Here is a 114,681-nt window from a genome sequence, read left to right on the forward strand (position 1 = left end):
GCATCGAGAGAGTCTCGATGCCGCGGGCCGCTCCATGTCTTGCTCGAACCGCACACGAGTCGATCGCGGGTGCCGCGCGCAGGTAGCCTCGTCTGGTGACGACCCTCGAGGGGACACCCAACCCCGAAGCCCCCAATCCGCAGCTGCCGATCGTGCAGAAGCTGCGCATCCGCTACGCCAAGCGCGGGCGCCTGCGATTCACGAGTCATCGCGACTTCGCCCGCGCGTTCGAGCGAGCTGTGCGGCGGGCGGGCATACCGATCGGTTTCTCGTCCGGGTTCACACCACATCCCAAGATCTCGTACGCCAACGCGTCGCCCACCGGAGCGGCGAGTGAGGCGGAGTACCTCGAGATCGGCATGACGAGGACGTGCGACGCCGACGAGGTACGCGCTTCGCTCGACTCAGCGCTACCCGACGGACTCGACATCGTCGACGTCGTCGTCGCGAAGCCGGGCGCGCTGGCGGACCGTCTGCAGGCGAGCTCGTGGGAGATCGCCCTGCCCGGAGTGAGCCCTGAACACGCTCAATCGGCCGTCGACGCGTTCCTTGCCACGGACGAGGTCCTGATCGAACGGATGATGAAGCGCGGCCTCCGTACGCTCGACTGCCGCGACGCCGTGCTGGCCCTGTCGGCGCGTTCCGACGAGACCCGTACCGGCCCATGTGCGATACTGGCTGTGGTTGTACGACACGACACACCGTCGATACGACCGGACGACGTTCTCGCCGGACTCCGATCCAGCGGCGGCCTCGAGCTCGAGCAGACGCCCATCGCGACTCGCTTGGCCCAGGGCCCTCTGGACACAGAGACCGGCACGGTGGGCGATCCATTTGCCTTCGACCGCGACGCATCCTGACCGGGTGCCGACCGCGGCGGCGAATGTGGGAGCTGATGTGACAGACCAGGTTCGCCGTCAACACCCCGGCGCGTGGCGCAGGGGTTGACCGAAGGCTTAAGGCCCGCTTGTCGGGCCGCAGACGTGCCCAGTTCGATCTCGATCGGACTCGGGCGAAGGAGAGCACATGCTCGACGACAACGAAACACCCGCTGAATCCACCACCGAAGCACCGCCCGCACGACGCCGGGCCGCCGGCCGCCCCGCCGGACCGCCTGCCGCAGTCAGCTTCTCCGCACCCGTCGCGCCTCCCAAGGCCAAGGTCGAGACGCCCCGGGACGACGAGGCCCTCAACGAGCCGCCGGCCAAGAAGGCCGTGGCCAGGAAGGCAGCTCCGGTCAAGGACGAGCCGACTGCCGGGGACACGGCAGAGGCGCCCGCCAAGAAGGCGACCAAGAGGCCCGCCAAGAAGGCTGCCGCTCCCACTGACACCAAGGACGACGCTGACGCGGTCGACGGTGCGGCGCCCGTCTCCGCCACGGCGGCGATGTTCAAGGCACCCGAACCCGGCCTCGCCCCGGCTCGCCCCAAGCCCGTCCAGGCCGATTCCGACAACGACTCGGACGACGAGGACGACGACGATCCCGACGCTCCCAAGCGCCGCCGCCGCAGCCGCGGAGGCCGCCGTCGCCGCAAGGGTGACAACGAGGGAGACGAGGCCGCCAGCGACGCTGACAGCGAGGGCGACGACGACACCGAGGATGACGGCAACGGCGGCACCCGTCGCCGCCGCCGCCGGGCCCGCGCGGGCGAAGGTGCTGACGCCTCGCCTGACGATCCCGAGAACACGGTCGTACGCGTCCGCAACGGGCGCACCGCCGAGGACGAGATCACCGGCGTCGCCGGCTCGACGCGCCTCGAGGCCAAGAAGCAGCGCCGCCGCGAGGGCCGCGAGGCCGGACGCCGCCGCGCACCGATCGTGTCCGAGGCCGAGTTCCTGGCCCGCCGCGAATCCGTCAAGCGCGAGATGGTCGTCCGCCAGCGCGACGACTACACGCAGATCGCGGTGATCGAGGACAACGTGCTCGTGGAGCACTACGTCGCCCGCGAGTCGCAGGTCTCGATCATCGGCAACGTCTATCTCGGCAAGGTCCAGAACGTCCTGCCGAGCATGGAGGCCGCGTTCGTCGACATCGGAGCCGGCCGCAATGCGGTGCTCTATGCCGGCGAGGTCGACTGGACGACGCTCGGCAACGGCAAGCAGCGCAAGATCGAGGACGCCCTCAAGCCCGGTCAGACGATCCTCGTGCAGGTCACGAAGGATCCGATCGGCCAGAAGGGCGCTCGCCTGACGAGCCAGGTCAGCCTGCCCGGACGTTTCCTGGTCCTGGTCCCCGGCGGCCAGACCAGCGGCATCTCGCGCAAGCTGCCCGAGAACGAACGCGCTCGTCTCAAGACGCTGCTCAAGGAGGTTCTCCCGGACGACACGGGCGTCATCGTGCGCACCGCCGCCGAGGGAGCGACCGAGGAGCAGCTGACCCGGGACGTCACAGCCCTCACGGCCCGCTGGGAGGACATCCAGCGCAAGGTCGAGGCCGGCAAGTCGCCCGACCTGCTCTACTCCGAGCCTGACCTGATGATCAAGGTCGTCCGTGACCTGTTCAACGAGGACTTCCAGAATCTCGTCGTCGAGGGTGACGACGCCTGGGACATGATCAAGGGCTACATCGACCACGTGGCACCCGACCTCGCCGAGCGCGTCAAGCGCTGGGAGAGCCCGGACGGCCAGGACGCCTTTACGTCCTACCGGCTGGACGAGCAGATCCACAAGGCGCTCGACCGCAAGGTGTTCCTGCCGTCGGGTGGCTCGCTCGTCATCGACCGCACCGAGGCCATGACGGTCGTCGACGTCAACACCGGCAAGTACACCGGCTCGGGGGGAAACCTCGAGGAGACCGTGACCAAGAACAACCTCGAGGCCGCCGAGGAGGTCGTGCGCCAGCTCCGGCTGCGTGACATCGGCGGCATCATCGTCGTCGACTTCATCGACATGGTGCTCGAGAGCAACCGCGACCTCGTCCTGCGACGGCTGGTCGAGTGCCTCGGTCGCGACCGCACCCGCCACCAGGTTGCTGAGGTCACGTCGCTGGGCCTGGTCCAGATGACCCGCAAGCGCATCGGCACCGGGCTGCTCGAGTCGTTCAGCCACGAGTGCGAGCATTGCCACGGTCGTGGCGTCATGATCCAGGACGCCCCCGTCGAGCCCAAGAAGGACGAGCAGCGTCGCGGTGGCCGTGGAGGCCGCGGCGGCGGTGGCGGTGGCCGTGGCGGCAACCAGGGCGGCAACGCCAAGGGTGGCAACGAGTCGGCCAAGAACGAGCCGGCCAAGAATGACGCGGCAGCCGAGTCGTCGTCCGACGCCAAGGACGCCGAGAGCAAGAACGGCCACAGCAACCACGGCGAGAGCAAGAACGGCCACAGCAAACCGGCCGAGAGCAGCAACGGCGAGAGCAGCACCGCCGACAGCAAGCCGAGCGACGCCACGACGGTCGAGCGTACGCCCGACATCGAGGCTGCCGCGCCGGTCAAGAAGACCCCGCGCAAGCGGGGTTCGGCGTCCAAGCCTGCCGGCCCGCCGCCGTCGGTTCAGCCGGCGTCGGCAACGCCCGAAAGCACGACTTCTGAGCCTTCTGGACAGGGCGGGGACAACCCCGTTTTGACCAGCGAGGGTCAGGCTCCGTAAACTAGTCCTTCGGTGCGCTCTGCGTGCCGTTCTCGCGCGTCCCGCTCCCCGAGCGGTCGTGCCCCAAGAGTTGAAACGAGTGAGGAATCCCGTGGTGTACGCAATCGTCCGCAGTGGCGGCAACCAGCAGAAGGTAACCGTCGGCGACGTCATCCAGATCGACAAGGTCGCACAGGCCGAGGGCGAGACGCTGTCCCTTCCCGCGGTGCTGTTCGTTGACGGCGACACCGTCACGGCCGACGCGGACTCGCTCGCGAAGATCACGGTGACCGCCGAGGTCCTGGGCCTCTCCAAGGGTCCCAAGATCGTGATCCAGAAGTACAAGAACAAGACCGGCTACAAGAAGCGTCAGGGTCACCGTCAGAAGTACACCCAGGTGAAGATCACCGGGATCAAGAAGTAGGGGACTGAGCACATGGCACACAAAAAGGGCGCAGCCTCCACCAAGAACGGCCGCGATTCCAACTCACAGCGCCTCGGCGTCAAGCGCTTCGGCGGTCAGCTCGTCAACGCCGGCGAGATCATCGTCCGCCAGCGTGGCACGCACTTCCACCCCGGCACCAACGTCGGCCGTGGCGGCGACGACACGCTCTTCGCACTCTCCGCAGGTGCGGTCGAGTTCGGCCGTCGTCGTGGACGCAAGGTCGTCAACATCGTCCCCGGCGTCCCGGCGGAATAACACAGCGAACACTCTTTTTCCAGAAGGGGCGGTCCGCAGCTGCGGGCTGCCCCTTCTTTCCATTTCTGGCCCGTAGGGCCCACACGAAAGGAGCGGCCGGTGGCTGTCCCCAGCTTCGTCGACAAGGTCACGCTCCATGTCACGGCCGGTTCCGGCGGTGACGGTGTGGCCTCGGTCCACCGCGAGAAGTTCAAGCCGTTGGGCGGGCCCGACGGCGGCAACGGCGGGCACGGTGGCGATGTCATCCTGCGCGTCGGCGCCGATGTGACGACGCTCGTCGACTACCACCACGAGCCGCACCGCAAGGCCACCAACGGTGCTCCCGGAGCGGGCAGCAACCGCAGCGGCAGCAACGGCGAGGACCTCGTGCTGCGCGTGCCTGACGGCACCGTCGTCCGCAATGAGCAGGGCGAGCTGCTGGCCGACCTCGTGGGTCCCGGCACCGAGCTCGTCATCGCAGCGGGAGGCCGTGGGGGACTCGGCAACGCGGCGCTCGCCTCGTCCAAGCGCAAGGCTCCCGGCTTCGCACTCAAGGGCGAGCCCGGCGATGAGCTGACGTTCACCCTCGAGCTCAAGGTCGTGGCCGACATCGGGCTGATCGGCTTCCCGAGCGCGGGCAAGTCCAGCCTGATCGCTTCGCTGTCGCGCGCCCGGCCCAAGATCGCCGACTACCCCTTCACGACCCTCGTGCCCAACCTGGGCGTCGTCACGGCGGGTTCGACGACGTTCACGGTCGCCGATGTGCCCGGGCTCATCGAGGGTGCCAGCGAAGGCCGTGGGCTGGGCCATGACTTCCTGCGCCACGTCGAGCGATGCGCTGCCCTCGTGCACGTCATCGACTGCGCGACCGTCGACCCGGGCCGCGACCCGCTGTCCGACCTCGAGGTCATCGAGCGCGAGCTCACGAAGTACGCAGAGGCGACCGGGAGCGACCTGAGCGACCGTCCCCGCCTGGTGGCACTCAACAAGACCGACGTGCCCGATGCGAAGGAGATCGCGGGATTCGTCCGCGCCGACCTCGAGGCGCGCGGTCTCGAGGTCTTCGACGTCTCCGCGGCGAGCCACGCCGGCCTGCGCGAGCTGTCGTTCGCGATGGCCGAGATCGTGGCGTCGCGCCGCGCGGCGACACCGGTTGCTGAGGTCACCCGCATCGTGCTGCGGCCCAAGGCCGAGGCCGGCGTGGGCCGGGAGTTCACGATCACGCAGCGCGACGGCCAGTGGGTCGTTCGCGGCGACAAGCCCAAGCGCTGGGTACGCCAGACCGACTTCAGCAACGACGAGGCCGTCGGCTTCCTCGCCGACCGGCTCAACCGCCTGGGTGTCGAGGACGAGCTCCTCAAGCTCGGCGCCAGGGCCGGAGACGACGTCATCATCGGCGACGAGAACGACGCCGTCATGTTCGACTTCGATCCACAGATCCCCGCCGGCGCCGAGGTGCTCGGGCGTCGTGGCGAGGACCTGCGCATCGACCAGTCCGATCGCCGCACCAACGTCCAGCGCCGCGAAGAGCTTGCCGCTCGACGCGCGTACGAGGCGGAGAAGCGGGAAGCCCGCGAAGAGGGTCGCGGTGCCGACTGGAGCTTCCCCGAGGACGATCCCGACCTGGCCGATGAAGCTGCGGACGGTGAGCTCAGCGACGAGGACCCGCGCTGATGAGCCGAATCGTCGTCAAGGTCGGCTCATCGTCGCTCAGCTCAGCTGAGGGCGGCCTCGACGGGCAACGTGTCGACTCGCTGGTCGATGCCCTGGCCGCCGGCCGGGCACGCGGCGACGAGATCGTCCTCGTGAGCTCGGGCGCGATCGCGGCCGGGCTGGCTCCGCTCTCACTGGCGCGCCGTCCGCGCGACCTCGCCACCCAGCAGGCTGCTGCGAGCGTCGGTCAGGGCGCGCTGATCGCGCGGTACGCCCAGCGGTTCGCCCGCCACGAGCTCGTCGTCGGCCAGGTGCTGCTGACGGCGGATGACGTCACGCGGCGCAGCCACTATCGCAATGCCTACCAGACGTTYGCCCGCCTCCTCGAGCTCGGCGTCATCCCGATCGTCAACGAGAACGACACCGTGGCGACGAGCGAGATCCGGTTCGGCGACAACGACCGGCTCGCTGCGCTCGTGTCACACCTCGTCCATGCGGACCTGCTCGTCCTGCTGTCGGACGTCGACGGCCTCTACGACGGCGATCCCGGGCGTGAAGGCGCGCGCATCGTCGAGCACGTGCACGGTGAGGCTGACATCGCTGAGCTCGACATCGTCCGCCCGAGCGCGTCGGCGATCGGCACGGGTGGCATGGTCACCAAGATCGAGGCGGCCCGCATCGCGACCGGAGCGGGGATCCCGGTCGTCCTGACGTCCGCCCCCCAGGCCGCAGCCGCGCTCGAGGGCCAAGCGGTCGGCACACGGTTCCATCCCACCGGCCGCCGCCGCCCGACCAGGCTGCTCTGGCTCGCGCACGCCAGCAACACCAAGGGCGGCGTGCACCTCGACGAGGGTGCCGTGCGCGCACTGACGGCGCGCAACGCATCGCTCCTCCCAGCCGGCATCACGGGTGTCACCGGGACGTTCGTGGCCGGCGACCCGATCGACCTGATCGGTCCGGACGACGTCGTGATCGCCCGCGGCATCGTCAACTACGACAGTGCCGAGCTGCCCTCGCTGCTGGGTCGATCGACGCGCGAGCTCGCCGCTGAGCTCGGGGCTGAGTACGAGCGCGAGGTCGTCCACCGCGACGACATGATGGTGATCTGACGATGACTCCTAGGATTGCCGCATGAAGGAGCAGGTCCACACCGCAGCACGCCGAGCCCGCATCGCCGCCGCAACCCTCGCGATGACACCGCGGGCGGGCAAGGACGCAGCTCTGCACGCCATGGCCGATGCGCTCGTCGCGGGCACCTCCGCGATCGTCGAGGCCAACGACCTCGACGTCGAGACGGCCCGCGCCGCCGGCACGGGGGAGAACGTGATCGACCGGCTGCGCCTCGATCCGGCGCGGGTTGCCGCGTTCGCTGATGGGCTCCGCGACATCGCGGCGCTGCCGGACCCGGTCGGCGAGGTCGTGCGCGGTGCCACCCTGGCCAACGGCCTGCGCATGCAGCAGATCCGCGTGCCGATGGGCGTCATCGGCATGATCTACGAGGGCCGTCCCAATGTCACGGCCGATGCCGCCGGGATCTGCCTCAAGGCCGGCAGCGCAGTGCTCCTGCGCGGCTCGGCGTCAGCCGCCCGCTCCAACGCCGCGATCATCGAGATCATGCGCAATGCACTCGTCACGTCGGGCCTTCCGGCCGACGCGATCCAGATCATCCCTGCGGATGACCGTTCCTCGGCAACGCATCTGATGCAGGCCCGTGGCCTGGTCGACCTGGTCATCCCTCGCGGCGGGGCCGGACTAATCCGTGCGGTGGTCGAGGAATCGACCGTCCCCGTCATCGAGACCGGGGTCGGCAACTGCCATGTGTACGTCGACGCCGACGCCGACCTCGACATGGCGCTCGAGATCGTCCTCAACTCCAAGACCCACCGCACCAGCGTGTGCAACGCCGCAGAGTCGCTCCTGGTGCACAAGGCCGTCGCCGACGTGTTCCTGCCTCGAGTCGTCGCAGCGTTGCAGGAGTCGGGCGTGACGATCCACGGCGACGAGGCGTTCTGTGCTGTCCAGGGCGACATCGTGCCGGCGACCGACGAGGACTACGCCGCTGAGTACCTCTCGCTCGACATCTCCGCCCGCGTCGTCGACTCGATCGACGACGCGATCGAGCACATCCGTACGTACTCGTCGGGTCACACTGAGGCCATCGTCACCTCGTCCCTGTCGGCCTCGACGCGCTTCACGGCCGGGGTCGACTCCGCGGCCGTCATGGTCAACGCCTCGACCCGGTTCACCGACGGCGGCGAGTTCGGGTTCGGAGCCGAGATCGGCATCTCGACGCAGAAGCTGCATGCCCGTGGCCCCATGGGCCTGACCGAGATGACGACGACCACCTACGTCGTTACCGGTGACGGACACGTGCGATAGATTGGCGCCATGTTCTCGAACCTCGTGACGGCCGAAGAGCCCCTGCGTGACATCGGCATCGACCCCTACGCGGTGGGCGGCATCGCCCTGGCGATCCTGATTGTCCTGGTGCTGGCGCTGCTGTCCTTCGGCAAGGGTCGCGAGCACTCCTGAATGGCATGACCCGCCGCGAGGGGAATGAGCGCCGCCGCGTCGGCATCATGGGCGGAACGTTCGACCCGATCCATCATGGTCACCTCGTGGCCGCGAGTGAGGTCCAGTCGTGGTTCGACCTCGACGAGGTCATCTTCGTGCCGACCGGCGAGCCGTGGCAGAAGGCCGACCGCGACGTGTCGCCGGCCGAGCACCGCTACCTCATGACGGTCATCGCGACCGCCGCCAACCCCCGGTTCGAGGTCAGCCGCGTCGACATCGACCGCAGCGGCCCGACCTACACGATCGACACGTTGCGCGAGCTCACGGCGTTGCATCCTGACGCCGATCTCTACTTCATCACCGGCGCCGACGCCATGGCCGCGCTGTTGACCTGGCAGGACCACGAAGAGCTCTTCAAGCTGGCGCACTTCGTCGGTTGCACGCGCCCCGGCCACGAGCTGACCGACGTGTCGCTCGAGGGGCTCCCCAAGGACCGCATCACCTTGGTGGAGATCCCGGCCCTGACCATCTCGTCGACCGACTGCCGTCATCGCGTCGAGAGCGGTGAGCCGGTCTGGTACCTCGTGCCCGACGGCGTAGTCCAGTACATCGGCAAGCACGAGCTCTACCGGAAGGCACCATGACAGCCACAGAACGTGCCGTCGAGCTCACCCGGGCCGCCGCAGCCGCAGCCGAGGACAAGCTCGCGCAGGACATCATCGCGTTCGACGTCTCCGAGCTGCTGGCCATCACCGACATCTTCCTGCTGTGCTCGGCGTCGAGCCCGCGTCAGGTGAGGGCCGTGCAGGACGCGATCGAGGAACGCATGATCGAGCTCGGCGCCAAGGCCGTACGTCGTGAGGGTGAGCGCGAGGGTCGTTGGGTCCTGCTCGACTTCGCCGACATCGTGGTGCACGTTCAGCACCAGGACGAGCGCGTGTTCTACGCGCTGGAGCGGCTCTGGAGCGACTGCCCGGTCGTACCGCTGACATGACGACCCGTCAGGTCGTCCTCTGGCGCCACGGGCGTACCCAATGGAACGTCGAGGGTCGGGTCCAGGGCCAGAGCGACATCCCGCTTGACGACGTTGGGGTCGCGCAGGCCAAGGCCGCCGCGTCCCGGTTGGCCGCCCTGAGGCCCCATCGCATCGTCAGCTCCGATCTCGTCCGCGCCGCCGACACGGCGCAGGCGTTGGGTGACCTGACCGGCGCCGAGGTCGAGCTCGACCCCCGCCTGCGCGAACTCAACTTCGGCGAGCGCGAAGGACTCACGTGGCGCGAGGCGTGGACGAAGTTTCCCGACGGCATGAAGGCGTGGGCCGAGGGCGACGAGACCCAGATCCCCGGCAGTGAGACGCATCGGCAGGCGGGGGACCGGTTCGCCGCTGCTCTGCACGATCTGCTCGAGGACCTGCCGCCCGAAGGAGTCATGGTCGTCGTGGCGCACGGCGCCGTCCTGCGTACGGGAGCGTGTGCATTCCTCGACATCCCGGAGCCGCACTGGGCCACGTTCGGGGGGCTCGGCAACTGCTCGTGGTCGGTGCTCGAGGAGGCCAGCCACAAGGACTGGTCCAAGTGGCGGCTCACGGAGTGGAACGCCGGGACGCTGCCAGAGCCGGTTCTCTCCGACGACGAGTGACCCGGTTTGGGTCTGCGCGGGGTCAACGGCTAACATTGGCGAGGCCCAACACACGGGCTGCAGCGGGGCATTGGCGCAGTTGGTAGCGCGCTTCCATGGCATGGAAGAGGTCAGGAGTTCGAATCTCCTATGCTCCACAAAACGACGACGGACCCGGAGCGCTCTTTGCTCCGGGTCCGACGTCGTTCTGTATGTCTGGCGATTCGGGGAGGAGCGTGCGCACCGTCTCCCGTGGCCGATGAGTACGAGGGTCAAGCTCAGGTCCGAGCGCGCGCGACGGAGTCTCCTATGCTCCACAAAACGACGACGGACCCGGAGCGCTCTTTGCTCCGGGTCCGTCGTCGTTCTCAGTCTCAAGCGCCGGGTCATTCTGTTTGATGCCCAGGAACCACATGGGCCATTGGTACGGTGTTCCCCGTGCCCAGGCTGAGTCTTCGGACCGTGTTCATCGCGGCGGCTTGTCTGGTGACGCTGTTCCAGCTCACAGCCGTGACGCTGGCCGCTCTGCCGCCCAACCGTTACTCCGATGCGGTGCGCCCCCAGGTCTCCTACCTTGACCCGTACTTCACCCAGAACTGGCGGCTGTTCGCGCCCAATCCGGTCGCTGAGGACCGCGAGATCCTGTTCCAGGGGTCCTACAAGGACGCTGACGGCCAGGTGCAGGTGACGCCTTGGCTGGACTGGACCGATGTGGAGCTCGACCTGGTGCGCCACCGGCTGGTCGGCGGCCGTGCCGGCTACATCACCAACAAGATGTTCGGTTCCCTCGGCACGACCGAGCGCCGGCTCACCGATCAACAGCAGGCAACGTCTCAGGCCACCGGCGAGGATGCGCCACCGAGCTGGGCTGAACTCCAGCGGCAGCTCCTTGCGCTCCGTGACAACCCCGGCACCGTCATCACCTACCTGCGCTACGACCGTTCGACAGTGCAGCTGGCAACGGATGTGCTGCAGGCCCGATATCCGGGCCGTCGCTTGGTTGCCGTTCGCTATGCGCTCCAGCGACAAGATGTCGTTCCCTACTCCTCGCGGCACCTGTCGAAGGATCAGCGTGAGGCGGCCCGACCTGCGGCCACCAAGCTGGTGCGCGGATGGCGGACACCGAGCCCCGGTGGCGAAGCCGAGCGCCAGGTCGTCGCGGACTTCTACCGGCGGCACCGGTGATCGCCCGCGCACAGGAGTGGCTGACCGGCGCGAAGCACTCCTTGTACGGCCTCGCCGTCACCCGGATGATCCTCGGCTTCATCGTCGCCACCCAGCTGCTGGTCAATTGGCCCGACCGGCACTACACGTGGGGTGACGGTGCGCGATGGACCGGCCTCGTGCGCGACTCCAAGGAATGGCCGGCCTTCCTCGGCCTGTTCAGGGAGATCGGCGGCATCTGGTTCGACCTGGCCTACCTCGTCACGATCCTGTTCGGGATCTTGCTGATGGTGGGGCTGTACACGCGGCCGATGATGATCATGACGCTGTTTCTCTGGATGTCGCTCTACGTCGCCAACCCGTTTGTGGGATCGGGCGGCGACGCCGTCCTTCGGATGGTCATGCTCTACCTCTGCTTCACGGAAGCCGGTCAGAAGTGGTCGGTCGATGCGCGCCTGCGAGAGTGGCGTGGAGCCGTACGTCCGCTCATGCCCGACTGGTTCTCCACGACCCTCCACAACCTCGCGATGATCCTGATCATCCACCAGGTCGTGATGGTCTACGTCGCATCAGCCTTCTGGAAGCTGCAGAGCACCGTGTGGAAGGACGGGACCGCGGTCTACTACCCACTCCAGACCGAGGCGTACTCCCCGTGGCACGACCTGCTTCATCCGTTGTACGCCAACAGCCTGGTGATCAACGGCGCGACCTTCTCGGCCATCGCGGTGCAGATGTTCTTCCCTGTCCTGCTGATCTACAGGCCGACGCGGTTCCTGGCGCTTGTCGCCATCACGGGCATGCATCTGGGCATCGGATTCTTCATGGGCATCCTTTATTTTTCGCTCGTCATGATCGCGGTCGACATGATCCTGGTGAGCGACAAATCGTGGAGTTACGCGGAAAAACGGGTCCAAATGTGGCGGAGATCACACACTTAGGCCGTAACCTTTTCGGCCCGTAACCTTCATCCCGAATTGGGGTTGAGAAGGTGTGTCTCGGGCGGCGAAAGCAACCTGAGAATGTGGTTAAACTGACGCGGCAGCCTGTCCGCTGCGTCATGTCAGTGCGGGTATCCGGGACTACGGGGGCCCCTCATTCAAGCAATCAAGGAGTCATCCTCGATGAAGAACAAACTCGCCAAGAACTCCCTGGCGGTTGGCCTGGTGACGTTGATCGTCACGGCCGGTCTTTCATTCTCAGCCAACGGTGCAGACGACCCCGTCTCCCAGGCGACCGCTGCCTCGGTCAAGGGCACCGGCGCCCTGTTCGACCCGCTCCTCGATGGCGGCGAGTGCGCTGCCGAGTACCCGACCGGCACCCCCAGCGGTACGTGTGGCACCGGGCTCGACACGCCTGGCATCGATGCCTACTCGCAGACTGCCACGGCCAACGCGAACGGCACCTCGCACGCTGTCGCCACCGTCGCGCCGGTCGACATCAACCCCCTCGGCCCTTCGCTCGACCTCACCAAGATCATCGACGGCATGGCCGCCATCAACACGAGCGACGTCCTCGACTCCCTCGTCGGCACTCTGGGTGTGAGCCTTCAGCAGCTGGGCCTCGTCCTCGACCCGATCGACGACGCTCTCCAGGAGGCCCTGGGCTCGGTCGACGGCGCACTGCCGATCAAGCTCGAGCTCGGCGCCGTCTCGGCGACGTGCGATGCCACTGCGACGAGCGCGACCGGTAGCAGCACGGTCGCACCGCTCAAGCTGACCATCGGAACCGGCCAGGCGAAGGTCAATGTGCCGATCAACGTCAGCACGACGCCCAACTCCAACCTGATCGTGGGCTCGGACGAAGCCGCGCAGCAGATTGTCGACGACATCCTCGACGGCCTCGAGGGTACGTTGAAGACCAGCCTGGGCGGCTCGCTCGACGCGCTTGCCATCATCTTCCCGACGATCAAGCAGTCGGTCGTCGACGTCCTGCTCGATGCGCTGGAGGAGCCGCTGCTCACGCCGATCGGCAACGCAATCGAGCCGCTCGTCTCGGGCACGGTCAACGTCCAGACGCCGGTCTCGCCGACCACTGGCACGATCGAGGTGACGGCACTGCACCTGTCGCTGCTCACCGACAACGTGCTCGACCTGGGACACGTCACCTGTGGCCCCAACGCCGGCCCTGCGGCGGACACCGACGCGGATGCGCAGCAGGACGCCGACTCGGCTGCTGACGCGGCCAACGATTCGGACAGCGACAGTGCTTCCGACTCGGACTCGGCTGCTGACGCAGACGCCAACGCAGACGCAGACGCGCAGGCCGACACCGTGACCGATTCGGACAGCGACAGCGCTGCCGATGCGGACTCGGCTGCTGACGCTGACGCTGCTGCGGATGCGGATGCTGACGTGAACCGGACGCTGCCTGACACGGGAGCCCCGAACCTGGCTCCGCTGTGGATCCTCGGACTCGCGTTCGTGCTCTTCGGTGGTGCGATCCTCGTCAACGAGAAGCGCCGCTCACTGCAGAGCTGATCACGTAGCTCGACACGACTGCCGGTGGCCTCTGGTCACCGGCAGTCGTGCGTCCAGCCTGCGCAGCCCGGCGGCGACGACACCTAGGATGGGAACCATGCCGACAGCTCGCAGCGACGACATGCCGCCGCGACCCTGGCAGAGGCAATTGATGGTGGGCATCGTCGCGTTGGTGGCGCTCCACACCGTGGTCCTGGCGTTGTGGCTCTCGCCGGCCAACCCAGCGCGCGATTCGATCGGCAGCTCGGCGCTCGGGTCCTATGTCGATCCATACTTCCAGCAGTCCTGGGACGGCCTCGATCCCCGGGCCCAGCACGTCGATGAATCCTTCCGCATCCGCGCCAATGTCACTTCAGGTGGCAAGAAGATGCGGGTGACACCATGGCTCGACCTGACCAAGGTCGACAACGGGGCTGTGCGTCACGATGTGGACCAGGCGCGCGTTCACCTGATTGCTCGCCGACTCGCCACCAACCTCAATGCGGCGATGTATGGCCTCGAGCCTGCGCAGCGCAAGCTCGTACAGGCGAACTACATCACGACGCCGATCGAGAAGCTCCAGCAACGACTCCTCAAAGCCGCTCCGAATGTGGCCGCAGTGCAGATGTACCTGTCGTACGACCAGATGGCGACCCAGTTCGCGTCGATGTATGCGCAGGCGAAGTGGGGCGAGGACACAATCCTCGAAGTGCAGTACCTCGTCGGACGCAGGACTGTCCCGGACTACGCTGACCGCGGGTCGACGGTCCTGAAGGACGTGGACTACCTGTGGTTCCCGTTCGGCTTTCGCAAGGCATTCCGCGCGTCGTACGACTCGCAGGTCATCTTCGACTCCTACGTGAAGAAGTGAGAACGTGCAGAACCTCCGGGTGGGACAGTCCATGCCGTCGTCGATAGCCAGACGTCAGCAGAGGCTGGAGGATTGGCTGTTCAGCGACCTGCACGGTGCCTGGGCGGCGGCCGCCTGCCGCATCGGCGTCGGCCTGTCGGTTGTCGGGCTCCTGCTGACCAACTTCTCGACGCGTGGGATGTGGGCCGGTCCAGCGAGCGTGTGGGCGGACCCCGCGCGCGCGGTCAGCACATTCCCCGAGATCGCCCTGTTGCGCAACGTCAGCTCGGACGTCGTGACGTTGATCTACAGCGTGACCCTGCTGGCGGCGGTGGCGTTCGTCGTGGGCTGGCACACCAAGCTGGCCAACGTGGTCACCTTCATCGGGTTCATCGCCATCGTCGGGCAGAACCCGGTCGTGAGCAGCCAGGGGGACAACCTGGTCCGGGTGACCCTGCTGTGGCTCCTCCTCATGCGTACGTCCGAGCACTGGGCCCTGGATGAGCGCCGACGGCGACGCCGCGAAGAGTCCGGCTCCCGTGCTCGACGCGCTGACGACGCCATCCCGCGATGGTTGTGGACGAGCCTGCACAACATCGGGCTCGTGGGCCTCGCCGCCCAGACGGTCTTGGTCTACCTGACGGCCGGCCTCAACAAGGCGTCGGACGAGGACTGGCAGCACGGCACGGCGTTGTACTACACGCTCCAGCTGCCCGAATACCGCCAGTTCCCGTGGCTGTCGGACCTGGTGAGCCAGAGCTCGGTGCTGCTTGCCCTCGCCACCTACCTGGTGCTCGTGACCCAGCTCTTCTTCGCCCCGTTGCTGCTCAATCCGGTCTCGAGGCGCATCATCATCGTCGTCGCGATCGTGGCGAACGTGTTCTTCGCCGTGGTCTTCGCAACGCCGTGGACCTCCTTGGCGATGATCGGGGTGACGTGCCTGTTCGCGTCCTCAGCGGCCTTCGTGACGGTCGACGAGCGGGTGCGCGACCTGCTGTCGCCGCTCGTGGACTGGCTGTCACTGCGGGGCTACGATGTCTTGGATGTGCTGGATGCCGTACGCGATCGCGTCGTCTACCCCGTGACCGACTGGGTACGCTTCACGCTGCTCAGGCGCTGAGCGCAGGTCATGAACCCCTCGCTGCATGCGACGCCGCTACCGCCAGCGTCACGCCGTGCGGTGATCTGGGTGGTCGGCGTGCTGGTCGCCGTGCACTCCCTGCTCGTCATGCTGTGGATCATGCCGTCGAACCCCATCAGCGATGTCGTCGGCCGGGAGAACCTGCACACGTACATCGAGAACCCAGTCGTGCCGTTCGAGCAGTCCTGGTCGATCTTCGCTCCCGTGCCGCGACGGGGCGGCGAGAACGTCAAGGTGAGGGCCGTGATCGGCGGCGACGACGGCTCAACGGGCCGGGTCACGGAGTGGTACGACATCACCGCCGACGAGGACGCGCGCATCCTCTACCTGGTCAACCCGTCGCGCGTTCACGCGGTGACGCGTCGGCTCGGAGGCGACGTCAACGAGACGATGGCCAGCTTCAACCACGAGCAGGAGGGCTACGTCCAGCAGGAGTTTCCTGCGACCCGCGAACGGATGAGGAAGCGGCTGGTCGAGGCCAACACGACCGGCTACAAGGGCCTGCGCGCGATCGACGACTATCTCGTGACTGAGGAGACGCTGGTCCGGTTCGGGACGATGTACGCCACCGCTCGATGGGGCAGGGGAGTGACAGCCGTCGAGTTCATGGTGGGTCACCGGATGGTGCCCAACTACAGCAAGCGCAACGAGGTCGACTTCCTGGACGTGCCGTTCTCCTACCGCCACATCGGCCTCCGGGAGGCTCCTGCCATTGACGCGGAAGCGCGGGGCGCATTCGACGCGTACGTCCGCAATGCGCCCACACCGGCATCGAACGGTGGTGGGTAGCCGATGCCGCAGCCGACCATCGTCTCGCGCAGCTTGGATCTGCTCCGCGACTGGTACCGCGCGACCGAGTCGTGGCTGCTGACCGACAAGCGCGCCCTCCACGGGGTCGCGCTCGCCCGCATCCTGTCGGGCTGCACGATCGCCGGGATCCTGATCACCAACTTTCGCGTGCGCGACATGGTGTGGGGGCCTGGCTCGGTCTGGGCTGAACCGCTGCAGAACCGCTCCGCGTACTGGCCGCCCGACCTGGTCGACCACCTCGGCACGACGGCGTTCCTGGCGTACTACCTGGCCGCCATCGCTTTCGCGATCCTCTGGACGCTCGGCTGGCACACGCGCCTCGTCGGCCCGCTGATGCTGATCACCGAGGTCTCGATCGTCGAGCACAATCCTGTCGTGGGGGATCAGGGCGACAACATCCTGCGCATCGGCTTGCTGCTGCTGATGTTCATGCACACCAACGAGCACTGGAGCCTCGACGCGCGGCGCAGGAGTCGGACCGCCGCGGTGCCGGTGACCCGCGGCAGCGGCATCAGCAGCGTCGTCGCGGTGGCGAAGAACCTGTGGCGGAGCCACCAGGTCCTCCCTCGGTGGTTCACGAATGGCGTGCACAACGTGTTCCTGGCGGCGTTGATGTTCCAGCTGGTGCTCATCTACATCTCCGCCGGCATGTTCAAGACCCAGGGATCGCTGTGGCAGCACGGCACGGCGTTGTACTACCCGCTGCAGCTGCAGGAGTTCAAGCCGTTCCCGTTCCTCACCGATGCCATGACGCACTACGGCGTGATGGTCGGCCTGGCGACATACGTGGTGGTGTTCACCCAGCTGTACTTCCCGGTGCTGTTGCTGAACGTGATCACGAGACGCATCGCGATCTCCTTGGTGATCCTGTTCCACCTGTCGATCGCCGTCATGATGGCGCTGCCGTGGTTCTCCCTGGCGATGATCGCCTTCGATGCCGTCTGGGTCAGCACGGCAACGTATGTCGCCCTCGACGCCTGGATCCGCGTCAGGCTTCGGCCGCTGTCCGATCGATTACGGGCGGCGAGGGGCCCAGCCGTCGAGGAGCTTCCCGGCCGGGCGAAGGAACCCAGTCTCGTCTCGCGCAGCGCTGACTAGGCCACCGACGCGGCGACCCGGCGGCCGGCCAGCACCAGGGCGATCACGGGCAGGGTCAGCACGGCCGCGGCGGCATTGAGCGTGCCGAATCCACTGAGCGCGACCACGATGCCCGCCAGCAGGCCGCCCAGTGCGCCCGCCAGGTTCATCGAGAGGTCGGAGAAGCCCTGCACCACGGGGCGGTCGGCGGTGGCGAGCGTCTGCGTGAGCATCGCGGCGCCTGCGATCACAGAGGCCGACCATCCGATGCCCAGGACCGTCAGGCCGACGGTGATCTGCACTTCGGAGTGCCCGGACGTCCCCGCGATGAAGACCGCCAGCAGCAGGATGGACTGTCCCAGCAGGATCGTGCGGTCGGCACCCCAACGGTCGCTCAGCAGCCCCATCAGCGGCGACAACGAAAACATGCCCGCGATGTGCAGGCTGATCGTGAGACCGATGATGTTGAGGCTCGAGCCGTGATCCTTCATGTGAACGGGCGTCAGAGCCATGACCGCCACCATGACGGCGTGCGACGAGGCGATCGCCAGGATCGCGGTCGCAGTGCGGCCCCGGATGTGCGGGAGCGCGGCGCGGATGCCGCGTGCGGCCGGCTTGGCGCCGACGACGTGCACCAAGGGGTCGGGGCGCAGGAACACGACCGTCAGAAGGCCCGCAAGCGCGAAGCCGCTGGCAGAGAACAGCATCGGGCCGGCGAGATCCGGCAGTCCGACGGTGTCCGCGACCGACGCTCCCGGACCGGTCAGGTTCGGGCCGATGACGGCGCCGATGGTGGTCGACCAGACGACGAGTGAGAGGGCCAGACCGACCTGGCCCGGTGCAGCCCGGTCGACGGCCGCGAATCGCGACTGCAGGTTCGCGGCAGTGCTCGACCCGAACAGCAGGAGGCCGGCGAGCAGGATCGGCAACGACTCGACCTCGGCACCGAGGATGACGACGCACGCGCCCGTGGCGCCGAACAACCAGCCGAGGGTCAACGCGGGCCGTCGACCCGTACGTGCAGCGATCGACGAGAGCGGCATCGTGAACGCGGCTGCGCCGAGGGTCAGCATCACCACGGCCATGCCCGCCCAGCCGGACGAGCCGCTGACGTCCTTGACCAGCAGGGCGCCGACCGCGAGACCCGCACCGTTGCCGACGCCGCCGACCACCTGGACGAGCGACAGGACGGAGACGATCCTGCGCTGAGCGGGGTCAGGGGAGGTCTCGGTCACCCGAGCAATCTAGCCGACGTGGTCTCGATACGATCCCTCGTTCCTCGGGATCACTCGACCACCTTTTTGGTCGCTGATCGAGGTCCGCGGGTCACCAGATGGTGACGCGGTCGGCTTCGTCGAGCCAGAGCTTGTCATCGGCAGTGACGCCGAACGCCTCGTAGAACGCGCCGATGTTGCGCACGGTCTGGTTGCAGCGGAACTCCGGCGGCGAGTGCGGGTCGACCGTCAGGCGGCGCACGGTCTCGGCCGGGCGTACCTTCGACTGCCAGGCCTGCGCCCATGAGATGAAGAAGCGCTGGTCGGGCGTCAGCCCGTCGATCTCGGTGTCGTCGGGATCGGTCAGCCGGAACGCCTGGTGGGCGATGCCGAGACCGCCGAGGTCACCGATATTCTCGCCGATCGTGAGGGATCCGTTGACCGTACGACCGTCGGCGCCCTCGGGCGTCAGCGCGTCGTACTGGGCGATCAGGGCAGAGGTGAGCTTCTCGAAGGACTCGCGGTCCTCATCGGTCCACCAGTTCCTCAGCGCGCCGGTGCCGTCGTACTGGGAGCCCTGGTCGTCGAAGCCGTGGCCGATCTCGTGCCCGATGACAGCGCCGATCGCGCCGTAGTTGACAGCGTCGTCGGCGTCGGCGTGGAAGAACGGAGGCTGCAGGATCGCGGCCGGGAAGACGATCTCGTTCATCGTCGGGTTGTAGTAGGCGTTGACGGTCTGCGGCGTCATGTACCACTCATTGCGGTCGATCGGGGAGCCGATCTTGGCGAGCTCACGGTCAGTCGCCACCGCGATCGCCCGCCGGGCGTTGCCCAGCAGGTCGTCCGGAGCGGTCTCGAGCGCCGAGTAGTCCTTGAACTCGTCGGGGTGCCCGATCTTGGGGTTGAACGTGTCGAGCTTCTCGTGTGCGCGCTTCTTGGTCTCATCGCTCATCCACGGAAGCGCTGAGATGCTCTGCCGGTACGCCTCGAGGAGGTTGTCGATCAGTTCGGTCATCCGCTCCTTGGACGTCGGCGGGAACTCGGTGCGTACGTAGATCTTGCCGACCGCTTCACCCATCGCGCCCTCGACGAAGCCGACGCCGCGCTTCCAGCGGGGCCGCAGCTCGTCGGTGCCGCTGAGGGTCTTGCCGTAGAACTCGAAGTTGGCGTTGACGAATGCCGACGACAGGTAGGGCGAGGCGCTGTGGATGACCTGCCAGCGCAGCCAGTCCTTCCAGGCGTCGAGCTCGGCCGGGACGAGCAGCGTCTCGAGTCCCTCGAGGTAGGACGGCTGCGCGACCACGACCTCGGCGATCACGGGTGCTGGGATCTTGGCGGCATCGGACCAGCTCGTCCAGTCGAACGACGGAGCCAGTGCCCGCAGGCCGTCGAGGGCGAGCAGGTTGTAGGTCTTCTGGGCGTCGCGGGACTCGACGCGGTCCCAGTGGAACTTCGCGAGGCGGGTCTCGAGGTCCATGATCCGCTGGGCGCGGCCGGCGGTGTCGTCGAGCCCGGCGAGGTCGAGCATCGTCGTCAGGTGGCCGACGTACGCCTCGCGGATCGCGGCCGAGCCCTCCTCGCGGTAGTACGCCTCGTCGGGCAGGCCGATGCCGCCCTGGCCCAGGTGGGTCACGTAACGGTCCGGCTGGCCGGCGTCGGGGCCGATGTACATGCCGAACACGCTGCCGACACCCTGGCGGTCCAGCGTGCCGAGCGTCGTGATGAACCCGGTCAGGTCGGTGATGGCATCGACCTGGGCCAGCTCGTCCTCGAGCGGCGTCGCTCCGAGCTCCTCGATGCGATCCTCGTCCATGAAGCTCGCGTAGAGGTCGCCGATCTTGCGCTGTTCGTCGTCGTGTGGCGCCTTGCTGGCGGTCTCGATGATCTCGCGGACCTTGGCCTCGGCCTCGTCGACGAGCGTCACGAACGAGCCTGCGGTCGCCCGGTCGGGCTTGATCTCGGCCGTGCGCAGCCAAGGGCCGTTGACGTGCCGGAACAGGTCGTCTTGAACGCGGATGGAGGGGTCGAACTGCGTCATGTCGATGCCGTGGGTCACGCCAGTAGGCTACACAGGTGAGCAAGACCCATCCCGCTGAACTGACCGTGATCCGGACCGAGTTCGTGGCCCCCTCGATGCGGCGTGTCGTGTTCGGTGGCGACGGGTTCGCCGAGTTCTTCGACCGGCACACCAGGCTCAACTCCGGCGCGCTCGACGGCGCCTCGTTCACGGACGAGTACGTCAAGCTCGCCTTCCTGGCCGATGGCTTCGACTACCAGCGACCGCTCGATCTGTCGGCGGTGCGCGAGACCATGCCCCCGGAGGCCTGGCCGGTGCTGCGGACGTACACGATCCGCTGGCTCGACTCCGAGGCGCAGGAGCTCGCGATCGACTTCGTGGTGCACGGCGACGAGGGCATCGCCGGCCCGTGGGCTGCCCGTGCCCAGCCCGGTGACGTCCTGCACCTGCGCGGGCCCAGCGGGGCGTACGCGCCCGATCCCACTGCCGACTGGCACCTGTTCGTCGGCGACGAGGCGGGTCTGCCCGCGATCTCCGCCGGCCTCGAGGCGCTGCCGGCGGGCGCTCGCGCGGTGGCATTCGTCGAGGTCGGGGGAGCGGCCGACGAGATCGCGATCGCCACCGTCGCGGAGCTCGAGATGCACTGGCTCCACCGCGGTGAGGCGGCCGCCGGCACCACGACGCTGCTCGACGACGCCCTGCGCGCGTGGGACTGGCTCCCGGGCCGCGCGCAGGCGTTCATCCACGGTGAGTCGGCGCTGCTCAAGAGCGTGCGTCCGTACGTCCTCAACGACCGCGGCGTGGCCCGCGCGGATGTCTCGGTTTCGGCCTACTGGCGGCGCGGCACGACCGAGGAGGGCTTCCGGGAGTGGAAGTCGGCGCAGAAGGACGCGGTCATGCGACCGGGGGCCTCCTGACCGGTGCGCTGACGGTAACCTCGTCGGGTGACTGAACTCCGCAATGTGGCCGTCGTCCTGGCCGGTGGCACCGGCACGAGGGTCGGCCTGTCGATCCCCAAGCAGCTCATCAAGATCGCCGGCAAGACGATCATCGAGCACACCATCGCGGCGTTCCAGGCGTCCTCGCTGGTCGACGAGATCGTGATCCTGATGGCCCCGGGTCACCTCGACCCGGTGCGCGCGATCGTGCACAACGGCGGCTACGACAAGGTCACCCAGATCGTCGAGGGCGGCGAGACCCGCAACGAGTCGACGAGCCGTGCGCTCGAGGCGCTGGGGTCGGAGGAGTGCAACGTCCTGTTCCACGACGCCGTGCGCCCGCTCGTGTCGCAGACCATCATCGGCGACGTCGTCGCCGCGCTGGCGACCCACGAGGCGGTCGACACCGCGATCCCGTCCGCGGACACGGTCGTGCAGGTGCACGACACCCCCGACGAGGTCCACACGATCTCGGACGTGCTCCCGCGTCACCTGCTCCGTCGCGGCCAGACCCCGCAGGCGTTCCGCCTCTCGGTGATCCGCAAGGCATACGACCTGGCGTGGCAGGATCCTGACTTCACCGCGACCGACGACTGCACCGTCGTGCTGCGCTACCTGCCCGAGGTGCCGATCGCGGTCGTCACCGGGCACGAGCGCAACATGAAGGTCACCGAGCCGATCGACGTCTACATCGCCGACAAGCTCTTCCAGCTGCACTCGGCCGACACGCCGGACCAGCTGACCGACCAGCAGTACCGTGCCGCGCTCGAGGGCAAGACCATGGTCGTGTTCGGCGGTTCGTACGGCATCGGCGGCGACATCGCGGAGCTCGCACGCGGGTTCGGCGCAACGGTGCACTCGTTCTCGCGCTCGTCGACCAACACCCACGTCGATCGCCGCGAGGACATCGCCGCGGCGGCCGCGGTGGTGCTCAAGGAGTCCGACTCGATCGACTTCGTGGTCAACACCGCCGGAGTGCTCGTCATCGAGGACCTCGCGGACACGTCCGAGGAAACGATCTTCGCGGCCACCGAGATCAACTACCTCGCGCCGATCTTCATCGCGCAGGAGTTCTATCCGCACCTCGCACGGTCGTCGGGCTCGCTGCTGCTGTTCACGTCGTCGTCCTACACGCGGGGACGCGGTGGCTACTCGCTCTATTCGTCGGCCAAGGCTGCCGTCGTCAACCTGACCCAGGCGCTGGCTGACGAGTGGGCCGGTGAGGTGCGGGTCAACTGCGTCAACCCCGAACGTACGGGCACGCCGATGCGCACCAAGGCGTTCGGCGAGGAGCCCGAGGGCACGCTGCTGAGCTCGATGGAGGTCGCGCGGCAGTCGCTCGACGTCCTGCTGGCCCAGCAGACCGGGCACATCATCGACATCCGGCGCGAGGACGGTCCGGCCGCGGTCGGCGGAGGCTCCTAGGCCGCTCAGGAGGCTCGACGCCGCTGCCGCCCGGTGAGAGGGTGTCCAGATGGAGGAGCTCGAGGATCCCGATCAATGGGTCGTCGACTCCCCGGCAGTCGGCACTGGGCTCCAACCCACGCGGTTCCGCGGTGACAAACCGCCGCGCAAGCCGCCGCGATCTGCTGCGCCGGTCGCGCTCACGATCTCCGGCGGCGGGTTCCGGGCGACGCTCGCGGGCCTCGGCGCGATCCGGCTCCTCGCGGACGCCGGCCTGCTCGTCGATCTGCGGTATGTCTCGTCGGTGTCAGGCGGATCGCTGGCCAACGGCCTGCTGGCGTCCCGCTGGCCGGCACTGCGTGAGGCGGGCTTCACGGGTGCCGCCGTGCAGGAGCACCTCATCGATCCGTTCGTCGCGCGGATCTCGTCCCAGTCGCTCAAGTGGTCGCTGGTGCGCGGGATCTGGCGCACCCTGGGGCCATCGACACGTACCGACCTGTTGGCACGGCGCTTCGACGAGTGGTGGTTCGACGGGGTCGAGCTCGAGCAGCTCGACCGAGGGGTGCGCTGGATCGTCAATGCGGCGAACCTGACGACGGGTGTCCGCTTCGGGTTCGAGCGCGACATGGTCGGCGACTACACGATCGGGCACGTGCCGACCGCCGGGACCGGGTTGCGGCTCAGCACGGCGGTGGCTGCCTCGGCTGCGGTGCCAGGGGCGTTCGCGCCGGTCGTGCTCAAGTCGCCGAATTTCCCTGGCGCCGATCACGATCCGGTGCTGATGGACGGCGGGACGTACGACAACACGGGCCTGCAGGCGCTCGACGACAAGGCGTACCGGGACGTCTTCCTCGTCGCGCTCAACGCGGGCGGGCTGCTGCGCCCCGGCGCGTACGGGCGGGTGCCCGTCATCCGTGACCTCGCGCGCGCCAACTCGCTGCTCTATCGGCAGAGCGTCGCGCTGCGGACCACGAGCCTCGTCGCGCAGTTCCAGCGGGGGCGGAAGGCCGGTGCGGGCCCGCTGCCGCCGGACGGGCGTCGGGGAGTGCTGACCGGCCTGGTCACGGCGCTGCCGGACCCTGGACCGGCGCCGCTGCGGGCGTGGCGCGCTCGCTTTCCGGAGGAGCGTACGTACGACGGCCGTGACCTTGCCTTGGTGCCGACTGTGTTCGACAAGCTCGAACCGGCGCTGTGCCGTGCGCTGGTGCATCGCGGCTGGTGGACCGTCGGTGCCGCGCTGGCCACCTTCTTCCCGCGACGCCTGGGCGACTTCAGCGAATGGGACGCGCCGGAGATGTGAGGCGGTGACGGATCTTCCTGCGTTTACGTCGCTCCAACGTCGCGAACGCATGGATATCCGGCCTGATCGGTGACCGTCAGGACCGATATCCATGCGTTTGTGGTGCGCGGGCGGCGCGAACGCATGAAGATCCGTCACGCTGAGGGCAGCCCGAGGCTGATGTCCTTCGGGTTCAGGTTTCCACCGGCGAACGCGGATGGGCTCGCTCCCACCAGCCGCAGCCGATCATGACGACAGCGGCGAGGACCCAGCCGGCGACGATGTCGACGACGTAGTGCTCGCCCGCGTAGACCAGGGCGAGGCCCATGAGCAGTGGATAGGCGATCAGCAACCAGCGCCATGGGCTGCGCAGGCGGGTGATCGCGTAGAGCGCGACGAGCATCGCGAGACCGCCGTGGAGCGACGGCATCGCCGCCACCGGGTTGCCCACCTTGGCCAGCAGGATGTGGAAGCCGCCGAGCCCGAGGTCGTCCCACCCGCGGCCGGTGAGCCGGGGGATGTGCTCGGGGACGTAGCCCTGCTTGGAGGCCAGCCATGGCGGAGCCATCGGATAGAGGATGTAGACGACCAGTGCCGCGTAGTTGATGACGAGGTAGCGGCGCATCCACGGGATCCAGGACTCCCGGTTGCGCAGCCACAGGACGACCGCGATCGTCAGCCCGGTCACGAAGTGCGAGAAGTAGACGGTTGTGAGGACGGCGTCGTACCAGCGCGGGTCCGTCGAGCTGGTGCACGGTGCGGCGCACCACGCGTCCTGGAGGCGCGCGGTCGGCAGCTCGCCGCCGCCGAGCCACTCGTCGACCCGGATCGGGAACGTCCAGTGCACCGAGACGGGCAGCAGGTTGTCGGACAGCCCGCGGCTGTAGAGATAGAGGATCAGGCCGGCGAAGATCAGCCACCAGTCGCGCACGAACGCCAGGTGCGACCGGGCCGGCGCCTGGATGTTCCACGCGATCGTGGCGAGCCACAGCCACGCGAACATCTGGAAGGGATCGGTCGGCACCCCGATCAGCACGATCCACACGCCCAACCCGATGGCGTACGCGCCGAGGGCCGGGCCGCGCCACTGCCAGGACGTCCTGGACAGCTGGTCGGTTCGCGCCGTCATGGGCACACCTTCGGGATGGCGGGCAACGTACGGTTGTCGGTCGTCAGCAACCAGATCGACCTCCCGCAGATCGTCGCCACCTTGCGATAGCTGTCACGGAGCAGGTCTCCCATACGTCCGGGCTCCACGCCCCATGAGTTGAGGCCCGACCAGTTGACGACCCAGGTCGGCCTCTGCGGCGAGGCCATGACGGCCGACAGGTCGCGGAGGTGCGAGTCGCGGGTGCGTACCGGCAGGCTCCAGAGGTACTTGTAAGGGCTGGGCATCTCGGCCTCGTAGAGGATGTTGGGCTGGCCGAACGTGACGACCCCGGTGTCCGCGGGCTGTCGTGCCTCGCGGAGCCAGATGCCGACGGTGTGCTGCTGTCCGTTGTCGTCGGGCTCGAAGCCCACGGAGAACACCAGGTTGGCCAGCGTCACCGCGACCGTGGCCACGGCAAGGCGTCGCATCAGGCGCAGCGGGACGCGGCGGACGAGGAGCCCGATCGCGAGGCTCGCAGCGGGCACCATCTGGATCAGGTAGTGCGCCCAGTAGCTGCCGCCGAACAGGGCGATGACGAGACTGCACAGGAGCGTCGCGGCGGTGGCCAGCAGCAGGGGTTCCTTGCGCCGGACCCCATGCCATGCGGCGAGGACAGTCGCTGCACCCAGACCGCTCACTGTCCACGTGCCCATCATGACAAGCAGCCGCAAAGGGGTGGCACCGCTCGCCGACGACCGGATCACCTCGCCCGCCTCGGCCCGGAACCGGATGACCGCGTCGAACAGGTCGGACGGCGAGGTCCCGCGAGCGTCGGCGCCGAGGAGCATGACCACCGCGGTCACGACGCCGCCCAGCGCGCCCCAGGCCAGTACGCGTACGACGATGCGACGCGACTCCGGGCGCTGGACCGCCATGGCAAGGGAGAGCGCGACTGCGAAGACGAATGCCTCGATGACGCTCTGCTTGATCGACAGGGCACACATCGCCAGCACACCGGCGGCGAGGGCAGCAGGGACGCGCCATTGCGTACGCAGGACCGCGTGGAGCGTCAGGGCGATGCTCCACGCCACGAACGGCGCGGCGAGCATCTCGCCGTTGACGCGGGCAACGCCGAGCCACTGTGCGGCGCCGAACAACGCCGCGGCACCGGCTGCCCAACGCGCGGCGTCGGCGCCACGAGCCAGCTGCGCGGCCCAGGCGACACCCAGCAGCGTCAGGATCGACGCGGCCAGCCCGACTACCCGCAGCGCCGTGACGTCGCCGATCTGCCCCGTGACCCACAGCAGCAGCGGAGGTCGGTCGACCCAGTAGTCACCGTAGAGCGACGTGCCGTGGTGCCAGTCCTTGCCAACCATGAGGAACCCGGCCTCGTCGCCCCCGACATAGGTGCCGAACATCACGAGACGCGCCGCGATCAGCGCCACCACCGACGTCGAGATCGCAACGAGGGGAGTGACCCGCGATCCGAGGCGCTCGCGTGCTGACACGACCTACGTCCCGTTGGCGCCGCGTGCCTTGGCGGCGTCCCACTCGCGGTCGCGGATGGCCATGACCTCGTCGCAGGCCGCGATGAAGCGGGCGGTCGCCGCGCCGGGGGTCGGGTCACCGAGGTAGTACTCGACCAGCGCGTCGCGTTCGGCCTTCGTGGGATCGGCCGACAGGTGCTCGGCGACGACTGCGGCGAAGTCGTCTGACGTTGCCAGCTGTGGCACGACCTCCATCAGGCGGCTCGGCGGATAGGCGACGAGCGGCTTGGTGACCAGCAGCGGCTTGCCGGTGGGCAGCCAGTTGAGCGTGACGGCCGAGACATCCGTGACGAGCAGGTCGGCGTCAGCGAATGACTGCTCCAACGTCACGTCGGTGTCGACGCGGTCGGCAAGTCCACGCACGACGGCGTCCGCGGCAGCGTACGACGGCCGGATCACACCGTTGAGCGGGTGGGGCCGGTAGATCACCCGGTATGCCGGGGACAGCGCTCGCACCAGCGCCTCGCCGTGGGTCTCGAGCGACCCGTAGGAGACCGAGGGTTGCGAAGCCTCCCAGGTGGGCGCGTAGAGCACGGTCTGCCGGCCCTCGGGCGACGGCGAGCCGGTGACCGCAGCGGTGCCGTCGAGCTGCGGCTGGCCGATCAGGATGCTGCGCGCCGGGGCGTCGTAGAGCATGACGGCCGAGGCCGTACGGTCGAGCGCCGCCTGGCCGGCAAGGAAGCACCAGTCGTAGGCCTTGACCTGATTGGACACCGAGACACCCTTGTCGCTGTCACCGTGGCCGAGATAGACGTGCACGAGTGACGTGAACCGCAGCGACTCGAAGTTGACCGGGTCGTGGTTGATGTAGAGCGCGAGCTTGACCTCGGACATCGACAAGATCTCGTCGAGCTGGCCGTAGCGGGCCAGCGTCACGCAGTCGAAGCCGGTCTCCTGGCGTACGACCTTGGCGGTGCGCGAGTCCTTGAAGACGCACACGATGGGGTGGACCCGGTCGAGCTCGGTCAGTGCGTGGTACCAGGGACGCAGCTGGTAGAGGCTGTCCTGCGGCGTGGGGAAGTAGACCATGACCTGCTGCGAGAACGGCGTGCCGAGCCGCGACTCGTCGGTCAGCTTGTCGGGCATCCCGACGGGCAGGAAGCGCGATCGGCGCAGGCGGCCGATGGCCCACAGCTGGAAGCGGCGGACCGGCCCGACGCGCGCCTCAGAGGCCATGATCGGCGAATGCCTTCCCGTCGCGGAAGTGCGGCGCGAGCTTGTTGTCGTACATGCTGAGCGCCGAGCCGATCGCCATGTGCATGTCGAGGTACTGGTACGTCCCGAGCCGGCCGCCGAACAGCACGTCGGTCTCGTTCTTGGCCAGCTCGCGGTAGGCCAGCAGCCGCTCGCGGTCCTGCGGCGTGTTGATCGGATAGTAGGGCTCGTCGCTGTGCTCGGCGAACCGGCTGAACTCCCGCATGATGACGGTCTTGTCTGTCGGGTAGTCGCGCTCGGGGTGGAAGTGCCGGAACTCGTGGATGCGGGTGTAGTCGATGTCGGTGTCGGCGTAGTTCATGACCGTCGTGCCCTGGAAGTCGCCGACCGGCAGGACCTCGGTCTCGAAGTCGAGCGTGCGCCATGTCAGGTCGCCGTGGACGAAGTCGAAGTAGCGGTCGACGGGCCCTGTGTAGACGATCGGCACCTGCCCGACGGTGGCCGCCTTGTGGTGCGGCTGTGACGCGTCGAAGAAGTCCGCCTCGAGTGTCACGGTGATGTTGGGGTGGTCGGCCATGCGCTCGAGCCACGCGGTGTAGCCGTCGACCGGCAGCCCTTCGTACGTGTCGGAGAAGTAGCGGTTGTCGTACGTGTAGCGGACCGGCAGACGGGAGATGATCTCGGCGCTGAGCTCGCGCGGGTCCGTCTGCCACTGCTTGGCGGTGTAGCCCTTGATGAACGCCTCGTAGAGCGGCTGCCCGATCAGCGAGATCGCCTTCTCCTCGAAGTTGGCCGGCTCACCGGTCAGCATCGACGCCTGCTCGACGACCCACGCGCGCGCCTCGGCGGGGGAGAACGCGGAACGGTTGAACTGGTTGATCGTGCCGAGGTTGATCGGCATCGAGAAGACCTCGTCGCGGTACGTCGTGTAGACGCGGTGCTGGTAGGGCGTGAAGTCGGTGAACTGGTTGACGTAGTCCCACACCCGCTGGTTGGACGTGTGGAACAGGTGCGCGCCGTAGCGGTGGACCTCGATGCCGGTCTCGGGCTCGATCTCGGTGTAGGCGTTGCCGCCAATATGGTCCCGGCGATCGATGACCTGCACCTGCAGGCCGAGCTCACGCGCACACCGGTCGGCGATCGTCAGCCCGAAGAATCCGGAGCCGACGATCAGGAGGTCAGCGGTCATTCGTCAATTGTGCCGGTACGTCCGCGGGATCCATCGGACGCCACGTCTTGTCCCGCCAGAGCGCCCGATTGGCCCGGAATCCCCGCACCAGGTCGTTGAGCCCCTTGAGGGTGTGCTGGACGACCACGAGGCGGAAGACTTCCTTGGCCAGCGTCAGCGCGGTGCCGAGGCCGAATCCGAACCGGTTGAGCTTGCCGTACTCGGCGAAGTACTTGCCGACGTAGGCACGGTTGCGGATCACGTGGAAGCGGAACAGCGGGCTGCCGTCGTTGAGGTGACGGATGCCGAGGTTGACCTGCTTCTGCTCACGCTTGCGCTTGAGCACGAACGCGTCGACGTAGACGACGTCGGTGTGCTGCGCGGCCAGCCAGGCGTACGCGGCGTCGTCCCACGAGATGAAGAACCGCGGGTCGGGCAACCCGATCTTGCGGACCACCTCGGCGCTGATCAGCATGCCCTCGAACGTGCCGGAGTTGGTGACGGCGAAGCCCTCGCGGTTGAACTGCTTGCCGCTGTAGGGCAGTGGCACGCCGAGGAACTCGTTGAACTTTGCCTGCCAGTAGAACGGGGTGCCGTCGAAGTCGTAGCGGCGTCCGTGGATGACCTTGAACCGCTGCATCCACGGCGCGAACTGCTCCAGCGCGTCCGGAAGGATCTCGACGTCGTCGTCCATCAGCCACACCCAGTCGGCGCCGAGCTCGAGTGCGACCTTGGTCCCCTCGCTGAACCCACCGGAGCCACCCGTGTTGGTGTCGAGGCGGTGGTTGACGAGAAGATCAGCGGGGAAGTCCTTGGCGGCGGCCGCGAGGACCTCCTGCGTGTCGTCAGTGCTGGCGTTGTCCACGACGACGATCTTGAACGGCGGGGTGTCCATCGCTGCTGCGCTGGTCAGGAGCTCCTTGAGGTACGTCGATCGGTTGAACGTCACGATCGCGATCGCGATCTTCCCAGGAGCCGAATTCACCCACCTACCCTAACGTCACCCGAGCATGCCAACGGACGTGGTCTCGATACGATCCCTCGTTCCTCGGGATCACTCGACCAGCTTTCCCATCGCTGGTCGAGTAGCCCAGCGAGCTCTGCGAGCGGGGCGTATCGAGACCTTCCGACCTACAGAACCGATTCCTCGTCGGTGTCGCTGGGCTCGACGGCGTACGAGTGGCCGCGGTAGTCCGCGCGCTCGGCCTCGGAGCGAGCGATGAACGCGTCGACCGACGCCCGGAATGCCTCGAGCGTGCGCTGCTCGGGAGGGCCGAGCAGATAGGTCGCCAGCTTGGCGCGAGCTGGAGCCTGGGCGTCGGGCGCCGTCTGCGTCACGACGTCGATGAACTCGGCGATGCCGCGGCCGTCCCGCCCGATCGTCGTGCCTGCGCCCGTCGAGGGGTACTCCGCCCGGAACGTCGCGTCGTCGCTGTCGGTGTGGTTGAACACGGCGTACGGCTTCTCGCTCGCGAGGAAGTCGCTGACGACGCTCGAGATGTCGGTGACGAGCGCGGTCGAGCGGTTGAACCACTCGTTGATCGAGCCGCCCTTGACGACCCGGTGGTCGACCCCCGTACGAGCCGAGGCGTCGTCGAGCCGGCCGGCGATGCGGGCCAGGACGGCGCGGTACTTGGCGTCGCGCTGGCCCGTGAACGGGTGCGCCTTGAACACGACGCGCACCGGGGGCTCGGCGGCGAGCAGGGCCTCCACGACGCGGACGCCGACGGCCGACACCGACGAGTACTCCTGGTCGTGGTTGACGCCTTCCCACGTCGGCGCATAGAGCACCGTCGGGACGGTCTCGTCACCGAGCCGCGGCTCGCGGGAGATGCCGTGCACCTGGGGCCGGCCCACGAAGCGGTACTGGTCCTCGTGCACCCCGAGCTTCGAGCGGCGGTAGCGGTCGGCGCCGGCCTCGCCCGCGACCCACAGCTCGTCGTACGCCCGGGAGAACGGGTTGTTGGACGCGCTCTTGTCGCTGTCACCGTGCCCGATGAACGCGCTCATGAGGGTCGGCAGCCGCAGCAGGTGGATGTTGTTGCCGGTGTTGGAGGGGTAGAGCGCGACGCGAGCCGACGAGAAGTCGAGCATCAGCAGCTCGCCGGGATCCTTGAGCTCGAGCGTCGGGATCGTGGTCGAGGCCAGGCGGGTGAACAGCGGGTGGTCGCGCAGCACGATGAAAACCCGGCGATCCAGCGCCTCCAGGCTCTCCAGCCACGTGTTGATCTGATAACCGGCGGCCTCGGGGCCGCTGAGGTGCACGATGACATCGGGCCGGTAGTCGTCGAGGAACTCCTGGATCTGGCGCAGTGGAGCCGTGAACCCCGTCGCACGCTTCTGCTGCCGAAGCGCCCACGACCTACGGAGGTCCGGGATCGTGACCGCGGTCAGGACGGTGACCGCCACCACGCCCGCGAGCAGGACCGCCCACCACGGCGCTCCGAACAGGACCGGCGCCAGGACCAGCAGCTGGGTCACGACGACCTCGAACGCGCGGCGCGGCGGAGCACCGTGGATGCGCGGCGATCCGGGGACGTTGCGGGTCTCCATGGGCTTGAGCGGCCCGACCCGCCGATACTCCTGGTGCAACGCCCGCACACCCAGCACGAGGGCGTACGCGACGGCGACCGCGGTGAACGTACGCACGGCGGTGCTGCCGTCGAGCTGGTCGCCGACCACCAGGCCGGCCAGGACCCTCAGCACGAAACGCATCGGCAGGCCGAACTCCGCCTGGTCCAGCAGCTCCGAAGCGCTGGAGGACCTGACCTCGAACGGGAACTCGCCGACGACCGACAGGAGGAGAAAGGCGAGTGCGCCGATCTCGAGTCCCAGGACCGCGAGGAGGAGGGCGATGAAGAGGCAGCCGACCGAGAGCAGGAACCCGGGAAGCTCCTCAGTCCGGCCCAATCGGTGGAATGCGGCCTGAGCAGCACGAACGGGCGAGACCATGCCGATGAAATTATCACGCGTGCCTGTGGCGTTCTCTGCGGTAACGTCATGGCGTGCGCCGCCCTCGGAGCCTCCGGATCCCAGCTGCGATTGCGCATCCTGTCCGTCTGCTGCCGCTGACCTTCCTCACGCTGATCGTCGTTGGCACCGTGCTGCTCCTGCTGCCGTTCGCGCATTCAGGCGGGGGCTCGGCGGGATTCATGCCGGCGTTCTTCACCTCGGCATCGGCCGTCACGGTCACCGGCCTGGCCACCGTGGACACCGGTACGTACTGGACGCCCGCGGGGCAGGGCATCATGCTCGCGCTCGTCGAGATCGGTGGCCTCGGCATCATCGCTCTCGCGACGGTCCTCGGCCTGTTCATCGGCGGCCGCCTCGGTCTCCGCACCCGCATGGTCGCGCAGGCCGACATGCACGTGGTGAGTCTCGGCGAGGTGCGCCCGCTGTTCCGCCGGGTCGCGGTCACGATGATCTTCTTCCAGACCATGACCGCCGTGGTCCTGACCACCCGCTACCGCACGCACTACTTCGACGACCTGCCAACGGCGCTGTGGCACGGGGTGTTCGACTCCGTCATGGCGTTCAACAACGCCGGGTTCTCGCTCAACCCCGACAGCCTCACGAGCTATGCGGGTGACGGCCTGATCATCATCCCGATCTGCATCGCGGTGTTCGTGGGAGCGATCGGGTTCCCCGTGCTCGCGGAGCTGTTCCAGGAGTGGCGCACGCCCGACCGCTGGACGATCCACACCCGGCTGACGGTGTGGGGCTCGATCGGCCTGCTCGTGGTCGGCGCACTCGCGTTCCTCGCGCTGGAGTGGAGCAACCCTGACACGCTGGGCAACCTGTCGTTGGGCCACAAGCTCGTGTCGGGCATCGAGGGCGGCATCATGCCGCGGTCGGGCGGGCTCAACAGCTTCGACTGGGGCTCGGTCCGCCCCGAGACGCTCAACATCGGCGTCGTGATGATGTTCATCGGCGGCGGCAGCGCGAGCACGGCCGGCGGCATCAAGATCACGACGTTCCTCCTGCTCGCGTACGTCATCCTCGCCGAGCTGCGCGGTGACCCTGATGTCACGATCGGCAACCGGTCGATCGGCTCGGTGGTCATCCGCTCCGCACTGACGATCGCGCTGCTCGCGGTGATGCTCGTCTCGGTGACGACCTTGCTCATCATGCTGATGACCGACGTCGCGTTCGACGCCGCGCTGTTCGAGAGCACGTCGGCGTTCGCGACCGTGGGTCTGAGCACCGGCATCACCCCTGACCTGCCGGCAGACGCGCAGATCGTGCTGATCGTCTTGATGTTCCTGGGCAGAGTGGGCACGATTACGGCTGCGTCCGCGTTCGTCCTTCGACAGCGCGTCCCGAGGTATCACCTTCCCGAGGAGCAACCGATCATTGGCTAAGAGCGCAGAATCCCCGACTGCTCCTGTCCTCGTCATCGGTCTGGGGCGCTTCGGCTCGTCCGTCGCCAAGTCGCTCGTGCGCCTCGGTCACGAGGTGCTGGCCGTCGACGAACGGCCCGACATCGTCCAGAAGTTCGCGGGCGAGTTCACGCACATCGTCTCTGCGGACAGCACCGACACCGAGGCGTTGCGCCAGATCGGTGCCGAGCAGTTCCGTCGTGCCGTCGTCGGCATCGGCACCGACATCGAGGCCAGTGTCCTCACTGTCCTGAGCCTGTCGGACCTCGGCGTCGCGGAGATCTGGGCCAAGGCCATCAGCGGCAAGCATGCCGCGATCCTCGAGCGGGTCGGGGCAACCCACGTCGTACGCCCGGAGTCCGACATGGGCAAGCGGGTGGCGCACCTCGTGACCGGCACGATGACCGACTACATCGAGTTCGACGACGGGTTCGCGCTCGCCCGCACCCGTACGCCGGAGGTGGCATGCGGCAAGACCCTCGGTGAGTCGGGGCTGCGCCAGAAGTACGGCATCACGGTCGTCGGCGTCAAGACGCGGGGCGAGGACTTCACCTACGCCCGGCCGGAGACGCCGATCTCGCAGTCAGACGAGCTGATCGTGTCGGGTCCGACCAACAAGGTCGAGGCCTTCTGCGCCCTGCCCTGAACCCGGAGGCCGACCTGGCGGCGGAGCGCTGAGACGGCCGCCGGCTGGCCGGCAAGCACGCCGCCCAGCACCAGCACGACCCCGAGCAGCTGGGCCGGGCCGAACGCCTCGTGCATCGCGACGACGCCGAGCGCCGTGCCGACGACGGGGTTGACCAGGCCCACCAGTGCCGTGGAGCCGGCAGTCATGCGGCTCAGCCCGTGGAACCAGCAGACGTACGCCAGACCCGTGCCGATCGTGCCCAGATAGACGTACGCCGTGATGTTCGTGGCGTCGACGTGCGGTGGGCGGCCCTCGACGATCAGCGCGATCGGCACGAGCACGAGGCCGGCGGCAGTGAGCTGCCATCCGGTGACCGTGATGAGGTCGGCCGGGCGCTCCCAGCGCTTGACCAGGACGAAGCCGATCCCTGAGACCAGCACGGCGCCGATCGCCGCCAGCAGGCCGATCGGGTCGACCGCCGCGTCGGCTCGCAGGACCAGGAGCGCGACCCCCGCGACGCCGACGATCCCGCCGCCGATCCCGGCGACGGTGGCGCGCTCGCGGATCAGCACCGCAGCCAGCAGCATGACGGCGAGGGGCGACATCGCCGTCACGGTCGAGGCGAGCCCGCCCGGCAGCCGGTATGCCGCGGTGAACAGCAGCGCGAAGAACAGGCCCATGTTGCACGTGCCGAGGACCAACGACTTCCACCACCACGAACCGCGGGGGAGCTGGCCCCGGGCGGCCACGATCACGAGGCCGATCGGCAGGGCGCGGACCGCGGCGGAGAACAGCGGCCGGTCCGGCGGCAGGAAGTTCTCGGTGACGACGTACGTGCTGCCCCAGGCAACGGGGGCGACGACGGTGATGGCCGGTATCCGCCAGCTCCACGAAGTATTTTCCATGGAAGACATAATACCTTCCGGGGAAGATAATATGCAAGCATGGACACCGTGGACATGATCGTTGCGCAGTGGAAAGCCGAACGACCCGACATCGACGCCAGCCCGATGCAGGTCATCGGCCGGATCTCCCGACTCGCCGCCGACCTCGACCCGTTGCTGGCACCCGTGTTCACCTCGCGAGGGCTTGGCGACGGTGAGTTCGACGTGCTGGCGACGCTTCGCCGGTCGGGTGAGCCGTTCGAGCTGTCACCGGGCGATCTCGGCGCGTCGATGATGGTGACGTCGGGTGCCGTCACGAAGCGCGTCGATCGGCTCGAGCGGTCAGGCTTGGTCACGCGTCGCGTCAGCGACGTCGATGCGCGCGCGAGGGTCATTCGCCTGACGGCCGAGGGCAGGCGAATCGTCGACGAGGCGGTGGTCGACCACGTCGCCAACGAGGAGCGGCTGCTGTCGGGTCTGAGCGCGGCGGAGCGGGAGACCCTGGCCGGCCTCTTGCGGAAGCTGGGGGAGTCGATCGAGGGCCTCCCGGCAAGGATGTAGACGTAGGCCATGAGTGACAGACAAGTACGTTTCTTCGTCGGCCGTCACCAGAGATTTCCACAGGTCCTTTCGACAAGCTCAAGGACCACATGCTCGACTTCGGGAGTTCGAGAGGCTCGCGAATTGGGAGACCTCGCCCGACCGGTAACATTCGGGCGGTGACCACGCCTGACCTGACCCCTGCGTCCTACCGCTACACGAGTGCGCTCGCGGGCGAGATCGAGCAGCGGTGGCAGGATCGCTGGGACGCCGAGGGCACGTTCGAGGCGCCCAACCCGACCGGCGACCTCGCAGGCGAGATCACGGGCGACAAGTACTTCATCATGGACATGTTCCCGTACCCCTCGGGTGCGGGCCTCCACGTCGGCCACCCGCTGGGCTACATCGCGACGGACGTCGTCGGCCGTTATCGCCGGATGCGCGGCGACAACGTCCTGCATGCCCTGGGCTACGACGCGTTCGGGCTGCCTGCGGAGATCCACGCGGTCCAGACCGGCGAGCACCCGCGGACCAACACCGAGTCGAACATCGCCACCATGCGCCGGCAGCTCCGGCGTCTCGGCCTTGCCCACGACCCGCGCCGCAGCTTCGCGACGATCGACCCCGACTTCATGCGCTGGACGCAGTGGATCTTCGTCCAGATCTTCGAGTCCTGGTACGACGAGGAGCAGGGCCGGGCACGCCCGATCAGCGAGCTGCGCGCCGAGTACGAGTCCGGGGCCCGCCTGGCGCCAGACGGCACGGCCTGGGCTGGCCTGACGCCCATCGAGCGCAGCGTCCTGATCGACTCGGTACGGCTCGCGTACGTCGACGAGTCCCCGGTCAACTGGTGCCCGGGGCTCGGCACGGTGCTCGCCAACGAGGAGGTCACCGCGGAGGGGCGCAGCGAGCGCGGCAACTTCCCGGTCTTCACGCGCAACCTCCGTCAGTGGAAGATGCGGATCACGGCCTACTCGGACCGCCTGATCGATGATCTCGAGCGCATGGACTGGCCGGACTCGGTCAAGAACATGCAGCGCAACTGGATCGGCCGCTCCCACGGCGCCCGCATCAGCTTTCCCGTCGTGGGCCTCGCCACCCCGATCGACGTGTTCACCACACGCCCCGACACGATCTTCGGGACGACCTACATGGTGCTGGCGCCCGAGCACGAGCTCGTCGACCACCTCGTCGCCGACGCGTGGCCCGAGGACACGCCGCGCCTGTGGACCAACGGCGCCGAGACCCCCATCGCCGCCATCGCGGCATACCGGGCGATGGCCGCGGCCAAGACCGACATCGAGCGCCAGGAGAACAAGGAGAAGACCGGGGTCTTCACGGGCGCGTACGCGCTCAACCCGGTCAACGACGCCAAGATCCCGGTGTTCATCGCCGACTACGTCCTCACGGGCTACGGCACCGGCGCGATCATGGCGGTGCCCGGTGGTGACGCCCGCGATCACGAGTTCGCGGAGGCGTACGGGCTGCCGATCATCCACACGGTCCAGCCGCCGGAAGGGTTCGAGGGCGGCGCCTACAGTGGCCGTGGCGTGGTCATCAACTCCTCCAACGATGGACTCAGCCTCGACGGTTTGGAGATCGACGACGCCAAGGCCGCAGCCATCACGTGGTTGCAGGAGCACGGCGCGGGCGAGGGCACCACGACCTACCGGCTGCGTGATTGGCTGTTCAGCCGCCAGCGCTACTGGGGCGAGCCCTTCCCGATCGTCTATGACGAGTTCGACCAGCCGATCGCGCTTCCCGACTCGATGCTGCCGGTCGAGCTCCCGGAAGTGCCGGACTACTCGCCCAAGACCTACGAGCCTGACGACGCGGGCAGCAATCCGGAGCCGCCGCTGGCGCGCGTGCCCGAGTGGGTCAACGTCGAGCTCGACCTCGGTGACGGCCCCAGGACCTACCGGCGCGAGACCAACACGATGCCCAACTGGGCCGGATCGTCGTGGTACGAGCTGCGCTACGCCGACCCCCACAACAGCGACAAGCTCGTCGACCCCGAGAACGAGCGTTACTGGCTCGGACCCCGCAAGCCGGGGGACACCGGCGGCGTCGACCTCTACGTCGGTGGGGTCGAGCACGCCGTGCTGCACCTGCTCTACGCCCGGTTCTGGCACAAGGTGCTGTTCGACCTCGGCCACGTGTCGAGCGAGGAGCCGTTCCACAAGCTGTTCAACCAGGGCTACATCCAGGCCGACGCCTTCACGGATGCCCGCGGTGTCTACGTCGAGGCCGCTCAGGTCGAGGAGCGCATCGACGACGCCGGCGTCAAGACGTACTGGTTCGGCGGCGAGCAGGTCACTCGCGAGTTCGGCAAGATGGGCAAGAGCCTCAAGAACGCGGTGACGCCCGACGAGATGTACGAGATGTACGGTGCGGACACGCTCCGGGTGTACGAGATGTCGATGGGTCCCATGGACGTGTCGCGCCCGTGGGAGACCCGCGCGGTCGTGGGTGCCCAGCGGTTCCTGCAGCGCGTGTGGCGACTGCTCGTCGATGAGGACTCCGGCGAGCTGCTCGCGGACGACGCCGAGCTGGACGCCGCGACGCTGCACGTCCTCAACGTCACGATCGATGGCGTGCGCGGCGACATGGAGGAGATGCGGTTCAACACCGCCGTCGCCAAGCTGATCGAGCTGACGAACCACCTGACCAAGGAGGGTGTGCGCAGCCGCGCAGCGCTCGAGCCGCTCGTGCTCATGCTGGCCCCGCTGGCGCCGCACCTGGGCGAGGAGCTGTGGTCCCGCCTCGGTCATCCGGAGACGCTGACCCACGAGCCGTTCCCGGTCGCCGACCCGGCGCACCTCGCGGCGGCCTCCGTGACCTGCGTCGTGCAGGTGCTGGGCAAGGTGCGCGGCAAGATCGAGGTCAGCCCGGACATCTCGGACGACGAGCTCACCGCGCTCGCGCTGGCCGAGCCCAACGTCGTACGGTCGATCGACGGTCGCGAGATCCGCAAGGTCATCGTGCGGGCACCCAAGCTCGTCAGCATCGTCGTCTGAGTCGGTTTCACCGATAGCATTCGCTCATGACCCGGGTAGCGATCGTCACGGACTCGACGTCCTCGCTGTCGCCCGCCGATGCGGAGCGCGAGGGCATATCCGTCGTGCCGCTGCAGGTCATCATCGGCGCCGAGACCTACACCGAGGGCGTTGACGTCACGGCCGACATGATCGCCGAGGCGCTGGCCGCGTTCGTGCCGGTCAGCACCTCGCGCCCGACACCTGACGACTTCCTCGCCGTGTACGAACGCCTCGCCGCCGAGGGAGCCGAGGCGATCGTCTCGGTGCACCTGAGCGCCAAGATGTCCGGCACGCTCGACTCCGCTGTCCTGGCGTCCAAGCAGGCCTCGGTGCCCGTGACCTGCATCGACTCCACCCAGGTCGGCATCGCGACGGGGTTTGCGGCGGGCCGGGCGGCCAGCGCTCGTGACGCCGGCGAGGATGCGATCGGCGTCGCCGAAGCGGCCCGCCGAGCCGGAGAGTCCTCCACAGTTCTGCTGTACGTCGACACGCTCGAGTACCTCAAGAGGGGCGGACGCGTCGGCGCTGCAGCGGCCCTGATCGGTTCCGCCCTCGCGGTCAAGCCGATCCTGACGATCACCGACGGGCTGGTCGTGCCACTCGAGCGCGTACGCACGCAGGCCAAGGCGCTCGGCCGGCTCGAGGCGATGGCGGTCGAGAAGGCGCAGGCGTGCGACAAGGGCTTCGACATCGGCGTCCAGCACCTCGCCAGCCCGGCCGTGGCCACCGCCGTCGCCGAGCGTCTCGCCACCGCGCTGGGACTCGACTCGATCGGCGTCGACGAGGTCGGTGCCTCGATCGGTGCCCATGTCGGCCCCGGCATGATCTCAGTGACCGTCACCCCCCGCTGCTGACCCGCCCAGCGTCGAGCGGTGAGTTAGTGCCCACGTCCCATGCGGGGCGGTGAGCTAGGGCCCACGCGCGCGAAGATCCTGGGCCCTAAGTCACCGCCCAACAGGGGACGGGAGGTTTTCCACGGGACGTACGCCGCTCGGTGCCGTCCACAGCCTTCGACGTGAGTACGACGAGGGGTGACCCGCCCTGCCTAGCGTCGATGTGTGAAGCGGCGCCCTCCCACCCAGCCCGACGAGACGCGTGCGGAGATCGCGCGGCGCCGGCTGGCCCAGCTCGCCGCCTCGTTCGACGCAGAGCTGCCGCCCGTCGAGGAGCCCGACCCGGCCCGCGTACGCCGCACCATCGAGATCCCGCACGTCAAGGTGCTCGCGACGATCGCCGTCGCCTCTTCCGTGCTCTTGGTGTGGTGGCTGCTGTCCGGCCGACCCGAGACCAGTGAGCCGGCGGCGCCCCTGGCCTTTGGAGAGTCGAGTGCGCCCGCCGGGTCACCGAAGACTCCGGCGGCCGAGCTGATCGTCGACGTCGTGGGCAAGGTGCGCAAACCAGGCATCGTCACGGTGCCCAAGGGATCGCGCGTCTACCAGGCGATCGAGGCCGCCGGAGGCCTCAAGGGCCGAGTCGACATTGCGTCCCTCAACATGGCTCGCGTGCTGACCGACGGCGAGCAGATCCTCGTCGGTCTCGAACCGGTCGGCGCACCGGCCGGGGCAGCCGCCGACTCCTCAGGATCGCCGGCCGGAGCCAAGGTCAATCTCAACACCGCGACCGCCGAGCAGCTCGACACGTTGCCGGGAGTCGGCCCGGTGACAGCCCAGGCGATCCTCGACTGGAGGGAGGAGAACGGCCGATTCGGCTCCGTCGAGGACCTGCTCGACGTCAAGGGCATCGGCGACGCGACGCTGGCTGAGCTCCGCGACCACGTCTCGGTCTGATGCACGACCTGCGCATGGTGCCGCCGGCACTCGTGGCCTGGAGCGCGGCGGCGCTGTTGGTCACCCGGAGCTCGTACGTCTCGGTCGTCGTGGCGATCGCTGCAGTCATCGGTGCGGCTGCGCTCACCCGGTGGCAGCCGCGCGGCAGGCTCGTGTGGCTCCTCACGGCGGTGTGCCTCGTCGCGATCTCGGCGTCGTGTGCTTGGCGACTCGCCACGATCGAGCACTCACCGCTCACCGAGCTGGCCGAGCAGCGCCGACTGGCGACCCTCGATCTGGAGGTACGCCGCGACGCCAAGACGTTCACGCACCACGGTCACGAGTCCGTCGTCGTCGAGGTGCTCGTACGCCGTGCGGTCAGCCGCGATGCCGACATCAGGACGCGCGACCATGCCACGGCCTTCCTGGACGGCGATGCGGAAGGCCTCGTCGTCGGCCGTCGGTTCACCGCGACCGGCCGGCTCGCGCCGTCGGACGCCTCGGACGAGGCAGCCGTGATCGATGTCGTCCGACGGGGACCTGCCGACCGGGCGACGTGGTGGTGGGAGGCGTCGGAGCGCGTGCGGGAGGGCGTACGCCAGTCGGTGTCGCCCGTGGGTGATGAGCCGCGTGCCCTCGTGCCGGCGCTCGTGGACGGGGATGACGGACGTGTCAGCGACAAGGTCGAGGAGGACTTCCGCCGCAGCGGGCTCACCCACCTGATGGCGGTCTCGGGCACCAACCTGACGATCGTGCTGGCTGTCGTGATGGCAGTCGGACGGGCCGCCGGCATTCGCCGGAAAGGGCTCTGGGTCCTCGGCGCGGTCTCGATCGTCGCGTTCGTGCTGCTCGCCCGGCCCGACCCCAGTGTGGTGCGGGCAGCAGCGATGGGTGCCGTGGGTGTCGCGGCACTCGGCTTCGGGGCGCGCGGAGGCGTTCGCGCGCTGGCGTGGGCGGTGGTGGGACTCCTGTTCCTCGATCCTTGGCTTTCGCGGTCGGCTGGCTTCATCCTGTCGGCGACGGCGACTGCCGGGATCTTGCTGCTCGCGCCGCTGTTCGCTCGTCGGCTCGAACGATGGATGCCGCGCTGGTGCGCGCTGGCGATCGCCGTCCCGATCGCCGCCCAGCTGGTCTGCACCCCGGCAATCGCCGCGTTGTCCGGGCAGATCTCCCTCGTCGCGGTCGTGGCGAACCTCCTGGCGGCGCCGGCCGTCGCACCGGCCACCGTGGCCGGCCTGCTCGGTGGACTCGTGGCTCTCGTCTCGGTGCCGCTGAGCCACCTGGCGGGAATCGTCGCCGGTGCGTGCGCGAGCTGGATCCTGACGGTGGGCCACCGGGCCGCGGCGCTCGACGCGGCGGCGCTCGAATGGCGGTCGCCGTGGCAGTGGCTGATCGTCGTCGTCCCAGTGGTCACCGCGGGGATCTTGGCGATCGCGTCGAAGCCGGTCCTGTTCATCGGACTGGCGTCGGGACTGCTGGTCGCGGTCTGGAGGCCGCCCGAGACGGGTTGGCCCCCGACGGGCTGGGTCATGGTGTCGTGTGACGTCGGCCAGGGCGATGCCACCGTGCTCGACGCCGGGAACGGGTCCGCCGTGGTCGTCGATGCCGGCCCGGAGCCGGCGTTGGTCGATCGGTGTCTCGACCGGCTGCAGGTCGATCGCGTACGCCTCATGGTGTTCACGCACGCACACGCTGACCACATCGACGGCTGGACCGGCGTGCTCGACGGGCGACAGGTCGACCAGATCGCTGTGGGACCGACCGGAGGGCCGGGCAGTGCCGCGATCCCACAGCACGTCACGACACCGGGGGAGTCGTTCACGGTCGGCGATGTCACCGCCGAGGTCCTGTGGCCCTCGGCGTCAGGGCCGATCCGGGCCGCGGGCGGCGAGGGGTCGACGGCCAACAACGCCAGCGTCGTCCTGGCTGCCGAGGTCCGCGGCGTACGCCTGATGCTCGCCGGCGACATCGAGCCCGAGGCCCAGGAGGGGCTCCTGCGTGAGCACCCCGATCTGGCCGCTGACGTGCTGAAGATGCCGCATCACGGCAGCGCACGGCAGTCGAAGGAGTTCTTCGAGGCCGTGGGTGCTCGGCTCGCGACGATCAGCGCGGGGAAGGGCAACGACTACGGTCACCCGGCCGCCGCGGCACTCTCGCTCCTGCGCGAGCAGGGCATGCGTTGGTGGCGCACCGACACCGATGGCGACATCGCGATCGTCGAGCGCGACGGGCGCCTGCTGGTCGTGACCCGATGACTACGCTGTGTCCGTAGCCACGGCATGTCGACCTCGAGGAGTCCGTCAGCGGATGAGCAACCAGCCCCAACCTGCCCACGTCGTCATGCTCGTCGGCAACGACATCGCGGTGGACACGAGGGTCAAGAAGACGGCCGCCTCCCTCGCCCGCCTCGGCCTGCGCGTGACGATCGTCGGCTACGGTCCCGAGGGGCTGGAGACCGCACGGATGGCCGGGTGCGACATCGTCCGCGTACCGATTCCGTGGACGCATCACAAGCGTGGCAGGCAACCGATCCCGCGACCGCGGACCCCGCGTCAGGTGGCCATCGCGAACGTCAAGGCGCGCCGCGCCGCCGTCATCGAGTGGGGCACTCGATCGACGCCGGCAGCGCCGCTGCGCGCCGCTCGCAAGATGCTCAAGATCGTCGCGCTCCAGTGGTTGCGGGTCGCGGGCTTCATCGCGGCGCAGACGAAGTCCAGCGCCCTGCCAGCTTCGCCCGCGGGGCCGGACGAGTCCGAACCCAGCCTGCCGTGGCGCCTCACCGTGCCGATCGCGCTGGACTACCTCGAGGCCCTGACCCCGCAGATCGTCGCTCTCGCTCCTGACGTCATCCATGCCCACGACATCCACACGATCGCCGCGGCCTCGGCAGCGGCCGACCAGCTCGAGGCGGCGGGAGCGCGTCGCCCGGTGTGGCTCTATGACGCGCACGAGTTCATTGCCGGTCTTTCCCTCTACGGACGCCGTGATGCCACCGAGCGGGCCGGGTGGCTCAACCTCGAGCAGGAGGTCGCCCCCAGGGCGGATGCCATCGTCACGGTCAGCCCCGTGCTCGCCCAGGAGCTGGCATCGCGCTATCCCGCCGTTCCACGCGTCGAGGTGGTCCTCAACGCGCCGTGGGAGTCGTCCGAACCGCCGGAAGCACGCATCGACGGCTTGCGTTCGGCTGTCGGGATCGGTCCGGAGGTGCCGCTCCTCGTCTACAGCGGGGTCGTGACGCACGCCCGCGGTGTCGACACGGCAGTCGAGGCGATGCCGGCACTTCCCGGATGCCACCTCGCGATCGTGTCGACGACCTTCGCGGCACCGATCAGCGACGAGCTCCGACGCCGGGCCGAGGAGCTCGGGGTCGCCGACCGGGTCCACATCCTCCCGCCCGTTCCCGCCCACACCGTCGTGGACCACCTGGCAAGCGCCGACGTGGGGCTCATCCCGATCCGGCGCTTTCCCAGTCACGACGTCGCTCTGACCAACAAGCTCTTCGAGTACATCCACTCGGGACTGCCGGTCGTCGTCAGCGACTGCACCGCGCAGGACCGGTTCGTCCGCGAGGAGGACATCGGCGCCGTGCACATCACGGAGGACTCGGCCGACCTGTCACGCGCGGTCCAGACGGTCCTCGGCGACCTGGAGCACTACCGCGATCGCGTACGCCGTCCACAGCTGCGAGAGCAGTACTCGTGGCAGGCGTCGGAGCGGGCCCTCCACGACCTCTACTCCGAGCTGCTCGGTCCGACCCACGTGCACGTGCCGCTGACCGACGGCAGCTTCCCCGACCTCGGGGAGACCGGCGTCGATCGGCACGCCGCGTCACAGGGTCAGGGCAGCACCAGCTTCTTCTGATTCGGCTTCTCGAACCCGAAGCCGGGCGGCTCCACCGCCACCGGCATGTGGGGCGGCTTGGCCTTGGAGATCGGAGCCGTCTTCGTCGCCGTCGCCAGCTGGATGGTGGCGTTCGCGGTGGGCGCGAGCCAGTCCAGCACGTTCTGCATCATGATGTGCACCACGTCCTGCGAGGACTGGGGCGGTGCCGGAACGGTCCAGTCCGACGAGCACTGACCGTTGAGGTAGCAGCCGAAGGTGAAGACCGATGCGTTGAAGACGTGGGCTCCTGACGGTGCCGTGAAGGCGGTGATCGTCATGGCTGAGATGGGCCGGGCCCCGCGGCAGTCCCCGACGCCGGAGTAGAGCGTCTCGATCCCGGGATGCTGGTAGAGGTCAGGATTCAGCCAGTCCATCTCGCCGGCGATGAAGCCAGGAATCTTGGTCCCGGTGGGGATGCCGTCGAAGAGCCAGGAGCTCCCTGTCGTCGTGAGCGTGTCACCCGTGAGCGGGCAGACGTACTCTGCGCCGAGCAGCGGCTGGGACGCGTAGGCGTCGCCGCGGAACCGCCATGTGGCGTCAGGAGACGTCCAGTGGTCGGCGTCCCAGGTGCGCCGGTCGGAGCCCCCGGTGTAGGCGATCTCGCGGTACGCGGTGTTGGCGCCCATGCTGGCGACATTCACACCATTGCCGATGGTCTGGCTCACCGCACCACGCATGTTGGGGGAGTAGTACTCGTCGTGGGCGGGAAGCATGAGGTTGTTGGCCCGGTCCTGGACCTGCCCGCCGAACTCGTCGAGGTCCTCGTCGGTCCAGTAGGTCACGTCGACGCCCTGCGCCTCGAGCCAGAACACCATGCCCTGCTCGAGCGGGAGGAACTGCCCGGAGCCCTGACCGGAGATGTACGGCCGGTTGTAGCTCAGGCGGCCCGACGCATTGACACTCGAGTAGAAGCCGCGGCCACCCCAGTCGTTGTATGCCGACCAGGTCGTCGTGGCCTGCTGCAGGAGGATGTCGTGCTTCGTGCCAGTGTCATCGCGGACGGTCAGCGGTGCGTACGTCGCATACGTGCCGTCACTCACCTTGATGAGGTAGGTGCCGGGCACGAACGTCTCGTCGATCGGAATGCTGATCGTCTTCGACCAGTTCGCGGCCGAGACCATGTAGAGCGCGTGGCCCTTGTCGTCGAAGCCTCCGATGGTGGACGCCGGCTGATTGACCGTCGACACGTGGTCCTGGCGCCAGATCTCGCGCGCGCCGTCGCCGCCGTAGTAGCCCATGCGGTAGGCGATGACCGAGACCTTCTTCGCGGAGTCGTTGTCGACCTTGAGGTCAACGGTCTCGCCACACGTGGCGGACGTCCTCGAGAGGAAGGCCGACATCGTTGCCGACGTCGCCGAGCTGGCGATGGTCCACGCCGTGGTGCCGGCCTGGGCATTCTCCTCAGGCACGGTCGGCCAGGTGCCCGGACACGGTGCCGCTGGCGCTGCGATGGGCGTGTTCGGGATCGGGTCCATGACCGCCGGCGGGGCGATCATCGGCAGGAGACCTGAGCCCCTCGCCAGGACGGTGCCGTCGCTGGCGAGAGCCACCATCGGCAGGATGATGCGACCGCCGTAGACCGAGAGCCCGAGGTTGCTCATCGAGGCGGTGAGGTTGCTACCGGTCGCCACGCTGATGGGCGAGGTCGGGGTCCAGTTGAGGTACGCGCCCGACCCGGTCAGGGTGCCGCCTGTGGTGGTGGGCTTGCCGTACGAACCGGGCGGGATGTAGAGCTGGATCTTGGCGACCTTGCCCGCGCGAGTCGCCTTCGTCTTGTAGGTCAGGTTCGTCTTCTGCCCGGGGATCGGGTTGGTCGCGGTGACGGTCACCGGTGCCGTGTACACCGAGCCGTACGACAGGGTCGTACCGCCCGTCGACACAGCCTTGAACGAGAGCTTCCAGGGCGCGCCCGTGGCGGGCAGGTCCAACCCGTACATCGGAATCTTGTAGCGGGTGCCCACGACCACCTTGACGGTGGTGCTGGGGGTCCAGCGGAGCACACCGGTCGCCACCGTCTTCACGGTCCCGTTGACGGAGGTGACATGGCCGCCGGTCCCGGCCGGGATCGTCACGTCGATGTACTTGGTGGTGCCCGCGCTCGTCGCAGTCCCCTCGTAGTTGAGGGTGTCGGTTCCATCCTTCGCAGCATTGGTGATGATCGTGACGCTCGCCGTGACGGCGCTTGCCGGTTGCGCGACGACCGCGATCACGCTCGCGATCAGAGCGGTGACGAGAAGGATGGTGCGGGAACGCTGGTGCACGGATTGGTCTTTCCCTGGGAGTGGCGCCGGCTCCCACACCCCTTGGTACCCAGCACGAAAAGCGTTGCATACCTGCGTCGAATGCGTGGAAAAACCAGCAAAATCTTGGCATCACTTCGTGAAGCGCACCGGGCGCCTGTTTGTCGCGACGGATGGCTACGCTGAGTCCGTGGCCACGGCATTCGGCAAGATCCTCCTCATCACGGGCAACGCCGAGTTCCTCGCCGACCGCACGCGGGCCCGGGCCGTCAAGGCGGTCACCGCCGAGCACCCCGAGTGCCAGGTCGCCGAGGCGACCGCGTCGGGCCTCCAGCCCGGCGAGCTGGCCGGACTGACCAGTCCTTCGTTGTTCAGCGACGTCAGCGCCCTCGTGCTGACGGAGCTCCAGGACCTCCCTGACGTGGCCCAGGCCGAGCTGCTGGCCTACGCCGGCGACACGTCACCCGACATCGCCGTGGTCCTGGTCCACGGCGGCGGCACCAAGGCCAAGGGCCTGCTCGACAAGCTGCGCAAGATGAGCACCGTCAGCGAGGTCAAGCTCGAGCAGCCCAAGTACGAGCGTGACTACGCGCGATGGGTCTACACCGAGATCCGCGACCTCGGTGCCCGCATCGACGAGGAGGCAGCGACGCTGCTGGTTGCCGCCGTCGGGCAGGACCTCCGGGCCCTGGCCGGGGCGGCCGACCAGCTGGTGTCCAACCTCGAGAAGGGCGCCGAGATCAGCGCCTCCCTCGTGCGCCAGTACTTCGGCGGGCGCGCCGACGTCCGCGGCTATGAGATCGCCGACGCCGCGATCGACGGTCGCATCAACGTCGCGCTCGAGGCGGCGCGCTGGGCCGAGACCGCCAAGGTCGCTCCCGTCCTCATCACCAGCGCGTTCGCGAGCGGGCTGCGCTCGCTGGCCAAGCTCGCCAGCGCTCCCGACGGGATGCGCGACAACGACCTGGCCGCCCACATCGGCGCACCGCCGTTCAAGATCCGGTCGATGCGCCAGCAGCTGCGGTCCTGGGAGCCGGACGGCCTGGCGCATGCACTCGGAGCGGTGGCGCAGGCCGATCTCGACGTCAAGGGCGGCTCGGCCGACCCGGCGTACGCAATCGAGCGCATGGTCCTGCAGGTGGCCGCGGCCCGCCGCCGGCACTAAGCACCCATGACACAGGTCGACAGCTCATCCCAGGTGTCGATGACGTCGCGCGCTGGACGGGTCGAGGCTGTCGACCTTGCCCGGGGGATCGCGCTGATCGGCATGATGCTCGTGCACGTCGGACCCCACTGGATCGAGCGCAACCCACCGATCGGGCACGTCGTGGCAGGCGGCCGAGCCGCACCGCTGTTCGCAATGCTGGCAGGTGTCGCCCTCACGCTCGTCCACGACCGTGACCCGCGCGGAGCGGGCTCGACCCGCGCCACCCTGATCCGTGCCGTTCTCCTGATCGCGCTGGGCCTCGGGCTCGGATCGCTCCACGACATGCCGGTGCTCATCATCCTGGCCTTCTACGGTGTACTGATCGTGGTGGCGCTCCCGTTCCGCCGGCTGTCGACGCGTGTGCTGCTGATCCTGGCTGCGGTCTGGGCGATCGCCGCGCCGGTCGTGCTGCTGTGGGCCCGCATCGCCCACGCGCCCGTTGAGACCGGGCAGGCCGAGTGGTCCGACCTCAAGCACCCCTTCGACCTGTTGATGGAGCTTGCCGTGTGGGGGACCTATCCGGCCTGGGTGTGGTTCGCATATGTCCTCGTCGGCCTCGCGATGGGTCGGCTCGACCTTCGGCGCACGGCCGTTGCCCGGCGGGTCGTGGCTGACGGCGCGGCTCTGGTCACGGTGACCCTGCTCGCCGGGTGGTTCTTCATCCGTACCGACGCAGTCGGTGGCGATGGCGACCTCGGCTGGCGGCTGTTGTTCGCCGAACGCTTCTGGCCGTTCGAGACCGGGCGCTGGCACGACCTCCTGATCGTCGGCTCGCACACCTCGACGCCACTCAACGTGATCAGCGCGATCGGGTCCGCTGTCCTCGTCGTCGGCCTGTGCGCCCTCGCTCTGAGATTGCCGTGGTCGCGCATCATCCTCACGCCGATCCGGGCCGCCGGAGCAATGACGCTCACGCTCTACACGATCCACGTCCTGTGGGCCTGGCGTCTGCGAGTGGACTACAGCGCCGAGCACGACGGTCGCTGGAGCGAGGGGAGCTATCGCGACTGGCTGGTCCAGGTCGTCGTGCTCTGCCTGGCGGCGACCTTGTGGCAGCGGTTCATCGGCAAAGGGCCGTTGGAATGGCTCATGCGCCGCCTGTCGGTGTGGGGCAGGCGCGCGCGGGCATGAAAAAAGCCGCCCCGAGGGGCGGCTCAGTTCGTGGCGTACGTCAGAGAGACGCGGCCTTCTTGGCGATGGCCGACTTGCGGTTGGCCGCCTGGTTCTTGTGGATGACCTTCTTGGAGGCAGCCTTGTCGAGCTTCTTGGTGGCCTCGCCGGCGAGCTTCTTGGCGTCGTCGGTGTTGCCGGCCGTCACGGCCTCCTCGAAGCGGCGTACGGCGGTCTTGAGGGCCGAGCGCACGGACTTGTTGCGCTCGCGAGCCAGCTCGTTCTGCCGGTTGCGCTTGATCTGCGACTTGATATTCGCCACGGGGCAAACCTGTTTCTCTCGAATGTGTGAATGCTGCGAAAAAGTTGTTGGACGTGCCGAGGCACGCGACCGCCAACTCTATCAGTGAGCGGCCCGCGCTCTCAAATCGTCGCCCCGGCGACCCGGGCCTGCCCTGCAGGTTCTCGTCATTCCGCGGCGCGTCGTCGCTCGTTGTGCGACGCTGAATTTCCCCACCCTCACCACCGGAGAGGACCGTGCATGCCGGCTGACGAGACGATCCGGGTGTCCGCCGCAGATCGGCCCGTCGAGGTGACCGGCGACGGTGACCTGACCGAGGCATTGATCGCCACGGACATCTGGTCCGACCGCGAGGTCGCGGCGGCCGGTCTCCCGGTCATCGAGGTGCCGTTCGTCACCGTGGGTGCGGGGATCGGGTCGTTCGTGACGTTCGACTACCTGCGGATAGCCGGTGTGGACAAGAGCGACATCCGAGTGCTCGGTGTCAACGAGACACCGTGGTCGACGTACGAGTACCTGACGCGCAACTCGCAGATTCCGCGATCAGAGCGGCTGAGGTCGGACTCCGCCTCCACGCCCGACAACATCTGGGGATTCCCGAGCTATGCGGTGCGTGAAGCGTTGCGGGCGAAAGGGCTCAGGGCCAAGGTCGCACCGCTGTGGAATGTCCTGACCGAGCCCATCCTGAGTGACTACTACACGCCTCGCGCTGGTCAGGCGTTCGAGTCCATGGAGCGCGAGACCGCGCGCGTCGGCTACTTCGACTGTCTCGACCAGGGCCTCGTACGCATGGTGAGGCGGCGCGAGGGCGGAGGCTACTTCACGGTCCTGACGCCGCCCGAAGGAACCACGCCCACCCGCCGAGTCGTCTACAAGAGCCGCTGGGTCCACATCGCAGTCGGCTATCCGGGACTCAAGTTCCTCGACGACCTGCAGGAGTACCGCGACCGGCACCAGGACTTCGCGAGCGTGGTCAACGCCTATGAACCCCACGAGGGTGTGTACGAGGAGCTCAGACGCCGACCGGCGACCGTGGTCATCCGGGGCAGTGGGATCGTGGCATCGCGCATCCTTCAGCGACTGATCGATGACCGCGACCAGCACGGCGCGCAGACCGAGATCGTGCACGTGTTCCGCACCTACGTCAGCGGTTCGCACGGCCCCAACATCCTGATGCGGCGCCGTGGCGGGGACGGGTGGGCGTACCAGGGCTTCAACTACCCCAAGTCCGTCTGGGGTGGCCAGCTCAAGGCCCGGATGCGACGCCTCGAGAACGGTGACCGCGCGGCCCTCTACAAGGCCATCGGTGGGACGAACACGCCCGTGCGGCGGCTCTGGCAGGAGCAGCTGTCCCGCGGCCGTGCGGAGGGGTGGTACCGGGCCGTGACGGGTCGGGTGGAGTCAGTCGAGCCCGCGCAGGACGGCGGGACGGTCACCCGGATCGACACGTCGCACGGCGTACTCGAGCTCAGGGCGAGCTACGTGATCGACTGCACGGGTCTCGAGGCGGACATCACCGAGCACCGGCTCCTCGCAGATCTCCTCGAGCACAGTGGAGCCGGTCGCAACCCGCTCGGTCGGCTCGACGTCGAGCGCACCTTCGAGGTGCGCGGGACGACAAGCGGGACGGGCAAGGTGTACGCGTCCGGGACGGCGACCCTGGGCGGCTATTTCCCCGGCGTGGACACGTTTCTCGGCCTGCAGATCGCCGCCCTCGAAATAGCTGACGATCTCGCACGACAGGGCTTCGGTCGTCGCATCGGTCCGTGGCGATCGATGCGCGAGTGGTTCCGCTGGGCCCGAGGAAAGGCGATCTGAGTCATGGTCCCCACCCTGAGTGGTCGAATCCAGACCCGAATCTTCCTCATCGTCGTGATCGGCGGGCTCTGGGCCCTCGTGATCGGGCCGCTCCTGCCCGGCGGCGGTTCCACAAGCGACAAGTACCGGACGATGTACGCCATTCTGCTGATCGTCGTGGTGCTGGGCGTCGGGTGGGAACTGGTCTATCACGGGCTGCAGCAGTTCCGCTGGGAGAAGGACTGGCCGACACTCTTCGGCCTGCTTCTCGGGATTCCCGAGGGACTGGTCGCGTTCTGGGTCGCCAGGACCGGAGTCCTGTCGGATGCCGAGCACGTCTCGGTGGCAGCGTTCGTTGTCGGCTTCGGCACGACATGGCTCGTGACGTGGCTCTTCGTGAACGGGCCGATGCGGGTCTTCTCGGTGCACTGGCGGTTCAACGGCGGGCGGTTGGCATGAGCCCACCGGCGTCCATCAAGCCCAGAGGAGATTGACATGGTCGGGTCCCTGTTCAATGTGTCCGTCGTGCCGGGGATCGGCGTCGTGGCCCGGCAAGGTCCTGCCGTGCTCGTCGCGAACCCGGTCAGCGCGATGCACGAGCAGTTCGTCGACCAGTTGCTGGCGACGCTCGCCGAGGCGGCCACGGACCAGCGAGTGCACGGTCGCGTCCTCGTGCGTCGGGTGGCGGCGTCTGTCGCCCTCGCGACACCCGAGGACGTCCCCGCATTCGGCCTCGTCACGCCTCTCGACGACGACCTGGTGGCACTGCTTGCCGGCGACGTGCGCCTGCGCATCACTCGCGAGGACGGCGATGTCGAGCTGTCCGGAACGGACGCCACGACCTATCTGGAACAGATCATTCGCGGGCAGTTCCGGGAGCTGCTGCTGACGTACGTCACGGACGCGACTCCTGATCCGCGAAGCAGCCTGACAGCTGGTGTCATCCGAGGTGCGGGCGTGCTGCTCGTGCCCGCGGACCCGTCAGCGGTGACCCTGCCCGACGAGTCGACGCGGGTCGATCTCTCGTCGGTCGAGGTCCCATCGGACGACGGGCGACGATCCGAGCCCGCCGAGTCCTCCGCGCACGAGCCGGACGCCGATGAATCGGCGGCCACCCCGGAGGTGGAGGAATCGGCACGTGCGTTCGTGTCCATCCCGTTGTTCGGCGACGAGGCGGAGGAGGAGCAACCACAAGACGCCGGGCCGGGGCAGGCCGACGGCGAGCACGCTGAGGCCTCCGTCGAGGTCGAGGTCGAGGGCATCGTCTGCGCGCGCGGCCACTTCAACAACCCCGAGTCCCGATTCTGCGCACGGTGTGGGATCTCGATGGTTCACCAGACCCACCACCTGGTGAAGGGCGTACGCCCTCCGCTCGGGGTCCTGGTCACAGATGATGGCGCGGTCCACGCCTTGAGCGCCGATGTGGTGATCGGGCGCGATCCCGAATCTGCGGACGACGTCGTGGCAGGCTCCTCCAGAGCGCTGTCGATGGAGGACACGGGCGGATCGATGTCCCGGGTCCATGCCCGGATCGTGCTGCGGGGGTGGGACGTCCAGGTCGTCGACGCCGCCTCGGCCAACGGGACGTTCGTCGCCCCCAGTGCGGACGCCGAATGGTCACGCCTCGAACCGGGGGTGCCGACCGCACTGCTGCCCGGTTGGCGCATCTCGATGGGTGGTCGCACGCTCACGTTCGAGTCCCACCAGAAGCACTGACGCTTGTCACTGTTTCGTCAGGACGAACTTCGTGACGTTCTTGCGGGGATCGCTGTGATTGCAGTTGACGTACTTCGAGTACGAAGCGGTCACCGTGACGGTCGACGTCATCGGGCTCGGTGGCGTCCCCGCGTTTGCGACGAACGGCGCGTATGCCACTCGATACGTGACGAGCACGCTGCTGCCGGGGGTTTCCTTGCCTGTGACGGTGTCGACGCAGGTCGCGGTCTGGGACTCCTGGGGCGGGGGTTTCACCGTGAGCGTCTTGCCGTCCCAGGCGTACTGGTACGTCGACCCGGAGCTCGACTTGACCGTTCCGGAGCAGGCATATCCCTCGCACGTCGAGTCGAAGGTCCAGACGAAGCTCTCCTTCTGCCCGACCGACTCGCCGTCGAACTCGGTTGAGGTGATCGTGGTGTTGAGGTCCCACACGCCGCTCGGAGCGCCGTCGGCGAACGCCTTGACCTTGGCTGCCTCGGCCTTCTGTGCGGCTACCTTCTTGGCAGCGGCCTTGTCGGCCTTCACGTCGGCCTGGTGGTCGGAGTAGGCGTTGGCACCCACGATCCCGCCGCCGACCACCACGACGGCGGCGATGCCGGCGGCGACAGCCTGCTTGACGCTGAGCCCCAGGATCTTGCGGGGTGCGGCGGATGCGGCGGCGGCTCCTGGTGAGGCACCACCTCCCGTGGAGAGGGTGCCGGCGTCGACGATGACGGTCTCGCCGGCAGCCGCGCCCACCACCCCGGCGCCGCCCGCGCCGGTGGCCACAGCGGCTGTCGTGGCGGCGGCGATCGAGGCTATCGATGCGCGAGCGAGCCAGCCCGCGCCGAAGCGCGACTCGGCGGCTGCTTCGAGCTCGGCCAGGAAGGCAGCGGCGTCAGCCGGCCGGTTGGCCGGGACCTTGTCCATCGACCGCGTCACGAGTGACAGCAGCTCGGGCCCGTGGTTGCTGAGCGTGGGAGGTGCGGCTTCCGCGTGCTGCCTGATGACGGTCGCCGGATCGGCGCCGGGATAGGGCGGCCGGCCGGAGAGCAGGGCGTACAGCACAGCTGCAGCCGAATAGACGTCCGATGCCTTGATGACCGGTTCGCCACGCGCTGCCTCGGGTGACATGTATGCCGGGGTGCCCTGCGCGCCGGTGCCTCCGACCGGGGCAGCGAGTCCGAAATCGACCAGCATCGAGGTGCCGTTGAGGTCGGCGATGATGTTGGTCGGCGCGATGTCGCGGTGGACCAGGTTCTTGTCGTGCGCGTGCGCGAGCCCCATGAGTGCCCCGCGGATGACCCCCACGGACTGCTCAGGAGTCAGGGAACCGTGGTGGGAAAGGATCTGCTCGAGGGTTGACCCGTCGACCCACTGCTCGGCGATCCAGACCCGGTCAGGCTCCTCGACGAAGTCGTACACCTTCACGATGTGCTCATCGTCCAATGACGCGAGCATCTCGGCCTCGCCGCGCATGCGGGCGACCAGCCCGGGAACGTCGCGCAGCGCGGCGCTGAGCTCCTTGATGGCCGCTTCACGGCCGAGGTCGGTGTGCCGGGCCCGGTAGACCGTCCCGGTCGTTCCGTCGGCAACACGGGCGACGACTTCGTATGGGCCAAATGATGTCGGCATGGTGGATCCTCGGCGTGATCGATCCCCCCGAGGACGGGCAGCTACCTGAAAACCGTAACTCCGATTCGCACTGGTGAAGGACAAACGCGAAAACAGGGGAGCGACCTGCGCCAAAACCTCGGCCGCGCGCCGCCGCCCTACCTATACTCGCGGCCATGGCGGCTGGCGATCGACCGGTTCCGTCCGGATACGAGTTCGTGCGGGTCCTCGGCGCGGGCGGCTTCGGCGAGGTCGTCCTTGCCCGCCAATCGGCACTCAAGCGTCTCGTCGCGATCAAGCGCATCCACGCGTATGTCCTGGCCGACGAGGACAACGTGAGGCGCTTCGAACGTGAGGCGCGAGTGTTGGCCGCGACCGAAGGCCAGCGAATCGTGCGCGTCTACGACCTCATCCGCTCGAACGACGGGGTCGACCTCGTCATGGAGTATGTGCCCGGCCGCCCGCTTTCGGACCTGCTCGATGCCGGCCCGCTGCCCGCAAGCGAGGCGATCGTCGTGCTCCGGGACGTGGCATCGGCACTGTCGGTGGCTGCGGCGCACGGCGTCGTGCACCGGGACGTCAAGCCAGCGAATGTGTTCGTGCAGCCCGACGGGCACGCCAAGCTCGGCGACTTCGGATTGGCGCGCGCCACGGCCGATCCGTCGGTCTTCCGCACGAGCAACGGCCTGGCGATGGGGACGCCCGCCTACTTCCCGCCCGAGCTCGGCCAGCAGCTCTCGGAGCCGGACGAGCGGTCGGACGGCTACAGCTTTGCCGTGATGGCTTACGAGACCCTCACCGGCACCAAGCCGTTCACCGGGAAGGATGCGCTCTCACTCATCACGGCGCACTGGCGGAAGACTCCGCCGGATCCGGCCACGATCCTGCCGGGGTTTCCCGCATCAGCAGCGGAGGCGCTGCTGCGGGCGATGGATCGCGACCCGGCCCTCCGCCTGTTGCCATTGGAGCTGGTCGAAGAGCTGTCCCGGGTCAAGCCCGAGCACTGGCCCGCGGTGACCCGATCGATGCCGGCCGTGCCTACCGTCGGCCGGTCAGATCCCACGATGCAGGGGGCTGCGCCTCCCGGTGGCCCGCAAGCCTCCGTCGCGAGCCGGCCCCCGGGGAGATCCCGAGGCCGCTGGCTCGCCGTGATCGCGGCCGCCATCGTCCTGGCTCTGGCCGCGACGGTGCTGGTCCTGGTGCAGCGTGTCGGTGAGCCGGAATCTCCGCTGCGCATCACAGGAGTCGACGTCGTGAGCGTGCCGGCCGACGGTCGTGGCGCCTGCCCCGGAACGGACTTCCGGTTCGATGGCACGATCAGCACGAATGGCCGGCCAGGCCGGCTCGTCCTCCGGTGGGAGCGCCCGGATGGTGAGCTCACCGGCGTACGTACCGTCGACCTGTCGGCCGGCCAACGAGAGGTCACAGTGCGGCTGGAGTTCGGGGTGACTGGCTCGCGTCCGCTCGCAGGCTCGGCTCGACTGCAGGTCACGGCCCCGAGCGCCGTCGAAGGCAGCAGGGCCATCCGATACAGCTGTGAGGACGGCTGACCGGTCAGGGGTCAGGCCGAAGAGTTGCGCTTGGCCAACCAGGCCGCGAGCCGCTCGCCCGGGTCGCCCGCGGCGGAACGGACGGCAAGCACCGTGGGATGCGCCCGCAGCGCTGCGCGCAGTGACTCGTCGCGCTGCCAGTCCGACCAGCCGACCACCGGCACGGTGCTGTTCGTCGGAAGTGTGTCGAGAGAGGTGAGCCGGGCCGCCGGAATTCCAGCGGCCTCGAGCCGGGCCGGAAGCTGCCCTGCGCGGCGACTCCCGCGACGATCTTCCGGGACGAGCACACCGAGCGACAGTGCCGCCCGCGAGAGCATGCGGCACGACTGCTCGACCGCCGCGATGCCGTCGTTGCTCTGACCGGGAACCACGACGAGGTGGGTTGCCGACTCCAGCAGCCCAGCCGGACCCAGATCCGCGGGCTCCTGGTCGATGGGTGCCTGGCCGACGAGGACGACGACGGTGAGGTCGGATGCGGCCAGGAAGGACTCGATGCGTAGGTGATCGCTGTCGTCCAGCACGACCACGTCGGCGCTGATCGCGTTGGTCTGCGCGGCGAGATCAGCCACGACATCCTGGGAGAACTGCGACCGTACGACCACCGGCACTCCAGAGCGCCCTGCTCGGGCGGACAGGGCCTGCATCGATTCGAACGACTCCGCCACGGCGACCAGCTCGCTGGTCAGCCCTGAGCCGACCTCCACGGCGGGGAGCGCTGTCTGGACGTGCGTGATCACGAGCTGGCTCATCGGCTCGTCCCCGATGAGCGCCGCGGCGACATCGACCAGGTCCTCGGGATCGGCGGTACCCGTGCCGTCGACAGCCGCCACGACGCGGTAACCCGCTGCGTCGCCGAGCGCCTCACGCTCGGCCTGTGCGATCTCCCTGGCGACGACCGCGTCGGGATAGACCAGCCGTAGCAGGGGCTCGGTCATGACGGTCGTGATGATCGCCATCAGGACCATGATGGTGAACAGCCGGTCGTCGAGAACCCCGACCGACTTGCCGACCGACAGGATGACCAGCTCGGTGAGGCCGCGGGCGTTCATGAGAATGCCGACGGCCGCTGCGCGTCGGGTCGGGACGCGGGAGGCGCGGGCGGCCAGCGCTGCACCAAGGAACTTGCCGACGCAGGCGACGGCGAGGACCGCGGCGAGCTCGACCAGGCCTGAGCTGCCGAGGTCGTTGATGTCGACCTGCAGCCCCGTGACGATGAAGAACACCGGCAGGAGGATCAGGACCGTGAGCTGCTCGACCCGCTCGAGGATCTCGTTCGTCAGCTGGGCTGCACCTTCTCGCGGCATGATCGCGCCGAACAGGAACGCGCCGAAGATCGCATGGATGCCGATCTCGTCCGTGATGAAGCTGCACACCAGGATGCCGACCAGCACGACCGAGAAGATGTTCGGCGTGAGCCGACCGGCAGCGTCGCGGTAGGTCACGAGCCTGCGCAGCTGGGGCTTGACCACCAGGAACATGACCGACACGAAGGCCAGCGACTCCACGAGCATGACCACCAGGTCGGACGGACCCGTCGAGCGGACGATCGCGAGGACACCCGCGAGCATCGTCCAGGCGAGGACGTCGTCGACCGCCGCGCAGGCCAGCGCGAGGGCTCCGACCTGCGTTCGCTGGATGCCGCGCTCGGCGAGTATTCGTGCGAGCACCGGGAACGCGGTGACGGACATGGCTGCGCCGATGAACAGCACGAAGGGGAGAAGCTCGACGCCTCCTCCATCGTGGGAACCGTGCAGCCACAGCGCCAGCAGGGCACCCATGCCGAACGGGAGCACGATCGACGACACCGAGATGGTGGCGGCGATGCGACCCTTGCCACGGATGAGTCCCAGATCGAGCTCGAGTCCGACGATGAACATGAAGATCGCCAGCCCGAGCGCGGCGATGACGGACAGGTGGGGGCGCACCTGCTCGGGGAACAACGCCTCGGTGGGATTGCCCGGGAGGGTGCCGAGCAGCGACGGGCCGAGCACGAGTGCCGCGACGATCTCGGCGACGACTGCGGGTTGTCCGATCCGGCGGAACAGCAGACCCATGATGCGTGCGATCACGACGATCACGGCGATGTCGAGCAGGACGACAGCGGCGATCTCCGACGGTGTCTCTGGGTGCATCGCTGGCTCCGAGATCTCGGGTGCTGCCTCTAGCGGCCGAACGTATCAGCGGCCCGTCGGGATGTTCGCAAAACGGCTGATTGGCCTCCTGACGCGTCCGCGGCGTGCAATCCTGACGACGATCAACGGAGGAAGGCCATGGAAGGGATCGCGGACTACCGCTTCGTGCGGTCACTCTCGGAGGGTGGCCACGGCACGTTCTTCCTGGCCGAGGCGCCTGCACGACTGGGGCTGGCCTCGCCGCAGGTCTGCGTGAAGGTCCTGCCCGGCGCCGACAACGCCGATGGGCTCCGACGAGCGACCCGGGAGCTTCGCGCATTTGCGGCAGTGTCGTCGCCGTACCTGGTGACCCTGCTGGACGCGGGTCAGCAGGACGGCTCCTTCTTCTACGCGATGGAGTACTGCCCGCTCGGGTCCTTGGCGGAGTCGGCCCCGCGCCTCGACCGGACCGCAATCGTGACCGCAGTCGCCCAGGGCGCTCGTGGGGCGCAAGCCCTGCACGAGGCCGGCCTTGTGCAGCGGGGGATCAAACCGGCCAACATCCTCCTGCACCAGGAGGGTGCGCGGCTGGCGGACCTCGGACTGGTCCAGGCTCTGGACCCGGCGAGCTCGATGACCGGACTCGGCGCGATCGGTGCGGTCGAGTTCATGGACCCGTCGCTGCTGTCGGGGCACGAGGCATCGGTCGCCACCGACCTGTGGTCGTTGGGAGCCACGCTGCACCGGGCGCTGACAGGGCAGGGGATATACGGGGACATGCCGGTCGACGACCCGCTGTTGTGCGTACGGAAGGTGCTGACCGGCACGCCGACCATCCTCGCGTCGCTCTCACCCTTCGACACCGACGTCATCGGCAGGTGCCTGTCCCCGAACCCCGACGACCGTCCGGCCAGCGCCCTGGCGCTCGCGCAGGAGCTCGAGGCATCCGTCTGAGCCTGGCGGGGGAGGCCGGGTGGCACGAGCATGCCCGGGGTGATGGGACAATGGGGTCATCATGAGCAACAGCCCCGTTCCCCAGCCCGGGGCCACCGACCCACAGGTCCTGCGTAACTTCTGCATCATCGCGCACATCGACCACGGCAAGTCGACGTTGGCCGACCGCATGCTGCAGCACACCGGTGTCGTCGATGGCCGCGACATGAAGGCGCAATACCTCGACCGCATGGACATCGAGCGCGAGCGCGGCATCACGATCAAGAGCCAGGCCGTGCGCATGCCGTTCACCAAGACCAGCGGTGACGACGCCGGCACGGTCTACATCCTCAACATGATCGACACGCCCGGCCACGTCGACTTCACCTATGAGGTCAGCCGCAGCCTCGAAGCGTGCGAGGGCGCGATCCTGCTGGTCGACGCCGCGCAGGGCATCGAGGCGCAGACGCTCGCCAACCTCTACCTCGCGATCGACGCGGACCTCGACATCATCCCCGTGCTCAACAAGATCGACCTGCCCGGTGCGCAGCCCGAGAAGTACGCCGCGGAGATCGCCGGCATCATCGGCGGCGACCCCGACGACGTGCTGCGGGTCTCGGCCAAGACCGGCCAGGGCGTCGAAGAGCTGCTCAACCTGATCGTCGACGAGGTGCCCCCGCCCAAGGGCGATCCCGACGCACCGCCGCGTGCGCTGATCTTCGACTCGGTCTACGACACGTACCGAGGCGTCGTGACGTACGTCCGCGTGGTCGACGGCAAGCTCTCGCACCGCGATCGCATCAAGATGATGTCGACCGGAGCTGTGCACGAGATGCTAGAGGTCGGCGTGATCTCGCCCGAGCCGGTCAAGGCCAAGGAGATCGGCGTCGGCGAGGTCGGCTACCTCATCACCGGCGTCAAGGAGGTCCGCCAGTCCCGTGTCGGCGACACCGTGACGTCCAACATCCACGGCGCGACCGAGCCGCTCGGCGGCTACAAGAACCCCAACCCCATGGTGTTCGCCGGGCTCTACCCGATGGACGGCGACGACTATCCGACCCTGCGCGACGCGCTCGAGAAGCTGCAGCTCAACGACGCGGCCCTCGTCTACGAGCCCGAGTCGTCAGGCGCGCTCGGCTTCGGCTTCCGCATCGGCTTCCTCGGACTGCTGCACCTCGAGATCGTCCGCGAGCGTCTCGAGCGCGAGTTCAACCTCGAGCTCATCTCGACCGCGCCCAACGTCGTCTACCGCGTCGACATGGAGGACGGCAGCGAGCACCTCGTCACCAACCCGTCCGAGTACCCCGACGGCAAGATCGACAAGGTCTACGAGCCGGTCGTGCGCGCCACGGTGCTGAGCCCGACCGACTACATCGGCACGATCATGGAGCTGTGCCAGGCACGCCGCGGCCAGCTCATCGGCATGGATTACCTCTCCGAGGACCGCGTCGAGATCAAGTACACGCTCCCGATGGGCGAGATCATGTTCGACTTCTTCGACGCGCTCAAGAGCCGCACCAAGGGCTACGCCTCGCTCGACTACGAGCCGACCGGCGAGCAGGCCTCCGACCTGGTCAAGGTCGATGTGCTGCTGCAGGGCGAGGTCGTCGACGCGTTCAGCGCGATCGTGCACCGCGACAACGCGTACGCCTACGGCGTCTCGCTCGCCTCGAAGCTCAAGGAGCTCATCCCGAGGCAGCAGTTCGAGGTGCCGATCCAGGCCGCGATCGGCGCCCGGGTCATCGCCCGCGAGAACATCCGCGCGATCCGCAAGGACGTGCTCGCCAAGTGCTACGGCGGCGACATCTCCCGCAAGCGCAAGCTGCTCGAGAAGCAGAAGGAGGGCAAGAAGCGCATGAAGATGGTGGGTCGCGTCGAGGTCCCACAGGAAGCCTTCATCGCTGCCCTCTCCACCGGCGACGCCGACAAGTAGCCTCGGCCCGCGGGCCGATACCCTCTGGTCCCATGTCGTTCGTCGAGTCCGTCAATGTCGGCCGCACCGTTGACGTGCCGTGGGGTCAGCTCAAGCGGACGGCGATCGACAAGCGTCCGGTCGACGGCCCAGTTCAGGTGCACCCATTGGGCGTGGGTGACGACGAGGTCGCCGACATCCAGCACCACGGTGGCGCGGTCCAGGCCGTCTACGCGTACGCCCGTGAGGACCTCGACGTGTGGGAGGGACTCCTGGGACGAGAGCTCCGGGCCGGGCAGTTCGGTGAGAACCTCACGACGCAGGGCATCGACCTCAACGCCGCCCGGGCGGGGGACCGGTGGCGCATCGGCGGAACCCTTCTCGAGCTGTCCGGCGTACGCATTCCGTGCTCGGTGTTCCAGGGGTTCATGGACGAGCAGCACTGGGTCAAGCGGTTCGTCCTCGAGGGCCGGCCGGGCGCGTACTTCCGGGTGATCAAGGCCGGCACGATCCGGGCGGGTGGCGCGATCGAGGTGGTGGAGCGCAGGGCCCACGATGTGACGGTTGACCTGCTGTTCCGTGCCTTGACGACCGAGCGCCACCTCATCCCACAGCTGGCCGAGGAGCCTCGTCTGGACGCGTTCGTGGCGCGTCGTTTGGGTGCGCGCAGCAACAACCCAGCGAGGTGACTCAGAGGTAAGTTAGGGTGATCGCCACCACATACCGCCCGTACGTCAGAGGACCCTCATGACCGTCACCGTGTCCACGCCAGAACAACTCGAGATCGTCAATGACCGAGCCCCGAGCATGGGCGCCGCGTTCTTCTCCCGCGTCAAGCAGTCCGGCCCGCGCGAGGCCTATCGCTACCCCGACGAGGACGAGAACTGGCACTCGCTGACCTGGACCGAGACCGGCGACAAGGTCACTCGCCTCGCGGCCGGCCTCGTGTCGCTCGGCATTCAGCCTGAGGAGCGGGTCGCGATCGCGTCTGGCACGCGCCTCGAATGGATCCTCGCCGACCTCGCTATCGTCGCTGCCGGGGCTGCGACGACCACGGTCTACCCGTCGACGATGTCCGACGACGTCGCCTACATCCTCGCCGACTCCGACAGCCGCATCGTGTTCGCCGAGGACGACGAACAGGTCGCCAAGCTCCGCGAGAAGCACTCCGAGCTGCCGTCGATCGTCAAGGTCGTGGTGTTCGAGGGCACGACCGACGGCGACTGGGTCATCGGGTTCGACGACCTCGAGAAGCTCGGAGAGGCCTACCTCGAGACGAACCCCACGATCGTGGCCGACCGCGTCGAAGCGACCAAGCCCGACTCCCTAGCGACCTTGATCTACACGTCGGGCACGACCGGCCGCCCCAAGGGGGTGCGCCTGAGCCACGACGGCTGGACGTACGAGGGCGCGGTCATCCTCTCCGGGAAGTTCCTCACCGAGGACGACCTGCAGTTCCTCTGGCTGCCCATGGCGCACTCGTTCGGCAAGGTCCTGCTGTCGACGCAGATCGCGGTCGGCTTCCCGACGGCCATCGACGGGCGCGTCCCCAAGATCGTCGACAACCTGGCCATCATCAAGCCGACGTTCATGGGCGCTGCGCCGCGGATCTTCGAGAAGGCGTACGGCCGCATCGTCGGCATGGCCGAGGCCGAGGGTGGCGCCAAGCTCAAGATCTTCCGCTGGGCCGAGGGCGTCGGCATCGAGCACTCACGAGCCGTGCGGGCCGGCAAGCCGGTGTCGCCGGTCCTCAAGGCCAAGTTCGCCGTCGCCGACAAGCTGGTCTTCTCCAAGGTGCGCGAGCGCTTCGGCGGCCGGGTGAAGTTCTTCATCTCCGGCGCGGCGGCACTCTCGCCGGAGATCGCCGAGTGGTTCCACGCCGCGGGCGTCCTGATCCTCGAAGGCTACGGACTGACCGAGACCTCCGCCGGCGCCTTCGTCAACCAGCCCGGTGCATTCAAGCTCGGCTCGGTCGGCACCCCGTTCCCCGGCAGCGAGGCCAAGATCGCCGAGGACGGCGAGATCCTCATCAAGGGCCCGCACATCATGCAGGGCTACCACAACCTCGATGCCGAGAGCGCGTCGTCGCTGACCGGCGAGGGATGGCTCCACACCGGCGACGAGGGGCGCATCGACGAGGACGGCTTCCTGTTCATCACGGGTCGCAAGAAGGAGCTGTTCAAGACCTCCGGCGGCAAGTACGTCGCCCCGCCGCACATCGAGGGCATGTTCAAGGGCATCAGCTCGCTGACGAGCCAGATCGTGGTGCACGGCAACGAGCGCAACTTCTGCTCGGCGCTCATCACGCTGGATCCCGACGGTGTCGCCGAGTGGGCAGCGCACCACGGCATGAAGGACAAGTCCTACGCCGAGGTCGTCGCGTCACCCGAGATCCACGATGTCATCCAGGGCCAGATCGACGAGCTCAACGCCAAGCTCAACCGCTGGGAGACGATCAAGAAGTTCGCGATCCTCGACCACGACCTCAGCGTCGAGAACGGCGAGATCACGCCCAGCATGAAGGTCAAGCGCAACGTCGTCGAAGCCAACAACAAGGAAATCCTCGACGCCTTCTACGCTTAGGCAGTGAACCTTCCCGAGAGCCCGGTCGTCCAGCTGGACGACCGGGCTCTCGTGCGCGGGGCGCAGCGACCATTCGTGGCCGGAGCGCAGCGACCATTCGGAATCTACGTGCACGTGCCGTTCTGCTCGGTGCGCTGCGGCTACTGCGACTTCAACACGTACACAGCCGACGAGCTGGGTGAGGGTGCGACGCGGGCGTCATACGCCGACACCGCGATCCTCGAGATCGAGCGAGCCGGGCGGGAGCTCGTGGACGCGCCGCCGGTGGAGACCGTGTTCTTCGGCGGCGGCACGCCGACGCAGCTGCCGTCGGCCGACCTCGTCCGCATCCTCGAGGCCATCCGTCGCACCTTCGGGCTGGTGGACGACGTCGAGGTCACGACCGAGGCCAATCCCGACAGCGTCACCCCGCGATCCCTCGCGACGCTGCGCGAGGGCGGCTTCACCCGCATCTCGTACGGCGTGCAGTCCGCCGTGCCTCACGTGCTGGCGACCCTCGAACGTACGCATGACCCTGCCGGCGTGCCGCAAGCGGTCCGGTGGGCCCGGGAGGCCGGATTCGAGCAGCTCAGCGTCGACCTGATCTACGGCACCCCCGGCGAGTCGATGGAGGATTGGCGAGCCAGCATCGACCAGGCGATCGCGCTGGAACCTGACCACATCAGCGCGTACGCCTTGATCGTCGAGGACGGCACGGCGTTCGCTCGCAAGGTCAGGCGCGGCGAGGTCGTGATGCCCGACGACGACGAGACCGCTGACAAGTACGTCCTCGCCGACGAGCTGTTCTCCGTTGCGGGCCTCGGCTGGTACGAGCTGTCCAACTGGGCGCGTGACGACGCCGCCCAGTGCCGGCACAACGTCCTCTACTGGCACAGCGACAACTGGTGGGGAGTTGGACCCGGAGCGCATTCCCACGTCAACGGTGAGCGCTGGTGGAACGTCAAGCACCCGGCGGCGTACGCCGGACGGCTCATGGCGGGTGAGTCTCCCCGGCACGACGGCGAGACGATCGACGCCGCGACGGCACGGGTGGAGCGCATCATGCTCGAGACCCGGTTGCGCACGGGCCTGGGACTCGACTCGCTGGTCCCTGCGGGCCGTGCCGCGGTCTCGGGAGTCGTGTCGCGCGGTCTGGCAACCGAGGACGACGGTCGGCTCGTACTGACCCGTTCCGGACGGCTCCTGGCCGACGCGGTCATACGCGAGCTCGCCGAATAATCGCGTTCTGCAGAAGTAACGCGAAGTTACTGTTTACGCTGCCATCAGGGAGTGGGTCTATGGGAGTGGACCCAAGGGAGTGTTGGGAGAAGCGGCGAGGGAGATATACGCCACGCGCATGGGCCGGTTGCACTGTCGGAGCTGTCGTCACGCCGGACGACGTTACGACCGCGCCGGCCCATGCGGTTCCAACCTCAGGGTGCGGTGACGAAGTCGATGAGTTCTTCGACCCGCCCGAGGAACTCCGGCTCGAGGTCGGCGTAGGAGTCGACCCGGCTCAGGATGTGTTTCCACGCGCGGGCTATGTCGGCCTGGTCGCGATGCGGCCAGCCCATCGCCTCGCAGATGCCGTGCTTCCAGTCCGTGCCTCGCGGGATGACCGGCCACGCCGCCATGCCGAGGCGATCAGCCTTGACCGACTGCCACACGTCGACGTACGGGTGGCCGACGACCAGCACATGGGGCCGGCCCGAGACCTGTTGCGCGATGCGCGTCTCCTTGGATCCCGCGACGAGGTGATCGACCAGCACGCCGAGGCGCCGGTCGGGTCCGGGGGAGAACTCGTCGACGATCGAGGAGAGGTCGTCGATGCCGCCGAGGTACTCGACCGCCACGCCCTCGATGCGCAGGTCGTCGCCCCACACCTTCTCGACGAGCTCGGCGTCGTGGCGCCCCTCGACATAGATGCGGCTGGGCAGCGCGACGCGGGCCTTGGCGCCGACGACGGCGCGCGAGCCTGATGCCGTACGCCCTGAGCTGGCCTTGGTCGCGGCTGAAGGCGGCCGGAGGTTGACCGGCTTGCCGTCGAGCAGGAAGCCGGGGCCGAACGGGAACGACCGGCGGACGAGGCGGCGGTCCTCGAGGATCATCATGCCGAGGTCCTTCTCGATGATCATGACCTCGCCGCAGAACCCGGTCGTGGCGTCCTCGACGACCATGCCGTGCTCGACCACGACGTCGACCGTGCGCCCCCGAGGTGGCTTGCGCCAGTCACTCGACAGGACGTCAGTGCCATAACGGTCAACCATGCAGTGCCCCCAGAAGTCGTTGATGCAGCGTCTCGACGTCGTCCTTGGTGATGTCCGGGCCGAGGACCGTGACCTCGCCGTCCATCAGCCCCAGTGCCAGGTCGACCGCGACCGGCCAGCTCGGTGGCACCTGCGACGGGAGGTCGTCGGCCCAGAGGTCGCCGATCGCGACGTAGCGAGTCGTCGCGTCCAGGCCGATGTGCGTCACGGTCATGACGAGCTCACCGCCCACGGGTCCGTCGCCGAGGTGCGCCACCTCGGCGAACCAGTCGCCGCCGAGATCTGTTGCCCAGACCGACGCCATCTCGCCGCCCTGCGACTCGTGGGCGACCGTCGTGCCGTCGTCGAGCGTGACGAGGCGCGGAGTGAAGGTGAGGGATCGCTCAGCGCCCTCGACCACGATCGCGCCGTCGGCATTCGTCTTGATTCCGGGCACATCGCTAGACTGGCACTTGACCAGGGAGAGTGCCAGCAGGCTCGCGGAGAGGGGATTGTATGTCTGACGATCGCCGCCTCGACGTGCTGCGAGCCATCGTGGAGGACTACGTCGCCACCCAGGAGCCGGTCGGCTCCCGCTCGTTGCTCGACCGGCACCAGCTGGGAGTCTCGCCCGCGACGATCCGCAACGACATGGCGGCGCTCGAGGACGAGGGCTACATCATGCAGCCTCATACGAGCGCCGGACGCATCCCGACCGACAAGGGCTACCGGATGTTCGTCGACCGGCTCGCGACGGTCAAGGCGTTGTCGCCGGCCGAGCGCCGGGCCATCGAGACGTTCCTCACGGGCGCGGTCGACGTCGACGACGTGGTCCAGCGGTCCGTACGTGTGCTGGCCCAGCTCACCAACCAGGTCGCGATCGTCCAGTACCCCTCGCTGACCCGTTCGACGGTCCGGCACATCGAGGTCGTGGCCCTCGAGGGTGCGCGCGTGCTGCTCGTGGTGATCACGAGCAGTGGCCGGGTCGAGCAGCGCATCATCGAGCTCGTCGAGACGCCGACGGATCAGCTGATCGGCGAGATCCGGTCGCGGATCACGCACGCCACGGTCGGCCAACGGCTGCCCGAGGCCTCGCTCCGGCTGGCCGACATGATCGAGACGTTCGCGCCCAACGACCGCCCGATCGTCACCGCGATCGTCACCACGCTGTCGCAGACGTTCACCAACGAGCGTTCCGACGAGCGCATCGCGGTCGGCGGCACGGCCAACCTCGCCCGGTTCGGCAGTGACTTCGACACCGCGATCAAGCCCGTCCTCGAGGCGATCGAGGAGCAGGTCGTGCTGCTCAAGCTGCTCGGCGAGGCAACAGGAGGGCTGACCGTCCGCATCGGCACCGAGACCGGCAACGAGAGCCTCTCGAGCACGGCTGTCGTCTCGTCGGCGTACGGTTTTGACGACCAGGCCCTCGCCACACTCGGCACCGTCGGGCCGACCCGCATGGACTATCCCGCAACGATGGCCGCCGTCGGCGCCGTCGCCCGCTACGTCGGCCGCATGCTGGCCGACAACTGACCCCACGTGATCAAGGACACCCACCACTGATGGCCCAGGACTACTACGCAACTCTCGGCGTCGGCCGCGAAGCGACCGCCGACGAGATCAAGAAGGTGTACCGCAAGCTCGCGCGCCAGCTGCACCCCGACGTCAACAGCGCGGCGGACGCCTCCGATCGCTTCAAGGAGGTCACGGTCGCCTACGAAGTGCTGTCCGACCCGCAGAAGCGCTCGACGTACGACCGCGGCGGCGACCCCCTGAGCGCTCACGGCAGCGGCGGGTTCGGTGGCCAGGGCTTCAACTTCGACGACATCATGGACGCGTTCTTCGGCCAGAACGCCAGCCGCGGGCCGCGGCCGCGCACGCAGCGCGGTCAGGACGCACTCCTGAGGCTCAACGTCGACCTCGCCGAGGCGGCGTTCGGCGTGACCCACGAGATCAAGGTCGACACCGCGGTCACCTGCACGACGTGCAAGGGCAGCGGTGCGGCCAACGGCTCACAGCCGGTCACCTGCCGCACGTGCCACGGTCACGGCGACGTGCAGCACGTCCAGCGCTCGCTGCTCGGCGACATCCGTACTTCCCGGCCGTGCCCGACGTGCCACGGCTTCGGCACGATCATCCCGGACCCGTGCCYGGAGTGCGCCGGTGAGGGGCGCGTACGCTCGCGCCGCTCGATCTCGGTGACGATCCCCGCCGGCGTCGACCAAGGCACCCGCATCCAGCTCGCCGGCGAGGGCGAGGTCGGACCGGGCGGCGGACCAGCCGGCGACCTCTACCTCGAGATCAACGTCTCCAGGCACCCGGTGTTCCAGCGCAAGGGTGATCAGCTGTTCTGCCAGATCTCGGTGCCGATGACGGCGGCCGCGCTCGGCACGCACCTCGACCTGCCGACGCTCGAGGCCGACCTGCCGGAGCCGCCCGAGGGCTCGACCACCGTCGAGCTCGACGTCGCGCCCGGCACCCAGTCGGGCGACACGCTGACGATCAAGGGCCACGGCGTGCCGCGCCTGCGTGGCTCGGGCCGTGGTGACCTCAAGGTGCAGGTCATCGTCGAGACCCCCTCCCGCCTCGACGAGCAGCAGCGCGACCTGCTCGTGCAGCTGGCCAAGCTCCGCGACGAGGAGCGCCCCGAGGCGCTGATCGCCAACACGCACAAGGGCGTCTTCGGCAAGATCAAGGACGCGTTCAAATGAGTATGAGCGATCCTGACTGCCTGTTCTGCAAGATCGTCTCGGGCGACATCCCCGCCGAGATCGTGTCGACCACGGAGCACACCGTGGCGTTCCGCGACCTCGACCCGCAGGCGCCGACGCACGTGCTCGTGATCCCCAAGCGGCACGAGCCCGACGTCGGCAGCCTCGCCGCGGCCGACCCCGAGGCGACGATCACGCTCCTCGCCGAGGCCAGGCAGATCGCCGAGTCGGAGGGCAACGGTTCATACCGCTTGGTCTTCAACACCGGCGCAGACGCGCACCAGACCGTGTTCCACTGCCACGCCCACGTGCTGGCCGGTCGAGAGATGGGCTGGCCGCCGGGTTGAGCGGCGTTGTCGCACCCCGAGGGAATACCCCACGGGGCATCTTGTTGAATATTGAAGTAGTTGGCCGACTGGCCGCTCTTCAACTCAACAAGGAGTTCACGTGCCCGAGGTATTCGAGCCGATCAAGGTAGGCAACTGGGAGCTTCCCCAGCGCTTCGTGATGGCGCCGCTGACCCGCAACCGCGCCGGCGAGGGACAGGTTCCCCAAGACATCGCCGTGACCTACTACGCGCAACGAGCCGGCGCCGGTCTCATCGTCACCGAGGGCACTCAGCCCAGTGCCGTGGGCCAGGGCTACCTCAACACTCCCGGCATCCACACCGCCGACCAGATTGCGGGCTGGCGTGCAGTCGCCGATGCGGTGCACGCCGAAGGCGGTCGAGTCGTCGTCCAGCTGATGCACGTCGGACGCATCGCGCACCCCGACAACAAGAACGGTCTCGAGTCGGTCGCCCCGAGCGCGATCCAGCTCGACCAGAAAACCGTCACGACCGAAGGCCCGAAGGACTCGGTCGTCCCCAGGGCGCTCGAGACCGAGGAGATCAGCGGGGTCGTCGAGGAGTTCGTGCACGCGGCGAAGTCAGCGATCGAAGCCGGCCTCGACGGCGTCGAGCTGCACTCCGCCAATGGCTACCTGCTGCACCAGTTCCTGGCACCGTCGGCCAACGAGCGCACCGACGAGTACGGCGGATCGCCCGAGAATCGTGCGCGCTTCTCGATCGAGGTCACGAAGGCCGTCGTGGATGCCATCGGCGCCGACCGTGTCGGCATCCGCATCTCGCCCGCCCACAACGTGCAGGGCGCCGTCGAGACCGATCCTGACGATGTCGCTGCTACGTACGGCGCGTTGATCGACGCGATCGCCCCGCTGAATCTGGCCTACCTCAGTGTCCTGGCCGACCCGCGCACTGAGCTGTTCCAGGATCTTCGCCGTCGCTTCGGCGGCCCCGTCATAGCGAACACCGGCTTTATGAGCGTCACCGATCTCGAGGAAGTCCAGGAGATCGTCGGCGGGGACCTCGCCGACCTGGTCGCGGTCGGTCGACAGTTCATCGCCAACCCTGATCTCGTGACTCGCTGGAAGACCGGTGCGGAGCTCAACGAGCCCGATGGTGCGACGTTCTACGGTGGCGGCGCCGAGGGTTACACCGACTACCCGACTCTGGAACAGCAGAGCGCTTGAGCGTGACATCGCTCGGATTGCGCGGCCCCGCGCGGTCCGAGCGACGTGCGTGAGATGCACATGCGTGAACCCATCAAATACACTTGGTCTCACATGACTGATGACACGACGCCTGCCCACACGTTCACGATCCCGTCGAGCGTCCCGGCAGTTGCCCTGCTCGGGCCCGCCGACGAATTCCTGCGCCTCATCGAAGACTCCTTCGAGGCGCACATTCATGCGCGCGGCAACACCATCACGGTGACCGGATCGCCGGCTGAGGCGGCGTTGGTCGAGCGACTGCTCGACGAGCTCGTCACGATCGTCCGCACGGGTCAGAACCTCACCCGCGAGACGGTCGAGCGCAGCATCACGATGCTGCGCACCGAGACCGAGGAGAAGCCGGCCGAGGTGCTCAGCCTCAACATCCTCTCCAATCGCGGACGGACGATCCGGCCCAAGACGGTCAACCAGAAGCGCTACGTCGATGCGATCGACAACCACACGATCGTGTTCGGCATCGGGCCGGCAGGCACGGGCAAGACCTACCTCGCGATGGCCAAGGCCGTCCAGGCGCTGCAGGCCAAGGAAGTCACCCGCATCATCCTGACCCGCCCCGCGGTCGAGGCCGGCGAGCACCTGGGCTTCCTGCCCGGCACGCTCGGCGAGAAGATCGACCCCTACCTGCGCCCGCTCTACGACGCGTTGCACGACATGATCGATCCCGAGTCGATCCCCAAGCTGCTGACGTCGGGCGTCATCGAGGTCGCGCCGCTGGCCTACATGCGCGGCCGCACGCTCAACGACGCGTTCATCATCCTCGACGAGGCGCAGAACACGACGCAGGAGCAGATGAAGATGTTCCTGACACGGCTGGGCTTCGGCTCCAAGATCGTCGTCACCGGTGACGTCACGCAGGTCGACCTGCCCTCGAGCACCAAGAGCGGCCTGCGCGTCGTGCAGAACATCCTCGACGACGTGCGTGACATCCACTTCTCGCAGCTGACCGCCAACGACGTGGTCCGGCACAAGCTCGTCGGCCGCATCGTCGCGGCATACGACTCGTTCGAGGCCGACAGGCCCCAGCGCAGCCGCGTGGCCGAGGCGGGTGCAGAGCCGCATGAACGTCGACGTACTCAATGAGTCCGGCGCCGACGTCGACGTCGTCGGCCTGACCCGGCTGTGCCGCTTCACGATGCGGCGCATGCGTCTCCACCCCGCGACCGAGCTGACCGTGCGTCTCGTCGATCCCGACACGATCGCGACGCTCAACGAGCAATGGATGGGCAAGAAGGGGCCGACTGACGTCCTGTCGTTCCCCATGGATGAGCTCACGCCGGGACGTGACGACGCCGAGAGCCCCGAGGGCTATCTCGGCGACATCGCGCTGTGCCCTCAGGTCGCCGAGCAGCAAGCTCCCGCGGCGGGCCACACGACCCAGGACGAGGTCGACCTGTTGACGGTGCACGGCATCCTGCACCTGCTGGGCTACGACCATGCCGAGCCCGAGGAGCACAAGGAGATGTTCGGCATCCAGGGTCGACTCCTCCTCGAGTGGCAGCAGGCCGCCGAGGGCAAGGACCCCGAACAACCGTGACGAGCCCACGATGAGCTGGGCGCCGATCTTCGTGTCGGTGGCCCTGGCGCTGGTCGCGGGCACCCTCGCCAGCGTCGATGCCGCGATCTCGGCGTTCTCCAAGGCGCGCGCCGAGGAGCTCGAGGACGAAGGCCGCGGGGGAGCAGGTCGCCTGGCCCAGATCCTCGAGGACCCCGCCCCGTTCCTCAACTCGGTCCTGTTGGTCCGGGTCATCGCCGAGACGTCGAGCGTCGTGCTGGTCGCCCTGTTCGTCGCCGACCAGGTCGACGGGTTGTGGCAGCGCCTGCTGATCGCCGTCGGCGTCATGGTCGTCGTCAGCTTCGTCCTGATCGGAGTCGGCCCTCGTACACTCGGGCGTCAGCACGCCGAGTCGATCGCCCTCGCCTCGGCGCTCCCGGTCATCGGCCTCACCCGCCTGCTCGGGCCGATCCCGCAGCTGCTGATCCTGCTGGGCAACGCCGTGACGCCGGGCAAGGGCTTCCGCGAGGGTCCGTTCGCGTCGGAGGTCGAGGTGCGCGAGCTCGTCGACCTCGCCGCCGCGAGCTCGGTCATCGAGTCCGACGAGGGCAAGATGCTGCAGTCGGTGTTCGAGCTCGGTGACACGATCGCCCGCGAGGTCATGGTGCCGCGCACCGACCTGGTGTTCATCGAGCGCCACAAGACCCTGCGCCAGGCGATGTCGCTGGCCCTGCGTAGCGGCTATTCGCGCATGCCGGTCGTGGGGGAGAACCTCGACGATGTCATCGGCATGGCCTACCTCAAGGACATCACCAAGCGGGTCTTCGACAACCACGTCGCCGAGACGACCGAGCGGGTCGAGTCGATTGCACGCCCGTGCCTGTTCGTGCCTGACACCAAGCACGCCGACGACCTCCTCAAGGAGATGCAGGCCGAGCGCACGCACGTGGCGATTGTCGTCGACGAGTTCGGCGGCACGTCCGGCATGGTCACGATCGAGGACATCGTCGAGGAGATCGTCGGCGAGATCACCGATGAGTACGACACCGAGCCCGAGGAGAGCGAGCAGCTCCAGAACGGCACGTGGCGGCTCAGCTCACGGTTCGAGGTCGACGACCTCGAGGACCTCTTCGACATCCCGATCGAGGACGAGGACGTCGACTCGGTCGGCGGGCTCATGGCCAAGCACCTCGGCAAGGTCCCGATCCGCGGCAGTGTCGTCGAGGTCGAAGGCCTGCGATTCGAGGCCGAAGGGCCGTCGGGCCGACGCAACCGTATCGGCCGGGTTCTCGTGAGCCGTATCGATCAACCCACTGACACCACAGCATCGAGAGGTTCGGACCATGGAACTCAGTCCTGAGGACGCCAAGCTGGTGACGCTCGCGCGCGCCTCGCGGGCCCGCACGGGTGCAGCGGAAGGCGCGGCCGTGCGCGACCTCGACGGGCGTACGTACGCCGGGTCGACCGTGGCGCTCGACTCGCTGCAGGTCGGTGCACTCGACCTCGCCGTCGCGATGGCGGTGTCCTCAGGCGCCAAGGGGCTCGAAGGCGCAGCGGTGGTGACCGAGTCGGTCACGGTCGACGCTACGTCCGTACGCGACCTGGGGGGCTCTGGCGTCAGCGTCTTCGTGGCCGACGCCAGCGGCACGGTCGGGTCGGTGCAGGAGTCATGAGCGAGCGCTTCAAGTCCGGCTTCGCCTGCTTCGTCGGCCGACCCAACGCCGGCAAGTCGACGCTGACCAATGCCCTGGTCGGCGGCAAGATCGCGATCACGTCGTCCAAGCCGCAGACCACACGCCACGCGATCCGCGGGCTGGTCAACCGCGATGACGCGCAGCTGATCCTGATCGACACGCCCGGTCTGCACAAGCCGCACACGCTGCTGGGTGAGCGCCTCAACGCGGTGGTCCGCTCGACCTGGTCCGAGGTCGACACGATCGGCATGTGCCTGCCGGCCAACGAGACCGTCGGCGAGGGCGACAAGTTCCTGATCCGCGAGCTGGCCCAGATCCGCCGCAAGCCGGTCTTCGCGATCGCGACCAAGACCGATCTGGTCAAGCCCGACAAGCTGCGCGACCACCTGCTCCAGATCCAGCAGGCCGGCATCGACGCGGGCTTGCAGTGGCAGGAGATCATCCCGGTGTCGGCGGTGGCGAACGACCAGGTCGACCTGCTCGCCGACCTGCTGATCGGCACCCTGCCGCAGGGACCCGCGCTCTACCCCGAGGGTCAGCTGACCGATGAGCCAGAGGAGACGCTGATCGCGGAGATCATCCGCGAGGCGGCGCTCGAAGGCGTACGCGACGAGCTCCCGCACTCGATCGCGGTGGTCGTCGACGAGATGGTTCCCCGTCCGGACCGCCCCGAGGACAAGCCACTGATCGACGTACGCGTCAACGTCTACGTCGAGCGCGACAGCCAGAAGGGCATCATCATCGGCAAGCAGGGAGCTCGCCTCCGCGAGATCGGCACGAACTCCCGCTCGCAGATCGAGAAGCTCCTCGGCACGCCGGTCTACCTCGACCTGCACGTCAAGGTCGCCAAGGAGTGGCAGCGCGACCCCAAGCAGCTCCGCAAGCTCGGCTTCTGAGCCTCAATCTCCGCTGGGAGTGACGAGTTGCAGGGTCCCGTCGGCGTGTCGGCTGCAACTCGTCACGCTGACGGGCGGGCCGAGATCAGCGGGACTCGGCTTTTCGAAGCACCGACTTGAACTGCTTCCCGAGTGCGCTCGCTCCGACGATCGGGATCAACGCGCCGACGAGTCGGCCCTTGAGGGAATTGGCTACGCGGGTCAGCGTGACGTGGACGTCCGTTCCCCCGGCTGCCGGCGTGAGCTCGTAACGCCAGCCGCTGCCCGGCCCCCACAGGTTGGACTCCACGGTCTCGAGCGTGACCGTCCCGGCGTCTTTGTCCCACGTGTACTTGCTGCGTTCCCAGCCCATCGCGGTGCCCTCGGTGACGTCGGCGGTGGTCGGGCCGAGCTCGTGCACCGTGTAGTGCGCATCGTCGATATTCGGCCAGTGGGCGGGGCGGTCGGGTCCGAAGTCGGTGAACAGGTCCATGACCTTGCTCGGCGACAGGCTCGTGTGAACGGTGAACTGCGTCTTCGGCATTCTGCGGTCCTTCGCTTTGGTGCGACGGTCAATCCGCCGTGCAGCAGATCTTTCCGCAGAGTCGGCGTCTCTGCGGGCTTCTTCAGGCGGCGCGGGTGGGGACCAGCTCACAGAACGTCGAATCCGGCCAATCCCTCGGGTTCCTCGTCCGTGACATCGACTCCGGAGACCGTGGCATGCGGTGGACCTTGACGACACCACCTGACGAGCGCTTCGACAGCGGAATCTGCACCCTCGAACACCGCCTCGACCGCGTCGTCCGGCCGATTCGAGACCCATCCAGCCACGCCTCGCGCGTAGGCCTCCCGCTGGCATGACGCGCGGAAGAACACGCCCTGCACGGTCCCGCGCACCACGACGCGTCGGCGGATCATCGCCCCAGCGTATTAGGCTCCCGGCGTGGACCGCCGCCTCGATCTCGTCGCTGACTGCAGCAGCTGCTTCGGTCTGTGCTGCGTGGCGCTGGCGTTCGAGAAGTCGGCGGACTTCCCGATCAACAAGCGAGCCGGCGAGCCATGTCGCAACCTGCGGCAGGACTTCGGTTGCGGCATTCACGCCAACCTCCGCGAGGAGGGGTTCCGCGGCTCAGCGGTGTACGACTGCTTCGGTGCCGGCCAGCAGGTCGCCCAGGTGACGTTCGGCGGCGTGAGCTGGCGCGACGCCCCGGACACTTCGGCGTCGATGTTTGCGGCGCTCCCGGTGATGAAGCAGCTGCACGAGATGCTCTGGTATCTCGCCGAGGCACTCACCCTGCCGGCCGCCGAGCCGCTGCGACCCGAGCTCGAGAAGGCCTACGCCGCGACCGAGGCCCTCACGCGTACGGACGCCGACGCGCTCGCGGCTCTCGACCTCCCGAGCCATCGCGCGGACATCGGACCCTTGCTGCAGCGCACGAGCGAGCTCGTACGAGCTCCGCACCGCGGACCCGAGCGACGCGGAGCTGATCTCATCGGAGCTCAGCTCCGTGCCGCCGACCTGAGGCGTGCCAACCTGCGCGGAGCCCTGCTGATCGCCGCCGACCTGCGCGGTGCGGATCTCCGCGAGGCAGACCTGATCGGCGCGGATCTGAGGGATGCCGACCTCCGCGAGGCCGACCTGACCGGCAGCCTGTTCCTCACCCAGATGCAGGTCAACGCCGCTCGAGGCGACGCGCGTACGAAGATCCCCGCAGCGCTCGTCCGACCCGCACAGTGGGCGGGGTAGGGAGGTCGCATGGACGCAGTCGAGGCGCTCAAGGAGATCGGGTTCTGGCTCGAGCGTGAGCTCGCCAAGACCTACAGGGTCGAGGCGTTCCGCAAGGCTGCTGCGGCGATCGACCACCTCTCGCCGGACGAGCTCAAGAGACAGGTCGACGACGGCAGCCTCAAGCGGCTGAAGGGCATCGGCGACCGTACGTTCGGCATCATCGCCGAGGCGGTGGCCGGCGAGGTGCCGGCGTACCTCACGGATCTGCGCGAGCGTGGCGCCACACCGCTTGCCGCAGGCGGCGCGAAGCTGCGGGCCAAGCTGCGCGGCGACCTGCACAGCCACTCCAACTGGTCCGACGGTGGCTCCTCGATCCAGGAGATGGCGCGTGCGGCGGTGTGGCGCGGGCGGGAGTACCAGGTCATGACGGACCACTCGCCGCGCCTCACGATCGCCAACGGGTTGTCCGCCGAACGGCTCGCAGAGCAGCTCGACGTCATCGCGGAGGTCGATGCCGAGCACGACAACCTCCGGCTGCTCAGCGGCATCGAGGTCGACATCCTCGACGACGGCGAGCTGGACCAGACCGACGAGATGCTGGGGCGTCTCGACGTCGTCGTCGCCAGCGTGCACTCCAAGCTCAAGATGGACCGCGACCTGATGACGCGCCGTATGGTCAACGCGATCGCGAACCCGCACACCAACGTCCTCGGTCACTGCACCGGGCGGCTCGTCGCGGGGTCGCGCGGTGGGCGGGACCAGTCCCGGTTCGACCCTGAGATCGTGTTCGCCGCCTGTGAGAAGTTCGATGTCGCCGTGGAGATCAACTCGCGGCCGGAGCGGCGCGACCCTCCCAGCAAACTGATCCAGGTGGCGCTCGACTATGGCTGCCTGTTCGCGATCAACACCGACGCGCACGCGCCGGGACAGCTCGACTTCCTCGACTACGGGGCTGAGCGAGCGTCGGCCAACAAGGTGCCGGCGTCACGCATCGTCACGACGTGGCCGGTCGAGCGCCTGCTCGAGTGGTCCAACGCCAAGCGCTGAGCGTCAGCCCAGGCTGTCGGCGAGCTCCCGGATCTCGTCCGGCGACACTTCTCGCGCGGTGCGACCGGTCACCTCGTCGTACACGTCGATCAGGCCGGCCAGATCCTTCACCATGCGTCGAGYCCGGGCCGGCTCGCTGCCGCAGTCGGCGCGACACTCGCCAGAGGCGGCGACCAGGTGCGCGACGACGAGCGACTTGGCGGCGTACGCCTCGGCGGGCTCGAGCTCAGGCGTCATGACGAACGCGAACACCCGCGAGGCGTTGAGGTGGAAGGTCGTGTGCGCGGCGTCCAGGTCGCCGGTGCTCCGTGGGTAGGCAAGGGCCTCGTCGATCGCCCGGTGCACGTCCGCCGAGTCGCCGGTCCGGTTCAGCCACGCCTCGGCCTCCTCGATCGCACCCACGACGCGGTTTCGCGCGGCCGGCTCGAGCAACGCCATGACGTGACGCGCCTGGGCGAGGCGCAGCCTGGCGCGCAGCTCGGGGGAGTCCTCGGTCGTGCCGAACAGTCGGCCAATCAACGGCACCAGCCGCGGACGGTCGCTGTCGCGCAGCAGGTCGTTCGCCGTACGCGCCTCATGCGCCAACATCGGGTGCGTGCACTCCGGGCGATCGCTCCACTCCTCGCCGGCGAGCAGCGAGACGTACTCCATCACGCACGCCTCACCGTGATCGGCATCGTGGGATCCCGCGGACAGGGTGGGCAGTGCGTCGGGCATGGTCATGGTTGCTCCCCTCGAGTCAGCACCCTGATTCTGCACCCGCGCGCCAAGGAACGCGAGGGTCAGTCCATCAGCAGAGCGGCCAGGGTCCCGCCGAGGTCACGGGCCGCGTCGAGATCGGCGTCGGTGACGTCGCCCATGATCTCGAGAACCTCCGCCGACTGCGTCCACGACAACGCCTGCACGATGCTCTGCACCGAGCGCACGGCGCCCGTCGTGTCGTAGCGGCCGTGCACCCACATCCCGTACGGCTTCTTGCCGCCCGCGCCCTTGCCCGCGGACCCGTCCTCGGCGAGCGATCCGCCCGCCTCGAGGAAGATCGTGTCGAAGAAGTGCTTGAGCGCGCCGCTCATGTAGCCGAAATTTGCCGAGGTCCCGAGCAGGTAGCCGTCGGCAGCCAGTACGTCCGCGGCGTTGGCCTCCAGTGCCGGGCGTACGACGACCTCCACTCCCTCGATCGCGTCGTCCGACGCGCCGGCGACGACGGCGTCGGTGATCCGCTGCAGATTCGGCGTTGGGGAGTGGTGAACGATCAGCAGGCGCGGCATTGGATAAGGCTAGCCAGCGACGTCCCGCCGAGTCCGGGGCCGGACCGTCATTCCAGCGGGAAACTGCGGGTGAATGTTCAACCGTGTCCGGTGCGCATTTGACCCGATGTGCTTACCATCACATATGGAGTTCGAGACAGCTGCTCGGGCCATTCTCGCGAACATCGAGAAGGTCATCGACGGCAAGCCCGAGGCCGCAGAGGCCGCCCTGGTCGTATTTCTCGCTGAAGGACACCTCCTGATCGAGGATGTTCCGGGAGTCGGCAAGACGGTTCTCGCGAAGGCCCTGGGGCGTTCCGTCAGCTGCTCGGTGCGACGCATCCAGTTCACGCCCGACCTGTTGCCGTCCGACATCACGGGCGTGTCGGTCTACAACCAGGCCGACCGCGAGTTCGAGTTCAAGCCCGGAGCCGTCTTCGCCAACATCGTGATCGGCGACGAGATCAACCGCGCCTCGCCCAAGACCCAGTCGGCGCTGCTCGAGGCGATGGAGGAGCGGCAGGTCACGGTCGACGGCACGACATACGTGCTGGCGAGCCCGTTCACGGTCGTCGCGACGCAGAACCCCTACGAGATGGAGGGCACGTACGCCCTGCCCGAGGCCCAGCGCGACCGCTTCATGGCGCGCATCTCGATGGGTTACCCCGACTCGGCCGCTGAGCTCGCGATGCTGCAGGGCCGCGATGCCGAGAACCCGTTCGACGATCTCGAGTCCGTCGCCTCGATCGAGGACGTGCAGGCCATGATCGCCGCGGCCAGGGCGATCTATGTCTCCCCGGCCGTCGAGCAGTACGCCGTCGACATCGCTCAGGCGACGCGTGTCGATGCTGACCTGCGACTGGGCGCCAGCCCGCGAGCCACGCTCCAGCTGGTCCGTGCCGCCAAGGCGCGCGCGGCCGTCCAGGGCCGTGACTTCGTCCTGCCCGACGACATCGACGCACTCGTATCCGTCGTGCTGCCCCACCGATTGATCCCGATGCGCGGCGCGGCGAGCGTCGAGGACGTCGTCGAACGCATCGTCGCCGAGACGCCGGTCCCGGCCGGCGCCGTCCAGCCGAGCTGACCACCATGTCGACCGACAGCTCCGCCGGCCGCCTTCGGCGGGCCGCGAGCTCGGTTGTGCTGACCCGGCGTGGTGTCGGGTTCCTCATCACGGGCGTCATCAGCTTCGTCGCCGCCCCGGTCATGTCCCTGCCGGCTCTCCTCTACGTCACGGGCCTGTTGCTCGCGCTGGTGCTGTTCTCCGCGATCTTCGTCTTCGCCGGCCATTCCCGCGTACGCATCGAGCGCTCGTTCACGCCGCAGATCGTTCCGCCGGGGCAGATGTCCCACGCCACGCTGCGCATCACCAACCTCTCGGTGCTGCCGTGCCTCGAGGCCCGGTGGTCCGACGACCTGCCGCACGGCATCTCCGGTGACGCCTCCGGGATCCTCCCGGCGCTCGGTGGGAGTCATGGCACCGACTCGCGGGTCTCCTTCACGTACGCGTTGCAGGGCCTGCGGCGTGGTCGCCATCCGATCGGGCCGCTGCGGGTCAACGTCCTGGATCCTTTCGGCCTGGTCTTCCGCCGGCACAAGTTCGGCAGCCCCGAGATGTTGACGGTCCTGCCGCGCCGCTACGAGCTGCGGCCCATCGCCCCGCGCGGCACGAGTGAGGACGGCGCGACCCGTCCCGCGCCGCAGCACGTCGGCCTCGGCGAGGACGATGTCATCGCGCGCACCTACCTGCCCGGCGATGCGATGAAGCGACTGCACTGGAAGGCCACGGCTCATCGCGGCGAGCTGATGGTGCGCCAGGAGGAGCAGCAGCTCACGCCGCGCGCTGCTGTCGTCCTTGACTGCGAACCGATCAGCCAGGGCACTGCGAAGGATCGTCAGGGTGAGTGGGAGTACTCGTCCGTCTTCGAGTGGTGCGTCGCCGCAACCTCCTCGATCACCTCACACCTGGTCAAGGCGGGATACGTCGTGGTGCTCCAGTCCAACGGGACCGGGATCGAGCGCTTCATCGCCGACGGCCAGGACACCCTCGAGGACGCCATGGTCGACCTTGCGGTGATCGAGCCCGAGGAGCACGACAACGACCGGCACGTGGCGCCCGAACGTGCCGTGTTCATGGTGCTGGGGCGGGTGAGCGTCGAGCGGGCCCACCACTGGGCCCATCTGATGTCCACGTCTCGTGCCGTGATGGCGCTGGTCGCCGCCAACACATCGGCCGAAGCGCGGGGAGTGCTCGAAGATGCTCGCTGGCGACTCGTGACCTACCACCCCAACGACGACATCAGCGACCTGTGGACCGAGTTCGATGGAGCGCGTACGCATGCTGCGGGCTGAGGCATCGACGCAGCGTGTCACCGCCCGCACGGCGCGGGACACGTGGTTCGACCACATCATCATCGGCGTGGCGTTCGCGCTGCTGCTCTCGGGCTTCCGCAGCGTCATCGCCGGCAACGACTGGTGGATCACGACGATCCTCGTGGCCACGCTGACGGGGCTGGCCTGCGCCGTCCTGCGAGCCGTCGGGCTCCGATGGGTCGCTCCGATCGCGATCGTGGTCGAGCTGCTCGCCCTTGCCTGGATCTTCGTGCCGGACACGTTGATCGGCATCCTCCCGACGTTCGACACGTTCCGCGAGCTGGGCCGCCTGGCGTCGGATGCGCACGAGATCATCATCGAGGAGCAGGCTCCCGTGGCCGCCGCGAAGCCGGTCGTGCTCGTCGTGGCCAGCTCGTTCGGCCTGCTGGTCATCGTCGCCGACGTCCTGCTCGAGCGCCGCCGGGCGGCGTCGGCGATCGGCCTGCTGCTGCTCTCGGTCTTCGTGACGCCGGCGCTGATCTCCGGCGACACGCCGTCCGTGTGGCTCTTCGTCGTCATCGCCGCGCTGTGGCTCGTGATCCTGCGGTCCAGGACTGCCCTGGGCGGCGCTCTTGCCCGCCGGCAGCGCGGCCCCGCCCTGGTCCTCGCCGTCGCAGCGCTCGCCGCGTCGGTCGCGTTCCCCCTCGTGTCGCCCGACGTCAGCGCGGTGGCCACGTCGTGGGGCAAGCCGCCGCCAGCGGTGTTCGGCCGTGGCATCAACCCCATGCTGGAGCTCGGCCAGAACCTGCGCCGCAATGGCACCACGACAGCGCTGACCTATACGACGGGCCTGCCCCAGGCGCCCTACCTCAAGGTCGCGACGCTGCGGGACTTCACCGGCAAGACGTGGAAGCCGGGATCCAGCCAGCAGTTCGACGTCGACGAAGGGGCGGAGGCGGTCGACCCCGACATCAAGGTCGAGAGGGAGTCGACGACCATCACGATCCGTCAGCTGCGCACCACGATGTTGCCCGTGCCCTATCCGATGGAGAAGGTCACGGGGCTCGAGGGGGAGTGGCTGCCGGAGCACTTCGGCCTCACGATGTCCTCGCCCGACGACGACACGCGGGGACAGAAGTACTCGGTCACGAGTCTCGACATCCAGCCGACGGCCACCCAGATGCGGGCCGTGACGACCAACGTCGGCATCGTGCTCAGGCAGGAGACCGAGCTCCCGGACAAGATGCCGTCGATCATCGAGAACACGGCCCGCCGCGTGACCGAGGACTCCACGAACGAGTACGACCAGGTCATCGCACTGCAGGACTACCTCCGCAACGACGGGTCCTTCGCCTACTCCGAGACGGCGCCGGTCGCTGACGGATACGACGGCAACGGCATCCAGGTGATCGCGAAGTTCCTCAAGAAGAAGTCCGGCTACTGCGTGCACTTCTCCTCGGCGATGGCCGTCATGGCCAGGACACTCGGCATTCCGTCGCGCATCGCGGTCGGCTACGCGCCGGGAAACGTCGTCGGCGTCAAGGACGGCCAGAACCAGTACGAGGCGACGTCCGACGACCTGCACGCATGGACCGAGATCTACTTCGAGGGCGTGGGGTGGGTCAGCTTCGAGCCGACTCCGGGTGTCGGGTCGGCCACGTCGTTCGCCGAGCCGGGCTCGCCGTCGTCCAACACCGATGAGGGCCGGTCGCCCGGTGCCAACACCCCGTCCGTGCGCGAAGAGAACAACCCGATCGACAGCACCGCGAGCTCCACCTCGAAGGCGTCGCAGACCGCCCCTCGTACGGCGCTCATCACGTTCGCCGTGCTGATCGTGCTCGTGGGGGTGCCGGCACTCCTGCGGTGGGCGCGTCGCCGCTGGCGGTTCAGCCGGGCCGGCTCGTCGGTCGACCCGTTGTGGCGCGAGCTCGAGGACACCGCGCGCGACTTCGGCCTCCCGTTCTCGCCGACCGACACGCCGCGTGGCTTCGCGACGCGCCTCGGCACGAGGGAGGGCATCGATCGCGAGGCACTCAACCGGCTGCTCAAGCGGGTCGAGCGGGCGCGGTTCGCCCGTACGGCCATCCACGACGGTGACGGCCTCGACGACCTGCGAGCGGTCATCGCGTCGTTCTCGGCAGGAGCTTCACGGCGGGAACGCTGGCGAGCGATCGCGTTGCCCCGGTCCCTCGCGGGCCGCCGGGCGTACGCGCCGAGTGGTCCACTCCCGTCAGCTGCCGCGACGCTCGGGTAGGGGTGCGGTCCCGTTGCCGAACGGGCTGCCGCCCAGTTCCTCGCGCCCGTGTGGCGTCAGCCAGACGTCGGGATCGGGTCCCTTGGGCACGATCCCCGTGGGATTGATGTCGGCGTGGACGAGGTAGTAGTGCTGCTTGATCTGCTCGAAGTCGATCGTCTCGCCGAAGCCGGGTGTCTGGAACAGGTCGCGGGCGTACGCCCACAGGGCCGGCATCTCGGTGAGCTTCTGCCGGTTGCACTTGAAGTGTCCGTGATAGACCGCGTCGAACCGCGCCAGCGTGGTGAACAGGCGTACGTCGGCTTCGGTGATCGTCGCTCCCATGAGGAACCGGCGGGACGTGAGTCGCTCCTCGAGCCAGTCGAGCGCCGTGAACAGCCGGTCGTACGCCTCGTCGTACGTCTCCTGTGAGCCCGCGAACCCACAGCGGTAGACGCCGTTGTTGACCTCGGTGAAGATCCGCTGCATGACCTCGTCCATCTCGTCGCGAAGGTCCTCGGGCCAGAGATCGGGGGCACCCTCGCGGTGGAACTCGGTCCACTCGGTGGCGAAGTCGTGCGTGATCCACGGGAAGTCGTTCGTCACGACATGGCCGGTCGGCACATCGACGATGGCGGGGACCGTGATGCCCCGCGGGTAGCCAGGAAAGCGCTTGAAGTACGCCTGCTGCAGCCGCTCGATCCCCAGCACCGGATCGACGCCGCCAGGATCGAGGTCGAACGTCCAGCTGCGCTCGTCATGGGTCGGCCCGCAGTAGCCGATCGAGATGGCGTCCTCGAGGCCCAGCAGCCGGCGCACGATGATCGACCGATTGGCCCACGGGCACGCGCGAGCGACGATCAAGCGATAGCGCCCAGCCTCGACGGGCCAGCCATCGCGGCCGTCTCGGGTGATCCGGTCGGGGATGTACTTCATGTCCCGTTCGAAGGCCTTGCCGTGCTCGACGTAGGAACCCTTGGCCGTGTCGCTGGTCATGCTGATAAAGTACCCAGCACCATGCGGATCAAGAGCCTGCTCCTTCTCTGCCGCGTCGAGGTCCTCTAGGTCGGACCCCTCGGCGCGGAGTTTGTCACGTACCGGCCGCTCACCAGCCAGACAAACACCCCGAGGATCCCGATGACGACCTACCCCAACACCCCGCAGCAGCCCAGCGGCATGCCGCATCAGCGCTACAAGCCGTTCGTGCCGATCGAGCTGCCCGACCGTACGTGGCCGGGCAAGACCATCACGCAGGCCCCGCGCTGGTGCGCGGTCGACCTCCGCGACGGCAACCAGGCCCTGATCGACCCGATGACCCCCGCTCGCAAGCTGGCGATGTTCCAGCTGCTCGTGAGCATGGGCTACAAGGAGATCGAAGTCGGCTTCCCCAGCGCGAGCCAGACCGACTACGACTTCGTACGCCAACTGATCGAGGGCGACCACATCCCCGACGACGTCGTGATCCAGGTGCTGACGCAGTGCCGAGAGCCCCTGATCGACCGGACCTTCGAGTCACTGGTCGGCGCCAAGCAGGCGATCGTGCACTTCTACAACTCGACCTCCACGTTGCAGCGGCGCGTCGTCTTCGGGCTCGACAAGGACGGCATCACCGACATCGCGACGCAGGGCGCTCGGCTGTGCATGAAGTACGCCGAGATCCACACGCCCGACACCAAGATCTCCTACGAGTACTCGCCGGAGTCCTACACCGGCACCGAGCTCGACTACGCGCTCGAGGTCTGCAGCCGGGTCATCGAGGTCATCGACCCGACGCCCGACTGGCCGCTGATCATCAACCTGCCGGCCACGGTCGAGATGGCCACGCCCAACGTCTACGCCGACTCGATCGAGTGGATGAACCGGCACCTGCCGCGGCGCGACAGCATCGTCTTGTCGCTGCACCCGCACAACGACCGAGGCACCGGCGTCGCCGCGGCCGAGCTGGGCTACATGGCCGGCGCGGACCGCATCGAGGGCTGCCTGTTCGGCAACGGTGAGCGCACCGGCAACGTCTGCCTGGTGACGCTGGGGCTCAACCTGTTCAGCCAGGGCATCGACCCGCAGATCGACTTCCACGACATCGACGCGATCCGTCGCACGGTGGAGTACTGCAACGAGCTGCCGGTGCCGGAGCGTCACCCCTACGGCGGCGACCTGGTCTACACCGCGTTCAGCGGCTCACACCAGGACGCGATCAAGAAGGGCCTGGAGGCGCTGGCCAAGGACGCCGCGGATGCCGGTCGGCCCGTCGACGAGGTCACGTGGGAGGTGCCCTACCTGCCGATCGACCCCAAGGACGTCGGTCGTACGTACGAGGCCGTCATCCGCGTSAACAGCCAGTCGGGCAAGGGYGGCRTCGCCTACATCCTCAAGAACGACCACCAGCTCGACCTGCCGCGCCGGCTGCAGATCGAGTTCAGCCAGGTCGTGCAGCAGCTCACTGAAGGCGAGGCCGGCGAGATCGAGCCGGACGCGATCTGGGCGGCGTTCGAGCGCGAGTACCTCGAGGTCGAGGACCCCTACCTCCTGGAGAGCTACAGCTCGGTGACCGCAACCGACGGCAGTGACCAGCAGGTCGTCGAGCTGCGCGTACGCGGTGAGGTCCAGGAGTTCAAGGGTGCGGGCAACGGCCCCGTCGCCGCATTCGTCGACAGCCTGCGGCAGGCCGGCGCCGACATCAGCCTGCTCGACTACTCCGAGCACGCCCTGGCTCCGCGCACCGAGGGTGCCACGACGCGGGCCGCCGCCTACGTCGAGTGCGACGTCGCCGGCGAGACCGTGTGGGGTGTCGGCATCCACGCCAACATCGTCACGGCGTCGCTGCGGGCGGTCGTCTCGGCCGCCAACCGCGCTGCCGCGCAGACGATCCCGGGCTAGGAAACAGCCGCGTCGCGGCGCTGGTCGATCACGAGAGTGATCAGGGCCAGCGCCGCGAGCCCGGCCACGCCGGCCGAGAACGAGGTGCCAGCCGGCGTCAGGCCCCATTGCTGCGCGGCCATGCCCTCGCCGATGACCGGCAACGAGATCGCGATGTAGGCGACGACGAAGAACGCCGACGTCACGCCCGCGCGCTCGTGCAGATCGACCTTGGCGAGCACGGCGGCCAGCCCCTTGCTGAACGAGAGACCCTGACCGACGCCCGCGGTCACCGCGGCAAGGACGATCAGCGGGACCGACTGTGCCTGCAGGCCCCACACGAGGAGCAGCATGCCGGCGACCAGCAGGGCGCACCCGGCGTTGAGGGCGAGCGTCGTCGGCGCCTTCTTCAGCACGACTTGTGCCACGACGGACGCGCCGAAGACGCTGAACACGACCAGCCCTTCGAAGGCGGGGCTCGGGTCGGCGAGCGCCTGGGCCACGAACCGCGGCGAGACCGCGACGAACAGGCCCATCACGGCGAACCCTGCGAAGCTCGCGATGCCGGCGCCGATGAAGGTCGTACGGACTCTGGCCGGCACGGCGAGGCGCTGAAAGGCCGGGCGGGATCCGGGCACCACGTCGACGGTCTCGGCGACGCCCCACACCAGCGCGACGGCCACGAGCGACAGCACGAGATGCACGATGAAGGCCAGGTGCACGTCCCACGGCAGCCAGTCGACGAGGGCGCCCGCGACGAGGGGCCCGAGGCCGAGCCCGCCGATGTTCGCCGCGGTCGCGATCAGGGCTGCGCGCGACCGCCACGCTGTCGGGGCAGCCTCGACCACAGCCGCGGTCGCCGTGCCAACGAAGATGCCGGCGGAGAGGCCCGACAGGACACGACCGACGAGCAGCGTGCCGGTGTTCTCGGCGATCAGGAAGACGACGTCGCTGGTGATGGCCGCTGCGAGGCCGGCGAGCAGGAGCGGGCGGCGGCCCAGCGTGTCGGACCACCGGCCGAACGCGAGCAGCGCCGCGAGGACCCCGAAGGCGTACATCGCGAAGATCACCGTCGACATCGTGATCGAGAAGCCGAATCGCTCCTGGTAGATGACGTACATCGGGGTGGGCAGCGTCGTGCCCATCATCGTGACTGCGAACGTGAAAGCGAGGGCCGCGAACGCGCGCCCGCCGCTGAGGGATGCCATGACCGAAGTCAACCAGCAGGGTCGGCCGCGGCTTCCCGACGTAACACGGATCACTGCACCGGCCGGTACAGTAAATGCTCCTCGTTCGCGATACGCTCGAGGGGACGTCGACCACCATCGGCGCATGTCGTACCGCGGGTGAGATCCACCCCGGTCATGAGGAGGATTCGTGGCGCGCATCATCAACCAGGTCGCGGTGTTCGGACTCGGCAAGGTCGGCGAGCTCGTCGCCGTCATGCTGGGGGAGTCGGGGTTCAAGGTCGTCGGCTACGACTCAGCCCCCCGTGACGACCTCGGCTTCGAGGTCAAGCCCCTTGACGTCCAGGACACCGCCGGGCTGCGCGAATCGCTGCGCGGCGTCGACGCGGTTGTCTCGTGCCTGCCCTATCACCTCAACATCGACGTGGCCGAGGCTGCGTACGACGCCGGCACGCACTACTTCGACCTGACCGAGGACGTCCCGACGACGAACCGCGTCATCGAGCTCGCGTCGGAGCGCCCGGGTGCGGCATTCGCTCCGCAGTGCGGCCTGGCTCCCGGGCTGATCGGCATCATCGGTGCCTCGATCGCCAAGACCTTCGACGAGATCCGTTCGATCGAGCTCAAAGTCGGCGCGCTGCCGCAGAACCCGACGGGTCTGCTCGGCTACGCCATCAACTGGTCGCCGGAGGGCGTCGTCAACGAGTACCTCAACGACTGCGAGGTGCTCCGTTCCGGCAACCGCCAGATGGTGCCGGCGATGACCGAGAAGGAGCGGGTCTTCATCGGCGGCATCGAGCTCGAGGCCGCGCTGACGTCCGGCGGGCTCGGCACGATGTGTGAGACGTACGAGGGCCGCGTGCACCGCCTCGACTACAAGACGCTGCGCTATCCCGGCCACTTCGACCAGATGCACTTCCTGTTCGACGAGCTCAACCTGCGCGAGCAGCGCGAGCTGGTCGGCAAGATGCTGGTCGACTCCAAGCCACCCGTCAGCGACGACGTCGTGTTCATCCACGCCGCGGTCGAAGGCGTCAAGGACGGTCACCCGTTCCGCGAGAACCACGTGCGCGCCTACAAGCCGCTCAACATCTCCGGCCGCATGTGGCGCGCGATCTCGTGGACCACCGCGGCCTCTGCCGTGAGCGTCGTCGAGCTCGTAGCCAATGGCACGCTGCCACACACTGGATTCATCAAGCAGGAAGACATCACGCTCGAGCAGCTGTTCTCGACACAGGCCGGGCGCCACTTCGCCGAGCAGGGAGAGGTCTGACATGACCGACATCGCCATTCGTACGCAGGACATCCTCGACCGCCTTGGTGCGGGCAACCCGTTCGTCGCTGACGGCGACCTGGTCTGCCGGTCGCCGATCGACGGCGCCGAGATCGGCCGGCTCCGCTCGCACACCGCCGACGAGGCCGCCGACGTCATCGGCCGCGCGCAGTCGGCGTTCGAGCAGTGGCGCAGCGTGCCCGCGCCCGTACGTGGACAGTTCGTCCGCGAGCTCGGTGAGCTGCTGCGTGAGCACAAGGACGATCTCGGCGCCCTCGTCTCGATCGAGGCCGGCAAGATCGTCTCGGAGGGCCTCGGTGAGGTCCAGGAGATGATCGACATCTGCGACCTGGCCGTCGGCCTGTCGCGCCAGCTGCACGGCCTGACGATCGCCACCGAGCGTCCGGGCCACCGCATGATGGAGCAGTGGCACCCGCTGGGTGTCGTCGGTGTCATCTCGGCGTTCAACTTCCCGGTCGCGGTCTGGTCCTGGAACGCCGCGCTCGCATTCGTCTGCGGCGACGCGGTCGTGTGGAAGCCATCGGAGAAGACGCTCCTGACGGCGCTCGGCTGCCAGGCGCTGGCTGCTGAGGCCGCTCGTCGTGCCGGTGTGCCCGAGGGGCTGTCGGCGGTGCTGCTGGGCGACTACCGGATCGGCGAGGTCCTGGTCGACGACCCGCGCGTCCCGCTGGTGTCGGCGACCGGCTCGACCCGCATGGGCAAGCAGGTCGCCCCGCGGGTCGCGGCCCGTCTCGGACGTACGCTCCTGGAGCTCGGCGGCAACAACGCCGCGATCGTGGCGCCGTCGGCCGACCTCGACCTCGCGGTGCGCGGCATCGTGTTCTCCGCCGTCGGCACGGCCGGTCAGCGCTGCACCTCGCTGCGGCGCATCATCGTGCACGAGTCGATCAAGGATGATCTCGTGGCACGCCTCAAGGCCGCATACGAGACGCTGCCGATCGGCTCCCCGCTCGAGGCTTCGACGTTGGTGGGACCGCTCGTCGACAAGCCGGCGTTCGACGCGTTCGGCGCCGCCGTCGAGCAGGCCAAGGCCGATGGTGGCGACCTCGTCACCGGCGGCACGGCTGCCGACGTCGAGGGTGACGGTCACTACGTCCACCCGGCGATCATCGACATGCCCAAGCAGACCGAGATCGTCAAGACCGAGACGTTCGCACCGCTGCTCTACGTCCTGACCTACACCGACTTCGACGACGCCCTGACGATGCACAACGAGGTCGCCCAGGGCCTGTCATCGTCGATCTTCACGCTCGACGTGCGCGAGGCCGAGACGTTCGTGTCAGTCGTCGGCTCGGACTGCGGCATCGCCAACGTCAACATCGGCCCCTCGGGCGCCGAGATCGGTGGAGCGTTCGGCGGCGAGAAGGAGACCGGCGGCGGCCGCGAATCGGGCTCCGACGCCTGGCGTGCGTACATGCGCCGGTCGACCAACACGGTCAACTACTCCACCGAGCTCCCGCTGGCACAGGGCGTCGAGTTCGTCTAGGCCCAGATCGCCGGGGCCACCTGATCGCGTGGCTCCGGCGGCAGGCGCTCGGCCACGCCGTCGGCGAACCGCCGCGCGGTCCAGGCAGCTGCCGCCGCGTCGAGGACGTCGTCGGGTGCCGCTCCGCGCACGCGCGGCATCGGCACGACCAGGCCTTCCTGCTCCAGGAGCCGACGGCGGATGGCGGCGCCTGCGGGCGTCCGCTTGGGCTCCAGCACCACGGCGCCGTTCATCGTGGCGAAGCACACCTCGGGATGCACCTCGACGACCGGCACGGCAGGACCCGTCGCCAGCCAGTCGTGCACGTCGGCGATCTTGGGCAGGATGCTGAACGCCTGCCGGCTGAGGCCCTTGCCGAACGCAGCCCGGTTGGCGGCGTTGGCCTCGGCGTACGTCTCGGCACGCAGCGCGCTCAGCGCCGGTGAGCTGAAGACGGTCGACGTCCGGCCGGGCAGGCGCCTGCGCGCGTACGCCTCTGGGGCCCGGTCGCCGTCGGACGACAAGGCGATGGGTGTGTCGATCGCGACCACCTCGATCGTGAAGCGGCTCATCGCCTGACGAACCAGTTGTTCGATGTCGAGGGCGACGAACGTCGTGACGTCTTCGCCCCACGCGACGCCGACCCAGCCGACGGGGCATCCGTCCACGCCCAGCACCGTCATGCGTCGATCCTTGCACTGGCAACTGTCAGTGCCACACGGGAGAGTGGGGCCATGGCGAAAGAAATCCAGGTGACGTTCGACTGCGCCGACCCGGCTGCGCTGGCCGAGTTCTGGGCCGAAGTGCTCGGCTACCGGGTCGAGGCGCCGCCCGAGGGGTACGAGACCTGGCCCGACGCCCTCAAGGCGTTCGGCGTGCCCGAGGACCAGTGGAACTCCAGGTCTGCGATCAGACCCGTCGACGGCGACGGCCCCCGGGTGTTCTTCCAGCGTGTGCCCGAGGGCAAGACGGTCAAGAACCGCGTCCACCTCGACGTACGCGTGGCGCCCGGCAAGACCGGCGACGAGCGGATGGAGCTGTTCGAGGCCGAGGCGACCAGGCTCGAGGCGCTCGGCGCCACACGCGCCTACCGGGTCGATCCCGCTCCGCCGATGGAGCTCGGCTTCATCACGATGCAGGACCCCGAGGGCAATGAGTTCTGCCTCGACTAGCGTGTGCGGTTCTCCTTGCGCCACATGAGCTTGAGGCCCGACCAGTCGGTGTCGATCGCCGCGACCTTGACATCGACCATGCCGAGCTCGAGCGCGCCGTCCCGAATCGCGTTCTCGGTCACGTCGCTGACGTGACCGGCAGCCTTTCGCGGCCACGCGATCCACAGCGAGCCGGCGGGGAAGATCCACTCGCCCCATGACGCGAGGCCGTCGAGCTCGGCCTCCGAGCGTACGAACACCAGCGCAACGTCGGTCGGGCCGCTCGGCACCTGCTCGACGTCCTCGAGGGGCTCGGCGAACTCCCAGTCAGCGTCCGCGCCGATGACCACGAGCCGGAGGCCCGGCTTGATGCCGAGCTTCTTGAGCTGTGGAGTGCCGGAGTAGCCAGAGTCCTGCGCCATGAGCCTGAGAGTAGCGGTGGCTCTGGACGGACCCGTCGCGATGCCCTACGTTGAGTGCGGAGTGACGCAGGTCACATCGTGGGCAATCGGGGGGTTGCGATTCATGTTTCGACGTCTAGGTCTTGCTGCAGTCGCTCTGGTCGTGATTCCGACCGTCATCTGGCAACCGGGGGCAGGTGCCGCCGCCGCTTCCTACGTCGCGCTCGGTGACTCGTACTCATCCGGGGTCGGCACCCGCACCTACATCAGCGACGGCACCAGCTGCCAGCGGTCGGTCTACGCCTATCCGTCCCTGATCGCCTCCGCGAAGGGCTACGCCCTCAACTTCCGGGCGTGCTCGGGCGCGAAGGTCTCCGATGTCACGAGCGGGCAGCTGAGCGCGCTGTCGACCAGCACGAAGTACGTCACGATCTCGGTCGGCGGCAACGATGCCGGGTTCGCCGACGTCCTCACCGAGTGCGCGCTGCCCGCCTGGGCCAGCAACTGCGCCGGCAGGGTGACGACGGCGCAGAACTACATCAAGAACACGCTGCCGGGCTCGCTGTCGACGCTGTACGCGAGCATCAAGGCCAAGGCGCCCAACGCCAAGGTCGTGGCGGTCGGCTATCCGCGAATCTTCAACGGCGAGGACTGCAACGCGCTGACCTGGTTCTCACCCGACGACGAGTCGCGGCTCAATGCGACCGCCGACCTGATCAACTCCAAGATCTCCGCGGCGGCCACCGCGAAGGGGTTCACCTTCGTGAGTCCGGTGACCGCCTTCATCGGTCATGCCGTCTGCGACAGCCCTGAATGGCTCAACGGCTTGTCCAACCCGGTCACGGAGTCGTACCACCCCAACAAGCTCGGTCACTCCGGCGGTTACACGCCGTTGGTCGGTGCCAAGCTGATCGGGGCTGCGGTCGCCGTCAACGCGGCGGTCACCGCCCGGGCAGTCGCCTCGACCGACGAGCTCGCCGCGCAACAACGTACGTATGCGGCGAAGGACGCCACGATCCGTCCCGAGCGGTTCGTCGTCCCGAACCTCCACACGCCGGACGTACGCGCGGCCGCCAAGCGGGCGGGTGTCGATCTGACCAGTCGGGCCAGCATCGACCGGGTGGATCGTCAGTACGCGGAGGCTCAGGCGAAGGCCCACCCGCTGTCGTAGGACGCCGGTGTGGCGGGAGTGTTACCCGGCCGTTCGTCACACCCACACGGCACAATGGAGAGGTGAGCCTCTACCGTGACGCCGGCATCGTGCTGCGCGTCCACAAGCTCGGCGAAGCCGACCGCATCATCACGCTGCTGACGCGTGACCGCGGCATCGTGCGCGCCGCGGCCAAGGGCATCCGCAAGACGACGTCACGCTTCGGTGGCCGGCTCGAGCCGTTCATGCACGTCGACCTCCAGCTCGCCGAGGGCCGCTCGCTCGACATCATCACGCAGGTCGAGACGATCAACGCGTTCGCCAAGGATCTCGGCGGCGACTACGCGGCATACACCGCCGGCACCGCGATGCTCGAGACCGCCGAGCGGCTCGTGCAGGAGGACGGCGAGCCCGCCGTGCCGCAGCTCCAGCTGCTCGTCGGGGCGCTCCGGGCGCTCACCGAGGGCCGGATGACGCCGAGCCTGATCCTCGACTCCTACCAGCTGCGCGCGCTGTCGATCGCCGGATATGCGCCCACGTTCGACACCTGCGCCCGGTGTGCCGCCGAGGGGCCCCACCGCAACTTCCACGCTGCGTCGGGCGGCATGCTGTGCGACGACTGCCGCGTGGCCGGCTCCGCCGCGCCCTCGCCGTTCACCGTCACGCTGCTGGCGGGCCTGTTGAGCGGCGACTGGCCCACCGTCGGCACGTCGGACGACCGGTCGCGACGCGAGGCCAGCAGCATCGTCAGCGCCTACCTCTCGTGGCACCTCGAGCGCGGTCTGCGCTCCCTGAGCCACGTGGACCGGTAGCCGTGAAGCGTTCCGTACGTCAGCCGGTTCCGCACGCCTCCGGGGCGAAACCGCCGTCGATTCCCCTGGCCCAGGTTCCACGCCATGTCGCGATCGTCATGGACGGCAACGGCCGCTGGGCCAAGCAGCGGGGCCTGCCCCGCACCGCCGGCCACGAGAAGGGCGAGGCGGCGCTGTTCGACGTCGTCGAAGGCGCCATCGAGATCGGCGTCAAGGCCGTCTCGGCCTATGCGTTCTCGACCGAGAACTGGAAGCGCTCGCCCGACGAGGTGCGCTTCCTCATGGGCTTCAACCGCGATGTCATCCGTCGCCGGCGCGACGAGATGCACGAGCTCGGCGTCCGCGTGCGCTGGGCCGGCCGCCGCCCACGCCTGTGGCGCAGCGTCATCAAGGAGCTCGAGACCGCCGAGCAGATGACCAAGCACAACGACGTCCTCACCCTCACGATGTGCGTCAACTACGGCGGTCGGGCCGAGATCGCCGACGCCGCGGCCGCACTCGCGCGTGACGTCGCTGCCGGCAGGGTCAACCCCGACAAGGTCAACGAGCGTACGTTCGCCCGCTACCTCGACGAGCCCGACATGGAGGACGTCGACCTGTTCTGGCGCACGTCGGGGGAGCAGCGCACCAGCAACTTCCTGTTGTGGCAGTCCGCGTACGCTGAAATGGTGTTCTCCGACATCGCCTGGCCCGACGTCGACCGCCGTGCGCTCTGGGCGGCGATCGAGGAGTACGCCGCCCGCAACCGTCGTTACGGAAGCGCCTGACGGAGAGCGTCTGGTGTCGCGATCATGAGAGGGATCCTGGCCTGCCTTCTCGGGGCGCTGGTGCTGATGGCCGGGTGCTCGTCCGGCGGTGAAGCTGACCCTGGCCCCAAGGCCTCAGACGTGAAGGCATCCGTCGACGATCTGGCGGCAAAGGTGCTGCCGGCTCTCGCGAAGAAGCTCGACGGGGAGTTCCCGCTGGCCCAAGGCAAGTTCGTCGGATGCGACGGCGGGCGTGACATCAAGCGCTACGTGGCGTCAGGGGAGCTTCAGGCAGAGCTCGCGGACAACGCCAAGGCAGCTGCGAAGATTCGCGCGACGCTGTCCAATGCTGGCGCAGTCGCCACGATCGCGCGGGACTCGACGGTCAAGGGCAAGGTCGGTGACCTGGCGATCGTGGTCGAGCCCAACGTCGTGTCACCCAACTCAGTCGTCGCGATCCGTCCGCTGACGATCGTGAGCGAGTGCCACAGGTTCTCCGAATCGGAGGTCGCCACGATCGCCAAGATCAAGCCGAAGGTCTACGGCGAGCCCGTGACGGGCACCCCCTAGGCCGCTGCACTCGCTCAGTCGCCTGCCGGCTCGCCGTTGTCACTGAAGATCTGGGCCGCGGTGTCGGCGTCGAGGCGCCTCAGCTCGGTCGCCATCTTGTCCGCCGTCTTGGAGACGACGCGCATCCGACGAATCCGGCGCTGGAAGTGGTTCTCCCACTCGGTCTGGAACACCTGCGGGTGCTGATCGTCGTGATCGGGCAACATGCCAGCCGTGATCGCAGAATCGATCGCCTTGAGCGCCGGCACGAGGTTGTCGAGGGACCCTGCGCCTTCCTCCAAGGCGTCGAGCATGCGACGCAGCACGCGCGGGCCGGAGATGCCGGCCGGATCCTTGTCGGCCTGGGACTCGCCTGCCTGGCTCTCCTCGGGATCGTCCGCCTTCTGCCGCTTCTCCCAGTGCAGGTTGGCGCGGATGTCGTCCTCGACGCCGCGCACGCTGCGGACCGCGTCCTGGAACTCCTCGAGGATGCCGTGCACGGCGCGGCGGTACTCGTGGATCGCCTCGGCCAGGGGTGAGCCGTCCAGCATGGCGCGGGCAGTGCCGGGACCGCCGGGCTCGGGTGTCCTGCCGGTGAGCCGGCGGAACAGCGGAACGTACGGCTCGGTGATGTCGGCGTCGAGGCGATGGGCGAGCTGCTGCGGACCGGGCTCGTCGGCGCCCTTTGCCGCGATGACGAGGTCGTGCCGCGCCTGCTCCCAGCGGCTGCGCAGCCGTTGGAGCTCATCGCCCTGCACGTCGTGCAGCACCTTGATCTCCTGCTGCACTGCCTCGGCCAGCTCCTTGAGCATCCCGGCGTCGCGGTGCGCTGTGAACTTGCTGAATCGCACGACGCGTTGCAACGCGAACGCGGTCTCGCCGTGCACGTCCTCGTCGCCGGCCGCCTTGTCGAGCGAGGCCCGCAGGCTGTCGAGCTGGTCGCTCAGGTCGTTGATGTGCTCGAGTGCCTGCGTGAGCTCGGCCGGTTGGGCCGGGATGTGCAGGTCGTCGGGCCCGATGGCGCCGCCGACAGCGACGAACTGTTGGTCAGTCATGATTCCCCCGAATCCGGAGTCCGCGTGTGCGCGAACCAGTGCCGCAGACGCTAGCGGGCGGTGCATTTGCAGGCAAGGACCGACGTCGTGGGTTGCCGCGGTCGCCGTTAGGCTGGCGCATATGCGCATTGCCAGGTTCGCGGGGGACGACGATCCCCGCTTCGGAGTCATCGGGGACGACAACGGTGTCCCCACCATCGCGGTCCTGAACGGCGATCCTCTCTACGCGGGGCTCAACCTCAGCGGCCAGAAGATCCCCCTCGCCGACGTACGTCTGCTGGCCCCGGTGATCCCGCGCAGCAAGGTCGTGTGCGTCGGCAAGAACTACGCCAAGCACGCCGCCGAGATGGGCGGCGAGGTGCCCGAGGAGCCGCTGATCTTCCTCAAGCCCAACACGAGCGTCATCGGGCCGGGCGAGCCGATCTTCTATCCCGACCAGAGCGAGAACGTCCACTTCGAGGGCGAGCTCGCCGTCGTGATCGGCCGGATCTGCCGCGACATCTCCGCAGCGGACGCCGCCAAGGTGATCTTCGGCTACACGATCGGCAACGACGTCACGGCGCGCGACCTGCAGGCCAAGGACGGGCAGTGGGCCCGTGCCAAGGGCTTCGACACGTTCTGCCCGCTCGGACCGTGGATCGAGACCGACTTCGATCCCTCGAAGGTCCAGGTCACGACCCGGCTCGGCGACGACGTCAAGCAGGACGGCAACACGTCCGACATGGTGTTCACCGTCCCCGACATCATCGAGTACGTCTCGTCGTTCATGACGCTCCTGCCCGGTGACGTGATCCTCACCGGTACGCCCGACGGTGTCGGCCCGATGGAGGTCGGCGACGAGGTCAGCGTGACCATCGAAGGCATCGGCACCCTGACGAACAGCGTGGTCTCCCGTGAACAGTGACATGACACGTCCGGTGGTGGCCAGGTTCTGCCCCTCGCCGACCGGCAACCCGCACGTCGGCATGGCGCGCACGGCGCTGTTCAGCTGGGCGTTCGCCCGTCACCACGGCGGCCGGTTCGTCTTCCGCATCGAGGACACCGACACGTCCCGCGACAACGAGGAGTCCTACCAGCTCCTGATCGACGTCATGCGCTGGCTCGGCCTCGACTGGGACGAGGGTCCCGAGGTCGGCGGCCCCAACGGTCCCTACCGCCAGTCCGAGCGCATGGACATCTACGCCGACGTGGCCCAGCAGTTGCTCGACGCGGGCTTCGCCTACAAGGCCTACGACACGGCCGAGGAGCTCGAGGAGCGCCGCAACGCGGCTCGTGCAGCCGGCAAGCCCAGCGGCTACGACGGCCTGCACCGCAACCTCACGCCCGAGCAGATCGCGGCGTACGAGGCCGAGGGCCGAGAGCCCGTGATCCGGTTCAAGATGCCCGAGCGCACCTACACGTTCAATGACCTGGTGCGCGGCGAGATCGCCTTCGACTCGGCCAACGTGCAGGACTACGTCCTCGTACGCGCCAACGGCCAGCCGCTCTACACGCTGACCAACCCGACGGACGACGCCATGATGGGCATCACCCACGTGCTCCGTGGCGAGGACCTGCTGAGCTCGACGCCGCGGCAGATCGCGCTCTACGAGGCATTCGCGGAGATCGGCATCGGCGGTGGGTTCACGCCCGAGTTCGGTCACCTGCCGTTCGTGATGGGGGAGGGCAACCGCAAGCTGTCCAAGCGTGACCCCGAGTCCAACCTGCTCGACTACAAGCCCAAGGGCTTCCTGCCCGAGGGGCTGCTCAACTACATGGCCCTGCTGGGCTGGTCGATCGCCGAGGACCGCGACATCTTCTCGATCCCGGAGATGGTCGAGGCGTTCGAGATCGGCCGGGTCAACCCCAACCCAGCCCGGTTCGACATCAAGAAGTGCGAGGCGATCAACGGATCGCACGTACGCCTGCTGTCCGAGTCCGACCTGCGCGATCGCCTGGTGCCCTACTTCCAGGCCGCCGGCCTGATCGATGCCGAGCCGACAGCCGAGCAGCTCCGGACGCTCGAGGCGGCGACGCCGCTCGTCCACGAGCGCATCACATTGCTGACCGAGGCCGTCGACATGCTGCGGTTCTTGTTCATCGCCGACGCGGACTTCTCGATCGACGAGGCCGACCGCGCGAAGAACCTCGACGAGGGAGGCCTCGGCGTCGTGCGCGCGGCACATGAGGCGCTCTCGGGAGTGACGGACTGGTCGACCGAGTCGATCGAGGAGGCCCTGCGCGGAGCGCTCATCGAGGGCCTCGGACTCAAGCCTCGACTGGCATTCGGGCCCGTACGCGTTGCGGTCACAGGCAGCCGGATCTCGCCGCCGCTGTTCGAGTCGCTCGAGCTGCTCGGACGGGACGTCACGCTGGCGCGGCTCTCGGCCGTCATCGCGTCGTGAAGGGTGGTCCCGGTTTGGGCGCGAGAGGTCCGGTCGGGTAAAGTGTGACCTCGGCTCGGACCCCGTCCGCAGCCATTGGGATATGGTGTAATTGGCAACACAGCGGTTTCTGGTACCGCCATTCTAGGTTCGAGTCCTAGTATCCCAGCGAAACCCTCCGAGCGGCTCCCGAGCATGCTTTGGTAGGGTTTCGTGCGGTCGCAAGACCACCCATGGCCCCGTTGTGTAGCGGCCTAGCACGCCGCCCTCTCAAGGCGGTAGCGCGGGTTCGAATCCCGTCGGGGCTACCATGGAAAAAGGCCCCCTGACCAGCGGAAACGCTGGTCAGGGGGCCTTCCTCATCCAGTGCCACAAGGTGCTCGGGCAACACTCGGGCAACAGCAGGTTGAGCGCGCTCGGTCGTGCGAGCCAGATCCATCGCGTCGGCAACCTCGTCGAGGCGGTTCTCGAACAGATGTCCGTACGTGTCGAGGGTCATCGTCGCCGAGCCGTGGCCGAGCATCTGCTGCACGACCTTGACGTCAGCGCCCGACGCGATCGCCAGTGACGCGGCGGTGTGGCGGAGCTCGTGCGGGTGCAAATCAGGAATGCCGATGGCCTCCGCTGCCACTCGGAAGGGCTTGCGAAACACGCTGACCCGCAGGGCCTCGCCTCCGCGAATGCCCCCGAATACGAGGTCGTCCGGTGCCTTGCCGACGACGTGCCGGGCGAGGCCGTCGAGGAGGAACCGGGGGATCGGCACCTCGCGTCGGCGATGGGACTTCGGTGCGCCCCAGACGAGACCGTGGCCCTGGACCGGAGTGACTGATTCTGCGATGACCGCGCGACGCTTGCTGAGGTCGAGTCGGCGTACTCGTAGTGCGGCCATCTCGCCGAACCGCACGCCTGTGTAGGCGAGGAACAGCACCACAAGGCGATACATCTCGTTGGTGCGCTCGTCCAAGGCCCGGTGCTTGCTGACCTCGACCGGGTAGCCGCAGGCGTACGCCAGGTCGTCGACCTGGGTGTGCGTCAGGTAACGCTTCTCGTGCCTGACCGGCCGTGGCAAGTTGACCTGGGCGGCGACGTTACGGGTGAGTCGACCATCCTTGACCGCCATGTCGAGGATCAGCGACAGGACGCGGTGGATCTTGCGCACCGACGCCGGTGACTGGGTCTTGGACAGGCTGGTCACCCACACCTGTACGTCGGAGTGGGAGACGGCCGAGAGCCGGACGTGGCCCCAGGTCGGCAGGATGTGCTTGCGCACGGCACCCTCGTAGCGGTTGAGCGTCGTGAGCTTGACGTGGTTCTGTCCTTCGAGCCAGGTCTGGGCCCAGTCACCGACGGTCACCCGGGCGAGTGACGGGTCGATGTAGTCCCCGGTGTTCTTGGAGCTCTCGACGCTGGTGAGGAACCTCTCGGCGTCCACCTTGCGGGTGAAGGTCTTGTTTCGCTGGTGTCCAGCAGGCGTGCGGTAGTGCGCGCGCCAGACGGTTCGTCCGTCCCTCGTCCGCTTCTCGATGCTGGCCATGGAATGCCTCCTGCTCTCAGTCTCGGTGCGTCAGCGGGTGGGCATCAAGGCGCGGGGGCCCGCTGTGGATTGTTTGCTCGGTCAGCCAGGCCAGCACGTCGCGGCGCCAGTAGCGAACGGCACGGCCAACGCGGAAGCTGTGTGGGCCGGTGCCCAGGTGTCGCCAGTAGCGCAGGGTCGCCACAGGTGCGCGTACCAGGGCGGCGGCTTCGTCGATGGTCAGCAGTTCGTCACCGGTGTCGACGGCGTGGGTGATGTGCTCTGTCATGGTGTGCTCCTCGGTGAGGTGATTGATAGTCCCGAAGGCCGAGAAGCCGTCGGCGAGCGGCCAGATGACGGCAGATTTCTCGCCGCTGGGGGATTTCGCCCAGATCGACGCAGGCAACTCCGGACCATCGGAGACAATCTGACTCATCGATTTGCCTGCGATGCGTACGCAAATAGTCCTACTGTCAGGAAGTCACGAGGGAGCTGGCATTCACGGAAGCCGCGTGGACATCCATCGAGGGAGAGCTGCACTCCGGTGCGGTTTCGCTGGATCGACATCGCGAGCAACGGCAAAGGGAGTCCGTGGCGCGCCGAGGTGAATGGGTCGGGGGGCCCGCAGCCTACGTGGCATAACGAGAGGGAGACTCGGGATGCATCGTCAATTCACAAAACTACGACTGACGGGAGCCGCGATGTTCGCGGCGATCGCTGTCACCGCGTTGCTCGCCGCCACGCCGGCCGAGGCCGCGCCGAAGCCGCCGCCGGCACCCAACTGCGGGACCACCGTCATCAAGGACAACGGCTCGCCATGGATGTGCACATTCGTCGACACCTTCGACGGCAACAGACTGGACACGAGCAAGTGGATCGTGCAACAGACGTCCACGAGCGGCTATCAGAACGGTGGGGAGTGCTTCGTCAACAGCCCCAACAACGTGTCGGTGTCCGCGGGCTCGCTCTACCTCACCGCCCGGCGGGAGGCCAGCAGCTTCCAGTGCCAGTCGCCCGGCGGCAACTACCAGACGCAGTACACCAGCGGCATGGTCAGCACGTATGGCCGGTTCGCCCAGGCGTACGGCAGGTTCGAGATCCGGGCGAAGTTCCCCGCGGCACAGGTCGCCGGACTGCAGAGCGCGCTCTGGCTGTGGCCGGTCGACCCGTACAAGTACGGCGCCTGGCCCGGCTCGGGGGAGATCGACATCGCCGAGTTCTACTCGCAATACCCGGACCGGGTCATCCCCTACCTGCATTACAACTCGACCGCAGACGACACGACCGTGACGAACAACTACTGCATGATCACCGACGTCTCGGCCTTCCATTCCTACGTCGCGGAGTGGACGCCGACTGCGATCACGATCTCGTACGACGGGCAGACCTGCATGTCGCACACGCTGAGCGACGGCTCGAAGCCGTTCGACCAGCCGTTCATGGTGGCGCTGACGCAGGCACTGGGGCAGGGCACGAACGCGATGACCGACTCGACGCCGTTCCCGGCGACCACCGCGGTCGACTACGTGCGCGTCTGGAAGTGACCGTCAGAACTCGGGGAGCCGTGGAACGTACGGCTCCCCGAGCCTGGCAATCTCGTCCACTGGGAGCCGTGGGGCTCCTGTCACGCGTCCTCCACTGACGCGCCCGCACACCACGGTCGTCCCGCGCCCGGGCGATGCAGCATCATTCGCCGCTGGCGGGCGCATCGGTGACCAGAACATCGACGTAAGAGACCGCAGGAGTTAGCCGTTCGTGCCCGGCCCTGAGATGTGGTCTGACCACGCCTTCTCGGCCTCCTCCAGAGTCATCTCCTGGACACGGGAGTCTGGGATCTTGACCACGTAGAGCAGGGCGTCGGTCAACCACTTCGGGACAGGTTCGGGCTTGTCTGGCTCTGGTGTCGCCGTTAGGTCACGGGCCTGCTTGGCGAAGAGCTGCAGAACCTCCGAGAGTGCCTTGGTCTTGGGCGAGGAGCCGGCGTCGGCTACGCGCTGCCTAATCTCTGCGTAGACCTCGCTGTCCTTGCGGTACCCGACCGCCCATACCTCCGCCACTTCAATTAGGTAGTCGCCGGCCTCGTCCTGCTCGATGCGCCACACCACGCGCCAGTCACGGTCGCCGACGGTGATCTTGCGGTAGCCGATTAGTCCGCCCAGCAGAGGGTCGCCGGCGTTGGGGTCGCGCTCAATCTGGATCATCTTCTTCAGAGCCCAGCGCACGATCTGCGGGTCAGCCTTGAACAGTTGTTGCAGGTCCTCGACCGCATCGTCGGTCAGGCGCACGACGCACCCTGGGACATCAGGGTGCTTCTGCTTCTCAGCCATGCACTACTGCCAGCCCGAGACCGGGTGGTCGTGGTGGGTCACTCGCGGCCGGCGGCGATGTCCGCGTCGAGCTCGGCCTCGAGTTCGGACCGGTCGAGCCCGAAGGCGGCGATGGCGTCGTTCAGGGCGATGCGGTTGCCGGTATCGGTGAGCTCGCGCGCCAGCACGAGGGCGGCGGCGGCCAGGTCGGCCCGGACACGATGGAGCTCATCGAAGTGCTCCACGGAGATGACCGCAGCGACCGCTCGGCCGTGGCGCTCGACGATAATGTCCTCACCGCGTTCGGCGTCCTTGACCAGGCCCGCGACGCCGCGGCCGGTGGCTGCGGTGACGGACAGGGTCCGCTCGGGGTGCACGTCAGCGAAGATGGTCATGCCAGAACTGTACAGAAAACTGTCCAGAAAACAAGGATTAAAGGTACGCAACCTCACGCGCGTGCGCTGAGTCACGGCCCTTCGGAGACGGGCGCGAGGCAGCGCCTGACCGCCGCCAGTTGGCCAGGAAAGCGAGTTTTCCGAGCGCCAACGCCCCGACAGGCCGTTGTCATCGCTGGCATTCTCGCCGGGCGACGTGTCAACGACGTCCTCTAGGGCATCCGTACAGGTTTTCTCGTTTCGCTGACGCTGGTGTGAGGGGCGGAATAGTCTTTCCGGAAGAGAAGCGGCCCTTGGGTCTTTTAAGGAGTAGGTGCACATCGTGTTCAAGCGTCTAGTAGCCGCAGCATTTGTGACGGTCCTGACGGTCGTGGGAGTCGCGCCCGCGGCAACCGCTGCCCCCGGCGACCACGGCAACAATGGTGGCGGCGCATCGCAGCTCCGCATCGATTGGGACTGAGCAGCAACTGATCGGTCCCAGGGCACTCACCACGGTGGGTGCCCTTTGGCATGCCCGTGCGCAGCGCTCCGGCTCAGCGGGCAGCTTGGTGCCCGGCGGAGTTTGCCGGAGTCGCTGGTGTGAACCGGAACGGGGCTCCCGCGACTATCCCAAATCGGGCCCAAGATCAGATCGATTTAGACGCAGCAATACACCTAGTGGGAGGCATCCTCGGTTCGGAGATGACTCAACTGATGTCGGTCGATGGGGGCTGGCAGGTAGTGGTAACCGTCCCTCTAGCAGCTGGGTCGCGCTTCGAACTCGTGTTGGCAGCCTTCCACTTCTGGAGTGGCGCTCCCCGCAATGCCACGTGCGGCGCCCATCAACTTCCAGTCGAGTCCGTGCAGATTGATGGAGTCGCGGTTGTCTACCGACGAGACATGGAAGAACTGCACTGACGGAGAGTGGCTGTCGGTCAAGGTCGCATGTGTCCACCCAGGCGGATTCCGGGCACTGGGATCTTGCGTCTTTACGTCGCTTCAGCCGTCGGTTGCTCGGACCCGAAGCCGTACGACCTCTAGATGGACTTTTCGGATCTTTCGGCTGGTTCGTTGTTGAGTCGTGCAGAAACGATCGCCCCGCAGTAACCCTCGGGGGGGAGGTCACTGCGGGGCGGCCGTGTCGAGAATAGGGCGCTAGACCTTCGCCCGTGAACGAACGCCCCAAAAGGTGATCCATCACACACCGCGCTAACCGGCGGCGGCCTCGCTTGGGACCAGTTTCGTTTGGCGCGTCGAGATTCCAACGCTTGTACGACGCCCCCGGGAGACAAAACCCTGGACTCCCGGCCGTGGCCATCTCAACCGGGGGCGTCGCTGCGAGCCTAAGCCGACTGTCAAGAACCAACCCGTCCGCGAAATGTTCCCGGCCCGCGACAGCCGGCGCCTGACGCGGTCGCCGGATGCGTCCAAGGGCGCGGTCCCAGTCCACGACGCGAACCTGTTCCGGTCGGCGAAGCGGGTGACGTCGCCGACCTCGGTCAGAACCCGATGCCCGGTTCGCTCCTTGGCGGCTTGGTGTATCGGATGGCGGCCCCGTCGTTGCGCTTGCGGTTGACACGGTCCTCGTCGGTGACGAGTCGGGTGATGCGGGAGTCGAGCGCGGCGGTGGCGTGGTCGTCGGGCAGTGGTCCTTGGCGTATGGCGGTCTGGAGGAGGCGGCGGACGTCGTGGCCTTGTTGAACCAGATCGGCGAGTCGTTCGGCGAGGTAGGGCGTGTGGTTGTCGCGCCGTCCGACGACCTCGGTGAGGGGCTGGAGCCAATTTGCACCTTGCTGGTCGAGGTGCTGATTGACGCGTTGGTCGAGCCATTGTTGGTGTTCGCGGGCGGCGAAGTCGGCTTGTCGCGGACCAGTCGGGCGTCGGTCGCTGTCGGGTATGCCGTGGGCGGCACGCCACACCGCTACATCGCTCGCGAGACCGGAGGGGAGCGTGGCTATCGGTGCCATCCACTCGAGCCTTCCGTCCTCTGCTGACTCCCGTACATCCTTCGCGAGGTCGCTGACACGCTGGGCGCGTTCGGCCAGATAGGGACCCCAGGTCGGGTCGTTGATGAGCCGGGCGGGGACGGCGGGTAGCCAGGGGAGCGGACCGCCATCGGTGGGGGCGAGGGTATGGAGTCGCCAGCCGAGCACCAGCGCTGCGTCGTCGGCGTCGTCCAGTGGGCGGTAGGTGACGGCGGTGGTGAGGGTCTCGTGAGCGTCTGTTCCGCTTGATTCGATCAGCAGCAGTCGCACTGACAGTGACGCCCACCCGGGGACATCTGTGAGGCCAGGCAGCAGCGTCTCGGCCCGTTGCGCGACCTGGTGAACGCGATCGGATCCGATGAGGTCCTCGGCGGCGGCGAGCATTGCGTCGGCGTACCTGGTGGTCGCGTCGTGCAGCCGTGCCGCAGGGGAGGCTGTTTCGCGTGCCGTGGTGGTGGCGGAGACAGCGGCGCCGTCGTGGGCGATGATCGCCTCGAGTGTCTCGGTCGCAGTGGCCGGCACACGAGCTTCGGGTCGCAGCATCTGATGGAGATCACCGTCTCCGGTGACGGCCATGTGGACATGGTTGGCGTGGCGTCCGCGGGTCATCATCGTGTAGAGCATCTGGCGGGATTCGGCGCCGGTGATGATGCCGTGCATGGTGTCGGCGGTGAGCCCTTGGGCGGTGTGGACGGTCGAGGCGTAGCCGAGCTCGACGTGCTCAGAAACGTACGACGCGGGCAGCGTGACGTGGAGGGCGGAGCTCGCGTGGCGGGCAGTGACTGCCCCGTTGCGGACTTCGGTGATGGTCCAGCGGTCGCCGTTCTTGACCCAGTCCGTGGGACTGATCGCGAGCCTACGGTCGTTGCGCCGGGTGAGGATCGTGTCCCCAACGGAGGCTCGGTTGCTGTCGGCCAGCTCGACCTCGTCCTGCGGGGCTGCGTTGTTGAGTCGTGCTGTTTGGGCACGTTGGTTCAGCTCGGAGACGAGGTCGCGGGTGGGAGCGAGCATCAGCGAATCCAGTCCGGCAGCACGATCGTCCGACCAGGCTGCGAATACGGCCTCGGTGGTGCTGGTGGTGTCGCCGATGTGGACGCGGTCCTGGTCGAAGTAGTACCCGAGCGCTGCCGGGTCGCCGTCGCGCAGGGCCAGGGATGCGGCGGCTTCTGCCGGGTCGGTGAACCGCGTCAGCTCGTCCAGGCGGACCGCGCCGTGGCTGGTGGCGATGTCGCGTAACACGCCGCCGGCGCCGATGGAGGAGAGTTGTCGGTCGTCACCGATGAGCCGCACCGACGCACCGGTGCCGAGCGCGTGGACGATGACGCGTGCCAAGGTCAAGGTGTCGGCCATACCCGCCTCGTCGATGATTACCAGGGTGTCGGGGCCCATGGATAGCGACAGGGGAGAGGGGTGGCCGGTGTCGAGGTCGTGGGCGAGCTTGGCGAGGGTGTCCGACGCGATGCCGGCCTCGGCCTGAAGCGCGGACGCCGCCGCAGCCGATGGAGCGAGGCCTACGACGTGGCCGCAGGCGACGGCCCACGCGTTGGCGAGCGTTCGCATGGCGGTGGTCTTGCCGGAGCCCGCAGCGGCGATGGCGACCTGCACGCGGCGCCCGCTGCTCGCCAGGTTTCGTACCAGTTCTGCCTGTCCAGGGTTGAGGGTGACGCCGTTCGCAGCGCTCTCGAGCAGGGCCGTGGAGACCACTTCGGCGGCGATGGTTCGGCCGCCTCCGCGACCGGCCGCGGCCGTGATCTGTTGCTCGGCGTCGAGAATTCTTTGGCTGGTGAACAGGTCACGGCCGGCGTGCCGGTAGACGCTGGATCTGTCCGCGCGTCGAAGCTTCTCGGGGTCCGTGATCGGGTCGAGGTCGGGCGTCAGGTCGACCGACAAGCGGCCCAGGACGTCGTCGATCACCCACTCCACCACGGCATCGAGGTGACGGGCTTCGATGTCGGTGCCGCGCACCTGCCGCTGCGCTTCGGCGCGCACATGGGTGGGCTTCCAGGTCGCTCGGTGCGCTTCCAGCTCGGCGACCACACGCGAGGCGATCGCAGGCACCCAGGCCGTCGACACAACTGCCCGATCAGTGACGACCGGGTTGAGGGCAGTGGTGACCATGTCGTCGACTGCGGTCTGTGATCCGAGGATGTCGGCGGCCTCGGTCCGCCATGTGGCCCGCTGCTCGGCCAGCGAGCGTGGCTCGTGCTTGGCAGCCCTCGTCTCGAGGTTCGCCTGCTGCGCCAAGGCAATCGCCTCGGTAGGGGCCGGGGGACGCCCGTGCGTCTGCTGGAAGTCGGCAGCCAGTTCCCTACGGCGTACGTCGATGTCGCGGCGGCGCTTCGACCATTGCTGGTTCAGGGACGGGGCGACGCCGATGATCTCCCGCACCGGCCGTTTCTCGCGATCGTTGCTGGGTCGTTCGTCAAACCGGACTCCGAGCGCCTCGGACAGGTGGCGCTCGAGCGCGGTGTTGTACGTCTCAGACGCCGCGACCGCCGACTCATAGAGCACGCGCCCGTAGATGGCGAGCCAATTGCCGCCGCGGGTTTGGACCTTGTTCGCCACTGCCACGTGGGTGTGGAGGTCGGGGTCGCCAGCCCGGGAATCGCGATGCGTGAACGCCGCCGCGATCAACCCACGTGTCTCGACCTGCCGCGCGCCGTCCAGGCCCTCGCGGGTAAACAACGCCTCCCGCTCGATGAATCTCAACGCATCGGACACCGCTGCCTGGTGCGCTCGTTCGATCACCACGGCCACCTCACGAGGAGCAACAGCCCATAGCGTCGAAACCGACTTGACGGGAGAGAACGTCAGGTCGAATCCAGCCACAGCGGTACGCGGTGGGCGGGAGTACCGCTTCACTGCTGCGTCCAGCTCGCGGGGGTTGGCCGGCTCTCGACCGTGCTCCTCCACGAAGAACTCTCTAGCAACTTCAGTGCGAGCGCGGGCACGAATGTCTGGCGAAGCCGTCGGGGTGAGCTCGTCCCCGGCGCTCAGGGACCGCGTCCGAAGCCCCACCTCGGCCCGAAAATCCTCAGCGAGCTGGTTGTCATACAGCCGGTACGGCCTGCCCAACCGCTCGCCCGACACCGGGTCGAGACCATTGCCGAGCAGCTGAACCATCTGATCGGCCGTCACGACGTCGCCCGCCTCGATGCCGTCGATCCCAGCCAACCCTGAGCCCATCCAGACGCCCGGGGATTCGCCCTTCGCCGAGTAGTAGTCCGCCAGTGTGGCGTGACCCTTCTCGGTCGAATCCATCGCGGCGACCTGTCGGGTCAAGTACTCGTACCCAGAGCCCGCCGAAAGCTTGTGCAACGTCATGGTCACGGTCCCCAAGGCCGAGAAATCAGCGCGAGTGGCCACTTGAGGCATCCTCAATGGAAGAGGTGTGTCGATGTTCGCTTGTTCGGATTCGGGGAGGGAACAATCGCGCCGAGACACCTCAGCACTGACGTGGGCCATGGTCTACATGGCGAACGAAGTTGATTTTGCCGTCTTGAGTGCCGGACGCGAGCTGCGTGCGCACTTCTTCACAGGTTGTTGCTCAGGAGGTCATGTTGGTGTCGGCCCAGGCGGCCTTGGCGCCGCTCTCCCCGATCCGGACCACTTGCACGGTTGTGCCTACCACCGCGATGACGCTCAGAACCGCGAGAGCGATCGGGATCGAACCGTGCACGGATTTGCCTCGTTCACGTCGCTGGACGGCATAGCTGATGGAGGCCACGAGAGCCAAGCCGATCATCCATGGCAGCAGCCCGTCTGCTAGGTGGGTGTGCCTCTTCAGGAGCGGTGAGTGGGCGACGTGCCGTTCAAGTGTCTCCCCGGTCGAGGTAGAGAGGGGCACTAGCGCCAGTCCGATAAGGCTGACGGCTGACGGCAGGGGGCCCGCCCATGTTCGGAATCGTGGCCACAGCGAGGCCATGAGAACAGTCAGCGCGGCAAGGGGGACGAGGACGACGGTCGCATGCACGATCAGCGGATGCAATGGCAGACCATGGAAGTCGTTCGGCATCAGACGTCCTCAGAGTCGGCGGAGTTGGTCAGCGGCATGTAAAGGAACCTAGGGCCGGGTACCTGATTGAAACCTGAACGCCGCGGTTCGTGTGGGTCAAGCCGTTCAGCTCCACAAGCGGATCAACTGAAAGCAGATCAGTGCACACAGCAGGGCGGCACTGAGTAGCAGGTCACGACGCACCCGCCGGCTTGCGCCAAAGCGTCGGCCGTGGTGGTTTCCGGGTCGTCGGCCGCTGGCATTCACGGTTCCACGATGCAGGTGGTGACCTGCACACGACCTGATCGATGAGGAGCCGATCAGAGAGATGTGGACCCTCAGACGCCTTCAGTGATCACGATGCCGTCGGTGACGAAGCGGGCAAGGATGCCGATCAACACGACCGCCACAAGGTCGGCACGCCTGGCCTTCGCCACGACTCCCAACGCAGCTGGACACCCTAGACCGCGTCGAGCTCGTCCTCCGGAAGTTCGGCGTCCCGAACGGGGCCGTGCGCACCCTCGGTGTCGCTGTGCGTGTCAGCGACACACGTGACCAGGGCGGCGAAGATCAGCAGGGCCAGCCCGGTCACGGTCCCGTCACCCCAGCCGAGTCCACCTGCTGCGTGCGACTTGCCGAGCCAGTCGGCCACCGACGCGCCAAGTGGGCGAGTCAGCACGTATGCCGCCCAGAACGCGATGGTGGCGTCGAGCCCGACTCGCCACAAGGCCAACGGCACGAGGATAAGGATTCCGAACAGCACGATCGACCACGCGAACCCGAGACCGATCTCGATGGCGGTCGCGTCCCCAACTGCTGTCCCCAGGCCGAAGGTGAGCAGGACGGCACCCCAGTAGAAGCGTTCGCGACGACTGGTCGTGATCGAGTGGACCGAGAGTGTGCCTTCGCTGGCTTTCCACCATGCGAGGAGCCCGCACAGGAGGACCAAGTAGATCGCAGAGTCCACCGCGTACGTAGTGCCGAGTGCCACGTGCGGGCCGTCGGCGATCATCGTGCCGAACAGTGCGACGCTCAGGACCGTGGTCCAGTAGCGGACCGGGTGGTATGCCTCGGCTCGCAGCTGCAACCACAAGACCACGAAGAATCCGCCGATCCCGATCACGGCGGCCAAAGGAATGCTGACAGACCCGAGGAAGTCGGCGCCGGCTTCTCCCATCCCGGTGGTCAGCAGCTTGATGATCCAGAAGAGGAGGAAGACCTCGGGGACCTTGGTCGCGCGGAAGGTTCGTGTGGGCACGGGACAGGACGCTAGGCGTCCGCACCTGATTGCAACCTGACCGTCACGCCGTCACGCACTGACTGCACGTGAGCGACGGTTACGGATGTACCCGACGCTTGCGGGGACGACTGACAGGCCGGCGAGCCCAATGGTGATGAGCTCGATGTGGGTCGCGACGAACGTGATGCCGCCGAAGAGATAACCGGCTGTCACGATCAGCACCGACCAAGCGGCGGCGCCGAGGACGTTGTATGTGCTGAAGCGGCGTCGCGGCATGTGCGCGATCCCGGCGACGGCGGGCACGAATGTGCGTACAACCGGGACGAATCTCGCCAGGATCACCGCACCGGAGCCGTGGGTGTCGAAGAACTGGCGAGCGTGGTCTGCGTTGGCTTGGGAGAAGAGTCGCGAGTTCGGACGCGAGAACAGCCGCGGTCCGAGCCGCCTTCCGATGGAGTAGCCCACTTGGTCACCGACCACGGCGGCCACGAAGACGCCGAGGCCGAGCAACCAGATCGGAAGGCCGATGACGCGCGAGGCGACGAGGGCGCCGGCGAGGAACAGCAGTGAGTCTCCCGGCAGGAAGAAGCCGACCAGCAGTCCGCTCTCGGCGAAGACGACCGCCATGACCAGCAGCAGCGCGGCAGGGCCGAGGGAGTACAGCAGCGGAGTCAGGATGGCGATCATGGCGTCACGCTAGGTGCGCGAACCTGATCGCCGCCTGATCGCACGGGAGACGGAGCCAGGTCCCCAGATCTTGCTGGCGAGGTCGACAAGAGCCAGTATCGCGACCGCCAGAAGCCAGGATGCGATGATGTCGCTGGCCCAGTGGTAGCCCAGATAGAGGCGGCTCAGGCCGATCCCGATCGCGAGCAACGCCAGGCCGCAGGTGAGAGCGATGCGCTGTCGGCGCGAGCGGAGCAACGGGAGGAACAAGATCGCCACCAGCCCGAGGAACACTGCGGAGTTGAGGGTGTGACCGGACGGGAAGGAATACGTGTGGTCGACGGCTCCGAGTCGGATTCCTGGGCCCGGGCGATGTCGTGCCACGAGCTGCTTGACCCCGAGTGTCAGGGAGGCGGACATGCCCATGGCGACTGCGGCGCAGATGGCGAAGAACGGGCCGCGCCGCTCGAGCAGGGCGATGATCAGCAGCAAGGCCAGCAAGCCGACGACCGCCTCGCTGCCGATCAAGGTCAGAAGCTTGGCGGCGGCGGTCAGTGGATCCGATCGCACGTCGACTGCATCGGCAGCGACGTGTGGATCGATGAAAGCTGAGACACCGTCGTGCTCGCGGGCGGAGTCGGCGAGCGCAAGCACTCCGGCAATCGAAGCTGCGACCAGGGTGGCGGTGAGGGTTGTGAGTCGAGCCGGTTCGTACATGTGGAGCCTCAAATGGGGGCCCCGCCCACACCATCGGGGCGGTCTGGACGGGGCAGTTCGGATGGTCAGACGGGTGCGGTTACCAGTTCGCGGTCCTCGCGCCGGGCCTTGACGGTGAACCAGACAACGCACGCAACGATGATCGCGATGAACAGGGCGCTGGTGCCGTTGGTGCCCAGGCCCAGGCCGCCGTCCTTGGTCGGCGCAGTCAGGAAGTCGCCCATCGAGGCGCCGAACGGCCGGGTGATGACGTACGCCGCCCAGAACGCCAGGACGGCGTTGGTCCTGAAGCCGTAGTAGATCGCGGTGATCGCGGCGATGACCCCGCCGAAGATGAGCGCGGACGGGAAGTAGCCGACGGCGAGCTTCTCGGCGATCAAATCGCCGGCGGACGTACCCAACGCAAAGGTGAACAGGATCGCGAGCCAGTAGAACGCCTCGCGCCGGCGGGTCACGATCGAGTGGATCGAGAGCGTGCGCTCGCTGCGGAACCAGGCGACGAACGAGACGATGAGCCCCGCGCCGAAGAGTGCCGTGGTGGTCCACAGACTGACCCCGAAGTTGTCGACGAGGTTGTCGGAGAACAGGGTCCCGACCACGCTGATCAGCACCACGGCAAGCCAGTAGATCGACGGGATGTACCGCCGAACGGTGAACTGGACGACCAGCACGGCGGCCAGCAGCAGGGCCATGATGGCGGTGGTGGCCGAGAGGCCGAGGCCGACGTTCTCGTTGAGGTAGTCGGCTGCGGTCTCTCCGACGGTGGTCGACAGGATCTTGACCACCCAGAACAAGATGGTGACCTCAGGGACCTTGTTGAGCAAGGTGCGGGTCCAGGCTCCGGGGTCGAGATGGCTCGCCTCACGGCTGGACGTCGGTGCAGGTGATTGAGTCATGCGCTACACCTTGTGCGGAGCCACCTGCCAAGAACCTGACTGATGTTCTAGGAGCGAGGCAAGGTGTTCTAGGAGCGAGGCAAGGTGAGGGTGAAGGTCGTCGGGCAACTTGGCGACGTCACGTTCACGTCGCCGCCCAGCGTGCGCGCGACGCGTCGCGACAGGGCCAGGCCTAGCCCTGCACCGTCTGAATCGATCCCGCGCTCGCCGGACCGGAAGATGGACTCCACATCGTCGGCGGCGATTCCGACGCCGTCGTCGCTCACCATGATCTCGATCGAGCGTTCGTGGGTGACTGTCCGGAACTCGACAGAGGTACGCGCATGGATGAACGCGTTCTCGACAATGGGCCCCAGAGCGCGTGCGGCCAGCTCGGCCGGCACCGAAATCTCCACGTCCTCCCCATCGTGAGTCGAGACGGTCAGTCCCGGCCTGTCAGGGCGATGCTCGAGAACTTCGTTGACGAGGGCTGTCGCCGTCGTGCGGGTGTCGAGACGAGCATCGTTGCGGGCGATCGCGAGCAGCGAGGTGATGGTGGTGCTCATGCGGTCGACGAGGGCCACGACTCGGTCGAGTCGCTCGGTGATCACGGGGCCGGGCGAGGCCATGATGGTGAGCTCTGCTTCACCACGGATGGCGGTCAGCGGGGTCCGGAGCTCGTGAGCCAGCTCGGAGGTCAGCTGCTGTTCGCTGCGCAGCGCGCCGGCCACGCGGTCGAGGAGCACATTGAGCGTTCGGCCAAGTCGGCCGAACTCGTCGTCAGCTGCGGTCGTGTCGAACCTGGACTCGAGGTCATGCTCGCTCCAGTCCCGGGCCTGGGCTGCCATCGACTCGACTGGTCCCAAGGTGCGCTTGACCGTCCATGCAGCGATCGCCGCTGAGCCGCCTGTCACAGTGAACGTGAGCGCGAGCAGGCCCAGCAGCGTGAGGTTGCGGGTGGACTCATACGGCTCGAGCGGCGCCTCGACGACCACGACAGCCTCCACTTTCCCGTCGCGTCGTACCGGCCCGGCGAGGAAGGAACGCTCGTGCCGGTCCAGCCGGGTCTGCTTGCGCACGGCGGACAGCGACTCCGCAGTCGATGTGAGCCGCTGGCCCACCCGGGGACCTTCGACGAGGGTGCCGTCCGCCTCGTAGATCCATGTGGTGTCATCGATCGTGTCGTCAGGAGTCTCCAGCGCCGTCACAGTTCCGTCAGGTCCGACCTTGACCGTCGACGAGACAGCTGTGAGCTGATCGCGCAGCCGGGCTTCGATGTTCTTGTTCGTCAACGCAGACAGCACGAGCATGACCGTGACCACCATCGCGGCCATCGCGACGGCCGTGACGACCAGAGTCGTCCAGACGATCCGGGAGATGAGAGTGCGCTGCGAGAACCTCATCGAAGAGTGAACCCCACTCCACGGACTGTCGTCAGCTCGACCGACGAGTCGATCGACGCGAGCTTGACCCGAATACGCCGGACGTACGAGTCGATCGTGTTCTCGCTGACGATGGCGCCATCTGGCCACGCCGCGGCGACGGCCGCGCGCCGGCGGGTGATCGTACTGGGATCGGCGGCGATCGCGGCCAACAGACGGAACTCCGTCGGCGTCAACGTTGCCTCCCGGCCGCCTGCGTCGACCGAGAGCCGGTCAGGGTGGAGCGTCAAGCCACTGATGGAAACGGGTTCGGATCGACTCCGACGGAGTAGCGCGGCGACGCGCACCAGAACTTCCGAGATCGCGAACGGTTTGACCACGTAGTCGTCGCCGCCGGCGTGGAAGCCCGCGACTCGATCATGGACCCCGTCGAAGGCCGTCAGGAACAGGACTGGGGCGTGCTGCCCACCGGCGCGCAACGCCTGGCAGACGTCGCGCCCGTCGGCATCGGGGAGTCCGACATCGAGAATCAGCACTTCGACCCCACTTCGCACGCCGAGATTGTCCACCGCCTCCCGCCCGTTGCGGGCGATCACGACCTCGTGCCCGTTCATCTTGAGCGCGTCGGTGAGGACGCGACGGACGTCGAAATCGTCCTCGCAGATGCCGACCAAAGTCATGCCGCCATCGTGCACCACGGCGCCTCGCCACGTCGCATGGTTCGTCCGCGCAGTCAGGTCGCGTGCAGGTTCGGGGCAGCAATCTGGCCCCATGACAGCCTTGGCTCTTCCGGTTCCCCGGTTGCCGGCTGCTCGCGCTTCACAACTTCCGACCTGGACGACCGGTGCCTCGATCGCGGCCGCCGTGAGCGCCCGTCTACCTTTCCTGGGACACGCCGCCAGCCCCGACGAAGGTGGATTCCTGATCGTCGGCGCCCAGTGGCACGGCGCCAGCGGATCGTTGTATGGCAAGTACTGGGTCGACCGTCCACCCCTGCTCATCACGATCTTTCGTGCCGCCTCGGCACTGGGAGGGCTGACGGCCCTTCGCCTCATCGGGTGCGTTGCGGTGGCGCTCGTAGTGCTCGGGGTGGCTCGTGCCGCTGAGATGATCGGCGGCCAGGCTGCCGCCCAGTGGGCCGCGCTCACGGCTGCCGGTCTCAGCATGAGTCCGCTCCTGGGCGGATATGAGGTCAACGGTGAGCTGCTGGCAGCACCCTTCGTGCTCGGGGGTGTCATCTGCGTACTGGCCGGGCTGCGCGCCGTTCGCGGCAAGGAGGCCGTCGCGCGTTCAGCAGCGGCAGGCGCACTGGCTATCTCCGCCATGCTCATCAAGCAAAACCTGGCAGACGCGGCAGCCTTCGGATTCGTCGCTCTGATCGTCGCCGTCTGGCGCGGCGAGCTGAGTCGCCGGCGCTTCTGGACGATGGCCGCCGGAGCTGTCGGCGGTGCTGCGACAGTCATCTCGGTGCTGGCCCTGTGGACCGTCGAGCACGGGACATCGCTGGTTGAGGTTTTCGATGCGATGTACCCCTTCCGGCTCCGGGCCGACGCTGTCCAGGCAGCCGGAGGCCGCGCTCACTCCTCGGTCAGGCTTCACGAGCTGTTGATCGCCGTGGCTGCCAGCGGACTCGCCTTCGTTCTGCTCGCGCTGATCCACTATGTGGTGGCGCGCCGCCGGCACGACACCTCCTTCTTGGCGCTGGTGGCGATGACTGTGTTCGCCGGCATCTCGGTGCTGCTCGGCGGCAACTACTGGCACCACTACCTCGTCGAGCTCACTGCGCCGCTATCGATCGCTGCCGGTGTCCTGGTGGCCCGTCAGGGCTTCGCCGCCCGGAAAGTCATCGCATACGTGCTTCTGGCCGGATCCGTCGCATGGGGTGCGAGCTTGGTCCGGCCGCAGGGGACTGATGCAAGGTCCGTGGGACAGGCCATCGCGACCTCCTCCATGCCGAA

At 67.9% G+C, this 114,681-nt stretch carries 104 protein-coding genes, 3 tRNA genes and 1 pseudogene (1 of these 108 cut by a window edge); 71 read left to right on the top strand and 37 right to left on the bottom strand.

What is annotated here, in order from left to right:
• Positions 1-95 precede the first annotated feature (95 nt).
• The 19 genes from AC1DVU_RS09210 to AC1DVU_RS09300 all read left to right on the top strand — a co-directional run bounded on the left by AC1DVU_RS09210 (position 96) and on the right by AC1DVU_RS09300 (position 17,543).
• Positions 96-860 carry a TIGR03936 family radical SAM-associated protein gene (locus tag AC1DVU_RS09210; protein ID WP_476922136.1) on the top strand — a complete coding sequence of 255 codons (765 nt, stop codon included), beginning with the start codon at positions 96-98 and terminating at the stop codon, positions 858-860.
• A gap of 166 nt (positions 861-1,026) precedes the next feature.
• The gene (locus AC1DVU_RS09215) at positions 1,027-3,582 is read left to right on the top strand and encodes an Rne/Rng family ribonuclease (RefSeq protein ID WP_476922137.1); all 2,556 of its coding nucleotides are present in this window, start codon (positions 1,027-1,029) and stop codon (positions 3,580-3,582) included.
• Positions 3,583-3,676: 94 nt separating this feature from the next.
• On the top strand, positions 3,677-3,985 hold the full coding sequence (gene rplU / locus AC1DVU_RS09220) for a 50S ribosomal protein L21 (RefSeq protein ID WP_476922138.1): 309 nt from the start codon (positions 3,677-3,679) through the stop codon (positions 3,983-3,985).
• A 12-nt stretch (positions 3,986-3,997) separates the two neighbouring features.
• The gene (rpmA, locus tag AC1DVU_RS09225) at positions 3,998-4,261 is read left to right on the top strand and encodes a 50S ribosomal protein L27 (protein ID WP_056404227.1); all 264 of its coding nucleotides are present in this window, start codon (positions 3,998-4,000) and stop codon (positions 4,259-4,261) included.
• A 99-nt stretch (positions 4,262-4,360) separates the two neighbouring features.
• The gene (gene obgE / locus AC1DVU_RS09230; protein ID WP_476922139.1) at positions 4,361-5,914 is read left to right on the top strand and encodes a GTPase ObgE; all 1,554 of its coding nucleotides are present in this window, start codon (positions 4,361-4,363) and stop codon (positions 5,912-5,914) included.
• On the top strand, positions 5,914-7,002 hold the full coding sequence (proB, locus tag AC1DVU_RS09235) for a glutamate 5-kinase (protein ID WP_476922140.1): 1,089 nt from the start codon (positions 5,914-5,916) through the stop codon (positions 7,000-7,002). Before obgE ends, proB begins: the two co-directional genes overlap by 1 nt.
• A gap of 22 nt (positions 7,003-7,024) precedes the next feature.
• Positions 7,025-8,272, top strand: coding sequence for a glutamate-5-semialdehyde dehydrogenase (locus tag AC1DVU_RS09240; protein WP_476922141.1), 1,248 nt, complete (start codon positions 7,025-7,027; stop codon positions 8,270-8,272).
• Between the two features lie 9 nt (positions 8,273-8,281).
• Positions 8,282-8,425 carry a hypothetical protein gene (locus AC1DVU_RS09245; protein ID WP_476922142.1) on the top strand — a complete coding sequence of 48 codons (144 nt, stop codon included), beginning with the start codon at positions 8,282-8,284 and terminating at the stop codon, positions 8,423-8,425.
• A 5-nt stretch (positions 8,426-8,430) separates the two neighbouring features.
• Positions 8,431-9,051 (top strand): nicotinate-nucleotide adenylyltransferase, encoded by a 621-nt coding sequence (gene nadD / locus AC1DVU_RS09250; RefSeq protein ID WP_476922143.1) that lies wholly within the window; start codon positions 8,431-8,433, stop codon positions 9,049-9,051.
• Positions 9,048-9,401, top strand: coding sequence for a ribosome silencing factor (gene rsfS, locus AC1DVU_RS09255; RefSeq protein ID WP_476922144.1), 354 nt, complete (start codon positions 9,048-9,050; stop codon positions 9,399-9,401). Before nadD ends, rsfS begins: the two co-directional genes overlap by 4 nt.
• Positions 9,398-10,045, top strand: a complete 648-nt coding sequence (locus AC1DVU_RS09260) for a histidine phosphatase family protein (protein WP_476922145.1) — start codon at positions 9,398-9,400, stop codon at positions 10,043-10,045. Before rsfS ends, AC1DVU_RS09260 begins: the two co-directional genes overlap by 4 nt.
• Before the next feature lie 64 nt (positions 10,046-10,109).
• Positions 10,110-10,182 (top strand) — tRNA-Ala (locus AC1DVU_RS09265).
• 280 nt (positions 10,183-10,462) lie between these two features.
• Positions 10,463-11,209 (top strand): DUF5819 family protein, encoded by a 747-nt coding sequence (locus AC1DVU_RS09270; protein ID WP_476922146.1) that lies wholly within the window; start codon positions 10,463-10,465, stop codon positions 11,207-11,209.
• A complete protein-coding gene (locus AC1DVU_RS09275; protein WP_476922147.1) occupies positions 11,206-12,126 on the top strand; it encodes an HTTM domain-containing protein in 921 nt (306 codons plus the stop codon). Before AC1DVU_RS09270 ends, AC1DVU_RS09275 begins: the two co-directional genes overlap by 4 nt.
• Positions 12,127-12,309: 183 nt before the next feature.
• On the top strand, positions 12,310-13,665 hold the full coding sequence (locus tag AC1DVU_RS09280) for a hypothetical protein (protein WP_476922148.1): 1,356 nt from the start codon (positions 12,310-12,312) through the stop codon (positions 13,663-13,665).
• Positions 13,666-13,762: 97 nt separating this feature from the next.
• Entirely contained in the window at positions 13,763-14,515 is a 753-nt protein-coding gene (locus tag AC1DVU_RS09285; protein ID WP_476922149.1) for a DUF5819 family protein, read from the top strand.
• A gap of 4 nt (positions 14,516-14,519) precedes the next feature.
• Positions 14,520-15,614 carry an HTTM domain-containing protein gene (locus tag AC1DVU_RS09290; RefSeq protein WP_476922150.1) on the top strand — a complete coding sequence of 365 codons (1,095 nt, stop codon included), beginning with the start codon at positions 14,520-14,522 and terminating at the stop codon, positions 15,612-15,614.
• Positions 15,615-15,674: 60 nt separating this feature from the next.
• On the top strand, positions 15,675-16,424 hold the full coding sequence (locus AC1DVU_RS09295) for a DUF5819 family protein (protein ID WP_476922151.1): 750 nt from the start codon (positions 15,675-15,677) through the stop codon (positions 16,422-16,424).
• 3 nt (positions 16,425-16,427) lie between these two features.
• Positions 16,428-17,543: a hypothetical protein gene (locus tag AC1DVU_RS09300; RefSeq protein WP_476922152.1), complete on the top strand. Its 1,116-nt coding sequence runs from the start codon at positions 16,428-16,430 to the stop codon at positions 17,541-17,543.
• Here the strand turns inward: AC1DVU_RS09300 and AC1DVU_RS09305 are convergent.
• Both AC1DVU_RS09305 and AC1DVU_RS09310 read right to left on the bottom strand, forming a co-directional pair.
• A complete protein-coding gene (locus AC1DVU_RS09305) occupies positions 17,540-18,757 on the bottom strand; it encodes an MFS transporter (protein WP_476922153.1) in 1,218 nt (405 codons plus the stop codon). The genes AC1DVU_RS09300 and AC1DVU_RS09305 overlap by 4 nt on opposite strands.
• Positions 18,758-18,848: 91 nt before the next feature.
• A complete protein-coding gene (locus AC1DVU_RS09310; RefSeq protein WP_476922469.1) occupies positions 18,849-20,774 on the bottom strand; it encodes a M13 family metallopeptidase in 1,926 nt (641 codons plus the stop codon).
• 35 nt (positions 20,775-20,809) lie between these two features.
• Between AC1DVU_RS09310 and AC1DVU_RS09315 the strand changes: the two genes are divergently transcribed.
• From AC1DVU_RS09315 to AC1DVU_RS09325, 3 genes are read left to right on the top strand one after another with little or no spacing between them, the layout of a single operon-like run.
• Positions 20,810-21,670 carry a siderophore-interacting protein gene (locus tag AC1DVU_RS09315; RefSeq protein ID WP_476922154.1) on the top strand — a complete coding sequence of 287 codons (861 nt, stop codon included), beginning with the start codon at positions 20,810-20,812 and terminating at the stop codon, positions 21,668-21,670.
• A 27-nt stretch (positions 21,671-21,697) separates the two neighbouring features.
• On the top strand, positions 21,698-23,116 hold the full coding sequence (locus AC1DVU_RS09320; RefSeq protein ID WP_476922155.1) for an SDR family NAD(P)-dependent oxidoreductase: 1,419 nt from the start codon (positions 21,698-21,700) through the stop codon (positions 23,114-23,116).
• Between the two features lie 49 nt (positions 23,117-23,165).
• Complete coding sequence (locus tag AC1DVU_RS09325; protein ID WP_476922156.1) at positions 23,166-24,395, top strand: patatin-like phospholipase family protein; 1,230 nt, start codon at positions 23,166-23,168, stop codon at positions 24,393-24,395.
• Between the two features lie 172 nt (positions 24,396-24,567).
• Here the strand turns inward: AC1DVU_RS09325 and AC1DVU_RS09330 are convergent, their stop codons facing one another.
• The 6 genes from AC1DVU_RS09330 to AC1DVU_RS09355 form a co-directional block, all read right to left on the bottom strand.
• Complete coding sequence (locus AC1DVU_RS09330; protein ID WP_476922157.1) at positions 24,568-25,503, bottom strand: phosphatase PAP2 family protein; 936 nt, start codon at positions 25,501-25,503, stop codon at positions 24,568-24,570.
• On the bottom strand, positions 25,500-26,972 hold the full coding sequence (locus AC1DVU_RS09335) for a hypothetical protein (RefSeq protein WP_476922158.1): 1,473 nt from the start codon (positions 26,970-26,972) through the stop codon (positions 25,500-25,502). The genes AC1DVU_RS09330 and AC1DVU_RS09335 overlap by 4 nt, the downstream gene beginning before the upstream one ends.
• Before the next feature lie 3 nt (positions 26,973-26,975).
• Positions 26,976-28,187 carry a CDP-glycerol glycerophosphotransferase family protein gene (locus tag AC1DVU_RS09340; RefSeq protein ID WP_476922159.1) on the bottom strand — a complete coding sequence of 404 codons (1,212 nt, stop codon included), beginning with the start codon at positions 28,185-28,187 and terminating at the stop codon, positions 26,976-26,978.
• Complete coding sequence (gene glf / locus AC1DVU_RS09345) at positions 28,177-29,355, bottom strand: UDP-galactopyranose mutase (protein ID WP_476922160.1); 1,179 nt, start codon at positions 29,353-29,355, stop codon at positions 28,177-28,179. The genes AC1DVU_RS09340 and glf overlap by 11 nt, the downstream gene beginning before the upstream one ends.
• Positions 29,345-30,319: a glycosyltransferase family 2 protein gene (locus AC1DVU_RS09350; RefSeq protein WP_476922161.1), complete on the bottom strand. Its 975-nt coding sequence runs from the start codon at positions 30,317-30,319 to the stop codon at positions 29,345-29,347. The genes glf and AC1DVU_RS09350 overlap by 11 nt, the downstream gene beginning before the upstream one ends.
• A 146-nt stretch (positions 30,320-30,465) precedes the next feature.
• On the bottom strand, positions 30,466-32,286 hold the full coding sequence (locus AC1DVU_RS09355; RefSeq protein WP_476922162.1) for a CDP-glycerol glycerophosphotransferase family protein: 1,821 nt from the start codon (positions 32,284-32,286) through the stop codon (positions 30,466-30,468).
• Positions 32,287-32,339: 53 nt separating this feature from the next.
• On the opposite strand from AC1DVU_RS09355, the gene AC1DVU_RS09360 reads away from it, so the two are divergent.
• Both AC1DVU_RS09360 and AC1DVU_RS09365 read left to right on the top strand, forming a co-directional pair.
• Complete coding sequence (locus AC1DVU_RS09360; RefSeq protein WP_476922163.1) at positions 32,340-33,695, top strand: TrkH family potassium uptake protein; 1,356 nt, start codon at positions 32,340-32,342, stop codon at positions 33,693-33,695.
• Positions 33,688-34,359 carry a potassium channel family protein gene (locus tag AC1DVU_RS09365; RefSeq protein WP_476922164.1) on the top strand — a complete coding sequence of 224 codons (672 nt, stop codon included), beginning with the start codon at positions 33,688-33,690 and terminating at the stop codon, positions 34,357-34,359. The genes AC1DVU_RS09360 and AC1DVU_RS09365 overlap by 8 nt, the downstream gene beginning before the upstream one ends.
• Here AC1DVU_RS09365 and AC1DVU_RS09370 read toward each other — a convergent pair.
• Positions 34,266-35,246: an EamA family transporter gene (locus AC1DVU_RS09370; RefSeq protein ID WP_476922165.1), complete on the bottom strand. Its 981-nt coding sequence runs from the start codon at positions 35,244-35,246 to the stop codon at positions 34,266-34,268. The genes AC1DVU_RS09365 and AC1DVU_RS09370 overlap by 94 nt on opposite strands.
• Positions 35,247-35,285: 39 nt before the next feature.
• Between AC1DVU_RS09370 and AC1DVU_RS09375 the strand changes: the two genes are divergently transcribed.
• The 6 genes from AC1DVU_RS09375 to AC1DVU_RS09400 all read left to right on the top strand — a co-directional run bounded on the left by AC1DVU_RS09375 (position 35,286) and on the right by AC1DVU_RS09400 (position 44,430).
• Positions 35,286-35,786 (top strand): MarR family winged helix-turn-helix transcriptional regulator, encoded by a 501-nt coding sequence (locus AC1DVU_RS09375; RefSeq protein ID WP_476922166.1) that lies wholly within the window; start codon positions 35,286-35,288, stop codon positions 35,784-35,786.
• A gap of 158 nt (positions 35,787-35,944) precedes the next feature.
• Complete coding sequence (gene leuS / locus AC1DVU_RS09380; protein ID WP_476922167.1) at positions 35,945-38,782, top strand: leucine--tRNA ligase; 2,838 nt, start codon at positions 35,945-35,947, stop codon at positions 38,780-38,782.
• Between the two features lie 26 nt (positions 38,783-38,808).
• Complete coding sequence (locus AC1DVU_RS09385) at positions 38,809-39,657, top strand: DegV family protein (protein ID WP_476922168.1); 849 nt, start codon at positions 38,809-38,811, stop codon at positions 39,655-39,657.
• Positions 39,658-39,861: 204 nt separating this feature from the next.
• Positions 39,862-40,590 carry a helix-hairpin-helix domain-containing protein gene (locus tag AC1DVU_RS09390; RefSeq protein WP_476922169.1) on the top strand — a complete coding sequence of 243 codons (729 nt, stop codon included), beginning with the start codon at positions 39,862-39,864 and terminating at the stop codon, positions 40,588-40,590.
• Positions 40,590-42,824 carry a DNA internalization-related competence protein ComEC/Rec2 gene (locus AC1DVU_RS09395; RefSeq protein WP_476922170.1) on the top strand — a complete coding sequence of 745 codons (2,235 nt, stop codon included), beginning with the start codon at positions 40,590-40,592 and terminating at the stop codon, positions 42,822-42,824. Before AC1DVU_RS09390 ends, AC1DVU_RS09395 begins: the two co-directional genes overlap by 1 nt.
• Positions 42,825-42,876: 52 nt before the next feature.
• Complete coding sequence (locus AC1DVU_RS09400) at positions 42,877-44,430, top strand: glycosyltransferase family 4 protein (RefSeq protein ID WP_476922171.1); 1,554 nt, start codon at positions 42,877-42,879, stop codon at positions 44,428-44,430.
• On the opposite strand, the gene AC1DVU_RS09405 is transcribed toward AC1DVU_RS09400, so the two are convergent.
• Positions 44,406-46,712 carry a N,N-dimethylformamidase beta subunit family domain-containing protein gene (locus AC1DVU_RS09405; protein WP_476922172.1) on the bottom strand — a complete coding sequence of 769 codons (2,307 nt, stop codon included), beginning with the start codon at positions 46,710-46,712 and terminating at the stop codon, positions 44,406-44,408. The two genes, AC1DVU_RS09400 and AC1DVU_RS09405, sit on opposite strands and share 25 nt — an antisense overlap.
• A gap of 169 nt (positions 46,713-46,881) precedes the next feature.
• Between AC1DVU_RS09405 and holA the strand changes: the two genes are divergently transcribed.
• The gene (holA, locus tag AC1DVU_RS09410) at positions 46,882-47,856 is read left to right on the top strand and encodes a DNA polymerase III subunit delta (protein ID WP_476922173.1); all 975 of its coding nucleotides are present in this window, start codon (positions 46,882-46,884) and stop codon (positions 47,854-47,856) included.
• Positions 47,857-47,862: 6 nt separating this feature from the next.
• A complete protein-coding gene (locus AC1DVU_RS09415; protein WP_476922174.1) occupies positions 47,863-49,029 on the top strand; it encodes a DUF418 domain-containing protein in 1,167 nt (388 codons plus the stop codon).
• Positions 49,030-49,069: 40 nt separating this feature from the next.
• Here AC1DVU_RS09415 and rpsT read toward each other — a convergent pair whose 3' ends face one another.
• On the bottom strand, positions 49,070-49,330 hold the full coding sequence (gene rpsT, locus AC1DVU_RS09420; RefSeq protein WP_056212949.1) for a 30S ribosomal protein S20: 261 nt from the start codon (positions 49,328-49,330) through the stop codon (positions 49,070-49,072).
• A gap of 219 nt (positions 49,331-49,549) precedes the next feature.
• Between rpsT and AC1DVU_RS09425 the strand changes: the two genes are divergently transcribed.
• Genes AC1DVU_RS09425 through AC1DVU_RS09435 form a run of 3 tightly spaced genes read left to right on the top strand, consistent with a single transcriptional unit; the run spans position 49,550 to position 52,822 of the window.
• A complete protein-coding gene (locus AC1DVU_RS09425) occupies positions 49,550-51,127 on the top strand; it encodes a hypothetical protein (RefSeq protein ID WP_476922175.1) in 1,578 nt (525 codons plus the stop codon).
• A 3-nt stretch (positions 51,128-51,130) separates the two neighbouring features.
• Positions 51,131-51,565 carry a hypothetical protein gene (locus AC1DVU_RS09430; protein ID WP_476922176.1) on the top strand — a complete coding sequence of 145 codons (435 nt, stop codon included), beginning with the start codon at positions 51,131-51,133 and terminating at the stop codon, positions 51,563-51,565.
• A gap of 36 nt (positions 51,566-51,601) precedes the next feature.
• The gene (locus tag AC1DVU_RS09435) at positions 51,602-52,822 is read left to right on the top strand and encodes an FHA domain-containing protein (RefSeq protein WP_476922177.1); all 1,221 of its coding nucleotides are present in this window, start codon (positions 51,602-51,604) and stop codon (positions 52,820-52,822) included.
• Between the two features lie 6 nt (positions 52,823-52,828).
• Here the strand turns inward: AC1DVU_RS09435 and AC1DVU_RS09440 are convergent, their stop codons facing one another.
• Positions 52,829-54,436 carry a serine/threonine-protein kinase gene (locus AC1DVU_RS09440; RefSeq protein ID WP_476922178.1) on the bottom strand — a complete coding sequence of 536 codons (1,608 nt, stop codon included), beginning with the start codon at positions 54,434-54,436 and terminating at the stop codon, positions 52,829-52,831.
• A gap of 155 nt (positions 54,437-54,591) precedes the next feature.
• Here AC1DVU_RS09440 and AC1DVU_RS09445 point away from each other — a divergent pair, with 155 nt between their 5' ends.
• Entirely contained in the window at positions 54,592-55,965 is a 1,374-nt protein-coding gene (locus tag AC1DVU_RS09445; RefSeq protein WP_476922179.1) for a serine/threonine-protein kinase, read from the top strand.
• A gap of 11 nt (positions 55,966-55,976) precedes the next feature.
• Here AC1DVU_RS09445 and AC1DVU_RS09450 read toward each other — a convergent pair whose 3' ends face one another.
• Positions 55,977-58,097, bottom strand: a complete 2,121-nt coding sequence (locus AC1DVU_RS09450) for a cation:proton antiporter domain-containing protein (RefSeq protein ID WP_476922180.1) — start codon at positions 58,095-58,097, stop codon at positions 55,977-55,979.
• Between the two features lie 138 nt (positions 58,098-58,235).
• Here AC1DVU_RS09450 and AC1DVU_RS09455 point away from each other — a divergent pair, with 138 nt between their 5' ends.
• The 5 genes from AC1DVU_RS09455 (at position 58,236) to hemW (ending at position 64,722) form a co-directional block, all read left to right on the top strand.
• Positions 58,236-59,030 (top strand): serine/threonine-protein kinase, encoded by a 795-nt coding sequence (locus AC1DVU_RS09455; RefSeq protein WP_476922181.1) that lies wholly within the window; start codon positions 58,236-58,238, stop codon positions 59,028-59,030.
• Between the two features lie 61 nt (positions 59,031-59,091).
• Positions 59,092-60,942, top strand: a complete 1,851-nt coding sequence (lepA, locus tag AC1DVU_RS09460) for a translation elongation factor 4 (protein WP_476922182.1) — start codon at positions 59,092-59,094, stop codon at positions 60,940-60,942.
• A gap of 32 nt (positions 60,943-60,974) precedes the next feature.
• Positions 60,975-61,610 carry an MOSC domain-containing protein gene (locus tag AC1DVU_RS09465; RefSeq protein WP_476922183.1) on the top strand — a complete coding sequence of 212 codons (636 nt, stop codon included), beginning with the start codon at positions 60,975-60,977 and terminating at the stop codon, positions 61,608-61,610.
• 58 nt (positions 61,611-61,668) lie between these two features.
• Entirely contained in the window at positions 61,669-63,504 is a 1,836-nt protein-coding gene (locus AC1DVU_RS09470; protein WP_476922184.1) for an AMP-dependent synthetase/ligase, read from the top strand.
• Between the two features lie 3 nt (positions 63,505-63,507).
• Positions 63,508-64,722, top strand: a complete 1,215-nt coding sequence (gene hemW / locus AC1DVU_RS09475) for a radical SAM family heme chaperone HemW (protein ID WP_476922185.1) — start codon at positions 63,508-63,510, stop codon at positions 64,720-64,722.
• 194 nt (positions 64,723-64,916) lie between these two features.
• On the opposite strand, the gene AC1DVU_RS09480 is transcribed toward hemW, so the two are convergent.
• Together AC1DVU_RS09480 and AC1DVU_RS09485 are read right to left on the bottom strand one after the other, a co-directional pair.
• Positions 64,917-65,750, bottom strand: coding sequence for a DUF3097 domain-containing protein (locus AC1DVU_RS09480; protein ID WP_476922186.1), 834 nt, complete (start codon positions 65,748-65,750; stop codon positions 64,917-64,919).
• Positions 65,743-66,186, bottom strand: coding sequence for a hypothetical protein (locus tag AC1DVU_RS09485; RefSeq protein ID WP_476922187.1), 444 nt, complete (start codon positions 66,184-66,186; stop codon positions 65,743-65,745). Before AC1DVU_RS09485 ends, AC1DVU_RS09480 begins: the two co-directional genes overlap by 8 nt.
• A gap of 59 nt (positions 66,187-66,245) precedes the next feature.
• On the opposite strand from AC1DVU_RS09485, the gene hrcA reads away from it, so the two are divergent.
• The 9 genes from hrcA to era all read left to right on the top strand — a co-directional run bounded on the left by hrcA (position 66,246) and on the right by era (position 74,094).
• Positions 66,246-67,262 carry a heat-inducible transcriptional repressor HrcA gene (gene hrcA / locus AC1DVU_RS09490; RefSeq protein WP_476922188.1) on the top strand — a complete coding sequence of 339 codons (1,017 nt, stop codon included), beginning with the start codon at positions 66,246-66,248 and terminating at the stop codon, positions 67,260-67,262.
• A gap of 29 nt (positions 67,263-67,291) precedes the next feature.
• Positions 67,292-68,440, top strand: a complete 1,149-nt coding sequence (dnaJ, locus tag AC1DVU_RS09495; RefSeq protein WP_476922189.1) for a molecular chaperone DnaJ — start codon at positions 67,292-67,294, stop codon at positions 68,438-68,440.
• Positions 68,437-68,787 carry a histidine triad nucleotide-binding protein gene (locus AC1DVU_RS09500; protein WP_476922190.1) on the top strand — a complete coding sequence of 117 codons (351 nt, stop codon included), beginning with the start codon at positions 68,437-68,439 and terminating at the stop codon, positions 68,785-68,787. The genes dnaJ and AC1DVU_RS09500 overlap by 4 nt, the downstream gene beginning before the upstream one ends.
• Positions 68,788-68,887: 100 nt before the next feature.
• Positions 68,888-69,970 (top strand): alkene reductase, encoded by a 1,083-nt coding sequence (locus AC1DVU_RS09505; RefSeq protein WP_476922191.1) that lies wholly within the window; start codon positions 68,888-68,890, stop codon positions 69,968-69,970.
• A 93-nt stretch (positions 69,971-70,063) separates the two neighbouring features.
• Positions 70,064-71,092, top strand: a complete 1,029-nt coding sequence (locus tag AC1DVU_RS09510) for a PhoH family protein (protein WP_476922192.1) — start codon at positions 70,064-70,066, stop codon at positions 71,090-71,092.
• Entirely contained in the window at positions 71,070-71,546 is a 477-nt protein-coding gene (gene ybeY / locus AC1DVU_RS09515) for an rRNA maturation RNase YbeY (protein WP_149688056.1), read from the top strand. The genes AC1DVU_RS09510 and ybeY overlap by 23 nt, the downstream gene beginning before the upstream one ends.
• Before the next feature lie 10 nt (positions 71,547-71,556).
• On the top strand, positions 71,557-72,864 hold the full coding sequence (locus AC1DVU_RS09520) for a hemolysin family protein (RefSeq protein WP_476922193.1): 1,308 nt from the start codon (positions 71,557-71,559) through the stop codon (positions 72,862-72,864).
• On the top strand, positions 72,848-73,177 hold the full coding sequence (locus AC1DVU_RS09525; protein WP_476922194.1) for a cytidine/deoxycytidylate deaminase family protein: 330 nt from the start codon (positions 72,848-72,850) through the stop codon (positions 73,175-73,177). Before AC1DVU_RS09520 ends, AC1DVU_RS09525 begins: the two co-directional genes overlap by 17 nt.
• Positions 73,174-74,094, top strand: a complete 921-nt coding sequence (gene era / locus AC1DVU_RS09530; RefSeq protein ID WP_476922195.1) for a GTPase Era — start codon at positions 73,174-73,176, stop codon at positions 74,092-74,094. The genes AC1DVU_RS09525 and era overlap by 4 nt, the downstream gene beginning before the upstream one ends.
• A gap of 85 nt (positions 74,095-74,179) precedes the next feature.
• Here the strand turns inward: era and AC1DVU_RS09535 are convergent, their stop codons facing one another.
• Together AC1DVU_RS09535 and AC1DVU_RS09540 are read right to left on the bottom strand one after the other, a co-directional pair.
• Positions 74,180-74,617, bottom strand: coding sequence for an SRPBCC family protein (locus tag AC1DVU_RS09535; RefSeq protein ID WP_476922196.1), 438 nt, complete (start codon positions 74,615-74,617; stop codon positions 74,180-74,182).
• 107 nt (positions 74,618-74,724) lie between these two features.
• Positions 74,725-74,991 (bottom strand): acylphosphatase, encoded by a 267-nt coding sequence (locus AC1DVU_RS09540; RefSeq protein ID WP_476922197.1) that lies wholly within the window; start codon positions 74,989-74,991, stop codon positions 74,725-74,727.
• A 25-nt stretch (positions 74,992-75,016) separates the two neighbouring features.
• Between AC1DVU_RS09540 and AC1DVU_RS09545 the strand changes: the two genes are divergently transcribed.
• Entirely contained in the window at positions 75,017-75,820 is an 804-nt protein-coding gene (locus AC1DVU_RS09545; RefSeq protein WP_476922198.1) for a pentapeptide repeat-containing protein, read from the top strand.
• A 9-nt stretch (positions 75,821-75,829) separates the two neighbouring features.
• A complete protein-coding gene (locus tag AC1DVU_RS09550; RefSeq protein ID WP_476922199.1) occupies positions 75,830-76,849 on the top strand; it encodes a PHP domain-containing protein in 1,020 nt (339 codons plus the stop codon).
• A gap of 3 nt (positions 76,850-76,852) precedes the next feature.
• On the opposite strand, the gene AC1DVU_RS09555 is transcribed toward AC1DVU_RS09550, so the two are convergent.
• A complete protein-coding gene (locus tag AC1DVU_RS09555) occupies positions 76,853-77,572 on the bottom strand; it encodes a hypothetical protein (RefSeq protein WP_476922200.1) in 720 nt (239 codons plus the stop codon).
• 59 nt (positions 77,573-77,631) lie between these two features.
• Positions 77,632-78,117, bottom strand: coding sequence for a flavodoxin family protein (locus AC1DVU_RS09560; protein ID WP_476922201.1), 486 nt, complete (start codon positions 78,115-78,117; stop codon positions 77,632-77,634).
• 124 nt (positions 78,118-78,241) lie between these two features.
• Here AC1DVU_RS09560 and AC1DVU_RS09565 point away from each other — a divergent pair, with 124 nt between their 5' ends.
• Genes AC1DVU_RS09565 through AC1DVU_RS09575 form a run of 3 tightly spaced genes read left to right on the top strand, consistent with a single transcriptional unit; the run spans position 78,242 to position 82,663 of the window.
• Positions 78,242-79,180, top strand: a complete 939-nt coding sequence (locus AC1DVU_RS09565) for an AAA family ATPase (RefSeq protein ID WP_476922202.1) — start codon at positions 78,242-78,244, stop codon at positions 79,178-79,180.
• A 5-nt stretch (positions 79,181-79,185) separates the two neighbouring features.
• Positions 79,186-80,448 (top strand): DUF58 domain-containing protein, encoded by a 1,263-nt coding sequence (locus AC1DVU_RS09570; RefSeq protein WP_476922203.1) that lies wholly within the window; start codon positions 79,186-79,188, stop codon positions 80,446-80,448.
• Positions 80,420-82,663, top strand: coding sequence for a transglutaminase TgpA family protein (locus tag AC1DVU_RS09575; protein WP_476922204.1), 2,244 nt, complete (start codon positions 80,420-80,422; stop codon positions 82,661-82,663). The genes AC1DVU_RS09570 and AC1DVU_RS09575 overlap by 29 nt, the downstream gene beginning before the upstream one ends.
• On the opposite strand, the gene AC1DVU_RS09580 is transcribed toward AC1DVU_RS09575, so the two are convergent.
• Positions 82,640-83,638, bottom strand: a complete 999-nt coding sequence (locus tag AC1DVU_RS09580) for a glutathione S-transferase family protein (protein WP_476922205.1) — start codon at positions 83,636-83,638, stop codon at positions 82,640-82,642. The genes AC1DVU_RS09575 and AC1DVU_RS09580 overlap by 24 nt on opposite strands.
• Positions 83,639-83,779: 141 nt before the next feature.
• On the opposite strand from AC1DVU_RS09580, the gene leuA reads away from it, so the two are divergent.
• The gene (leuA, locus tag AC1DVU_RS09585; protein ID WP_476922206.1) at positions 83,780-85,519 is read left to right on the top strand and encodes a 2-isopropylmalate synthase; all 1,740 of its coding nucleotides are present in this window, start codon (positions 83,780-83,782) and stop codon (positions 85,517-85,519) included.
• On the opposite strand, the gene AC1DVU_RS09590 is transcribed toward leuA, so the two are convergent.
• Positions 85,516-86,706, bottom strand: a complete 1,191-nt coding sequence (locus AC1DVU_RS09590; RefSeq protein ID WP_476922207.1) for an MFS transporter — start codon at positions 86,704-86,706, stop codon at positions 85,516-85,518. The genes leuA and AC1DVU_RS09590 overlap by 4 nt on opposite strands.
• A 169-nt stretch (positions 86,707-86,875) precedes the next feature.
• Between AC1DVU_RS09590 and AC1DVU_RS09595 the strand changes: the two genes are divergently transcribed.
• Positions 86,876-87,958, top strand: a complete 1,083-nt coding sequence (locus AC1DVU_RS09595) for a saccharopine dehydrogenase family protein (protein ID WP_476922208.1) — start codon at positions 86,876-86,878, stop codon at positions 87,956-87,958.
• A gap of 1 nt (position 87,959) precedes the next feature.
• A complete protein-coding gene (gene amaB / locus AC1DVU_RS09600; protein WP_476922209.1) occupies positions 87,960-89,465 on the top strand; it encodes an L-piperidine-6-carboxylate dehydrogenase in 1,506 nt (501 codons plus the stop codon).
• Here amaB and AC1DVU_RS09605 read toward each other — a convergent pair.
• Entirely contained in the window at positions 89,462-90,127 is a 666-nt protein-coding gene (locus tag AC1DVU_RS09605; RefSeq protein WP_476922210.1) for a DUF429 domain-containing protein, read from the bottom strand. The genes amaB and AC1DVU_RS09605 overlap by 4 nt on opposite strands.
• A gap of 51 nt (positions 90,128-90,178) precedes the next feature.
• On the opposite strand from AC1DVU_RS09605, the gene AC1DVU_RS09610 reads away from it, so the two are divergent.
• Positions 90,179-90,616: a VOC family protein gene (locus tag AC1DVU_RS09610; RefSeq protein WP_476922211.1), complete on the top strand. Its 438-nt coding sequence runs from the start codon at positions 90,179-90,181 to the stop codon at positions 90,614-90,616.
• On the opposite strand, the gene AC1DVU_RS09615 is transcribed toward AC1DVU_RS09610, so the two are convergent.
• Positions 90,613-91,017 carry a DUF3052 domain-containing protein gene (locus tag AC1DVU_RS09615; protein WP_476922212.1) on the bottom strand — a complete coding sequence of 135 codons (405 nt, stop codon included), beginning with the start codon at positions 91,015-91,017 and terminating at the stop codon, positions 90,613-90,615. The two genes, AC1DVU_RS09610 and AC1DVU_RS09615, sit on opposite strands and share 4 nt — an antisense overlap.
• A gap of 142 nt (positions 91,018-91,159) precedes the next feature.
• Here AC1DVU_RS09615 and AC1DVU_RS09620 point away from each other — a divergent pair, with 142 nt between their 5' ends.
• The 4 genes from AC1DVU_RS09620 to AC1DVU_RS09635 all read left to right on the top strand — a co-directional run bounded on the left by AC1DVU_RS09620 (position 91,160) and on the right by AC1DVU_RS09635 (position 94,274).
• On the top strand, positions 91,160-92,167 hold the full coding sequence (locus AC1DVU_RS09620; protein WP_476922213.1) for an SGNH/GDSL hydrolase family protein: 1,008 nt from the start codon (positions 91,160-91,162) through the stop codon (positions 92,165-92,167).
• Between the two features lie 62 nt (positions 92,168-92,229).
• Positions 92,230-92,958 carry a DNA repair protein RecO gene (gene recO, locus AC1DVU_RS09625; RefSeq protein WP_476922214.1) on the top strand — a complete coding sequence of 243 codons (729 nt, stop codon included), beginning with the start codon at positions 92,230-92,232 and terminating at the stop codon, positions 92,956-92,958.
• A 2-nt stretch (positions 92,959-92,960) separates the two neighbouring features.
• Positions 92,961-93,725, top strand: coding sequence for an isoprenyl transferase (locus tag AC1DVU_RS09630; protein ID WP_476922215.1), 765 nt, complete (start codon positions 92,961-92,963; stop codon positions 93,723-93,725).
• 24 nt (positions 93,726-93,749) lie between these two features.
• Entirely contained in the window at positions 93,750-94,274 is a 525-nt protein-coding gene (locus AC1DVU_RS09635; RefSeq protein WP_476922216.1) for a hypothetical protein, read from the top strand.
• Positions 94,275-94,288: 14 nt separating this feature from the next.
• Here the strand turns inward: AC1DVU_RS09635 and AC1DVU_RS09640 are convergent, their stop codons facing one another.
• The gene (locus AC1DVU_RS09640; RefSeq protein WP_476922217.1) at positions 94,289-95,308 is read right to left on the bottom strand and encodes a hypothetical protein; all 1,020 of its coding nucleotides are present in this window, start codon (positions 95,306-95,308) and stop codon (positions 94,289-94,291) included.
• A 121-nt stretch (positions 95,309-95,429) separates the two neighbouring features.
• Here AC1DVU_RS09640 and AC1DVU_RS09645 point away from each other — a divergent pair, with 121 nt between their 5' ends.
• The 5 genes from AC1DVU_RS09645 (at position 95,430) to AC1DVU_RS09665 (ending at position 98,239) form a co-directional block, all read left to right on the top strand.
• Entirely contained in the window at positions 95,430-96,212 is a 783-nt protein-coding gene (locus AC1DVU_RS09645) for a fumarylacetoacetate hydrolase family protein (RefSeq protein WP_476922218.1), read from the top strand.
• A gap of 1 nt (position 96,213) precedes the next feature.
• Positions 96,214-97,692 carry a glutamate--tRNA ligase gene (gene gltX / locus AC1DVU_RS09650; protein ID WP_476922219.1) on the top strand — a complete coding sequence of 493 codons (1,479 nt, stop codon included), beginning with the start codon at positions 96,214-96,216 and terminating at the stop codon, positions 97,690-97,692.
• 76 nt (positions 97,693-97,768) lie between these two features.
• A tRNA-Gln gene (locus tag AC1DVU_RS09655) sits at positions 97,769-97,840 on the top strand.
• A gap of 66 nt (positions 97,841-97,906) precedes the next feature.
• A tRNA-Glu gene (locus tag AC1DVU_RS09660) sits at positions 97,907-97,982 on the top strand.
• The gene (locus AC1DVU_RS09665) at positions 97,982-98,239 is read left to right on the top strand and encodes a hypothetical protein (protein WP_476922220.1); all 258 of its coding nucleotides are present in this window, start codon (positions 97,982-97,984) and stop codon (positions 98,237-98,239) included. The genes AC1DVU_RS09660 and AC1DVU_RS09665 overlap by 1 nt, the downstream gene beginning before the upstream one ends.
• Here AC1DVU_RS09665 and AC1DVU_RS09670 read toward each other — a convergent pair.
• Together AC1DVU_RS09670 and AC1DVU_RS09675 are read right to left on the bottom strand one after the other, a co-directional pair.
• Positions 98,195-99,205: pseudogene (locus tag AC1DVU_RS09670) on the bottom strand (tyrosine-type recombinase/integrase); the annotation flags it as partial. The gene AC1DVU_RS09665 and the pseudogene AC1DVU_RS09670 overlap by 45 nt on opposite strands.
• Before the next feature lie 16 nt (positions 99,206-99,221).
• Entirely contained in the window at positions 99,222-99,620 is a 399-nt protein-coding gene (locus tag AC1DVU_RS09675) for a helix-turn-helix transcriptional regulator (protein ID WP_476922221.1), read from the bottom strand.
• Between the two features lie 223 nt (positions 99,621-99,843).
• Between AC1DVU_RS09675 and AC1DVU_RS09680 the strand changes: the two genes are divergently transcribed.
• Complete coding sequence (locus tag AC1DVU_RS09680) at positions 99,844-100,728, top strand: glycoside hydrolase family 16 protein (protein WP_476922222.1); 885 nt, start codon at positions 99,844-99,846, stop codon at positions 100,726-100,728.
• A 201-nt stretch (positions 100,729-100,929) separates the two neighbouring features.
• Here AC1DVU_RS09680 and AC1DVU_RS09685 read toward each other — a convergent pair whose 3' ends face one another.
• Together AC1DVU_RS09685 and AC1DVU_RS09690 are read right to left on the bottom strand one after the other, a co-directional pair.
• Entirely contained in the window at positions 100,930-101,511 is a 582-nt protein-coding gene (locus tag AC1DVU_RS09685) for a type II toxin-antitoxin system RelE/ParE family toxin (RefSeq protein WP_476922223.1), read from the bottom strand.
• Between the two features lie 38 nt (positions 101,512-101,549).
• The gene (locus AC1DVU_RS09690) at positions 101,550-101,885 is read right to left on the bottom strand and encodes a type II toxin-antitoxin system prevent-host-death family antitoxin (protein WP_476922224.1); all 336 of its coding nucleotides are present in this window, start codon (positions 101,883-101,885) and stop codon (positions 101,550-101,552) included.
• Between the two features lie 322 nt (positions 101,886-102,207).
• Here AC1DVU_RS09690 and AC1DVU_RS09695 point away from each other — a divergent pair, with 322 nt between their 5' ends.
• Positions 102,208-102,345 (top strand): hypothetical protein, encoded by a 138-nt coding sequence (locus AC1DVU_RS09695; protein ID WP_476921766.1) that lies wholly within the window; start codon positions 102,208-102,210, stop codon positions 102,343-102,345.
• A gap of 728 nt (positions 102,346-103,073) precedes the next feature.
• Here AC1DVU_RS09695 and AC1DVU_RS09700 read toward each other — a convergent pair.
• The 9 genes from AC1DVU_RS09700 to AC1DVU_RS09740 all read right to left on the bottom strand — a co-directional run bounded on the left by AC1DVU_RS09700 (position 103,074) and on the right by AC1DVU_RS09740 (position 113,403).
• Positions 103,074-103,406, bottom strand: a complete 333-nt coding sequence (locus tag AC1DVU_RS09700) for a transposase (protein WP_476922470.1) — start codon at positions 103,404-103,406, stop codon at positions 103,074-103,076.
• On the bottom strand, positions 103,364-107,173 hold the full coding sequence (mobF, locus tag AC1DVU_RS09705; RefSeq protein ID WP_476922225.1) for a MobF family relaxase: 3,810 nt from the start codon (positions 107,171-107,173) through the stop codon (positions 103,364-103,366). The genes AC1DVU_RS09700 and mobF overlap by 43 nt, the downstream gene beginning before the upstream one ends.
• Before the next feature lie 223 nt (positions 107,174-107,396).
• Positions 107,397-107,864 carry a DUF2231 domain-containing protein gene (locus tag AC1DVU_RS09710; protein ID WP_476922226.1) on the bottom strand — a complete coding sequence of 156 codons (468 nt, stop codon included), beginning with the start codon at positions 107,862-107,864 and terminating at the stop codon, positions 107,397-107,399.
• Between the two features lie 439 nt (positions 107,865-108,303).
• Positions 108,304-109,101, bottom strand: a complete 798-nt coding sequence (locus tag AC1DVU_RS09715; RefSeq protein WP_476922227.1) for a COG4705 family protein — start codon at positions 109,099-109,101, stop codon at positions 108,304-108,306.
• A gap of 51 nt (positions 109,102-109,152) precedes the next feature.
• Positions 109,153-109,770, bottom strand: a complete 618-nt coding sequence (locus AC1DVU_RS09720; protein WP_476922228.1) for a VTT domain-containing protein — start codon at positions 109,768-109,770, stop codon at positions 109,153-109,155.
• Positions 109,771-109,779: 9 nt separating this feature from the next.
• A complete protein-coding gene (locus AC1DVU_RS09725; protein WP_476922229.1) occupies positions 109,780-110,466 on the bottom strand; it encodes a phosphatase PAP2 family protein in 687 nt (228 codons plus the stop codon).
• Between the two features lie 65 nt (positions 110,467-110,531).
• Positions 110,532-111,362 (bottom strand): COG4705 family protein, encoded by an 831-nt coding sequence (locus AC1DVU_RS09730; RefSeq protein WP_476922230.1) that lies wholly within the window; start codon positions 111,360-111,362, stop codon positions 110,532-110,534.
• Between the two features lie 68 nt (positions 111,363-111,430).
• On the bottom strand, positions 111,431-112,744 hold the full coding sequence (locus tag AC1DVU_RS09735) for a sensor histidine kinase (RefSeq protein ID WP_476922231.1): 1,314 nt from the start codon (positions 112,742-112,744) through the stop codon (positions 111,431-111,433).
• The gene (locus AC1DVU_RS09740) at positions 112,741-113,403 is read right to left on the bottom strand and encodes a response regulator transcription factor (RefSeq protein WP_476922232.1); all 663 of its coding nucleotides are present in this window, start codon (positions 113,401-113,403) and stop codon (positions 112,741-112,743) included. Before AC1DVU_RS09740 ends, AC1DVU_RS09735 begins: the two co-directional genes overlap by 4 nt.
• A 91-nt stretch (positions 113,404-113,494) precedes the next feature.
• Here AC1DVU_RS09740 and AC1DVU_RS09745 point away from each other — a divergent pair, with 91 nt between their 5' ends.
• Positions 113,495-114,681, top strand: partial view of a hypothetical protein gene (locus AC1DVU_RS09745; RefSeq protein ID WP_476922233.1) — the 5' portion only. The gene runs 364 nt beyond the window's last position; 1,187 of the gene's 1,551 nt are visible here — the first part of the coding sequence; the start codon lies at positions 113,495-113,497; the stop codon falls past the right edge of the window.

Source organism: Aeromicrobium sp. P2_G6 (assembly GCF_056403535.1).

What these genes read in the sequence shown, in the direction of transcription:
- AC1DVU_RS09215 (WP_476922137.1), top strand. Translation starts at nt 1,027, where the DNA reads ATGCTCGACGACAACGAAACACCCGCTGAATCCACCACCGAAGCACCG.
- rpmA (WP_056404227.1), top strand. Translation starts at nt 3,998, where the DNA reads ATGGCACACAAAAAGGGCGCAGCCTCCACCAAGAACGGCCGCGATTCC.
- AC1DVU_RS09240 (WP_476922141.1), top strand. Translation starts at nt 7,025, where the DNA reads ATGAAGGAGCAGGTCCACACCGCAGCACGCCGAGCCCGCATCGCCGCC.
- AC1DVU_RS09245 (WP_476922142.1), top strand. Translation starts at nt 8,282, where the DNA reads ATGTTCTCGAACCTCGTGACGGCCGAAGAGCCCCTGCGTGACATCGGC.
- nadD (WP_476922143.1), top strand. Translation starts at nt 8,431, where the DNA reads ATGACCCGCCGCGAGGGGAATGAGCGCCGCCGCGTCGGCATCATGGGC.
- rsfS (WP_476922144.1), top strand. Translation starts at nt 9,048, where the DNA reads ATGACAGCCACAGAACGTGCCGTCGAGCTCACCCGGGCCGCCGCAGCC.
- AC1DVU_RS09260 (WP_476922145.1), top strand. Translation starts at nt 9,398, where the DNA reads ATGACGACCCGTCAGGTCGTCCTCTGGCGCCACGGGCGTACCCAATGG.
- AC1DVU_RS09280 (WP_476922148.1), top strand. Translation starts at nt 12,310, where the DNA reads ATGAAGAACAAACTCGCCAAGAACTCCCTGGCGGTTGGCCTGGTGACG.
- AC1DVU_RS09285 (WP_476922149.1), top strand. Translation starts at nt 13,763, where the DNA reads ATGCCGACAGCTCGCAGCGACGACATGCCGCCGCGACCCTGGCAGAGG.
- AC1DVU_RS09300 (WP_476922152.1), top strand. Translation starts at nt 16,428, where the DNA reads ATGCCGCAGCCGACCATCGTCTCGCGCAGCTTGGATCTGCTCCGCGAC.
- AC1DVU_RS09310 (WP_476922469.1), bottom strand. Translation starts at nt 20,774, where the DNA reads ATGACGCAGTTCGACCCCTCCATCCGCGTTCAAGACGACCTGTTCCGG.
- AC1DVU_RS09325 (WP_476922156.1), top strand. Translation starts at nt 23,166, where the DNA reads ATGGAGGAGCTCGAGGATCCCGATCAATGGGTCGTCGACTCCCCGGCA.
- AC1DVU_RS09330 (WP_476922157.1), bottom strand. Translation starts at nt 25,503, where the DNA reads ATGACGGCGCGAACCGACCAGCTGTCCAGGACGTCCTGGCAGTGGCGC.
- AC1DVU_RS09340 (WP_476922159.1), bottom strand. Translation starts at nt 28,187, where the DNA reads ATGGCCTCTGAGGCGCGCGTCGGGCCGGTCCGCCGCTTCCAGCTGTGG.
- glf (WP_476922160.1), bottom strand. Translation starts at nt 29,355, where the DNA reads ATGACCGCTGACCTCCTGATCGTCGGCTCCGGATTCTTCGGGCTGACG.
- AC1DVU_RS09355 (WP_476922162.1), bottom strand. Translation starts at nt 32,286, where the DNA reads ATGGTCTCGCCCGTTCGTGCTGCTCAGGCCGCATTCCACCGATTGGGC.
- AC1DVU_RS09370 (WP_476922165.1), bottom strand. Translation starts at nt 35,246, where the DNA reads ATGGAAAATACTTCGTGGAGCTGGCGGATACCGGCCATCACCGTCGTC.
- AC1DVU_RS09375 (WP_476922166.1), top strand. Translation starts at nt 35,286, where the DNA reads ATGGACACCGTGGACATGATCGTTGCGCAGTGGAAAGCCGAACGACCC.
- AC1DVU_RS09385 (WP_476922168.1), top strand. Translation starts at nt 38,809, where the DNA reads ATGACCCGGGTAGCGATCGTCACGGACTCGACGTCCTCGCTGTCGCCC.
- AC1DVU_RS09395 (WP_476922170.1), top strand. Translation starts at nt 40,590, where the DNA reads ATGCACGACCTGCGCATGGTGCCGCCGGCACTCGTGGCCTGGAGCGCG.
- AC1DVU_RS09400 (WP_476922171.1), top strand. Translation starts at nt 42,877, where the DNA reads ATGAGCAACCAGCCCCAACCTGCCCACGTCGTCATGCTCGTCGGCAAC.
- AC1DVU_RS09415 (WP_476922174.1), top strand. Translation starts at nt 47,863, where the DNA reads ATGACACAGGTCGACAGCTCATCCCAGGTGTCGATGACGTCGCGCGCT.
- AC1DVU_RS09425 (WP_476922175.1), top strand. Translation starts at nt 49,550, where the DNA reads ATGCCGGCTGACGAGACGATCCGGGTGTCCGCCGCAGATCGGCCCGTC.
- AC1DVU_RS09430 (WP_476922176.1), top strand. Translation starts at nt 51,131, where the DNA reads ATGGTCCCCACCCTGAGTGGTCGAATCCAGACCCGAATCTTCCTCATC.
- AC1DVU_RS09435 (WP_476922177.1), top strand. Translation starts at nt 51,602, where the DNA reads ATGGTCGGGTCCCTGTTCAATGTGTCCGTCGTGCCGGGGATCGGCGTC.
- AC1DVU_RS09440 (WP_476922178.1), bottom strand. Translation starts at nt 54,436, where the DNA reads ATGCCGACATCATTTGGCCCATACGAAGTCGTCGCCCGTGTTGCCGAC.
- AC1DVU_RS09445 (WP_476922179.1), top strand. Translation starts at nt 54,592, where the DNA reads ATGGCGGCTGGCGATCGACCGGTTCCGTCCGGATACGAGTTCGTGCGG.
- AC1DVU_RS09450 (WP_476922180.1), bottom strand. Translation starts at nt 58,097, where the DNA reads ATGCACCCAGAGACACCGTCGGAGATCGCCGCTGTCGTCCTGCTCGAC.
- AC1DVU_RS09455 (WP_476922181.1), top strand. Translation starts at nt 58,236, where the DNA reads ATGGAAGGGATCGCGGACTACCGCTTCGTGCGGTCACTCTCGGAGGGT.
- lepA (WP_476922182.1), top strand. Translation starts at nt 59,092, where the DNA reads ATGAGCAACAGCCCCGTTCCCCAGCCCGGGGCCACCGACCCACAGGTC.
- AC1DVU_RS09465 (WP_476922183.1), top strand. Translation starts at nt 60,975, where the DNA reads ATGTCGTTCGTCGAGTCCGTCAATGTCGGCCGCACCGTTGACGTGCCG.
- AC1DVU_RS09470 (WP_476922184.1), top strand. Translation starts at nt 61,669, where the DNA reads ATGACCGTCACCGTGTCCACGCCAGAACAACTCGAGATCGTCAATGAC.
- AC1DVU_RS09480 (WP_476922186.1), bottom strand. Translation starts at nt 65,750, where the DNA reads ATGGTTGACCGTTATGGCACTGACGTCCTGTCGAGTGACTGGCGCAAG.
- hrcA (WP_476922188.1), top strand. Translation starts at nt 66,246, where the DNA reads ATGTCTGACGATCGCCGCCTCGACGTGCTGCGAGCCATCGTGGAGGAC.
- AC1DVU_RS09500 (WP_476922190.1), top strand. Translation starts at nt 68,437, where the DNA reads ATGAGTATGAGCGATCCTGACTGCCTGTTCTGCAAGATCGTCTCGGGC.
- AC1DVU_RS09510 (WP_476922192.1), top strand. Translation starts at nt 70,064, where the DNA reads ATGACTGATGACACGACGCCTGCCCACACGTTCACGATCCCGTCGAGC.
- ybeY (WP_149688056.1), top strand. Translation starts at nt 71,070, where the DNA reads ATGAACGTCGACGTACTCAATGAGTCCGGCGCCGACGTCGACGTCGTC.
- AC1DVU_RS09520 (WP_476922193.1), top strand. Translation starts at nt 71,557, where the DNA reads ATGAGCTGGGCGCCGATCTTCGTGTCGGTGGCCCTGGCGCTGGTCGCG.
- AC1DVU_RS09525 (WP_476922194.1), top strand. Translation starts at nt 72,848, where the DNA reads ATGGAACTCAGTCCTGAGGACGCCAAGCTGGTGACGCTCGCGCGCGCC.
- era (WP_476922195.1), top strand. Translation starts at nt 73,174, where the DNA reads ATGAGCGAGCGCTTCAAGTCCGGCTTCGCCTGCTTCGTCGGCCGACCC.
- AC1DVU_RS09535 (WP_476922196.1), bottom strand. Translation starts at nt 74,617, where the DNA reads ATGCCGAAGACGCAGTTCACCGTTCACACGAGCCTGTCGCCGAGCAAG.
- AC1DVU_RS09540 (WP_476922197.1), bottom strand. Translation starts at nt 74,991, where the DNA reads ATGATCCGCCGACGCGTCGTGGTGCGCGGGACCGTGCAGGGCGTGTTC.
- AC1DVU_RS09550 (WP_476922199.1), top strand. Translation starts at nt 75,830, where the DNA reads ATGGACGCAGTCGAGGCGCTCAAGGAGATCGGGTTCTGGCTCGAGCGT.
- AC1DVU_RS09560 (WP_476922201.1), bottom strand. Translation starts at nt 78,117, where the DNA reads ATGCCGCGCCTGCTGATCGTTCACCACTCCCCAACGCCGAATCTGCAG.
- AC1DVU_RS09565 (WP_476922202.1), top strand. Translation starts at nt 78,242, where the DNA reads ATGGAGTTCGAGACAGCTGCTCGGGCCATTCTCGCGAACATCGAGAAG.
- AC1DVU_RS09570 (WP_476922203.1), top strand. Translation starts at nt 79,186, where the DNA reads ATGTCGACCGACAGCTCCGCCGGCCGCCTTCGGCGGGCCGCGAGCTCG.
- AC1DVU_RS09575 (WP_476922204.1), top strand. Translation starts at nt 80,420, where the DNA reads ATGGAGCGCGTACGCATGCTGCGGGCTGAGGCATCGACGCAGCGTGTC.
- AC1DVU_RS09580 (WP_476922205.1), bottom strand. Translation starts at nt 83,638, where the DNA reads ATGACCAGCGACACGGCCAAGGGTTCCTACGTCGAGCACGGCAAGGCC.
- AC1DVU_RS09590 (WP_476922207.1), bottom strand. Translation starts at nt 86,706, where the DNA reads ATGGCATCCCTCAGCGGCGGGCGCGCGTTCGCGGCCCTCGCTTTCACG.
- amaB (WP_476922209.1), top strand. Translation starts at nt 87,960, where the DNA reads ATGACCGACATCGCCATTCGTACGCAGGACATCCTCGACCGCCTTGGT.
- AC1DVU_RS09605 (WP_476922210.1), bottom strand. Translation starts at nt 90,127, where the DNA reads ATGACGGTGCTGGGCGTGGACGGATGCCCCGTCGGCTGGGTCGGCGTC.
- AC1DVU_RS09610 (WP_476922211.1), top strand. Translation starts at nt 90,179, where the DNA reads ATGGCGAAAGAAATCCAGGTGACGTTCGACTGCGCCGACCCGGCTGCG.
- AC1DVU_RS09615 (WP_476922212.1), bottom strand. Translation starts at nt 91,017, where the DNA reads ATGGCGCAGGACTCTGGCTACTCCGGCACTCCACAGCTCAAGAAGCTC.
- AC1DVU_RS09635 (WP_476922216.1), top strand. Translation starts at nt 93,750, where the DNA reads ATGAGAGGGATCCTGGCCTGCCTTCTCGGGGCGCTGGTGCTGATGGCC.
- AC1DVU_RS09640 (WP_476922217.1), bottom strand. Translation starts at nt 95,308, where the DNA reads ATGACTGACCAACAGTTCGTCGCTGTCGGCGGCGCCATCGGGCCCGAC.
- AC1DVU_RS09645 (WP_476922218.1), top strand. Translation starts at nt 95,430, where the DNA reads ATGCGCATTGCCAGGTTCGCGGGGGACGACGATCCCCGCTTCGGAGTC.
- gltX (WP_476922219.1), top strand. Translation starts at nt 96,214, where the DNA reads ATGACACGTCCGGTGGTGGCCAGGTTCTGCCCCTCGCCGACCGGCAAC.
- AC1DVU_RS09665 (WP_476922220.1), top strand. Translation starts at nt 97,982, where the DNA reads ATGGAAAAAGGCCCCCTGACCAGCGGAAACGCTGGTCAGGGGGCCTTC.
- AC1DVU_RS09675 (WP_476922221.1), bottom strand. Translation starts at nt 99,620, where the DNA reads ATGAGTCAGATTGTCTCCGATGGTCCGGAGTTGCCTGCGTCGATCTGG.
- AC1DVU_RS09680 (WP_476922222.1), top strand. Translation starts at nt 99,844, where the DNA reads ATGCATCGTCAATTCACAAAACTACGACTGACGGGAGCCGCGATGTTC.
- AC1DVU_RS09685 (WP_476922223.1), bottom strand. Translation starts at nt 101,511, where the DNA reads ATGGCTGAGAAGCAGAAGCACCCTGATGTCCCAGGGTGCGTCGTGCGC.
- AC1DVU_RS09690 (WP_476922224.1), bottom strand. Translation starts at nt 101,885, where the DNA reads ATGACCATCTTCGCTGACGTGCACCCCGAGCGGACCCTGTCCGTCACC.
- mobF (WP_476922225.1), bottom strand. Translation starts at nt 107,173, where the DNA reads ATGACGTTGCACAAGCTTTCGGCGGGCTCTGGGTACGAGTACTTGACC.
- AC1DVU_RS09710 (WP_476922226.1), bottom strand. Translation starts at nt 107,864, where the DNA reads ATGCCGAACGACTTCCATGGTCTGCCATTGCATCCGCTGATCGTGCAT.
- AC1DVU_RS09720 (WP_476922228.1), bottom strand. Translation starts at nt 109,770, where the DNA reads ATGATCGCCATCCTGACTCCGCTGCTGTACTCCCTCGGCCCTGCCGCG.
- AC1DVU_RS09725 (WP_476922229.1), bottom strand. Translation starts at nt 110,466, where the DNA reads ATGTACGAACCGGCTCGACTCACAACCCTCACCGCCACCCTGGTCGCA.
- AC1DVU_RS09730 (WP_476922230.1), bottom strand. Translation starts at nt 111,362, where the DNA reads ATGACTCAATCACCTGCACCGACGTCCAGCCGTGAGGCGAGCCATCTC.
- AC1DVU_RS09735 (WP_476922231.1), bottom strand. Translation starts at nt 112,744, where the DNA reads ATGAGGTTCTCGCAGCGCACTCTCATCTCCCGGATCGTCTGGACGACT.
- AC1DVU_RS09740 (WP_476922232.1), bottom strand. Translation starts at nt 113,403, where the DNA reads ATGACTTTGGTCGGCATCTGCGAGGACGATTTCGACGTCCGTCGCGTC.